The following is a 115,343-nucleotide window of genomic DNA, read 5'->3' on the forward strand; positions in this document are numbered from 1 at the left end:
AGAGAGGCAAGAAAGAGGAAAAAGGTCATTGAAAAAGGAATAGAGATGGGGAGAATAGAAAACCGGACGCTCCGGATGTAGAATAATTTGTCCAGACAAACCGCACAAAGGAGCGACCGGTTATGAATATTCTTGCATCAATTGAGCATTTTGTCCAGCTACGCTTTGGTGATTTCTTCTCTTCAATAGAGGCCTTCTATCTCAAGGATATACTGATTCTTATACAGGGAATACTGGAGCTTGGCCATCATTCGATCTCCTCAATAGCTAGAGACCCTTTGAACAAGGTGGCTCATACAACCCTTACCAGGTTTTTCAACGGTAATCCTAACTTCTGGAAGAACCTTGAGAAGCTGATCCAGAAGGTTATTCTCTCAACCTCTTCTGAGAAGATGATACTGGTTGTGGTTGATACTCAACTGGCCAGAAGGAGTAAGAAGATACCTTCCACCACTCCGACGTACGATCACAATCAGAAGCGGTATTGCCAGGTACAGGTTCTCCTTACCGTTGGTAGAGTCAGCGATGGTTTCTTTCCTCTGGAGATGATGTTCTCGAATTCGAATGGAGGTCCCACCAAGATTGAAAGACTTATAGATTGGCTGAAAGAGAACGAGATAAGGGATGCAGTACTTCTTGGAGACTCCTGGTACACCAACAGCCATGTGGTAGAGTCCTACTTCAAGACTGCTAAACAACACTTCTCGCTCGGTAAAGCCGCACTCTCAACTGAAGATGGCCACAAGCATTGGACTATCCTGGTTATTCTTGCCTATCTGATTTTCAATGACCTTCACCGATTTATTCTCGAGAAGACTAAGTCAGAAACAAAGAGGTACAAAGTGTTCGAAACAATCCAAAGAGCGATCTCCATGCTCAGGTCTTTACTCCTGGAACAGGTCAAAATCGACTTCCATCTCCTCGATTCCTGTTTCCGATCCTTTTCTCTTCTTCCTTTCTATTAACTGTTACATACACGCACTTCGTGAGTTCATAAGAGAAGATTTGTCCTATAAAGAGAGGACGGCTTCTTAATTATTGAAACCCGGGATCTTTTCTATTCCATTTTTAGCGATAATCAGCTCATAACACTCTTCCAAGGTCGGTTCTTCTCATTACTTTTAGAACTGTCCTGTCAACTCCCTCAGAAAGTTTGGCAACGCGAAGGCCGCGGTGTGAATTTCGCTGTTGTAGTATCTCAAAGGAGCATTGAAATCCAGGACTCTTTCTTCATCGAAGTCCTTGATTGGGTCGAAGGTTTTTGAACCGATTGTGTAGGTCCACATACCTGACGGGTAAGTGGTCATGAAACTCGTGTACATCCTGCATATGGGAAAAACCGAAGAGATCCTGTTGAAGGCTATGGCGACCCAACCCTTGTCGTAGAAGGGGTCCTCCGTTTCGGCGCAGAAGACACCATCCTTTCTCAGCGCGGCGTAGCAATTCACATAGAACTCTTTGGTAAAGAGATGTCCACCCTCACCGGCAGTGGGATCGGTCGAATCGACTACAATGACATCGAAGCGGTCTTTGAATTTTCTTACGTAATCCGCACCGTTTTCATTCACCAAGGTAGCTCTGGGGTTGTCAAGTTCGATCGACATTTCCTTCAAATATTTCCTTGAAGCCTCTATCACATAAGGGTCCACTTCACAAAGCACTGCTTCTTCAACGGAGTTATGCTTCAAGACTTCTCTCAAGCTTCCACCGTCTCCTCCACCTATTATCAAAACTCTTTTGGGATCGGGATGGGTGAATATAGGGACATGAACCAGCATCTCATGGTACATGAATTCGTCGGCTTCGGTGAACATGGTTATCCCATCTAGAACCAGGACCATCCCGAATTCGGGATGCTCGAAGATATCTATTCTTTGATAAGGGCTCTGATACGAGTAAACGAGTCGCTTCATTTTCATAAACAGACCGGCATTTCCACCGGTATAGTGTTCCATAAAGAGCATGTGGTTCAAGGTTCTCAGTTCACGGTCTTCCATATAATCTACACCTCCAGGTCGTATATGATAATTGTTCAATTCCTCTCCAAGGATATAATACATCCACGCGGGCAAAAACATCTAATGATATCAAACCCGAGCTTAGGCTTCACGCGAATGCGGAAAACACATAAAATCAGGACAGCAAAGTAGATTGTATCACTTTGCAGGAAGAATAGTCAAATTTTGGCTCAGATTTTCACGAAATTGCGGCCCTTCCGACTGTAGACAGGAAGCCTGGTTTTTCTCTCGATCAAAGGGTGGTAGAATTGTAGCAAACGATTCTCTCTGCAGGAGGATTCGGTTTATGTTCTTCGAAAAGGATACCTGTATCGATAAGCCCTTACGTCAGGAACCACGATCTAGACCAAAATGATAATTTTATTCCTCGAGGTATTCACTACTCTTGCTCTCTGGCAGTTGCAATATACAGTTTCGACAACAACGACTAAAAATAGCGTACTTGGGAGGTCGAGTATTTGAAGAGTAAAAGGTTCGATCTTTTTTTCATTCTCTTCTTGGCCGCAATGGTCTTCTTCGTTTACAGGCTTTACGGCTACCAGGTGAAGAATAATGAGAAGTACGTCCAGCAAGTCGAGAACATGAGCCTGAGATCCATTAAGACTTTGTCCACCCGCGGGAGCATACTGGACAGGTACTCCACACCGCTGGCCTGGGACGCACCGATTTATACCGTCAGGAAGAAGGTTGTATTCCTGGCCGACGATCTGAAGCGTACGGTTATCAATGGTTTTGAAGATAGAGACAGAGCCGAATCATTTATCAGGAGACTCGAGATGTATGGCAGCATCGAAACGGATCTCCCGGTCGTGCTAGCCGACCGTTTGAAAGAGTATCCCGAGCTCGAAGTGAGCGAAAGGATAATAAGGTATTACATCGAAAATCCCGGACTGGCACACGTGCTGGGTTACCTGCGAGGAGACGGTGAGGCGGTCATGGGTGTCGAGAAGCAGTACAACGATCTACTTACAGGAACTCCCGGAGAAAAAGTGATCAGGGTAGATAGCAGGGGAAACACCGTAGCGGTCGAGAGCGAGAGCTCTCCCCTTCCAGGAGATAACGTCATGCTGACGATAGACGCCCAACTGAGCATGTTCGCTTACGATAGATTGCTCGCCACAGGAAAGAACGGGGCGGCGGTAGTCATGAAGACCAACGGCGAGGTCCTGGCGTTGGTGTCGGTTCCCAGTTTCAACAATAATCTCTTCTCCAGAAGGATTTCGGATAGAGACTGGTTGAGAATGAATCTCGATCCCTCAACACCGCTGATAAACAGGGCGATCACCCCTTTCTCTCCCGGTTCTGTGATCAAGCCCTTTATAGCCATGGTAGCCCTGGCCGAAGGGTACGATCCCTCGATCGAAGTGATCTGCGGGGGTAGTTTCCAGTATAAGAATACCAGTGGCGAAGTTCAGGGAATTTATAGGGACTGGTTTCTCTACGGCCACGGTGTAACAGGACTGTCGAAAGCCATAACCGTCTCCTGCAACGTTTACTTCTACCAGCTTGGTCTCGAGCTCGAGATAGAGACTATGAACGTTTACGGCAAAAAATGGGGAATCTTCGAACCTACAGGTATAGATCTTCCGGGAGAGGGAACCGGGTTGCTCCCTTCTCCGGCCTGGAAAAAGGAAAAGACCGGTGAAGGATGGTTTCCCGGCGATACTATACTGACTTCTATCGGCCAGGGATATCTCAGTATCACTCCGCTCCAGCTGGCAAGGATGACGGCAGAGATAGCCATCAGAGGGGCCGAGGTTCTACCGTTCATCTGCCGGGAAAGATCGAGCGAGAGAGTTGTGATCGACCTGAATGAAGAGAGCTGGGATCTCATGATCAACGCGATGAAGGATGTTATAAGCAAAGGCGGAGCCGCCGCCGAAAGTGGAACGGCATACACCGCCTTCAGAAATTTCCAGTGGCCCGTGGCCGGCAAGACAGGAACGGCAGAACAGGGAGGTTCGTTGCCTACCCATTCCTGGTTCACAGGATTCACGCCCGTCGAAGATCCCGAGATAGTAGTTTCTGTCTTCGTTCAGGATGGCGGTTACGGTTCGGGACTGGCCTCCGAAGTATCGAGAGATATCATGGAGTTCTACTACGAAAACCGGAATCGATAGGTTACTCTCCTGCTGGAAACGGCATCTCCATCTCAGAACCTTTCTCGTATCCAATCCTTCTCTCGTCCAGCAAGCCTGTGACTCTGGACCAGTTTTCCTCAATAACTAAGAGGACCGCGGAAACATCACCGGCGTAATCTATGCTTACAGCCGTATAATCTTTTCCCTCGCTCAAAAGGCGGGTGAAATCATTCCAGCGGCTATAGTCGAGCCGGAGTTTCAGCTCGAAGCTCCGGCAATAATCGACTATGCCCGCCTTTTTAAGAGTTTCGAGAGCCGTGTTACCGTAAGCGTCTATTAAACCTCTCACTCCGAGTTTGATCCCACCAAAGTAACGTGTCACGACAACGGTCACATCGCTCAATCCGAGGTGATCGATAGCCCCCAGTATAGGCATACCGGCCGAACCGTGAGGCTCTCCGGCGTCTGAATAGTTGGCCACTTCCCTTCCGGTGGACGAGATTCTGTAAGCCCAGCAATTGTGACTGGCATCGGGAAAGATCGCCGAAATCTCTTTAATGAAAGACCGAGCGCTTTCCTCGTCTCTGACTCGGACGCAGTTACCTATGAATCTTGATCTCTTAACGTTGATCTCGAACGTCGCCCTCTCTCTCAACGATCTAATGCAACCCATTACTCTCCTCTCAAGAGCTTGTCTATGAACTCCATCGAAGGACCGAGGATGTATTTGCCGTCGATGAGCGTACCCTCGTAAACTTCGAGTCTTTTCATGAATTCATAGAAACTGGGGTCCTGATTATATGCTTCGGCGTATATGGCAAGAGCGGAGGCGTCTCCAGTGCCTATAATTATATCGGCCTCCTTCTGGGCTTCGGCAATGAGTATCTGTGCCTGCTTATCGGCCTCGGCCATCAACTTTCTGGCTTCTCTGTCGCCTTCGGCCCTTATGAGCGAGGCCTCCTGTATTCTCTCAGACTTCATACGGTTGAAAACGGCGTTCCTGTTCTCATCGGGTAGATCGGCCCTCTTCACCCTGACCGCGACGATCTCCAGACCGAAGTCGGCCATATCTCTGGCGGAAAGTCTGGTTATCTCATCTAGAACGTCCTTCCTCTGGCCCGAGATTATATCGTCGAAATCTAGTTTGCCAAAGGCGTTTCTCACGTTCGAATAGACGACGTCGTCTATTCTTGTTAAGGCTATCTGTTCCGACTTCATAGTCTCGATGAATTTCTGGGGATCAACTATCTTCCATAGCGCGTAGGTATCCATCAGGATAGTCTTCTTATCCCTGGAGTAGATCCTTTCGGCATCGACATCGTATATCTGAAGTCTTTTGTCGAACTTCCTGACCGTATCCACGAAGGGGGTCTTCAAGTACAACCCCGGTTCGGTAATAGAGTTACGGATCTCTCCGAACCTCAATACAACGGCTTGTTCGGTTTCGTCTATGGTGAAGAAGAAGCTTGGCAGCAAAACCAGGATGAGAATCGCAACGACCGCGATCGGTATAATCCACTTGTACTTCATCACTTACCACTCCCTTCCAGATCAAGGAGTTTCAAAATCCCGCTGTCATCAAGGACTATGTACTTATCGTTGCCTTTGAGTATCTTATTGAGTGTCTCCAAATACAATCTGGTCCGCGTCACTTCCGGCGCCTTCGAATACTCCTTCAATATCGCCAGGAACTTCTCGGCCTCGCCTTCGGCCTTGAGTATCCTCTCCTGAGCGTAACCTTCTGCTACCCTGGTGAGCTGGGCCGCTTCTCCCTCGGCCTTGGGGATGAGGTCGTTTCTGTATTTCTCGGCCTCATAGATCAACTTTTCTTTATCCTGTTTAGCGCTGTTGACATCGTCGAAGGCTGTTATAACCTGCTGTGGCGGTGCCACCTCCTGTAAAAAGACGTTCTTGACAGTAATACCGGTCTTCAGATTATCCAATTCTGCCTGGACTCTGGTGGCCGTTTTCAAGGATATCGCATCCCTTTCGGTTGTGAGTATGGCGTCGATTGTGTTGGCCGCAACTTCTTCCCTGAGTACGGATTCAGTCGTAAATTTTACTATATCGCTATCACTGACGATGTTGAAGGCGTATTTCTCAGGCTCACCTATGTAGTACTGTATCACCAGCTCCACCGAAACGATATTTCCGTCGCCCGTAAGCATAAGCGATTCGTTCGCTACAGACTGGTAAGTGCCCGTTCTGATTGTTCTGAAACCTATCTCTTGTTTTCGAAGGTTAGAGGTATCCACCACCACGGCGCTCTCTATCGGGTAAGGTAGATGATAACCCAATCCCGGCCCCACAGTACGCACATACTTGCCAAATCTCTTTATGAGTCCAACCTGATCGGGTCCCACCAGGAAGAAACCGCTCAGGAAGTAAATCGCAACCACTGCCAGTATTACCAGTAAACTTATCAATCCAGTCCAACGAAAATTCTTTCCTCTATTGGGTGTCATGGATCCGGAAAACCCGTTGTCCGGTTCTTCGATTCTTACATCGACCATTATTCAACCTCCCTCCATAATTCTATCTCGGTACTGAGAGTCACCCCGGTCGCTTCGAATACTGATTCTTTTAGCCTTTCAATCAGAAGCACGACATCGGTGTAACTCGCCTTTCCCCTGTTGACTATGAAGCCGGCGTGTTTGCTCGAAACTTGCGCATCGCCGACCGAAAGCGTTTTAAGGCCTAACTTCTCAATGGTAGAACCCACAAAGAAGTCCTGATAAGGTCTTACAAAGACGCTCCCGGCGCTCGGAAGATCCAGGGGCTGTTTTTCGAGACGTTTCCTCAACATCTCGCCCATCTTGCTCTCTATAGCTTCTCTTTTACCCTTCGCAAGAGAGAATTCAACGTTCATTATTTTATAGCCACGTTCTTTGAAGAGACTGTACCTGTATCCAAACTGGCATAAAGAACCCTCTATCGAATGTAAATCGTAGTTCTCATCTATGTACTCAACAGATTTCACCAGAGAGCCTATCTCGCCACCGAAGGCGCCTGCGTTCATATACACGGCACCTCCAACTGTACCGGGAAGACCGGTCAGAAATTCCATACCGGTAAGGCCTTCAGAAAGGCAAAGCCATATAAGGGTGTTGACAGGCACCCCAGCCTGGGCCGTAACGGATGTACCGTCGATCTTAACGGCGTTTAGGTGAGCGGTAGAAAGAACGATTCCCCCGTAATGCTCCGGGCAGACAACGTTTGAACCTCCTCCGATGAGCCTGTTAGGTATCTTCTCATTTTCCATCATTTTCAGTATCTTTACCATGGAATCGATCGAATAGGGACTCACGAAAAGCGGGACTCTTCCCCCTATCCTTATGGTGGTGTGCCAGCTCATAGGTTCTTCCAGTCTGATATCGGCACCTTGCATGTAAAGATCGCCGAAGTATCTTCTCAGATCTCTTTTTGCCATATATAAAGCCTTTCGATTATTTCCTTTCCGTTGTCGATTTCAAGCAGAATATCTTTCAATTTGGCATTTGAAGAGAGCAACATATGGAGACCTTCTAACACGAAGGCCCTGGTAGATTTGTCGAGCTTTGTATCGGAATACATACGGGCCAGAGTTTTCACTCCTTCCGGAGAAGCGGTCTGGCTGATGGCCATAATCAACTGATCTCTGGCGCTTTCATCGCCACCCTCCTGCAAAAGCAGTGAAAGGATGCCGGCCACCTTCGAACCTTCGCCCAATCGGGCGAGAGCCTCGTATATTACCGCCTGTGACCCCTCTTCATCGAAGTGTCTAAGTAGATCGTAAAGGTAAGGCACGGCCCTTTTGTCTCCCAATTCCCCCGCAAGATCGGCCAAATACAGCATGGAGATATCCTCGCCACCTTCTCTAAGTCTCTTCAACAATTCAGGAGAGGTTCTTTCACCCAGCTGGAGGAGTGCTTCAAAACAGATCTGTGCCGTTTCATCGTCTTCGCTCACCATGAGATCCATTAGAAGCGGCACGGCCTCTGCCCCCTTTTCCTCAACTATTCTATCTATAAGTTCTTGCCTTTCCACGCTTCACCTCTCAAGCCACTCATTTCGACGAGCTCTCTCTCTCTTTTCTCTCCGGAAAGCTCCTCTATTGTAGATATTGTATCAAGTTCAAATTGCTCTTTCCTTACAGCAAAGTGCCTTTCTGCTCTCGAAGCTATCTGGGGAAGATGTGTGATAACTATCGATTGCACCTTCGAAGAGATCTCCAGCAGCTTCTCGGCTACCACCTGACCCAGACGTTGTCCCACTCCGGAATCGACTTCGTCGAAGACGATGGTTCTTATTTCAAGCTGGTCTTTAAGTGTCGATTCGAGTGCCAACAGGCACCTGGAAAGCTCACCTCCGGAGGCTACGCTACCAATTTCCATGAACTCCATACCGGGGTTCGTCTTGACCATGATAGAGACCCTGGAGGTTCCATAGAATTTCGGTTCCTCCTCCTGGAACAGTCGAAACTCGAGTTCAGCGCCCTTCATTTTCAAGTCTTCAAGATGGATGCGTATGTCCCGGGCCATCTCGATTGCCCTTTTCTCCCTTACACCATCCAAAACCCTGCCGACTTCTCTCAGTTTCTGAAGATAAATCGATTCCTCTTTTCGTAATTTCTCTTCACGCTTTTGAAGCTCTTGAAGAGACTTTAGCTTGTTTTTGAACTCATCACAGCTTTGAAGAATATCGCTCACCGTCCGGCCGTATTTTCTTTTCAACCCCTGAATCAAGGAGATGCGCGCTTCAATAGCCCTGAATTCTTCCTCATCTATATCTAAACCGTTGCTTTCCTCACTAACGAGGTTGTATAGTCCTTCCAATTCCTCAAGCGCTAGTTGAATATGTGAAAGCCACCGGGAGTATCCGAAGCTCTCGACCTTCGTGATCAGAGATAGAATATCGTTTAATGAGTTGTAAACAGATTCGTCGCCATCCTTCAGACGATCCATGAGCTCCCGGAAGGTTTGCACCAGGAACTTCCCATTTTTATATTTCCTGTATCTCGTCTCGAGCAGACCGTCCTCGTCCGTCTTCAGTTCAGCCTGTTCTATCTCTTTTATTTCGAAAGTGAGGAAGTCCTTCTCTCTCTCGATCTGTGAAGGATCCACCACGAGCGAATCCAGCTCCCTCTTTATACTGGAATATTTTTCATAAAGCTCTCTGTACTCCTCCAGAGATCTCTCACCCTGGAGGGCGTGATCGAGTATCTGATAGTGTCTGTTAGAATCCAGCAGGGCTACACTGCTGTGCTGCGAATGGATCTCTATAAGGTCTTTGAAAAGCATCTGGATCATCTGCCTGGGCACCATTCTGCCGTTCAATCTGTATATAGTTCTCTGACCGGTGAAATTGACGCTCACCAACAGTTGATTGCCGTCTCCAATCTCTATTCCAAGCTCTCCGATCCTCTTTAGAATCGAGTCCTCCACGGAGAAATTGGCCTCTATGTTTCCAGACTCTTCACCGGACCAGGGCGGAGGGAAACCAATGGCAGTCCACAGCGCCTTCAGGAAGATGGTCTTCCCGGCACCGGATTCTCCAGTGATGGCATTCATTCCCCTAGAGAACTCGACATAGAACTCTCTGAAAGTGAAGAAATTCCTTCCCGCCAGCGAAAGTAACATCACATTCCCCCATTTTCGAAAATAGGCTAAACCACCCGACGGAGATCACTGATATTATACTATCCTGTGTGTCAAGAGGCGCAGGTCGTTTTATTGATCAGTCCACAAGAAGAATGAAGGAAGACTCCGGGTAAGACGACGAATGAGAACTGTAACTGTACCAATCGACATCATTTACAGCGGTTATTTTGTGCATTCCATAAATCCGAAACTAGTTGAGCCGATTCATGTTTCGGAACTGTCAGATCGATAAGAACCCAGAAATTTGAAGTAACTGCAACGGTTTCTGATTGATTCGATAGCCTCTTCTACTTTCCTTGCAGCAATAGTTCCTTCGAAGTCAACGAAGAAGAGATAGTGCCACATCTCCCTTTTGAAAGGCCTTGATTCTATCTTTGTAAGATTCAGATTGCGATTCGACAACTCTCCAAGAACCCTGAACAAGGCGCCTGGTAGATGTTCCGTAGTGAACATTATTGATGTTTTGCATCCCTCAGTGCATTTCACAGCTTCTCTTCCCATTAAGAAGAACCTCGTCGAATTGGTTTCCATGTCTTCGAAATTTCTACTCAAAATATCCAGCCCGTAGGTTTTCGCTGCAAGTTCACTTGCTATTGCTGCCGTGAATGGCACCTCCGAAGTTGCCAGATCTCTTGCTGCACCTGCCGTGTCATAGTATTCCTTCGGCTCAAATCCCTTTTCTTTTATATGTTCTGAACACTGTGCCAGAGCCTGATGATGAGAAATAACATATTTTATCTCCTCGATTGACCTCCCCTTTGGAGCCATGAGGAAGTGCTCAATTCGAAGAATGACTTCAGCCTGGACAAGGAGATCGCTCTCTATAAGGGCATCGTAAGCAGGAATTACTGTACCGGCCAGGGAGTTTTCCACCGGTAGAATAGCATAGTCTGCCTCTCCTTCATTCACAAAATCCAGCATCTCCTGGAACGATCTGCACGGTAGTGTAACAGGCGTTTCTCCTAAAAGCTTTCTTATGGCCTGCTCTGAATAAGCCCCATGTTCCCCCTGAAAGGCGACGATATTTCTCTCCAAAGGAATTTACCTCACTTTATTAGAGAATTGTTTGCTCAATTGCTCTCAATTTTACCAGCAAAAAAATCGAATTTTGAAACGAGAGGCCCAAAGAGATGTTACGAAGACCTTGTCTGTTAATATGCAGCTCGATTTTTCTCTTCATCTTTTTCCTGTTCATTTGGAGCAAGATTAAGTAGATAGGTGAGGATGGGGTTCTCTCCGCCGGAAAGCAATTGTTATCTTTTCTGCCTTGACAGTACGGTTGCCACTCCGTATAATCTTCACTGTGATGTTTATTCTGGAGGTAATGTTATTATGAAAAGGACATATCAGCCATCGAAGGTCAAGAGGAACAGGACTCATGGTTTTCTTGTGAGATCCCGTACGGTTGGCGGTAGAAAGGTTCTCGCCAGCAGAAGAAGAAAGGGAAGAAAGAGACTCGCTGTGTGAAATCAGAGGATCAGTCCCTGAAAAAAACAGAGATTATAAGAAGGAAGGCAGACTTTGACAGGGTTTTCAAAAAGGGAAAATCGATAGTTGACCCTTTTTTTGTTGCCTTATTTGTTCAGAACGGTCTGCCTTTTTCTCGTATCGGTGTATCGGTAAAGCGCAAGTTCGGCAGGGCGACTTTAAGAAACAGGCTCAGACGACTCGTTAAAGAGGTTTACCGGACGGGAAAAGAGGACTTTCCCAGAGGTTATGATATACTCTTCATTGCAAGAAAGGATTTATCAGACCTGTTTAGACAAAGAGAAGTTTCGTTTTTTGAGATTCAAAGGGTTTTGAAAAGAATCGCTGACAAAATTGGAGAAATGCCCGATGAAAAAGATTGTACTTTTCCTGATAGATTTCTACCGTAAAAAGATCTCTCCAAGGACCCGCCCCCGATGCAGGTTCTATCCCACGTGTTCTTCGTATACTTACGAGGCTGTCGAGAGATTCGGCGCTTTCAAGGGCCTGATTCTCGGCACATGGAGAATTATGCGTTGTAACCCCTTCAATCCCGGCGGGATCGATGAAGTTCCAGACCATTTTACATTAATTAGGAGGCACGAAAGATGAGAAAAACATTGACAATGTTTGTCCTACTTCTCTCAATTTTCACACTTTCGCTCATGGGCGCAGACCTGATTACTCAAGAGGGAACCAACACCCTAATCGTGTCTGGAAAGACGCTGAGAATAGTCATAGACATCGAAAAGGGGCTTCTCACGGGTGTAACCAGCTTCGCGGACAATAAAGGGGTCGAGTTCTACGCATACAATGAAAGCCTGGGAAAAGATGGCTTCAATATCTTCGATCAGCAGGGCAACGAACTTCTACCCCAGTCATTCTCGCGCACAACTGACGCAGAAGGCAACGTAATAGTGGATTTCTTCTACCAACAGGGTCGGAAAAGCTTCATCATACTCAACAGCCCGTATTACGATTTCAACGTCGTAGTAGATTTCAACCAAACCGTCGAGGTCGCTTTACCCTTCATATCTTACAATAACCAGACGCTAGGTCCCAATTCGAGTTACTATCTGACCTACGACAAATTCAGCGGTCAGAAGACTCTCTTCGCCATTGCCTCGCAACAGGGCTCTTTCAAATTCCAGCGATATGTCAGCGATGGAGGCAAAGGCGTTCTAGAGGTTTTCGCCGGTCCTATGAGGCTGATTCACGTCAAAGAGGCTCTCCCCGATTATTACGGTGCTCTCGTCAAAGACCTCGAAGGTTTTGGTGCAGTCAATTTCTTTTCCTGGATCTATCACGGTATAGTTTATTTTCTCTTCTGGCTTTACCAGTGGTCGGGTAACTTCGGATGGGCACTGATACTTTTCACGATAGCCACCAGGTTTATACTCTATCCGCTTTACCACATACAGACGAAGTCCATGCTGATGATGAGAATGCTTCAGCCGGAGATCGAGAAGATAAAAAATAGATACAAAGATCCCAGGAGACAACAGGAAGCCATGATGGCCCTCTACAAGGAAAAAGGTTACAATCCAGCTTCCGGTTGTTTCCCGATCTTAATTCAATTGCCGATTCTGATAATTCTATACAACGCGATACGCTATTTCAGCGAAGTTATGGCTTACACGCCAGGCTTCCTTATATGGAGCGATCTTTCCGTCGGTGATTTCATCCAGAACATCCCATTCATAATCATTACCATCGTGGTCGGCGTATTCAGTTCGCTCCTCACTGCACAGGATGCACGTTCGGCCAGATCGGGCGTGATTATGCAGCTCATCTTTCCGATCCTCTTCGCGACCTTTCCATCTGGTCTGCTTCTCTACTGGACTACCCAGAGTGTTCTTCAGCTTCTCATAAGCTGGGTGGTTTACAAGCGACATGGAATAAAGGGTCTCACGTTGAGGCAGATGCTGGGACTGCCTGAAAAACCGGCGAAATAGTATTCAGTTGCTCTCATGGAGGTGTTAATGTGAAATCGTACCAATTCAAGGCCGATTCTGTCGAGGAAGCGATCCAACTGGCCCGCAGGGAACTGGACGCTTACGAAGACGAACTGGATATAAAGATTATCGAAAAGGGTTCCAAGGGCTTTCTAGGAATCTTCGGCACGAAAGAATCGGTAATTGAAGTCTCTCTTCACGACAGTCATTCGGAAAGAAAACTGTACGAATATTTGAAGGGTATTTTAAGTAGCTTCGACGAAGAGGTACTATCGGAAGTCAAGCTGGTTGGAAGAACCTACAAAGTAAAAATAGAGGGCGAGAAGATCTCAAGGCTGATAGGCAAGCACGGGAAGACTGTGGCCGCCCTTCAGCATATTCTCAATATCTACGCCAACAGAATGGCGCAGATAAAGGTCAACGTCACCGTCGATGTGGGCGACTATCGCTATGAGAGAAAGAAACTAGTCGAAGAGATAGCCCACAGGACGGCCAAGTCGGCACTATCGAAGAAGGGCAAGATAGTCATGGAGCCCATGTTCTCTTTCGAGAGGAGACTGGTACACGAGGTTATATCTCAGTACCACGATTTGAAGAGTTATTCGGTCGGTTTTGAACCATACAGAAAAGTGGTTGTCGAGTACAGCGAACGAAAATATAAAGAAGATCGCAGAAAAAGCGACCCGATCAAAAGGAGGGGGTACGGAGATGCCGGACAACGTCCAAGTAGGCAGAGCGCATGAGGTAAAACCCCAGTTAATTGACAACGAAAAGGTCAGAAAAGTGCAGAAGAGGGTGCTCATAGGTAAGGCAAAAGGAGCGAAAAATTTCGTGATGAGGCTTTTCACTGTCGAAGAGGGGGGCTACAGTCCTCTCCACAGTCATCCCTGGGAACACGAGGTTTATATAGTGTCAGGCAATGCGACAGTTGTCACAAATAATGGTGAGCAACCGGCACAGGCGGGAAGCTATGTTTTCGTTCCCGCCAACGCGTTGCATCAATTCAAGAATACCGGAAAAGGTAACCTCGAGTTTATCTGTGTTATTCCAAATACGGCCGAAGAGGAATAGAATATTAATGCATAAGAAGTAATTTGAGACACAAGGAGGGACCAGCCATGCCGTTTTATATGTATGAATGCAAAGATTGTGGTAAGACAACGGAAGCCTTCCAGAAAATGTCAGATGAGCCGTTAAAGGTCTGTCCATCGTGCGGGGGACATCTAAAGAAATTGTTAAGCAATGTAGGAGTAGTCTTCAAGGGCGGTGGATATTATTCGACCGATTCCAAGAAAACTTCGAGTTTGAGCAGCACTTCAACGGTTCCTTCGAAAAAAGACTGATCAGAAGACATCTAGAGACAGATATGGAACAGCGTTTGTGGAGAGGGGAGAGTAAAGTCTCCTCTTCGCTTTTTCATAGGCCGCGACTGCTATCATCGCAGCGTTGTCCGTACACATGTCTATCGGGGGAAAGAAAACCCGTATTCCACGTTTAGAAGCCATTTCAATAGCTCTCTCTCTGAGCAGAAAATTGGCGGCCACGCCACCTGCAAAGGCGATTTTATCCACTGCCAGATTTTGTGCGGCGTCGAAGGTTTTTGTCACCAGCGAATCTACTATGGCCTCTTGTGCCGAAGCGGCCACATCTTCAACAGAAACTCCGGGATTCCTTTGGAGAAAGTAGAGAACGGACGTTTTCAGGCCGCTGAAGGAAAAATCGTAATTCCCCTTCTCTTGCAATGGACGGGGAAAACTATAAATGGGTGAGCCGCCTCTAGCGGCTTTCTCTATCTCGGGACCGCCAGGATATCCCAGGCCCAGCAGTCTGGAAATCTTGTCGAAAGCTTCCCCTGCGGCATCATCTCGCGTTTTTCCGACCATTTCAACTGTATTCCATTCCTCCATGAGCAGTATCTCAGTATGCCCTCCGGAAACCAAGAGCACTATGAAAGGCTGTCTTAGCTCGGGATACGAGATCAGGTTGGCGTAAACGTGGCCGTAAAGGTGGTTCACGCCTATGAATGGCCTGTTCAACGAAATTGCCAGCCCTTTGGCCACCGAAAGACCTATCAGTAGCGATCCGACGAGCCCCGGTCCCATCGTTGCGGCGAAGATGTCTATTTCTTCAAGTGTCAGGTCGGTCTCTTCCATGGCTTGGAGGACCAAGCGATCGACTATCTCCAGATGCTTTCTGGAAGCTATCTCCGGCACTACGCCACCGTACTTTTTGTGAATATCTATCTGCGAAGATACCAGCGAAGAAAGAACATGGCCATCTTCAACGATGGCCACGGCCGTTTCATCGCAGGAACTCTCTATGGCTAGGATTTTCATCAGGCCGATTCTCTCGAGATTATCTTTGGAGAGGCGTTATTGCTTATGACATCCTCGTTTATGACGACCTTTTCGACGTTGGTCATGGCGGGTATGTCGTACATGATGTCCAGCATCACCTGCTCGATTACACTCTTGAGGGCACGCGCCCCAGTTCCCCTTTTCATGGCTTTGGCGGCGATGGCCGTCATTGCTGCATCAGTGAATTCAAGTTCCACTCCGTCAAGTCCGAGAAGTTTCTGGTACTGTTTGAGTATGGCGTTTCGTGGTTCGCTCATGATCCTTTTCAAGTCTTCCGCGTTCAGGTCATTCAGAGTCGCCAGAACCGGGAAACGTCCCACGAACTCGGGAATGAGGCCGTACTGTATCAGATCGTCGGGAATGGCTTCCTGAAGTATCTGACCGAGTCTCAATTGGTTCTTGCTTTTCACCTCGGCGCCGAAGCCCATCGATGAATCGAGAACACGCTGCTTTATTATGCTGTCCAGACCGTCAAAGGCACCTCCCACAATGAACAGGATGTTGCTTGTATCAACTTTTATGAACTCCTGATAGGGATGTTTCCTTCCCCCCTGTGGCGGGACGTTGGCCACCGTGCCCTCGACTATCTTGAGCAAAGCCTGCTGAACGCCCTCGCCCGATACGTCTCTGGTTATCGATGGGTTGGGAGATTTCCTGGCGATCTTGTCTATTTCGTCTATGTATATTATTCCCAACTGGGCCTTTTCGACGTCGAAGTTTGAAGACTGGAGGAGTCTTAAAACTATGTTTTCAACATCCTCCCCCACATAACCTGCTTCGGTCAGCGGCGTGGCGTCGGCTATCGCGAAGGGAACATCGAGTATCCGGGCCAAGATGCGAGCAATCAACGTCTTTCCCGATCCGGTGGGCCCGACCATCATGATGTTAGATTTCTCTATCTCAACATCCTCGACATCGTTGAAGACTCTCTTGTAGTGGTTGTACACTGAAACGGAGATAATCTTCTTGGCTTTTTCCTGACCGATCACGTATTTGTCCAGTTCCATTTTGATATCGGCCGGAGTCGGCAGTTTTCTCCCCGGCCCTTTTTTGGCCTTTTGATCTTGCTGTATTATATCGTGGAATAGATCGACACACTCGTTACAGATATAACCTTCCGTTCCCGATATCAATTTTTTGACCTGCGAGGACGGTCTTCCACAAAATGAACAATGTCTTTCGAACGGCAACACTTTCCCTCCCAATATTTGCTGTTTTTATTATACACTGTAATAGAAATGCACGCATCAAGGAGGATATTTGTGAAAGCCTTGATCGTTGATGGTTATATAGATGAACCGGCCGCCTTTGGTGTGCCCCCGTACATTTCACCGAAAATAAGAGTAGTTGCCGGCGCCTTTTTTCTGAAAGGCGTAGATGTTGACTATCTCACAATAGACTCGGTGAGAGAGGGGGACCTATGGAGCAGGTGCCTCGACTACGATTATCTGGTCATTCACGGAGGCACAACCACACCGGGAAGGTATCTGGGAGGCACTCCGATTTCCAGCACGGAGGTCTCACGGCTTCTAAATCTTTGCGACGGACCGGTGAGAATAGTGGCCGGCCCCATAGTTTCGGCAGGATACACGCCCAGGGGCGGTACAACAGCTTTCAATCCTGATTTCAGTGAGGCCGAACACCTCTTGAAAGACGAGAGGGAACTGTTGAAAATACTGGATCTTCGCCTGGGGGGTGCGAGATACGATGTACTCAATCCTCTCTACTCCGCCGGTGCGGAAGTAATAAAACAACATCCCTCGTATCCCGACGTCATGGTGGAGTTCGATATCTCATCGGGCTGTGAAAGGATCGACGGCTTCTGCAGTTTTTGTACAGAATCGCTCCTATACGGTAACTTTCTCTGGCGCGATATGGAGGGTATAGAGGGAGAACTGAAAGCCCTGAAAGAAGTTGGCGTCAAGGCTTTGAGGTTCGGCCGGAGTGCCAACGTTACGGCCTACGGGTACGATCGGGTGCTTGACAGACTAGATCCCGGAGCTATAGAGAGGCTCTTTTCGACTACCAGAGATATACTCGATCCAGAAGTGCTCCACATAGACAACGGTAATCCGATTTTCATCACCCATCATGAAAGAGAGGCAAGAAAAGCTCTCGAAAGCATAGTCAGGTACAACACCTGCGGTGATACGATCTCCTTCGGCGTTGAAAGCTTCGATACAAGGGTACGGGAATTAAACAACCTCGGTGGCAGTGTGGAAGAGATTTACAGAGCCATAGAGCTGGTGAACGAAATAGGTGGCCAAAGGGTGGATGGAATCCCAAAGCTCCTGCCGGGCGTGAATTTGTTGTACGGACTTCCCGGGCACAGCAGCGCGAGTTACAAAATCGATTTCGAAGAGCTGGCGGCTATTCTGGACAGCGGTCTTGTGCTCAGAAGAATAAATATACGTCAAGTAATGATCTTTCCGGGAACACCACTATCGCGAATGGAAAAACCGAAGGTCGATCACAGATTGTACGAAAAACATAGACAAAAGATAAGGACCGAGATAGATTATCAGATGCTTAAGAAGGTCTTCCCGGTCGGTTCGATAATTAAAGGCGTGATCCCCGCTTTCAACGAAGGCCAGATCTTCTTCGGCAGACCGCTAGGCACTTATCCGATTCTAGTGGGATCGCCCGTCTCTTTTAAGGAAAAGACGGACATTGTCGTCATCGATCACGGGATGAGATCGATCACGGGTCTTCCGCTGGGAACAGATATCAACTCGCTGGGTGAGAGGGAGCTGAGATACATACCTGGCATCGGCAGAGATCGCGCCAGAACGATTGTTTTCAAGAGACCTTCGGGTACAGGGGAACTTGCGGAGATAGTCGGAAATGATACAATCAAGACGATGTCGAAACTCGGACTTAAACTGGGGGGTAAGGAAATTTGAAAGGTAAAGTGGTAATCATAACTACGGGCGGAACGATCGCCATGATCACCGACCCGGTTTCAGGCGCATCGATACCGGCGCAAGGGATCAACAAGCATGTGGCGAACATAAAAGGTCTTGACGAAATTGCCGATGTTGAACATATAGAGTTTTCAAACATCCCCAGCCCTTACATAAATCCCGATACTATGTGGAAGCTCTCGAGGCTAGTTTATAAAACCTTGAGCAGAGACGATGTAACGGGCGTCGTGATAACCCATGGAACAGACACTCTCGAGGAGACGGCGTACTTCCTGGATCTCACCGTAAACAGCGAAAAACCAGTCGTTTGCACCGCAGCGATGAGAAATATAGACGAGATGGGAACGGATGGTCCCAGAAACGTCCTGGCTTCGGTGAGGGTCGTTCTCAACTCCTTGGCTATAGGCATGGGAACTACCGTCTGTCTCAATGAAGAGATACACGCCGCGCGAGAAGTTACCAAGACCTATACCAGCAATGTGGCCACTTTCGATTCACCCGGACACGGACCGCTGGGGATAGTGGATGAGGACACGGTCATCTTTTTTAGGAAGCCTCTTCTGAGGGCAACTTTCAACGTTGAAAGGATTGAAAACAGAGTAGCTCTTGTCAAAACCTTCACCGGAGACGATGGCTCGATATTGAAGTCTCTGCCCGAACTGGGATATAAAGGGGTCGTCCTCGAAAGTTTTGGAAGGGGTAACGTGCCGGTTGAGGTCTATCACGTAGTAAAATATCTGATAGAGGAAAGGGGTATGCCGGTAATTATAACCTCGAGGTGTTTCAAAGGTCGTGTTCTAGGAGTTTACGGTTACATCGGTGGTGGAAAAAGCCTCGCCGATATCGGAGCTATATTCGCGCAGGAACTATCTTCCATGAAGGCCAGGATAAAACTCATGATCGTAATGGGAATTACGGACAACCGGGAAGAGATCGAGAGACTTTTCCGTCTTCCTTTGAAGGGGGTTTGATGTGTTTCGAAACATCGTAAAACAACCACGCTTCATCGCGGCCGTTTTCACTATGATATACCTGATAATCGGTCTTGTAGTCTTTTCTGTTTCACTCAGAACGGCCGTAATCGTCTTCTCGACTTTCACGGTGGTTCTCCTTCTCGAACCTTGGGCCAGACTTGCTCAGAAATACTTCAAAATAAAGCGGTCTCTCTCCCTCGGTTTTGGGCTGGTGATAATCTTCGTGGGGCTTATAACGCTTATCGTCTTTTTGACAACACCGCTGGCAAAGGAAGCGTCGAAGTTTTACAACATCGTCGTCGATTTCTTCCCTTCAGTTGAAGAGACCAAGATAACCTCCTTCGAGGTGAACACCAACATAGACAGGCTCCTTTCGGAAGAAAATTTCGTGAACGGTTTGACACAGGAAGAGAAGGGCTCTCTTGAGCTCCTTTCAAAGGATCTGAAGAGCTACTACGCCGAGATAATGAAGACGGTTCCCACGATGGAATCGTCCTTCGAGAAAGAGTTGAAAAGCATCGAAGAGGGGCTCAGAGAAAAGGGAAACTACATAGTGATCATGAGTAGTGACCAGACCAGAGAGGCTAGCTACGAAGAATTGAACGAGGTGACTTCTAGATATCTCTCCCCGTCGAATGCGGCAACGTTATCGGAGGAACTTCTGGCAAATGCTATGCAGGTTCAGTCACAGGAACTGTGGCGTGAAGTGGTAGCCTATTTCATGCCTAAGAACCTCGATCCGGTTAGACAGGCGGCCACGTATGAAAGTGTCAGAAACTTCCTGATTCAGGTACAGAACATCCTCAGAGAATTTCTACCAAGCCTTCTGGAGAAGGTTCCCAGTTTCATCACCAGTACTGGGTTGGTGATTTTCTTCACCATAGTGGGGGCTATCTATCTCAGTTACTACTTCCTCTCGATAAAGGAGATAGTACCCAAACTCTACCCGAAGAAAGTCAGGAAGATCGCGACCGAATTTCTCTCCGATACTTACAAGAACCTGGAAAGGTACGTTATATCCATAGTTCTGGTTGCGATCATAGTGGGCATCGTGGTGGGAATAGCAATCAAAGCGATGGGGCTGAAGTACAGCCTGTTGATGGGTCTGTGGGCCGCTTTTACCAATCTCATACCGATCGTGGGGGTACCACTGGAGTTCATACCGCTCTTACTGCTGGCGGTTTCAACACAGAACATTCTGCTGGTCATAATTCTATTAATTGTCCTTACGATAGTTCACGCGGCGGCTTTCATACTCTTCCTGGTATTCATGAAGGGCTACAATAGGATAAACCCGGTCATGATAATCCTGATGATAGTAGTGGCAGGACAGCTCTTCGGACTGTTCGGAGCTATAATCGCCGTCCCCTTCGCGATACTGATAAAAATGCTCTGGATACATTTCATATCGCCGCTGCTGGATGAAGACCAGCCAGTGGATGGTACCTCTTAGCATTTTGAACATGTAGAAAAAGTCGATATTGCTTATCCTATCGTTGATTAATACAACACCCTTTTTTCCGTGCAGATGTTGACGGCGGGAGTTTATATTATAGCCAGGTGATTTGGCATAACACCTTTATATATCTTAGATAAGCATTATCACAGAATCAGGCAGGCATCTCCGAAGGAGAAGAATCTGTAACGTTTTTCGATGGCTTCCCTGTAGGCCTCCATGATAAGCTCCCTTCCGGCGAAGGCCGACACGAGCATAAGGAGTGTCGATTTCGGTAGATGAAAGTTAGTTATGAGCGAGTCGATTACACCGAACCTGTAGGGAGGATAGATGAAGATGTCCGTCGAACCGCTGTCTTCCACCAGTTTTCCATATTTGGATACGACGCTTTCGAGCGTCCTGACAGTGGTCGTTCCTACGGCCACCACTTTACCGCTTCTTTCTTTGGTACGGTTCACGGCCTCGACGGTTTCGGAAGATATTGTGTAATACTCCTCGTGCATTTGGTGTTCTTCGATTCTTTCGCTCTTTACAGGTCTGAAAGTTCCAATTCCGACGTGTAGTGTTACGTACTCTATACCTACACCCTTCTCGCTTATACTGGCGAGCAGTTCGGGTGTAAAGTGTAGCCCGGCAGTCGGAGAGGCTATCGATCCCTCCCTCTTCGAGTAAACTGTCTGGTAAGACTCCGGATCCTCCGGATAGATGTGAATATAAGGAGGTATAGCCAGCCTACCAACGAGTTTTATCTCATCGTCTCTGGCACCTTTGAAATCCAACAGCCTGCTGGAATCGTCACAGTGCTCTATGACTTCGCAGTCCAGACTGCCAAAGATCAATCTGCTGCCCTTCTTCACTTTGTTTCCCGGCCTGACTATTGCCTTCCACAATCCCTGGTCGATCTTTTCAATGAGGAGGGCCTCGACGGAGGCTCCAGTATCCTTTCGGCCGATCAATCTTGCCGGAATAACCCTGCTGTCGTTCATCACGAGTGTATCACCGGGATTTAGATACTCTATGATCTCCCTGAACGACCTGTGATCGATCGATTCACGGGCTCTGTCGATTACCAGTAGCCTCGAGCTGTCGCGGGGTACCACGGGTTTTTGCGCTATCAGCTCTTCGGGTAGGTAGTAATCAAATTCCGAGGTTTTCATCTATCTCCTCCGGTCTGAGCAATATCAGATCTCCGACGCCGTGTTCCAAGTACCTGTCGTAGGTTATCACTACGGCGTCGTGCTGTCTTGCAAGACGTATGATCTTCTCATCGGCAGGCGAGTAAGTCTCCACCTGCGGCAGAGAAAGCCATCTTGCTAGCCGTTCTTGCTGGAAACCACCGATGGTGTAAGCGATATTTCTATCGAAGACTACGCGAAATGGAAAGAGTGCGACCCTCGACTTTGCCATATTTACGAAGAGGTCGTCCAACCTGGCTAGATCGGGAGTATCCTGCCTGGAATAGACTATGTTGCTCCCGTCTATCACTACCTCTCTGTGAGAGCGAGAGAAGAGAACCGACCAGACGTAAGGGTGAACGGACTTAAGCTCACTCGTCAGCCTCTTCAAGTTCTCCCTATCGAGAGACTGTACTTCTTCTCTCAGGATTCTTAATTCTTTGAGATTGGTGAAATCCGTCGTTTTTATCCGCGCGTTGATACCGAGATCTTCGACGGGTTCTTTCTTGAAGCATAGGGCCGATTCCAACATGATGTAATTAATCACGCCCATCTCCTGGAGTGAACCCGTCTCTTCGATCCATCTGGCGTAATCCTCAAGACTCTCCACCTCACCCTTTAATAGGCCGTTGACCGGCGGATTACTCCTCGGATCTAATATGAAAAGAAGATGTCCAACCGGTCGCACCGGTAGATTCACAAGTCCACTCACATACTCCACTCTTTCGAGCAGAGAACGGTCCCTCTCTCGCAGAATGTCTATGGCAAACTCCAGCTCTTCGAAAGAGAGCCCGGAAAGCTCAGGGATAATTCTCTTCAACTTTTCGAGAACAGATCGTTCAAGGGGATTCTTTTTGAGGAATTTTGCGAACCTCTCCAGGCTATCTTTCCGCTTTCCGTAGAAAGAGTAGAATCCTTCCGATGAGACATTATCTATTATTTTCGATCTTATCGCTGTATCCAAGCAAAAAACTCCTCTATTCAGAATATGGCCATCTTCAAGTCTTTGACACACTTTCCTCTCTATGATATAATGAGTTCTGTGCAAATTACAACTTAAAGAGGTGAAGCCCCGATGAAAAAAGGAATGCACCCGGAGATGAAGCTGATCTCAGTCAAATGTACTTGCGGTGCAGAACATAAGTTCTACTCCACTAAGGATAACATCAAGATCGACCTTTGCTCGAGTTGCCATCCCTTCTACCGCGGAGACGCATCTTCGATGATCATTGACACCGAGGGAAGGGTACAGAAGTTCAGAAACAAATACGGAGACAATTACTGAGAGCTGGCGCATGCGCCCTTCTCTAGTATAGAGTCAAATGGAGGTTAGTCATGTGAGCGTGAAAGTGGGTACCGTTGTTGAGGGAAGTGTGGCTTCTGTAAAGAAGTTCGGAGCTTATGTTACTCTGGAAGGCGGAGAAGAAGGATTTATTCACATTTCTAAAGTGGCGAGAGAGTACGTGAAGAACATTGAGGACTATCTCAAGGTTGGCCAGAAAGTCGAAGCGAAGGTTCTGGGGACGACGAAGGACGGGAAGTGGGAACTTTCGATCAAGGATCTGAAGAGCAAGGGATCAGACGAAGGACCTTCGAATCAAGACTTCGAGAAGAAACTGGCGAAATTCATGCGAGATAGCGGCGAGAAGATTTCCGCCTTTAAGAGAAGACTCGACAAGAAGAGAGGTATCCGTAAAAGACCTTAAGAGACTTTTATGAGATATGAGATAGAGGAAGGGAGCTGAGCTCCCTTCTTTCTATTGATAGAAGATCTTTAAGGCCATAATCGAGAGCCAGACGGAGAAAAAGCGGGTTCCAAGAGCAAGATCGCCGAAAATACCTTATAATTGGAATTAGAAGCTGTTATTTGGAGGTTGATCGTATGTACTTTCTCGAAAGAGTGATGGCCGTTCCCAGATTGCCTGAAAAACTGGCCAGACTTGAAGAGCTGGCCAGAAATCTCTGGTGGTCTTGGAATTACGATGCGCAGGAGATGTTCAAATATACGGATCCGGAGATGTGGTACCAGGAGAAACGGAGTCCAGTTCGTTTGCTCAGAAGGATAAAACAAGAGAGGCTGTACGAACTGGAAAATGATGTACAGTTTCTGGCCATGTACGAGAACACTCTCAAAAAATTCGACGAATACATGGGTAATAAAAACACCTGGTTGGAGAGAAACTATCCCGACCGTCGAGACAGGTGTATCGCCTATTTTTGCGCTGAGTACGGTTTTCACGAATCCTTCCCAATATATTCTGGTGGATTGGGGATACTGGCGGGAGATCACTTGAAGACGGCCAGCGACATGGGGCTCAACTTCGTCGCAGTTGGCCTTCTTTACAGGAACGGTTATTTCGAGCAGAGAATCGATGAATCCGGCTGGCAGCAGAACATATACAGTCGCTACGACTTCGAGGACTTCCCGGTAGTGCCGGCGTTGGACGAAAACGGTGACGAGGTTTATATAAATATCGATCTGCCCGGCAGGAAGTTGTGGGCCAAGATTTGGAGGGTGCAGGTCGGAAAGACCGCTCTCTTTCTACTGGATACGGATATCCCGCAGAACGAGGTGGAAGACAGGAAGATAACCTCTAACCTCTACGGCGGCGACAGAGAAATGCGGCTCAAACAGGAGATACTTCTGGGAATAGGCGGTGTAAGGGCTCTTAGAGTTATGGGTATCAATCCCGAGCTCTGGCACATGAACGAGGGCCACGCTGCCTTTCTCTCTCTGGAGAGGATCAGAGAATACGTTCAGGGGAAAGGGCTGGATTTCGCAACGGCAGCGACACTGGTGAAGTCTGGAAATGTTTTCACAACTCACACCCCCGTTCCCGCCGGTAACGACATCTTCGATCTGGAGATAATCGAGCGGTATTTCAGGGCTTTTTGGGAGAAGGTGAAGACAAGCCGGGAAGAGTTCATGGAGCTCGGACTGGAGAAGTTTCCTGGTGGCGGCCAGCACTACAGTATGACGGTTCTCGCACTAAAACTCTCTGCAGCCTCCAACGGCGTAAGCGAACTCCACGGGAAAGTTAGCCGGAATCTGTGGAATCATATCTATCCAGACCTACCGGCCGTAGAAGTTCCCATAACCCATGTAACCAATGGCGTGCATATATGGACCTGGTTGAACTCTTCGATGGTCAAGCTACTCGATCGTTATCTGCCGGGAGACTGGCACGAAAGGGTGGACGATCCGGAAGTCTGGGAAAGGGTGGATGATATACCGCCCGAGGAAATCTGGCAGCTTCACCTGGCCCTGAAATCCCGAACAAAGAGTTTTCTTCAAACAAGACTGAAGAGACAGCGTAGAAGGCTGGGAGAGACTATCGAAGATTTGATGGAAGTCGATGAGATACTCCCCGAGGACGTTCTCACTATCGGCTTCGCCAGGCGTTTCGCAACCTATAAGAGGGCAACCCTAATATTCAAGGACATCAATAGGCTGAAGTCTATTATCTCCAGCTCCGAGAGGCCTGTACAGTTCGTTTTTGCTGGCAAAGCACATCCGGCAGACGACCCTGGCAAGGAGCTAATAAGAAAGCTGTACGAGATCTCCAGGACTCCCGAATTCAAGAACAGAATCATCATCGTCGAGAACTACGATATGAACATTGCGCGCCACCTGGTAAGCGGGGTAGATATATGGCTTAACACACCCCGGAGACCCCACGAAGCCAGTGGAACGAGCGGAGAGAAGGCCGGCATGAACGGCGTCCTCAACTTCAGTGTAATGGACGGCTGGTGGGTAGAAGGTTATGATGGAAACAACGGTTGGGCTATCGGCGACAATAGGGATTACCAGGACAACGAGCTTCAAGACCGCATAGATTCAGTTTCTATATACAGTACGCTAGAGAAGGAGATCGTTCCGCTCTACTACTCGAGGGATGATAACGGAACGGCAGTGGAATGGGCCCAGAAGATGAAAGACTCGATAAAGGAGATTGGCAAGAGATTCAACACGCAGAGAATGCTGGCCGATTACGCAGAGAAGCTTTATTTCCCGGTGATCGATCTCTTCGACGAAGTTCAGAAGAACGACTTTAGACTCGCAAGGAACGTTTCTGGCTGGAAAGAGAAGTTCAGCGCTAGCTGGAACGCCATCAGGATAAAGCCGAACATACAGGTCGAATCCACGACCAGATCGATAAAGGTAGGACAGGAGATATCGCTCTCGGCCAACGTCTATCTCGGAACGATGGATCCTAACGAAGTTCTGGTCGAGATTTTCGTGGCGAGAATGGACGATAACGGCGAGATGATCAATTTCAAGCTTTATCCAATGAGTCTGATAAAGGAAGATGTACACGGTGAGTATATCTACGGTGGGAAGTTCACCATTCCGGAGGAGGGTAAGCTTGCCTACACGATCAGAGTCGTTCCCAACCCCGATCACCTTCCCGAAAGATACTTCATACCGCTCGCCAGGTGGATCTCATAAAAAACCCGCCTTCAAGGGCGGGTTTTTCAATTACCGGAGGAAAAGTCGCTGAGAGTTCTTTCGAAATCTCCCGGGGTTATCTCACCCCAGATTAGAGCTTTATACAAACCCGGAACGGCTTTTATAGCTTCCAGTTCCTCTTCCAGAAATACCCTTCTTCTGGGATCGTACAGTTCATCGATAATCAATTCTGTAGATTCAGGACCTGAGCTAATCATGCCGATGACAGCGTTGTAAACCTCTGTGATTTCGCCTTCCCTAAGACCTAGCTTCTGCAGCTGTTCGAAAATCTCGTGATTCTCGTTTCCTTCGGCGATCATCTTGAGAACCATATTTACGTAATCAGGGAATGTCATCGGTAATTCAGGCACCTCCTATCATGTCTCTGAAGCGCAGTGCATTGTGGACCGCTCTCCCCAGATGACAATTGTTGAAAAACACGAACACTTCCAGTCCATGCCCATGAAATTCTAGCACATCCAGGGCAAAACTTCTCAGGTCGTCCTCGGAATAGTTGTAGTTGTATCTTTCACTCCCCTCGCTTTCGAACCAGCCAGGATTCCTTCCGTGGAACCGAAAATATGCGACGTTCCTTCCCTGTCTTGGCAGATAAGGGAATAAGCCGGCTATAGATGGTTCATCAACCACCGCTGGGACGATGTCGATCTTCTCGAGGAGTTCGAAGCTCTCTTCCACGGCCCAGCTATCGTGTCTGAACTCAACTACGAGCCGATTTTCGCCTGCGTCAAAAACCTTCGATAATCTCTCCAGATAGGCTATGTTTTCTTCATTCCTCTTGAAAGACCAGGGGAATTGAAAGAGTATCGGTCCAAGCCTACCTTCCTCTCTCATTGGAGTGAGTACATCCAGAAAACCGACGGCTAGCTCCATTAGATCGGCCGAAGGCGCCTTCCAAAACTCGTGCGTGATCTTACCCGGTGCTTTGACCGAGAAGACCATCTCTCCGGCGATCTGTCGTAACATACCGGCTATGGTTTTGTAGGAGGGCATCCGGTAGTAAGTGAAATTCAGCTCGACGGCATTGAATTTCCACACATTGTGGTAATACCTCAGCATTTGCGACGGTACGAGTCCTTTTGGATAGGCTGTTCCTACCCAGTCTGGAAAAGAGTAACCGCTCGTACCGATGTGGATCACTAAAGCTCCTCTATTATGTAAACGGGATCGTTGTTGTTCAGTATTGCGGCGTTGGCCTCATCGACATCGACGTGGAACTCGAGGGCATACGTTGGGTGAACCCTTATTAAAACATCGTCGAAGATCGTTTTTCTGGTACCGTCACCCTTACAATAGACCATCACGATGTCTTTGTCCTTGACGCCGTACACAAGGGAATCCTCCGGAGTCATGTGAATATGCCTTTTGGCAAGCATCACCCCCGACTTCAACACGATCGTTCCCCTCGGTCCTACAACCGTCAGTCCAACCGTGTTCTCGTGGTCACCGGAATCTTTTATGGGGGGTTTTATACCGAGCATGAAGGCATCGGTTCTCGATACTTCGATCTGTGTAGCCTTCCTTGCCGGTCCCAGCACTCTGATTCCAGTCAATGAACCTTTTGGTCCTACTATTATGACTTTTTCATCGCATGCGAACTGCCCGGGTTGGCCCAGATCCTTGATTGGAGTCAACTGGTGGCCCTTTCCGAAGAGGAGCTCGATGTCCTCCGCGCTTAGGTGGATATGTCGATTTGAAACGCCAGCCTTTATTGCAGGCTCTTTTAATTTCACAAAAACACCTCCAGGATTCTTTCTATCTCTTGAATTTCGTTGGACCTACTAGGCCCTTTCTGACTGTTAATCTAACACTTTCCGGTAACGTTATAGATAAGCTCACGGGACCTTTTGCTATATTTATCCACCCCTGACCGTTCACGTGTAACTCCTGACCGGTTTTCAGGGAGTATTGCTCTCTCTTCCACACCAGCGCAGACTTCGCCAAACCGTTGAAGGGTGGCTTCAAGAAATTCCCGAACCACGAGTCCCACTGTGCATCGGCAATAGAGGAATTCGTCTCGTGGATCGATACGCTTTCAGGCATGAAGAGATGAAAGATACCAACCGGATCGCTGTTGTTGACCGCGTCTATCCTTACGAATCCTCCGGCGAAGACCGTCCGTTCGCTGTGAAACTGCACCGTGTAACGTTCAAGCTTCTTACGCGGTAGAAGAACGCTCTGATCGGAGACGCTCAAAAGATCGCTCACCCTGTCGCCCGTAAAAACGCCGGGAGTATCGTAGACGGTTATTCCAGCCCTCTCCAGGCGTTTCGGGGTGACTTCCAAGGTCGTTCCGGGAAAACGGCTTACCGTTATCTCGTTCGAGCGGGCGAGAGCGTTCAGCAACGAAGACTTGCCCACGTTGGTCACGCCGATGGCGGTGTAATTTTCCCCGCTCTCTTTCAAGTAAGTGAAGAGAGAATCGACACCGTATCCGTTCAGGGACGAGACGAGTTTTATCCTTCTTTCGGGCGCCTTCAACGTTTCAACGGCCCAAGCCTTTATCTCTTCGATCTTCACCTCGAGGGGAAGGAGATCAACTTTATTCAGTACGTAGTGTACTCTGTGACCGGTAAGAAGCGAGAGGATATCTCCGCGGAATGTCCCGTTGAAATCCGAAAGATCTATCACATACAGTATGTCTCCGGCCGTTTTCAAATACACCTTCAAATTCTCGAGCGAGTGAACGGGATTGTCCTGCGCATCGAGTCTTCCGTAATGCTTCATAGAGAAACAGCGTTTACAGAGTACCGGTCTGCCGTCACTCAACCTTTCGTTCAGAACCCTTTCGGATATGTAGCCCGGAACGGTTTCATCGACCGTCTGGAGTTCAACGCCGCAACCTTTGCACTTCATCTGTCCATAACCTCGACGTTCGGGTGTCTCTTCATTTTTTTGAGAAGCATCCTTTCCACTCTCCTAACCAGTCTGGTCCAGAAAAACTCTCTCTCGCTGAGAGGTTCGGTCTTTATGGTATAGGCTCCCAGTAGGTTGCCCATGATTATATCCGTGAACAGCTGGTCACCTACCACGATCGTCTGGTAGGGGGGAATCTCCAGATCCTTCAACACTTTCTTCGCCTTAAAAGTCAACGGTTTTCTGGCCCTGCTGAGAACCTTTATCGTCGCAAGCTCATCGTCTATCTTGCCAAGGCGGCCTTTCTTTCCGTTGGATACAAGCACGATATTCATACCCAGTCTCTCTATCCTGCTTAGCAGAAGCTTCTTTTCCCTTGAGACGGTACTGGCACCCCATTCTTCCAGAGTGTTGTCGAAGTCGAAGAGAATCAGCCTGTAACCCGATTCCTTCAGAGAATCGAAGTCTATGTCCATAACGTTATTGGCGAATCTGTGGGGCGTAGCCAGGCGGTTTATCCTGAAAATCCACCCTACAGTGAAAAAGAAAAGGAGGTACACACCAATGGAGATTCTTGCCATCACTCGTTTATACCACTTCTGGGAGATATCCACGATAGGTGATACCAATATCGAGTACATTCCCATACGGTTGCCGGCTATTATGTCAGTGAAGAAGAGATCTCCGATTATAACGGTTTTTTCCGGTTTAGATTTCATCTCGCTCAGAACCCTTCTCAGCTCTTTGGTACCAGGTTTTCTCATCGAATGGTAAACCTTGAGCTGATTGCCGAAGATCTCTTTGAGATTTCTGACCCTCGATTGCGGTCCGTTGGTCACCACTCCGACTTTCATGCCCGACTGTATCAGGCGGTCTATCACTTCCTTATTTCTCATATCGAAAGGCTCGCGCCAGACGGCGATGGTATTGTCGTAGTCGAAGAGAATGGTGTTGTATCCAAGTCGCTGGAGCCGGTTGTAGTCGATCTCCCTCACGTTCTCTGCCTTTTCTTTGGGAACGGCGTTATCAAGTATGTCCAGGATTCTCACGTATTTCCACCACTTCAAGATCGATTTTCTTCTTTATACTCTCCAGAAAATTCATTGCCTCCTCCAGCAGGTCGGCCGGAACGATTATCTTTAGAAAACCGTCGTCGGTCACGTGCCTTATGTTTAGGAGGTTGTCTTCCGCCTCGGCTATGTAGCAGAGGACGTGAATGTCCACCGGTCTTATCCTTACGAAGAGATCGTACTCCCTGGGTCCTTCGTTCATCTAAATAGCGTCAGGAGACACCGTGCTTCAGCCCGGTGAGGAATGACGCTTCCCTCCTTTCACATAATAGTGATGATGCTCTTTCTACAAGTTTTAGTTTACCTACACTGGCAGAACGACTGACGACTTCTCCGTCAAGAGTACGCAAATCAAAATATCCGGACGATCTGCGTCCAAACACAAAACATTCCCTATCAAGATATTCAACCTTATCGAACAATTGGTAACCGTGTATGTATCCAGGAGCCTTATTCTCTCTGCGGATACCTTTTTTTGGGTTTGTTTTGTGCAATTGCCTGTTTTGTTTGCGTACTTGTTTGAAGAAGTACCAACAATCACTTTCTTTTGTAGATGGGTTTCCTGAGATGCACCTGGCATCTATACGGTGCGACTTTTCGAGATTGTGTTTAATTCGAACATTCTTGGTTATATAGCCAAAAGTCAGAGACACATTTGAATACAGTTCTTTTAGTTTGTTGTAGAAAGCCCATCGCATTATGTTCATCGATGCTGCGTCCCTGAAGGAAGAGTTGCGCTTGACTTTAAGTTCGATCTCCCCTTTATGGTATTTCCTATGACAGGTTTCGCATAGAGTAATCAAATTATCCGGAGAGTTCCCGCCACTCTTTCTCGACTCGATGTGGTGTACATTTAGAACCGGATCTTTCGACTTACCATTACAGTGTTGACAGGTGTGTTTGTCCCTGAACAAAACATACTCCCTGACATTATAAAATCCGAGCTGTTCGCCTTGTTGGTAATCCTCGCCAAGAATGTCGGGGTTCTTTATTTTCTGTATATCGAATTGAGCCACTTCTACTATTACTTTTGTGATCGGCAGGATGTCGTGCACCATCTTAACCACTTTAATGTGAGTGTCAATCTTGTTCTGTACCGACGGTGCTACCCAACCTTCAGGCTTTTTTCTATTGAGAAAACGAGATTGCCTGTAACGAGTCTTTCTGTTTCTTCTAGACCTTCTAAGCATCCTTCTGGTAGATAACAGATCCACAATATCTGTTCTCAATTCGACTTCTGCTGAAAATACTTCCCTGTTCTCAGTTGTAGCCGATAGCCCTATTGTCTTACTTCCGGCATCTACACCGAGAATTACATCTTGTTTGTATCCAGAGGAACCGTACAACAACTGAATGGTGAATGGCGTTCTTTTAACCACTTTAGCCTTCTGCTCTTTCAATAGCTTCCTTGCTTTCTGTGGTTTACAGGGCATTAGCGGTTTCCCGTGCCTGTTAATAACGTAGACTAACATATAGTCTGCCTCCTTACGGAGTAATTCTCCCATCGCCAATGTTATCCGACAGTTTCTCGTTAGCAGCACTGTCCCTACCCATCAGAACTGTTTAACCACTAACCGCAGAGCGTAAGACTTGGGAACGCATCCTACGGTGCCTATACATTTGCCGGTAACGTAGTGCTCGAAACACTTAGAGTCAACAAGAGCTACTAGCTCACGGCTTTCGCCGGGGGTCGTTGACAGACTGAACACCTCTACTAGAGAAGTTCGGCAGCCAGACTGGCCAACTCGGACCTTTCGCCCCTTGTCAGAGTTATGTGCCCGGCGATGGGTTTGTCCACCATCCTCGAAGCCGCGTATGTCAAACCGTTGCTGAAAGCGTCGAGATAAGAGTTATCTATCTGGTAGGGATCTCCTATCAGGACGATTTTCGTGTTTTCCCCCACTCTAGTAATTATAGTCTTTATTTCGTGAGGCGAGAGGTTCTGCGCCTCATCGATTATGAAGTACTGGTTCGGTATAGAACGACCCCTTATGTAACTCAAGACCTCAACCTGGAGTTGTTCTCCCTTCTTCATGAAGGCTTCGAGATCCATGCGCCTGTTGCCGAAAAGGATATGCAGGTTGTCGATTATCGGTGTCATCCAAGGACTCATTTTCTCTTCCATTGATCCGGGAAGGTATCCTATATCCTGACCCATGGGGATTACCGGTCTGGCCACCAGTAGTCTCTCGTAACGTTTCTCATCGATAACCTTCCTGAGCCCGCAGGCCAGAGAAATCAGCGTTTTGCCTGTTCCGGCCATGCCGGGTATGAAAACAATTTTTATATCGTCGTCCAGAAGAAGCTCCATGGCCATCAACTGCTCGAGGTTTCTCGGCTTGATACCCCAGCTGGAGCTCTCCATATCCAGTCTCAAAGGCACCACGTTTTCCCTGTCGGGTGAGACTCTTCCTACGACACCATCTCCGAAATCTACGAATTCGTTGGCCTCCAGGCCTTCCTTGACCTCTCCGGCGGGGAGACCTTCCTCCAGGAGGAACCTTTCCATCAGTCCGGGATCTCGCACTGTCTCGACACCGGAAAGCCGGTCGTCTATCTCGACTCTGTCGTGAAGGTAATCTTCGGCTTTTAAGCCAAGTATGTCGGCCTTGACGCGCATGTTTATATCTTTGCTCACAAGTACGACTGAAAACTTCTCGCTGTCAACTAGCTCCATGGTGTAAAGCAAAATGGCGTTGTCTTTGTAGCCGTTCGACGCGAAGGGAGGCAATTTACTTTTGAACTCGTTGAAAACGACTATACGTATCATGCCGCCCGATTCCGTTTTTATCCCCTCCACGAGACTGCCCTTCTCTCTCAGCGAATCGAGATATCTGCTCACTTTCCTGGCATTCTGACCCACCGATCCAGCGTTCTTCTTCAATTTGTCGATCTCCTCGAGAACGGGGAAGGGAATGATGATATTGTTATCTTCGAAGTTCATGAAACAGTATGGATCATGAACCAGAACATTTGTATCTAAAACGAAGTCCTTGACCATATCAACCCCTCCACTTCTTCACAAACTTGCCCACTTCCGAAAGCCCTCCCAGGTATCTGGCAAGAGCCAAGAAGACTTTGGCGGTTACGCGGGCGTCGTCCATCGCCCTGTGAGTGGGAACGTCACGTATCCTCAATCTTCTGGCCAGTCCGTAGAGATTGAAAGGACCATCTTCGAAGGCCTCGTGGGCGAGTTCTATGGTGTCAATGTAATTGTTTGAAAGCGGCATTAGACCGGTTTCCTTAGATGCAATATCAAAAAAAGTCATATCGTTGACTATATTATGACCCACCAACACCGATGTTCCTATATAATCCTTGAACTTAGGAAAGACCTCGGCCATGGGGGGTTCTTCAGAGACGTCTTCGTTTCTCAAACCGTGGATACCCGTTATCTGGGCCGGTATAACCACGAGAGGGTTGACCAAGGCCTGAAAGGCCAGGTTATGCATTATCTTGCCACCATAAACAGGTATGGCCGCTATCTCGAGAATCCTATCGCCTTCTAGCGGTTTTGACCCGGTTGTCTCTGTATCAACAACCACGTAAAGCTTTTTCATAGGAAAACCTCCTGAAAAAATTTTACCATGAGAAAATATACATACCTTAAGTTCATTTTTCGAGTAGAATTGTTCGAGGTGATCTGTTTGAAAGAGCTACGTGTTCATGTCGTTCACAAACTTGGACTCTCCGAGGCCAGGAGAAGATTGGAAGAGAAAATGGGGGAACTCATGGAGCAGTACGAAGGCAAATTCACGCTAGAATCGACCTGGAAAGACAACACCCTCCTGTTCAAACTTGCCGCGATGGGGGTGAAAACAGAAGGAACTCTCGAGATAAAAGACACCACCGTTACGCTTTCGGGAACCGTTCCACTGGTGGCGATCGCCTTTAAAAAAAGGATCGAAGAGTCTATAAAGAGGGATCTGGAAGAGATACTGAGAGTATGAAATCCCGGAGTGGCGGTCTCATCGGAGGCATTCATGATTGATCTTCACAACCACAGCAATTTCTCCCCCGACAGTAATGCGACCCAGAACGAGATAGTCGAAAAAGCTATCGAAAAGAATCTACTGGTGATCGGTATATCCGACCACGACGATCTCGATACTTCCTTTCCCTACAGTTTCAGACTTAGAGACCCAGCCGGGTATCTGGAAAACCTCTCGCTTCTGAAAAGTAATTCTCCGATCAAGGTTTTGAGCGGACTGGAGGTCGGTATTGGTTCTTCCTACAACACTCCGCCCGACGGAGAGTTCGATTACTTCATCTACTCCGTTCATTCAATACCGGGAATCAATGACCTGGAGATCGACAACATCTGGACACTCTATCTCGAAGAGTCTCTGGAGGCTATAAAGGGGTTGACCGGACCGGGTTTCTTTGGACACATAGACTTTCTCCGCAGGTATATAAAAGGACACAGAGAGCTCGACAACCTTGCGCTCCTCGATGAGCTTTTGAGAAAACTCGCCAAGTCGGATATAGGGATCGAGATAAACACCTCTGGCTGGAGGGCGCCTTACAACGAACCCACTCCCCAGCCATGGATAATCGAGCGATACCTCCGGATGGGTGGAAGGTACATAACCATCGGTTCGGACTCGCACAGGGCGTGCGATGTTGGCAGCCACGTGGAAAAGGCGCTTTCACTGTTGCTAGATCTGGGGGTAAGGGAGATCTTCTACTGTGAAAAAGGCACGTACATGCCTCTAAAGATTTCGACCTAGCGCTTTCCGTGCCTTTTGAGAGGGAATTTTAAGAAACGTTTCAGATTCATCCCCTCGCCGAGTTTAAGCAGTCTGACTAGAGAGAAGTACACTATTACACCAACCAGTAAAGCCACGATCGTGGCCGCTGCGCCGATTCCAATAGTGAGTCTTATGGCAAGCATGATGGCAGTCATTATCAGGGACGCTAACATTATTTTGCCGATACTGATCAATGCTTTCCTTTCATAGCCAGCCCAGGCAAAAAGCGTCGCAGTCACTATAATCGTGCCGAGCATTCCTGCGATAGAGGTTGCCAGCGCAACGCCCACCGGACCCATCGTGAAGCCCAGAACGATATCCAGAACGACATTCACACCTACCATCAAAGCGGATATGATGGTGGGAGTTACAGGACTCTTCCTCGCGTAATAGGCCCTCGACAGCACGCCGTAAGCACCGTAGAAAGGCAGTCCAAGAGTATAGGCGTACAGTAGGCCCGAAGTGACCGCCGTATCCAGCGTGGTGAAAGAACCCCTCTCAAAAAGCAGTCTCACCAATCCCTCGCCGGCCACCAACAATCCGAGCGTTGAGGGCAGAAGCAGGAAGGCCAGAACGGTTATCGAACTCCACACGGCCTTACTGAACTCTTCTTTAGAATCCTTTCCCGTCAACCTTGAAAGCTGTGGAAGGGCTACCGTCGCAACTGCAATCGCGAATATGCCAAGAGGAAGCTGGTAAAGCCTCTGCGCGTAACCCAGACTGGAAACGGCGCCAGCACCGAGTTCTGTAGATACTCTAGTATCGACGAAAGAGTTAATCTCGTTGATGGCCGGAGATATCGAGGAGATGAGAAAGAGACTGAGAAAATCCCGCGCGTCCTGACTGTTGTAATGGGGGTTGAAACGAAAGCCGGAACGTCTTGCAGCGAGCATGACCACAAGAAGCTGGATCGCTCCGCCGGCGATAAAACCGATCGTGGGTCCAAGTATGGGTGGAGAGAACTTCTCGGAGAGGAGTATTCCTACGATCGTCGCCAGATTTATCAACATGGGCGAGGCGGCGGCAATGAAGAAGGCGTCGAGACTGTTCAATATGCCACAATAAACGGCCCACAGCGAGACCAGAGTTATGAAGGGAAAGGAGATTTTTATCAGTTGAGATGTCAACTCGATGGTATCGCCACTGAAACCGCCGGCGAATATGCCCGTCAACTCTCGCGAAAAAAATATGCCACCGGCGCTTATCGCACCGGACAGAAGTAAAACGAAAATCATCACAGCCGACGCGAACTCAAAAGCCTTTTCTCTCGAGCGATTGAGCCTGTCGTTGAAAATGGGAACAAAGGCCATAGTCATGGCTCCGTCGGCGAAGATCTTCCTCAGAAAGAAGGGCAACATCACGGCGACCAAATAAGCATCGTACTGCTGAGAAGTGCCGAAATAGCCTGCAAACATGGAGTCTCTCACAAGACCGGAGACTCTCGAAAGCAGTGTTGCTATGGCAAAGATAGCTGTATTTTTAACTGTGCTGGCCGTCATTTGATCCTCCAAAGAAGATTATAATACAGGCGGCCGATTTCGACTGAGAGATCCTTTGGATAGATACACCTGATGAGAATTATAAGGTTTCGCTTAGTGTTCTCGAGAAAAACTCTTGAATCCCTACTGTTTGGCTTTTTGCAGGGTGAACCCTTAAAGAATCACTCATGGATCTGTGCTATACTGTTCATGAAAGAGCCGGTCTCACCCTATAGCCGGCCAACAACGCCGGAAGGAGTGTAGCCGCATGGTCACTGGCGGCGTCCGAAGTCGATGAAAAAAGTTGCACTGATCTTTGGAACCAGACCGGAGGCAGTAAAGATGGCACCGGTCTATCTGGCTATGAAAAACTCAAAACTCGAACCAATAGTGATTGCGACGGCACAACATCGTCAGATGCTCGATCAGGTTCTCGGACTCTTCGGAATAAACCCCGACTTCGATCTTGACATAATGCAGGAACGTCAGTCGCTATCTGGATTGACTTCGAGGTTGATCCAGAAGCTCGACGAGATTTACGCGGCAAACTCCTTCGACGCCACCCTGGTTCAGGGTGACACGACGTCTACATTTACGGGTGCGCTCGTTTCCTTCTACCATAAGATTCCAGTGGGTCATGTCGAAGCCGGGCTCAGGACCGACAATATCTACAACCCATTCCCCGAGGAGGTCAACCGCAGATTGAACGGAGTTCTCTCGACCTATCACTATCCTCCAACCGAAAGCGCCAGGGGCAATCTGCTCCGTGAGGGTGTTCCCTCCGATAGGATGATAGTGACGGGGAACACGGTTATAGACGCATTGCTGTGGACTATCGAGAACAAAGCCGGAGCCACTTCCTCATTCAGGGAGAAGTTCGGCCTTGAAAGCGGCCAGTACATCCTTATGACTATGCATAGAAGGGAGAACTGGGGAGAGCCGATGAGAAACGTGATGCTGGCCGTGAGGGATATACTCGATTCCATGCCGGAGATGAAGCTGGTTTTCCCGGTTCACCTGAATCCGGTCGTGAGAGAGACTGTCTACCCTTTGCTAAAAGGACATAAAAGGGTAATCCTCACAGATCCACTCGATTACTTGCCTTTCGTCTCTCTAATGGAAAAGGCGGCCCTGATACTCACAGATTCCGGTGGTATACAGGAGGAGGCACCGGCGCTCGGAAAGCCCACACTGGTTCTAAGAGAAACCACGGAGAGACCCGAAGCCATAAAGGCCGGCACGGCCCTTCTAGTCGGTACCGACAGGAAGAGGGTCTTCCAGGAGACGATCAGGTTGCTGACCGACCGGTCGGCCTACGAGAGGATGGCGCTGGCAAGCAATCCCTTCGGCGACGGAAAGGCCTCCCTGAGGATTGCCGAGCATCTGGAGCTTGTGCTTGGCTGATCAGCGATCACTCTTTCTTCATCCGGATCTCCCAGAAGTATTCGTACAGGGGCTTCAGCGCCTTGAATTCGCTCTTGAGAAGGTTGGAAAATTCGCCAGAAAAGAGCAATTCGTCCATACCTCTCTCTACTGAGATATAGAAGTCTTTCATCTGGTACCAGACCAGCAGTTCACCGGGAACATTTTCCTTTTTTCTGGGTCTTTTATACTTCTCTCCCATAATCAAGAAATGGCCTTCACGTAGAATCGCCGTCTTTTCCATAAAGACTCTGGTATTCTCTTCCAGTTCAAAAATCAACTTTCTCATGGTCTCGCGCGACGGAAAATAAAAGCCCATTCCGTAACGGTAACTGTCGGGAAAGAGCTCGAAGAAAAAGCCTGGCGAGTCCTTCCAGTCGGGAGATGGCACTTTGAAGGTAAACCACATATTGGTTCTGTACGGAGCCTTCCCTCTGTTTCTCCTGGCGTCGCGACTTATCCGGCTTATGGTTTTTCCCACCTGCGGTCTCGTCTCCAGAAATGGATCAAGCTCCTCCATAAAGGGTCCAAGCTCGGTCACAAGAGCCTTGAAAGGGTCAAGAAGAACCTCCCTGTATCTCTCTCTGTTAGCCTCCATCCAGGCTCTGTTGTTGTTCTTCCCAAGATCTACGAGAAAATCGAGGGTTGCCCGGGTAAAACCGTTGAACTTATCCATCTCTTCCTCCTTATCTGATTACAACAGGCAATTCAGAAAAACTAGATGGGTATCGACATGTACCTGTCCTTAACAGCGTAGAAGATCTCACTTACCCCCAGTTTTCGCAAGAGATTCAACGCATCGCTGTTGTACTTTCCTACACTTATGGCCCTGTGAGAGTCCGAACCGATTGTTATCAGCCTTCCCCCAAGTTCGAGATACCTTTCGATAACCCACGGCTGGGGAGTAGGATCGCCCAGTCTGTACATCCAGCCCGACGTGTTGAACTCCAATCCCACGTTGCAGGCTATGATCTGTTTTAAAAGTATATCCATCAGCTCGCCCGGACTGGGGGGTTTCGAACCGGGGATGTGTCTTCTCAGAAAGTCAAGATGGCCCAGGAAACCCGGTTTATCTATAAGCTCCACAGCCATGGCCGCCTCTTCGAGGTATATGTCCCATGGATCTTCCATATCTCTCAGATCGGGAAAACCGGGAACTGTGTGGACCGAATAGATGTAATAATCGAAATCACCTACCGGCCACGAAATCCCAGTTGACTGCAATCCCAGTTCAAGACCGGAGAGAACGGTTATCGGATAGCTACCTTTGAGGCGTTCTATTTCTCTAAGATAGCTGTTCACCCCCTCTGGTTGAAGGCAGACATCCTGTCTCAACAGATAGGGATCGAAGTGATCGGAGATTCCTACGACCTTCAGCTCTCTCTCAACAGCCGCCTGTATAACGTCGGCCATGCTGTCTTTTCCATCGGAGAAAATTGTATGGTTATGTATATCTATCATATACTACTCCTACTGGTATTTAATCTGATAACAATTCAACTGCTTCTCTCTTTTCTTTGTCAGTAATATGCAAGTATATACTTGTTGTTGCTAGATTTACATGTCCAAGTAGTTCCTGAACTGTTTTTATACTTGCACCCTTTTGAAGAAGGTGAGTTGCAAAGCTGTGTCTGAATAAATGCGGATTTACTTTTCTTTCAGGGAAGACCCCTTTTACATGTGTATTCAACATTTTTGGGATCAATTTTCTGGATGTTGGCCCTCCCCTAGTTCCGATAAAGAGATGCTCCTCGTTTTCGCTGTTGGGAAATGTTGGCCTTATCTCGAGGTACTCGAGTATTATCGATTGCATCTGTTCGTTAACCGGTACTTCACGGTCCCTGTTTCCCTTACCGCTCTGAACACGTATCGCCGGGTTCTCTCCTAGTCGCAGGTCGCTCAGGGTGAGATGGCAGACTTCACTCACGCGCAAACCACAGAAATACATGCTGGCCACTATCGCCTTGTTCCTCCTTCCCAGATTGGTCGGTTTGAAAGAGGCCAGTATCTTCTGTACATCGTCGTAGCTGAGATAGTCCGGTATCCTTCGCCGAGATTTGGGGTTTTTGATCAGCTCGGTCGGGACTTTCGGAACCACTCCGCTTATGTAGAGAAAAGTATAGAAGGAACGTATGGTCGATAAGTTCCTTGAAACTGTCGAGGGCGAGGGCTTTCTGGTAGAGTATCTTCCTTGGGAGAGTTCCTTCACGAAGGCTTCGATCTGCCTGCGCTTCACCTGTGTGTAATCCAGGTCGTGGTCGAGAAGATACTTCTTGAAGTGTTGAAGGTCGGTGAGATAAGATTCTACGGTGTTTGAAGACATATTCCTTACGAACTCCATGTTGTCTTTGAACCTGTCTATGGCTTCATCGAAATCCACTTTCCTTACCCCCAAAATCGCCGATAATATGAGTCATAATCAACATTATGTATCATTTTATTTATTGTACCACATGAGGTTATTCCTGCAACCTTTCAAAAGTCTTTTCAGTAGCCATTTACAGTACCAGACCCTTTAAAATGCCCTATAACGAGTTTTTCAGTCTCTACATGCCTTTCTACCTGTTGACCGCGTCAAAAACACAATACGGAGCGTTTTATCGATTATCCTCCTGAAAGCGTCTCCAAAACTGCGTTTTGATTTCAGATATACTGTCTCTGTATTTTTCGGCGACTCTGTAATTCTTTCCCTCCCTCAAAACAAGCTCTTCCTTGATACCCGAGTAATGTTTCGACAGCGCACCCATTATCGCGCCGAGGGCCATGGGACTTTTCAGCCTTTCTTCACCAGTTTTTTCGAGAAAGAGGTTTATTCTCTCCACCAGCTCTTCTCCATTACAGGGTGACTCCGAAAGAGCGAAGAGCATTCCGATAGTTGGCAGTTTGAGACCTTTCATGAAATCGTTCAACTCGTCGCTCTCCCACTCTCTTTTGAGGCATGAAGGCTGTGCCTTTTTGGAGAGCTCCTTTCTAAATGCCAGGAAGATGAGTTCCATAAAGGAACTGATCCTCTTGTCGTAATCGTCGTCTGTCATGAGAATCGAGGCAACCGAACTGACCGGTAGATCTATCTGCGAGACCATTGTGAACAGCTCGCCCAGTCGTTTAACCGTAACGAAAGGTCTCCCCAGTTCCAGTTCCTGCGGAAGGATCAACAGCGCGTTTCTGGCTATTCCTTTAACCTCCTCGAAGCTCTTCCCGATTATGGCCGAGACCTTTATTTCGAAGCTTTCGTTGACCTTCCAAATGCCAGTTATCTTTTCCCTTCCGGAGTACTTGACATAATCCACAGAGAAACCTGTCACTTCGGCCAACCTGTTAAGGAGATCACCGTAAGCTCTATCCAGGCTCTCGACATCTCCCCCGAAACCGGAGATGTTGGCGAGAAGGTTATCTATGTCTGCAAGTATAGGCTCGGGCCGGTTGTACTTGGTCAGGTAACCACGAATGAACCTGTTCCTGCTCGAACGATCGCCGCCTTCGTCCGAAAGCGTTCCTAGAATCCTTATAACATCTACGGCTGTTATTTCTGTCGGCATATACATCACCCCTCAACTTATACTACCATGAATACATACAGTTCTGTAGGTGGACCTATAATCTATATATTCAAGAATAATGGCTAGTTTATTAGTATGTTCAGGTTTAATTTAAATATGAAATTGATTATCACAACTCTACTTTGTACAATTCAGATTTTTCTAGTATATACCCGTAATCAAATTCAGGTACGGCGCCGACTTGCATAGTGACAATCGCGCCAAGAAGATTTCCGACTTTCAGACATTCGTCACCTTGCTTTCCGGAGAGATATGCATGGAGAAAACCGGCGTTGAAGGCGTCTCCGGCGCCGGTGGTATCCACGGCTTCTACGGGGAAGGCCTTTACCGCGGGACCCTTCTCGATCCTCGAACCGGCCACGCCCATAGTCACCACAACCGTGTTCATTCTGTTCAGGAAAGGTGAAATAAAGGCCCACTCCGTTTCATTTAAGAAAAGAACTTCAGCACTTTCGGCGAGTTTTGAGACCTCGTGAGGTCTTTCGAAGGTCACAATGCCGCCGGGGTTGTAGGAAAACCTTTCTATGTTCAGAGAGTTCAGTATCATCGACAGCTGACCGGTGGAAATGCCTGCGAAATGGTAGAAATCGAATCCTCCGGCAACCGTTTCGTATTTCTCGTTCACGCCGCGATAAGTGTACAGATGTCGTTGCCCTTGCCCGCCGATAACTGCAAAGCAAAGGCCCGTTCCGCCAGTAAGCACTTTGACATACCCGGTCTCGACTCTCTCACGTGAACACCTTTCGATAAGGTACTCTCCGAAGAGATCATCTCCCACAGCCCCTTGCAGAAAGACTTTCCTTCCAAGGCGCGAGAGCATAATCGCCGTGTTAGCCGCGCTTCCTCCAGAAGAGAGGCCCAGCTTTTTTATTCTGTTTTCCTCACTGTTAACGCTGTCTCCTATTACTGCGTTCAAGTCTATGTTTATGTTTCCAACGACTGAAATTCTCAATTTTCTCTCCTTCTCCCGATTGGGTTTACGTTCTTTCTCTCTTTATAATTATAATTGGAAGTGATAGGAACAGCGTTTTCGAGGGAGGTATAAACTATGGTTGCGTTTCCTGAAGGATTTCTGTGGGGTGTTTCAACGGCAGGTCATCAGATAGAAGGCGGAAACAAGTACTCGGATTGGTACGAGTGGGAAAAGAAGGGAAAGGTTAAAGGTGGGGAGACTTCCGAGACAGCCTGTGGAAGCTGGGAGCGCTTTGAGAGAGATATCAAGGCTCTTGAGGAACTCGGGGTGAAGGCTTACCGTTACTCTATAGAATGGGCAAGAATCGAACCGGAAAGCGGCAAATTCGACGAAGACGCCCTTGAAAGGTACGCTGGCTTCACAAAAGAACTCGTAAGTAAGGGTATCCATCCAGTGGTGACACTGAACCACTTCGTTCTGCCGCTGTGGTTCGCCAGGATGGGCGGCTGGGAGAAGAGTGAAAACCTGGTCCATTTCGAGAAGTTCGTCAGAAAGGTTGTCCAATCTATAGGCCAATACGTTCATTACTGGGTGACCGTCAACGAGCCTAACGTTTATGCCTCTATGTCGTATCTGCTGGGAGAATGGCCACCGCAAAAAAAAGACATTGAGCTGACCCGTAAGGTTTTGACGAACCTTATTTATGCGCATACGATGGCTTACGACGCAATAAAGTCATCGGTTCCCACGGCCATGGTGAGCATCGCGCTAAACATGATGCCCTTCCTTCCCTTTAGGAACTGGCATCCAGCGGACCTTGTCGCCGCAAGACTTCTGGGAAAACTATACAATTACTCTTTCGTCGATTCTATAAAACTTGGCAGGTTGGCCAGGCCGCTGGGGAATGACGAAACCGCACCGGAGATAAATGGAAAGATCGACTTTCTCGGTATAAATTATTACAGCCGCACCTTCGTCAAGTATTTTAGACCCTTTCCACAATTGCTCAACGGTCAGGAATTCGAGAGGACGGATATGGGTTACGAATTCTTCCCGCAGGGTCTGGAAGGAGTGGTTTTCAAAGCTTACAAAAGATACCGCTTGCCAATAATGATAACGGAAAACGGGATAGCCGACTCCACCGATAAAAAGCGCTGGCCCTACATCGATGGTGCTCTCCAGGCACTCGCCAAATCGATGAAAAGAGGAGCGAAGGTCTTCGGTTATCTTTACTGGTCGTTGATGGATAATTTCGAATGGAAGGAAGGTTATTCGATGAAATTCGGTCTCTACGAAACCGTTCGCGACACAATGGAACTCAAGGCCAGACCGAGCGCCGAAAGTTTCAGACGTTTCATCTCCGAAAACCGATGATCAAAAGGTCGTGGAGGTGATTGAATAAACGAACGGCCCAGTATGCTTGCCCCGTACGGTGCTGATTTAGGCTAGTGTTCGATTTAACTCATGACTCCTTTTGAATATTCTCACCACCTTTCAGACATTCAGATTTAACCTGTCGATCGATACCGTTCTGCCGATATGTGGTGCTAGAATCATGTTGACTTCTCATCGTGTGGTTCATCCGTAAGGGGGCGTAAATGAATATGGAACTTATTTCTGCACTGATAGCCGTGGCGGTTTCCCTGTTTTCGGTAATTCTTGGTATCTATCTCTTTCGCTGGGTCGGCAGGTACCCAGTCGGTAGCGAGCGAATGCGGGAAATAGGCGAGGCGATCCGCGAGGGAGCTGATGCCTTTCTCAAGAAGGAATACGTGATACTAGCCTTCTTCTCGATCGCGATCTGCACCCTTCTAGCGATTTTTTTGAGTATCTCTTCCGCGATCGCCTTTTTGATCGGAGCTATCTCTTCTGGCGTTGCAGGCCTGCTCGGAATGAAAGTGGCACTCAAGGCCAATGTTCGTACAGCAACGGCGGCGGACCGCGAGGGCCTCGAAAAGGCTTTTCTGATAGCTTTTCGGGGTGGTTCAGTGATGGGTCTGCTTGTGGTGGGACTGGCACTTGCCGGTGTGAGTGTGATTTACGGTATAACTCTGAAGGCGGAAATACTTCTTAGCTTCAGCTTCGGGGCGAGTATTCTTTCGCTTTTTGCCAAGGCCGGTGGAGGTATCTACACAAAAACGGCCGATATAAGCGCCGATCTCGTAGGCAAGGTCGAAATAGGAATTCCCGAAGACGACCCTAGAAATCCTGCCGTCATCGCAGACAACGTCGGTGACAACGTGGGAGACGTGGCCGGTATGGGAGCCGATCTTTTCGATTCTTACGTGGCCAGCATCGTAGCCGCGATGGTCCTCGGAGAGACTCTGGGAGTGAAGATGGTAGTCCTGCCGCTTATTCTGGCATCGGTCGGGATCCTCTCCTCACTGGCCGGAGTCTTCAGCGTCCGTGTCAGAGGGGAGAAGAATCCAGGACGTGCTCTGGACCTTGGAACCTATATCACCTCGGCGATTTTCGCTCTGGCAACGCTTGTGATCTCGATGGTGCTTTCTTACGACCTGAAATTCTGGGGTGCCTCGATGGCCGGTCTAGTAGCCGGAACGGTGATAGGCTTCACCACAGATTACTTCACTTCCATCGACAGACACTTCGTGAAGAGAACGGCCAAAGCCTCGCAATCGGGGGCGGCTATCACTATTCTGACGGGTTACTCATACGGATTGATGAGTCTTCTTCCATCGTTGGTGGGAATCGGCGTAGCTTCCGGCATAGCCTTTGCCCTGTGCGGAGTTTACGGAATAGCCATAAGCGCTGTCTCCATGCTCGCAATTGTTGGGATGATAATCTCTAGCGACGCTTACGGTCCTATTGTGGACAACGCCAAAGGTATCTCCGAACAGTCCGGACTGAGCGAGAAAGTCATATCTCTGACCGATAAGCTCGATGCTGCCGGAAATACCTCGAAAGCCATTACTAAAGGCTTTGCGATAGGGGCGGCAGGACTCACAGTCATAGCGCTTCTGGCAACTTACCAGGAACGAGTGGCAGCCATCACCGGCCAGAGCATAACCTTCGATCTCATGAATCCGCTGGTGATGCTCGGCCTTCTGACAGGTCTTTGCGTTCCCGCACTCTTTTCAGCCATGATAATGCTGGGTGTCAGCAAAAACGCCTTCAGGATGATAGCCGAGATCAGGCGGCAGTTCAAAGAGATCAAGGGTCTCAGTGAAGGAACTACCAGACCAGATTATGCGCGGTGTGTAGAGATAGCCACGACCGGCGCCTTGAAGGAACTGATGCTTCCCAGTCTGATCTCGATCGGAATAACACTACTGATAGCCTTCATAGGCGGGATACACGCTCTGGGAGGCTTTTTGGGCGGAGCTATCCTCTCGGGACTGTTCAACGCATTGCTGATGGCCAACAGTGGAGGTATGTGGGACAACTCGAAGAAATACATAGAGGACGGCGCTTTCGGCGGAAAGGGATCCGACGCGCACAAGGCAGCCATAATCGGCGACACTGTGGGAGACCCCTTCAAAGACACCGCCGGCCCTTCCCCCCTGAACACACTCATTACGGTTCTATCTCTAGTAGCCTCTTTGATAAGCCCGTTGGTTATTCTCTACGCTGTTTTCAAGTGATTATCCACTGAAAAAGGCGGGGAAAATCCCCGCCTTTTTTATCACCACAGATCAGAGGAGCGTGTTCACCAATTCTTCGATTCCCTGTCTCTTTTCGGCCGAAACCATGAACACAGGGGGCAGAGCTCCACACTCCGATAGACCGTCTTTGACGGACTTGAGGGTTATGGATTGCTGGCTTCTCGAAAGCTTGTCGGCCTTCGTCAGAACGACCAGGTAAGGCAGGGAGTAGTATATAACCCATTCCAGCATCTGCCTGTCAACGGCCTGAAAGGGATGGCGGCTGTCCATGAGGACTGCCAGGAGCGATAGAGACTTTCTCGAATCGAAGTAATCGATTATGAGTCTCTCCCACTTCTCCTTCTCCTTTATGGAAGCCTTTGCATAACCATAACCGGGTAGGTCCACGAAATAGACCGACCCGTTGACGGTGTAGAAGTTTATCGAACGGGTCTTGCCCGGAGTCGAACTCGTGTGGGCCAGTTTTCTACCGAAAAGGGAGTTGAGAAGCGAAGACTTGCCGACGTTAGACCGGCCGGCAAAGGCTATCTCCCTTTCCAGCGGAGGCGGGTACTCTCCTGATTTGAAGACCGTTCTGCACAGCTCAACACTCTTTATCACTCAATCACCTTTGTCCAGCAGAGCGACTTGGAGGACTTCCAGGATATCCTCCACGAAAACGAACTCCAGCCGGGATTTTATCTCTTCGGGAACCTTTTCCAGATCCCGTTTGTTAGCCAGGGGTATGATCACCGTCTTCATTTGGGAACGGTAAGCGGCCATCAGCTTCTCTTTCAATCCGCCTATCGGCAGAACCTTTCCCCGAAGGGTTATCTCGCCAGTCATTGCGATATCGTTCCTGACCTTCCTGCCGGAAACAGCCGAAATGAAGGCTGTAGTAAGAGTTATACCGGCACTGGGCCCATCCTTGGGAACGGCTCCCTCCGGAACATGTATATGGAAGTCCCTCTTCTCGAAGATATCGGCATACTTTTCACCATCGCAGAGTTTTTTGGCGAGCGAGGTGGCGATCTGCGCCGATTCCTTCATAACATCGCCAAGCTGGCCGGTGATGATGAGCTTTCCCTTCCCCGGCACGGGGAGCACCTCAATGTACATGATCTCCCCTCCGACGGGAGTCCAAGCGAGTCCTGTTACCACGCCTACCTCGGGCTTCTTTCGGAAATCGCTGTCCTTGAAGAGCGGTATTCCCAGGAATTCGCCGAGATCGTTCACCCCTACGTTTATACTCCCCTCACCTTCGGCCATCTTCAGGATAGCCTTCCTGATTATCTTTCCCAGGTTACGATCGAGCTGCCTCACACCGGCCTCTCTGGTATAATCTCTTATCGTTCCCTTTATCGCCGATCCGGTGATTTTGAAGCTTCCATCCTTCATGTTGTATTCGTCGAGCAGCTTGGGCAGTATATGATCTTTGGCGATATGATACTTCTCCGACTCGGTATATCCGGGTATCTCGATGACCTCCATCCTGTCCCTGAGGGCATCGGGTATGGAGTATAGAACATTCGCCGTAGTTATGAACAACACCCTGGAGAGATCGAAGGATACCTCCAGGAAATGATCGGTGAAATTGCTGTTTTGCTCGGGATCGAGAACCTCCAATAATGCCGAAGCCGGGTCGCCCTGGAAGCTTATTCCCATTTTGTCGACTTCATCCAGCACAATCACTGGGTTCTTCGAACCGAGCTTTCGGATCATCTGCATTATCCTGCCAGGAAGGGCGCCGACGTAGGTCCTCCTGTGGCCACGTATTTCGGCCTCATCTCTCATGCCGCCCAGAGATATTCTTCCGAACTTTCTGCCCATTGCCTCGGCCACCGATCGCCCCAGAGAGGTCTTGCCAACGCCTGGAGGCCCTACCAGACAGAGTATGGGAGCCCTGAGTTTTTCCGAGTACTTTCTGGCAGCCAGGAACTCCAGTATCCTTTCCTTGACGTCCTGCAATCCGTAATGGTTGCTGTCCAACGTTCTGCGCACATCTTTTATCTTTATCTCATCCTCCGTCTCCAGAGACCAGGGAAGGTTAAGCAACCAATCCAGATACGTTCTCACCACCGTCGCCTCAGCCGAGTAGGGAGACATCTTCTCCAATCTGGATATTTCCTGTTCGGCCTTCTCGCGAACTTCGTCAGACAGGTCGGGGGAAGCAGCCCTTTCCTTCAATTCCTTTATCTCTTCATCTTCCTCGCCTTCGAGTTCCTCCTGAATCGCACGCATTTTTTCACGAAGATAGTACTCCTTCTGACCCTGTTCAATCTTCTCCTTCACACGCTTATCCAGCTCCTCTTCGAGCGAGAGGATCTCTATCTCACGACTCAGAAGTTCCATAAGTGTCTTCAGTCTCTCGACAGGTTCGACTTCTTCTAGCAACTTCTGCTTCTCCTCCAGAGCGAAGGGAACGATCGAAGAGACGAAATCGGCAAACTTGTCAGCGTTGGAAGTGTCTTCGAGAGCCATCAGGGCTTCTTCCGGGAACCTACGGCTCATCGAAACGTATTTCTGCGTCAGCTCCTTGACCTTGCGAACCAGTGCCTCCAGCATCTTGCTCTTTCTGGCTCTGGACTTAAGGCTCTCAAGCTTTACAATCAGAGCGTTCTCCTCTTCGACTACCCCCGAGATCTTAGCCCGGGCCAGTCCCTCGACCAGGATCTTGTAATTGCCATCGGGCATCTTCATCAACTGGACGATGCGGCCTATAGTACCGACTTCGAAGAGATCGCCCAGTTCCGGTTCCTCTTTGGTTATATCTCTCTGAGACACCAGGAAGACCAGCTGATCGTACTTGCCGATCGATTCTTCGAGCGCCGAAAGAGACTTCTCCCTCCCTACGTAGAGCGGCATCACTGAAGAGGGATATATCAACATATTGGTTCTCGTCGGAATCGCTGGCAATATATCGGGTATCTCTATCTTTCTCTCGCTTCTAATTGCTGCTTTCTCAAGTAATTCGAATTTTTGTGCCACCAGAACACCTTCCTTTCATTTGGTAAGATACCGTCTTTTCATTTCAAAAAAGAGAGCAATCCATCGGTTTTCTCATCGAGCGATGACAGGGACACGACTCTTTCATTTTCGCTCCAGTGCTTAAGTTTTACTATCAGACACGGCAATTCCACGAAGGGTCTGTACATTTCGGGCCACTCGATAGCCATAACCGTGTTATCGTCGCCGAGATCTTCGAGGTCGAGATCCAGCAATTCTCTTTGATTACCCAGTCTGTAGAGATCGGCGTGAACTAAAATCAACCTGCCGGGATATGTGTTGATAATGTTGAACGTCGGACTTCTAACCAGCCTCTCTTCGATTCTCAACCCTCTGGCCAGTCCCCTCACAAAAGTCGTCTTTCCAGTGCCCAGATCACCGTAAAGAAGTATCGTCTCTCCTCCGCAGAGTCTTTCGCCGATCTCACCGGCCAGTTTCAACAACTGGTCTATATTCATCTTTCCCAGTTCATAGATCTTCTCAGTGCTTCTTTCCACTTCGAAAACTCTTCCTCCATTCTGTTTCCGCTCGGTTCGAACTCCACCTCGCTGATACGCCTGTTTTTCAGCACTTCCATGTCCCATAAGCCTGTGCAAAGGCCTGAGAGCATCGCAGCACCCAGCGCCGTCGTTTCCTTTATCAGAGATCTATCCACGGGGATACCGAGCACGTTAGCTTGCATCTCCATCAGGAAGTTGTTTCTGGTGACTCCGCCATCCACCAGGAGCTTCTTCAGTTTTATCCCTGTCTCTTCTTCCATCAATTCCAGTATTTCGCGAGTCCTGAAGGTTATGTACTCGAGCACTGCTCTGACTATATGGCCCTTCTTTGTCCCTCTGGTCAATCCTATCAGCGTCCCCCTTGCCGAAGCGTCCCAATACGGGGCTCCCAGACCGGTAAGGGCTCCCGAGAAGTAAACTCCACCGTTGTCCTGAACCTCACGTGCAAGCGATTCGGTCTCCGAGGGACTGGCTATTATTTCCAGACCCTCTTTTAACCACGTTATAAGTGCTCCAGAGGCGAAGATAGACCCTTCTATGGCATATATAATGTCTTTCCCAAGCTTCCACCCAATCGTTGTCAGGAGGCCGTGTCTTGAGTATTTCGGCTCCGACCCGGTATTCATGAGTATGAAAGAGCCGGTTCCGTAGGTACACTTTGCATCTCCCCGCGAGAAGGCCGTCTGTCCGAAGAGTGAAGCCTGTTGGTCTCCGGCTATACCGGCTATCTCAGGACCGTATATCGAAGCTCCAAGAGCGTTACAGGAATCTACGACCTTCGGAAGGAACTCTTCATCTATTCCGAACATATCGAGAAGCTCTCTATCCCACTTCAATTCCTGTATGTTGAAGAGCATTGTTCTTGAAGCATTCGAGTAATCGCACACAAATCGCTTCTCTCTTGTAAGGTTCCAGACCAACCAGGAGTCGATCGTACCGAAACGCAAGGTACGCCTCTTTGCGGCCTCCTGGACCGCGGGAACGTTTTGCAGCATCCATTCCATTTTCGTGGCAGAGAAATACGGATCGGGCATCAATCCAGTCTTGAGGTGTATCTTTTCTCCGAACTTTTCCCGCAGCTCCTTGCATCTTTCGGTGGTTCTCCTATCCTGCCAGACGATAGCGTTGCACAAAGGCTGACCGGTTATGGCGTCCCACGCGACCACGGTTTCGCGCTGGTTGGTTATGCCTATGGCTTCGATCTCACGGTAAGAGACCCTGGCATCTGATACCACGTTTTCCACAGAGCTCATAGTACTGAGAATTATATCTCTAGGATCGTGTTCAACTCTGCCAGGATTGGGGTATATCTGCCTGAACTCCTCCTGTGAAACGGCCACCTGATAAAACTCCTCATCGAAGAGTACGGCCTTGCTGCTGCTGGTTCCCTGATCGATGGCCAGAATATAACTCATCCTACCGCCTCCTCCTTCATATATTAAAACGTCTCTTGAAAACGATCGCGTTCTCCGGACAGATCTCGTGGCAGACGTAGCAGGTTATGCACTTGCTATAATCTATCCTGAACCTGTTTATGTCTATCGCACCGACAGGGCAAGTCCTTTCGCAATTCCTGCACTCAATGCACTTCTTTTTATCTATCTTTGGAAACTTCGTTACGAAATGCCTCAAGAAACCTGCACCATAAACCGCGATGTAATTGGTTTCTGGTAATACCAGCCTCGACGGCACGGGTGCGTCGCCCACGATTTCGTACTCACCAACCAGATTCTCTTCTCTGGCCATTCTCAAAAGCGGCACTTTAGAGTGCTTCACCTGGAAGAGTTCGGCTATCGCGTCGTCCAGAGAAAAGACATTTCTCGAGAGTGCCACGATTCCGGGATAGATCTTCCTCCCATTCGACGGTCCGTTTCCATCCATTCCCTCGACCCCGTCAAGTATCGTCAACGAGGGCTTTAAATACCTCGCCAGATCCAGAAGCATTCTGGAAAAATCTATCATGTTTCTCGCCCTGAAATGCCAGCCCTGTTTTCTAGCACCGGGGATACAGCCAAAGAGATTCTTGACACCAAACGTGACGAGCGTGAGGGAATGAGTCTTGAGTTTGGCCAGATTGACTACAAGATCGGCCTCCAGGACCGGGCGGGCTATTTCGAAGTTCCGATACGTCCCCTCCTCCAAAACCACAGAAACGGGATCGTCAAAATCGACAAGGGGAATTTCCAGTTCCCTGCAGACGCTTTCTATTCCAGCGACTCTGGCTGCTGCAATTGTACTGACCCTCGCGGGAGAATCCCCCACACTGACCTTTGCCCCGCGCCGAAGAAAAATCTCCGCCACCGCTCGGACTATTTCGGGATGAGTCGTCACAGAGCTGTCTGGCGTTCTGGCCGAAAGAAGGTTCGGCTTCAGAAGTACCTTCTTTCCCCGAACGTCTTCGTTGAAATTAAGCAGATCGAGACCTTCAGCTATCTTCTCCCTGCACTTTGCGTATTCTGGGCTGCTTAGTATTGCCACTCTGTTCATTTGATTCTTTCTCTCCATAAAGAACCCTCTTCTTCTTTCTACGATCATCCACTATGCAGCGTACCTCTTCGGGAAGTTTAACTTCGCAAGAAGAGAGAATCTCTATTATTATCTCTTCCGGGATCGACGTAACGGCCCAGAGATCTGTGAGATATATCCTTTCGCCCGTTCTCACGGGCGCCTTTTGCAGGGATGATTCGATAGCTTTTCTGTATCTCTCTCTTATTTCCTCTTCTGTATGATTCACCTTATCATCCATGGAAAGTCACCTCAGTAGAATTATACTCTATACACATCACCCACAGTTGAATAAAGGCTTCCGTCATATTCTGAAACTTGTGTCCGTTCTTGTTGTAAAATTTTAGAAGAAAAGGGGGGAAACACTGGTTGGAGAAAACAGGGATGGATTTCGTGGTCCTCGACACCGAAACTACGGGCTTGGATGTCAACCGTGGTGCCAGGCTACTGGAGATAGCCGGTGTCAGGGTCCGCAACTGGCATATTGTGGAGGATGATGTCTTCGACAATCTCATCGATCCCGGTTGCATGGTTCCTTTAACGATAACCAGCCTGACCGGGATAAGCGACTTTACGGTGAAGGATATGCCTCCAGTGGAGAAGGTTCTTCGAGATTTCTTTCGCTTCGTCGAAGGTTCTATATTGGTAATTCACAATGCCCCCTTCGATCTGTCTTTTCTAAACCACTTTGGTGAGAGATGCGGTCTTGGAAGAATTCCCAACTCCTACATTGACACCATCGAAATGTCCCGAAGTCTCTTCAGACGCGACCGTAACAATCTGGATATTCTTCTTGCCAGGCTGGGAATAGTCGCGGACTCAAGGCACAGAGCACTTGGAGACGCTATGGCGACGGCCCGGGCTTTTCTGGCTATGAGTGAGAAGATGGGTAAAGAAAGTGTAACGAGATTCATAAGGAAGTAGGCTGGGGTCTGAAATGCCATGGCCGAATGATTTCTAGAGAGTCCATACGGAAAGAAACCACCCAGAAAAACTTAAAAAACCCAACATTTCGATCTGGTAGAATCTAAACGTTGCCAATCGTCTTTATCCGCCAAAATCGACCCCGCTTCGACTTCGAATTCTCTATATATTGTGGTAGAATGTTTATCGTCCACTAATTATTGAGCTTATTCATGGAGGTATGATGATGCTGAATGTCAGAAAAAGAAATGGATCAATCGTAGAATTCGACCTGGACAAAATAATAAACGCCATGAAGAAAGCCTTCGATGCTACCCTTACCCACTACAACGAAGACATTCTTGAGAGGGTTGCGCTACGTGTCGTAGCCGATTTTCAACCAAGGGTAAGCGACAACCTCGTAGATATAGAAGACATCCAGGATTCCGTCGAGAGGACGCTGGAGAATCTGGGCTTCACGGAAGTCGCCAAGGCTTACATTCTCTACAGAACTCACCGCGAAAAGCTAAGAGAACTCAAATCCTCGATGCTTGATTTCTCGGAAACCGTCAACAGTTACCTCAACATGCTGGACTGGCGTGTCAGAGAGAATTCAACCGTAACCTATTCCATAGGTGGCCTCATCTTGCACAACAGCGGAACGGTAACGGCCAACTACTGGCTGAGGGAGATGTACGATCCCCAAATAGGTAACGCCCACCGCGAGGGAGATATTCACATTCACGATCTTTCCATGCTATCGGGCTACTGTGCGGGTTGGAGTTTGAGACAGCTGATTGAAGAAGGGCTCGGAGGGGTAAGGGGGAAAGTATCCTCTTCACCGGCGAAACATCTTTCGACCCTCGTGAATCAGATGGTGAACTTCCTGGGTATCTTACAGAACGAATGGGCCGGTGCCCAGGCCTTTTCGTCTTTCGACACGTATCTGGCTCCCTTTGTGAAGATAGACAACCTCTCTCTGAAGGAAGTGAAGCAGAATATCCAGTCCTTCGTTTTCGGCGTCAACACGCCTTCCAGGTGGGGAACGCAGGCTCCTTTCACCAACATAACGCTCGACTGGGTGGTGCCGAAAAAGATGAGAGACGAGCCGGCCATAGTGGGAGGAAAGAGACTCGATTTTACCTACGGGGATTGTCAGGAAGAGATGGATATGATAAACCGGGCCTTCCTGGAGATACTCGACGAGGGCGACGCCAACGGACGGGGATTCCAATATCCGATCCCTACTTACAATATAACGAAAGACTTCAATTGGGAAAATGAAAATGCGAAGCTTCTCTTCGAAATAACGAGTAAATACGGAACGCCTTATTTCCAAAATTTCATAAACTCCGACCTGGATCCAGACGATGTTAGAAGCATGTGCTGCAGACTGCAACTGGATAAGCGTGAACTGAAGAGGAGAGGAGGGGGATTGTTCGGCTCGGACGAATTCACCGGCTCGATCGGAGTCGTAACTATAAACCTTCCGAGGATCGCGTATCTCAGCAAGAACGAAACGGAGTTTCTGGAAAGGCTGGCCAGGGTTATGGAGCTGGCCAGCAGGAGCCTGGAAGTCAAGCGGTCGGTGGTGGAAAAGTTGAACGGTGAAGGCCTCTATCCTTATACCCGCAGATATCTAAAAAATTTCGACAATCATTTCTCGACCATCGGGCTGGTTGGAATGAACGAGGCCTGTCTCAACGCACGCTGGATTGGAAAGAGTATAGCCGAAAACGAAGGGTACAACTTCTCTCTGAGAGTGCTAGACTTCATGAGAAATAAAATAATGACCTTCCAGGAGACTACCGGGCACCTGTACAACCTCGAGGCGACTCCGGCCGAATCAACCTCTTATCGCCTGGCCAAGATCGATAAAAAGAAGTTCCCCCAGATAATTACCGCCGGAAAGGATAGCCCATACTACACGAATTCCTCGCACCTCCCCGTGGATTTTACGAGCGATATCTTCTCGGCACTCGACCTTCAGGAGAATCTCCAGCAAAAATACACGGGCGGTACGGTCTTCCACGCTTTTCTGGGCGAGAAGATATCTGACTGGCAGACAACCAGGGAACTCGTGAGAAAAATAGCCGGCAATTACAGAATACCCTACTTCACACTGTCCCCCACCTATTCTGTTTGCCAGACCCACGGGTACCTGAGCGGCGAGCAATACGCTTGTCCAAAATGCGGTGCCGCGACGGAGGTCTATTCAAGAATTACCGGATATTACCGCCCCGTCCAGAACTGGAATATCGGCAAACAGGAGGAATTCAAAAGGAGAAAGGTTTATCAGATAAGGAGAGAAAGCATAGATGAACTTTGCAGGCTGGGAAAGAGTGAGCCTGGTAGATTATCCAGGGAAAGTAGCCCTGACGGTATTTACCTCAAGCTGTAACTTTAACTGCGCCTACTGCCAGAACAAAACGCTCAAGAGACAAGTAATCGAGGAGTTGAGTGAAGAGACTGTGATAGATTATCTCGATAGGCGCAGAGCTCTGATAGACGCCATCGTAATAACAGGAGGCGAGCCGACTTTGAGGGTCGGAGAGTTAATACCCTTCATAGGCCATCTCAGGGAGCGGATACCGGGCAAATTGGTTAAACTCGACACTAACGGCTGGAATCCGGCTCTTCTTGCCCGCCTTATGGAGTGTATAGACTTTGTGGCCATGGATCTGAAGTCGCTGGATTATTCGCTCTTCTCGGATGTATCAATTGAGACCATAAGGAAAAGTCTCGATCTGGTTAAGGCCTTCAGGGAGCACGAAATAAGGATCACGCTCTACCCTCCCTATATAAAACGTGAGGACTTCGGGGAGCTGGCCGAACTATGCAGAGGGGCCTCCAGAATCGCCGTCCAACAGTATCGAAGGATCGATGGAAACGATCAAGAACCATACAAGTCAGGAATTCTGGAAGAATTTTCCGGGGTTCTTTCAAGGATATCTGGAGCGCAGATAGTTTTGAGAGAATGAATCACAGTCATAAAGAAACCGGGGACTACTGTCCCCGGTTTTGTTCGATTCGGGCTAACGTAGCTCGAAGTAGAACTTGAAACCGTCACCTCCGAAGAATATCTGAGGCTCAAAAGCGATGCCCAGAGGTGTTCTCCATTCGAAGCCTATTCCGATCGACAACCCGAAAGTCTTATCTGACCCTACCACTCCCATAAGATATAGCTTGGGGATGTAGACACTCAGCTCGTCGGAGGGAGCTATCCCGAAATTCTCCGTTAAAGGGACTCCGGCTTCCACGGATTCAAAAACGAAGTGACCTGGATTGAACGAGTAAAGATTCCAGCCTTTGAGATCGGTGTTGCCGCCTATGTAGAACTGCTTCGTTACCGGGGCAGTCCCCAGGTAGGTGACACCCGCTCTGGTAGTGCTGAGGATGTATATTCTTCCAATTATTCTGTACCAGAAGTTTAGCACGGCAGTCTGCTGCAGGTAACTGTATCCCTTGCCGAAACCGTAGCTAAGGACCGTATTGCCGTACAGATTGGACCTCTCTTGTCGGAAATTCTCAGCATCGCCGAAGGCGAAGGCACCGTTGACGATCGAGACGGAGTAATCGTTCGTCACGGAAGCGTCGAAGGTGCCGCTCTCGAAAGTATAGGAAACTCCAGCCACGTAATCGCCGAAAGGATAACTCGCACCCAGCTTGAACCTGTTCAGGGTAAGTAGAAGATCGCTTTGCCAGGGAACCTCTTTGAAAAGTGTGAGTTCGGTTATAAAATCGATACCTGTTCCCAGCGCTTGCGGGTATCCAGCTCCCAGAGTGAACCCTCCCCAGAAAAATTGGGGTTGCGGAATAAAACCCAAGAATTTCTTATCGGTAAACCTGAGGAATCGAAGACCTCCGTAAATGTTCACTCCCGTTCCGAGCAGATTTCTCTCCCCAACGCCGATCGTCAGATATTGGCCGAAGTACGGATAAATCGTATTTGCCTCTTCGACCGTTATCACAAGCCTGTAATCACTGTCAACAGTCTTGATCTGCATATAGACGTCCGTAAAGAGACCGCTCTCCTGCAAGGCCCGTTTGGCCCTGTAAATCTTCTCTATGTCGAATTCGTCACCGATCTTAATGCCGGAAAGATTCCTCACGGTTGAGTCCAGCGTCTTCGCGTTGCCCTCTACCGCTATTTCCACTATTCTGTTCACTCCAAACAGCGAAATGGCAAACACGAAAAATACTGCGAGCACTATCGCTCTCTTCATAGTCCACCTCACTTCAAAAGGCCGTTGACTTTCTCAACGGCTTCGTTGAAAGCCTTTTCCGGCTCTGTAACTCCCTTTCTGACCTGTTCGATGGAATCATAGAGTATGTTCCTTATCTCTATTATGTTGGTATGAACGGGTCTAGGTCTGGCAAATTCTATAGACTCGATGGGAGCCTTCAATTGCGGGAAACGCTGCCAGATTAGCTGGATCTCTAGAGACTCCATCGCGGACTTTTTCACCGGCATATACCCAGTCCCCTCATACCAGAAGAGAGTGTTTTTTTCTGAAACCATCCATTTGAGGAAGGTCCAGGCCGCCTTAACCTTCTCCTCGGAAAGACCCGACATTATAGATAGCGAGGCTCCTCCTAGCGTTGTAGTCCTTTGCTTGTTCTGGGGAAGAGGTGCAACTCCGAGATCCCAGGGGATGTTTTCCAGGGCGTACCTGATCCCACCACTGGTCATCGGTCCCATCGAGATCTTGCCCATGGTGAAAGACTGGATCCCTTCGTCGATGGTAAGATCTATCGGTGAGAGCCCTTCCAGGAACCAACTCTGCCATCTTTCGAGCGCCTCGATTCCTTCGGCCGAATTGATCAAGCATTCGGTCATATCTTCGTTGAAAATCTCGCCACCGTTCTGCCAAACGAGAGGCTCGAACTGGTAAAACATGGCGTCAACTCCCCACAGGAGCCCATACTGGGACGGTCTGGAATCGGAAGCTTTCTTTATCGTGAGCTTTCTGGCGTACTCTTCCATCTCTTCCCATGTCCTGGGTGGTTTGTCGGGGTCGAGCCCTGCCGCCCTGAAATGATCCTTGTTGTAGAAGAGCATGAGCGCACTTATGTTGAAAGGCAAAGCGTAGGGCTTTCCATCTCTGATGATCGTCGTCCAGAAGTTGTCAACGAAATCCTCCGGGGATATGGCCGGATCGTTCGCCAGAAGCTCGGTAAGATCGAGAAGCGAACCGTCTTTGGTGAAAATCTGTAAATGCTCGATATTTATCATTGAGACATCTGGCCCCTTTCCCGTCAAAAGGGCGGCCTTCAACTTCGTGACCGTATCGTCGTACGAACCCTGAAAGATGGCCTTCACAGTGATTTCGTTCTGAGATCTGTTGAAATCGTTCACCAGCCTGTCTATTATCGGCTTCTGATAATCCGACATGGAATGCCAGAAGGTGAGAGTAACCTTGCCGATTCCGGTGAAAACGAGCAGCAAGAGAAAAACTGAAACGATATACCTTTTCATACCTGACCTCCTTTTCCCAATCAACCCTTAAGACCTGTTAACGTTATGCCTTTGACAAACTGCTTTTGAGCTATGAAGTAAGCTATCATTATTGGCAGAGTAGCCACTACCGTGGCGGCCATGAACTCGCCCCACTGAATGCCCCCCTCGGATTTGAACATGGCCAGTCCAAGCTGAACGGTACGCATCTCCGGTTCACTTATTACCAGAAGCGGCCAGAAGTAATTGTTCCAGGACCACATGAAAGAAAAGATTGCTATAGTTGCCATCGCCGGCCTTGTCAGTGGTAAAAAGACATTCATCAGTATCCTGAGAGCACCACATCCGTCTATCGTGGCGGCATCTTCAAGATCCTGAGGTATGGTGAGAAAGAATTGTCTGAGGAAGAATATGGAAATCGCCGTCGCTGCATGCGGTATTATAAGACCGGTATAGGAGTTTTCGAGGTTAAGGCTCATGACTACAAGGTACTGTGGAATCATCACCACCTGTTGAGGCACCATCATCGTAGCTAGAAAGGTATAGAATAGCAGGTCCCGGCCTTTGAACCTCATTCTGGCGAAGGCAAAGGCGGCCAGCGAGGCAGTCCCCAGCTGGAGAAGAGTAGTGACGCTGGCCACTACTGCGCTGTTTAGGAGATACCTGGCGAACGGTACTTTTCTGAAAACGCTCAGATAGTTCTTGATAGTGAACTGCCGTGGTATCAGCGAGAAAGGGTTCTGGAGTATCTCTCTCAGGTCTTTGAAGGAAGTCATTAAAGACCAGAAAAATGGGAAGATCATGACCAAAGCACCTGCGATAAGTATTACATACTTAATCGTCTTGAATCTCCTTCTATTCATAATGAACCCTTCTTTCGAGAGTTTTCACTTGGAAGGCCGTCATCGAGATCACGAAAATGAAGAGCACGAAGGCCATCGCGGCCGCGTAGCCGAAGCGGTAATAGGCGAAGGCCTCTCTATAAAGCCTGAAGACAACTACCGAAGTAGTATTAAGCGGACCGCCTTCGGGCGTCATCACCATCACCGGACCGAAGACCTGAAAGGAGTTTATGCTGAACATAATCAACAGAAAAAAGGTTGTGGGTGATAGGAGAGGTATGGTTATCTTTCTGAGGCACTGGAATCTCGTTGCCCCGCTCAGAGAGGCGGCCTCGTAATACGTTTCTGGAATTCCCTGCATACCTGCCAGATAAACCACCATGGCGTAACCGACGTTTTGCCAGATTCCCATGAGTATTATCACAAAAAGCGCCACGCTGGGGCCCTGGAGTATTTTCGGAAGCTGTATGCCTGTCCAGTTGAAGAGAATTTGCACAATTCCCTCGGGATTTGTCAACCAGTTCACGTACTCCCCTCCCATGGATCTGATCAGATGATTGACATAACCCAGCTCGGTACTGAAGAGAAAACTGAAACCCATTCCGGCGGCTATTGGTGAGGTGACTACCGGGAGAAAGTAAACAGTCCTGAAAAAACCTATCCCTTTCAAAGTCGCATCGTTGAGAAGTGAAGCGAAAAGAAAACCCAGAACGAGAGAAAAAGGCAGAACGCCTACAATGTAGTAAGCGGTGTACAACATTGAATCCCAGAATTCCGGAGAACTGAGTATCTTCGCATAGTTTCCCAGACCCACGAAAGTCATACCGGGCGAGAGGTCCCACTCGTGAAGACTTATAAAGAAAGAGTAAACGAGCGGGTAGAGAAGAAAGAAAAAGATAACCGCCCCCGCCGGTAAAATGAAGAGATACGGAGTTATCCTCCTTCTCATGGCTCATCGCTCAGATCATACCGGAATATATGAAACACCTGCCCTTTCATTTCTCTCGTACTAGATAAATACTAACATCTCGGCTCAGCAAATCAATCACCGATAACCGGATTCTAACGAATAAAGCGCCGAAAGTTTCTCTATTCGCAACGGCATATGTACCAGCCGCTAGTCGCGGAAAGTCTGACTCTATCTACAACCGGATAGAAGCTTTTAAGTTCTTCGTAAGCAGTAGATACGAAATTCCTGTAATCGCTCCTCTCGAGAAATTCGACGAACGAGACCAGGAGGTTTTTATTGGGGAAGAATTCGTGAAGTATCATCTCCTTCTTGCAGATTCTTTTCGTTTCTTCGTAGAACCTGACCCTTCCATCGATTTTGTGTCCGTGTAACACATAAGAGGCTACCAGGAGATCGAAACTGTTGTCTTCAAAAGGAAGATCCTCGAAAAAGTCTGCCCGCATCACTCTGACTCCTGTTCCGGCCAGATTTCTCCTGGCTATCCTCACCATGTTACTGGAAGCATCCACGGCAGTTACTTTTATACCCAGCTCGCTCAAGGCTCTGGCGAAGGCTCCGGTCCCGCAACCTATGTCGATCGCTCTTTCGATCTTGTCATCAAGTCTCCAGTAGTTCTCCTTCAGGAGCCTTCTGTAATTCTCCAGCTGCGATCTGAAAGCCATATTATAAAAAGGTGCGATAACTGAAAACAGTCTAATGTGGTTCTTTCTCTCGATCATTTTTCTCTCCTCAAAGAGATACTATCAGAAACACGCGATCGATTCAGGTTAAATTTGGAGATAAGAAAATAGGAGGTTGACACTCATATAAGTAATAGTGTATCATATATGTACTAAACATATAAGGAGGCGAATATAATGCCCTATGGCTTTGGTTACGGGAATCGTTTCAGAGATGGTTCATGCAGGTTCTTCGGTTATGTTCCCCGAGGTGGAGGAATAGGTGGAAGATGGCCCGGTTCTGCCAGAGGAATGGGATTCTACGGTAGAGGATTTTACTATGATTATCCAATCACTCCCGAAATGGAACGAGTCGATCTTCAGGAGTACAGAGATTATTTAAACAATGAGCTCGAGCTCATCAAATTGGAGATCCAGAAAATCGAAAAAAGACTGGAGGATCTGGAACCCCAATCCAAAGGAGAGTGAGAAACCATGCCATGGAGAGATGGAACCGGACCTTCAGGTCAAGGTCCGATGACAGGTCGGGGAATGGGGAACTGTGCACCAAAAGACTCCGTAAGCGGGCTGGACGTCACTCGGATTTACGGGGGGAGAATGTTTTTCGGCGGGGGCTTTTACCTTCGCGGATTTAGGCTTGGGTTAGGCTTGAGTACTGGTCACAGAAGAGGATTCAGGCTCGGGAGACGGGGGTAGGAGCCTTTGGTTGTTGCCGTCATAAGCGGCAAGGGGGGTACGGGAAAGACCACTCTAGCCACTAATTTTGCTAAAGTCCTCTCATCCACTCGTAAAGTTCAGCTGCTCGATGCCGATGCCGAAGAGCCAGACGTCCATCTCTTTTTCCAAGTCTCAAAGTATTACGAGGAAGAAGTCAGGCTCATGCTTCCGGTGATAGACAAAGAAAAATGCACCCTGTGTGGAGAGTGTGCAAGAAGATGCCAGTTCGGAGCCTTATCGGTTTTTAATACAGGAGTTATGGTATTCAACAACCTCTGTCACGGTTGCGGCCTGTGTTTCAACATTTGTCCCGAAAGAGCCATTGTTGAAATGCCGAAGACCATAGGGAGGGTCGAGCTGGGTAGAATAAGTGATAACCTTTACCACGGCATGGGTATTCTTGAAATCGGAGAACCATCCCCGGTGAGGATAATCAGAGCCCTGAAGAAGCACATCGACCCGGAGAAAGTTGTGATCCTCGATTCTCCGCCGGGAACGTCTTGCCCGGTAGTTGAAACGTTGAGAAAGGTCGATTACGCCCTGATGGTGACAGAGCCGACACCATTCGGACTGCACGATTTGAAGCTGGCGTTGCAGATAGTCAGGGAGATGAAAATTCCCTTCGGCGTAGTCATCAACAGAGATGGCGGAGCTTATTCGATGATCGACGAATTCGCCAGCGAAGAAAAGATAGAGATACTCGAGAAAATACCTTTCAAGCGTGAGATAGCGAAAGCATATTCCAACGGTGTACTTTTCACCGATGTGCTTCCAGAATGGAAGGAACGCTTCGAGAGGCTGTACGAAAAAATCTTAAAATCCTCGGAGGTGGTTCGGTGTTCCAGATAGCGATAGTGAGCGGAAAGGGAGGCACCGGAAAGACCACCCTGGCCGGCTCTCTATCTTTTCTCTTCGATAACCACGTGATGGCAGACTGCGACGTCGATGCCCCCAACCTTCATCTTTTGATGGAGACTGAAAAGATCTCCTCCTTCGAATACTACGGGGGTAAGAAAGCCGAGATTTCCAATGACTGTATCTCGTGCGGTGTTTGCGAAAAATACTGTCGATTCGATGCACTTATTCGCGGAGGACCTTACAAAGTCGATCCGTATGCCTGCGAGGGTTGTGGAGCCTGTCTAGTCGTCTGCCCGGCGAAGGCGATAACACTCAGAGAAAACAAATCCGGCGATTATTACCTTTCCAAGTTCAATGGTACTCCTCTCGTACATGCCCTCCTGTATCCCGGCGAGGAAACATCCGGAGGTCTGGTGGCAGAGGTTAGAAAGCTAGCTATCACCGTTTCCGAAGAAGAGAAGAGATATGTCGTCATCATAGACGGAGCACCGGGAATCGGCTGCCCGGCAACCTCTTCCATAACCGGGGTTTCATACGTGGTTGTGGTTTCCGAACCGACCGTATCGGGATTGCACGACTTAGAGAGAATAATCGAGACCGTCCACCATTTCCGGAGGGACTGCGGAATCGTTATAAACAAATGGGACATGAATTATGAGAAGACCTTACAGATCGAGAGCTGGTGCAGGGTAAACCGAATACCCGTGCTTGGAAAGATCCCTTATGACGAGAAAGTCGTCGAGGCCACAGAGATGGGCGTTCCGGTCGTATCACTCGATGGTTCCGGGGCGGCAGACGGTATAAGAGAGATAAAAAACAAACTGGAGAACATAATGATTTCTGGAGGTAAGAGATGAAGATCGCTATTCCAGTAAAGGAAAAATCGCTAGACAGCTTTCCCGACGATCGCTTCGCCCGTGGAAGGTATTTTTTGATATACGATCCCGATTCCGAAGAACAAGAATTTATCGATCTATCGATAGAGGCCGCACACGGCGCTGGACCAGTGGCCGTTAATTTTCTGGCAGGCAAAGGCGTGGATACTATAATCGCCTTCCATCTGGGTCAAAATGCCCTTCAGGCGATAGAGGTAGCCGGAATCGCCTTTTTTGAAGCCAGAGAGGAAACGGCGCGCGAAAATATCGCAAGGGTTCTGAGTCACAGAAGCAAAAGGTGAGATCAACGTCCGCTTTGCATGTTTGACCGCTTCCGGGATAAAATAGATCTCGGGGTGATGAGTTGAAAAGAGAACAACTCGCTGCGCAGTTCGATCTGCTATCGAGATTGCTCAAAATTTCCAGGGACAATCCTTTCAAAATCAGGAGCTATGAGTTTGCGGCAAGAACCGTACGGAACAGGCTCCCCGAAGGGGAGTTGACCGAACGTGAGATCCACGACCTTTCCCGGTTGAAAGGCATAGGTAAGGCCATAACCGAGAAATCGCTCGAGTTCCTGCGTGAGGGAAAGATTTCTAAGATCTCCGAGCTGGTCAAGGCGATGCCTCCGGCAATCTTGGAACTCGCTTTGGATGGTACCCTAGATCCTGAAACTATAGCCTTCATTTGGAAAGATGCCGGTCTCGACGAAAGCGAATCTATACTGGCTTTTCTGAAAAAGCAGAGAGAAGATCTTAAGTTGAGCCGGGAGGAGCTGGCCAGACTCGAAGAGAGATTGAAAAGAGGGCCCTGAGGCCCTCAGAGTGAGTATATGTGTGAATACTTGTCTTTGATGTACCTTATGAAATATTCGGGATCCAGTTCTTTTTCGGTAACGACTTTCAGCAGTTCTTCAGGGCTGTAACGTCTGCCCTGGCTGTGGATGTTCTCCCTGAGCCAGTGTAATAGGGGTTTCAAGTCGCCCTTTTCGATTTTTCCTTCAAGATCTTTTATGTCGCTTTTTGCTTTTGCGTAGAATTGTGCAGCGTAAAGATTCCCGAGCATATATGAGGGGAAGTACCCTATCATTCCAGAGGGCCAGTGGATATCCTGCAGCACACCATCGCTGAAGTTGGCCGGTTCAATTCCGAGATACTCTTTCATCTTTTCGTTCCACCTGGCCGGAAGTTCTTCCACCTGTATATCGCCTTTCATAAGACCTTCTTCAAGCTCGAATCTCAGCATTATGTGGAAGTTGTACGTTACTTCGTCGGCCTCGATCCTTATCAAGGAGGGTTTAACGCTGTTGACGCTTCTATAGAACTTCTTGAGGGGCACGTTTTTGAAATTCGACGGGTAGGCCTTCTGAATATGCGGATAGAAGAATTTCAAAAACTCTTTGCTGCGCCCCACAATGTTTTCCATCATTCTCGACTGAGACTCGTGAATACCCAGAGACGTCGCCTCGTACAGAGACGTACCCTTCAAATGGGCGGGCAATCCCTGCTCGTATATAGCGTGACCCCCTTCGTGAAACGAACCAAAAAGCGACGGAGTGAACTCGTCTGGCTGATACTTGGTGGTAACCCTGACATCGCCGACCCCTATTCCTATCGTGAAGGGATGAACCGTCTCGTCAAGCCGACCGGCTTCGAAATCGTAACCGATGAATTTGAGGGCTTTGTGGCTCAACTTCTCCTGGGCCTTTCTTGAAAATTTTCCCTTTAGCAACTCGGTTTCGGGAGCCTTTCCCTCCGTAATGAGCCTTTTCAAAAAAGGCACCAGTTCCTTCTTGAGAGGCTCTATTATTTCGCGCAACCGTTTCGCAGTCATACCCTCCTCATAACCTTCCAAAAGGGCATCGTAAGGGTTTTCCGCAAAGCCGTAAAGACTGGCCATCTCTCTGGAAAGACTCACGATTTCTTCGAGGTAAGGTGCGAACCCTTCGAAATCGTTTTCCACTCTGGCCTTTTCCCAGGCCTTCTCGCTCCTGACGGTCAGCACGGTGAATTTCTGATAAAGCGCCGGTGGAATTGCCCTGGCCCTTTTGAAGGCTTTGGCAGAGACTCTCACCATGGCCTTTTCATCATCGCCGAGAGAGTTGTATGTCTCCGGCTCGCTAAGCTTTTCCAGGATCGACCCCAGCTCGTCCGAGACTCTTTTTTTGAAGGCCAGTGTAGATATATAACCGAGGGCTTCTGCGCGCATTTCGTTGCCCTTGGATGGAAGATACGTACGCATATCCCAGGCCATGATGGCGGCCGCACTGTTAAGGAAGGAAAGTTCCGTGTATTGGGAATTCAGTTCTTCGATAAGACTCACTTTTGCACCTCCAATTTTCGCAATTATATCACGCTGTTCATTCGGTTTTTTTCCCTCCTACCATCGCCTTTCGATCCGGAAAGATCGCAACTATGAGAAAGGAAACGAAATAGGGTATAGTTAGCAGCAGTTTAGGGGAGATCTGTGTCGAAACCTGAAGGAAAATCGAAAGTTCTGTCACGAAACCCAGCATTAGAGCCGAGAAACCGATCAGAAAAGGCCTGTCTCTCCCCATTATTATCGCCACCAGAGCTATCCATCCTCTACCACCAGACATATTGGCCACGAAGAGTCCCAGCGGTAACGAAAGTGAAGCTCCGGCCAATCCGGAAAAAACACCTGCGATAATAAAGGATACAAGTCTCACTCTGTTTACATGTACACCCGAGTAGTAGGCACTCTCCTCATCCATACCACAGGCTCTCAACTTCAGTCCGAATGAGGTTCCCCTCAGAACGAACAACAAGAGCAAAGGCGAAGCGATCGCAAGATAATCGAAGAAGTTCAGGTTGTTGAGAAATCCGAGAAAATCGAGACTCGAAACGGCCGGGCGTGGTGCTCCAGGAAAAACCACGGTTCCTTTGCTCCTGAACCAGAGATCGGTGAGCATTACGGTAAAACCACTAGAGAGGAGGTTGGTGGCTATCCCGGCAATGTAAAGGTTCGCCCTCATGTACCTGACCATTACGAAAATCAGCAGAGAGACAGCCACCGATGTTGCGATCGCCATGATGGTGCCGGCTGTTACACTGGAAGTCGCGGATGATACGACCACCCCAGAGAAGGCCGAAAAAAGTATCATTCCTTCGAGACCGATGTTTAGCCAGCCCGAAAGCTTTGTCACAAGACCACCACAGGCGGCGAAAACAATCGGGGTCGCGTTTCTCAACGTATCGTTCACAAAGGCCTCAATCAACCTTCCCTCCCCCCTTCATAAAAGAGAGTACGGCTTCGGCAGTTACAAGATAGAACACCACTGCCTGAACGATCCTGGATATCTCGGGTGTAAGACCGGCTTCGAAAGAGGCTATTTGCGCACCGCTTTCGAGATATGCAAAGAAAAGGGCCGCCGGCACTACCCCCAGAGGATGGTTTCTGGCAATGAGGGCGACTGCAATTCCGTTCCAACCATAACCCCCGGAGAAGCCCCTAAGAACCCTCCCATGTACGCCAAGCACATCGACTATACCGCCAACGGCGGCCAGCCCTCCGCTGAGAAACATGGACCAGAAATAAACGGCTTTAACATTTATGCCACCGTAATAGGCGAATCTGGGACTCTTACCTGTAACGCGAAAATCGTATCCTGGTCTAGTCCTGAACATAAACGCCCAGAGCAGAACCGCCATGATCAGTGCCAGGAAGAGTCCCGAATGAAGACTCGAAGGTTCCAGGATTCTGGGTAACATGACTTCCTTTCCAAGACTCATAGAAGCCGCCAGACCCGAAGGTCCATCGTTGAAGGGACCTTCTATTATGTAATCGACTACCAGTACGATTCCGTTGCTCAGGAGGAGCGAAGAGATCAACTCGTTCACACCTCTGAAGCCCTTCAAGAGCCCGGAAATTCCTGCAATTAGGGCTCCGGAGAAAAAGCCAGAGAGTATAACCACCGGTAATATTAGAAGTGGAGAGGTTCCCCCCATACGGACACCTATATATGTTCCAACAAGTGCTCCAAGATATACCTGGCCCTCAAGGCCAAGGTTGAAACTCGAACTGGAGAAGGCAACGGCTGCCGCAAGTCCCGTAAAGATAAGAGGGACCGAGGCCGAGAGTAAGTTCCCGAAGTAGAAGGTGTTCGTAAAAACGGAAAGAAAGAAGGCGAAGATTGCCTCAAGCGGTTCCTCCACAGTCATGACGATCACTATAAATCCAACGGACAGGGCGATCACAAGAGTCGAGAGTGTCCTGGCAATCACAAATACCCTACTAACTCTCACTTATTTTTCACCTCCGCCGTTCCCTGGAGATAACGGTTCAACATCGATCTTCCGATTTCCCCCGTATTCGGTAGATCCACAACTATCTCACCGTCGTACATGATCAATATCCTGTCGGCAATTGAAATAGCCTCGTCCAGATCTCCCGTGAATAGAACTATGGAGAGATTCTGCTTGAGTGAGAGAAGCGTTCTGTGAACCATCTCGGCGTGCTTGACATCCAGACCTCTGGTAGGCTCGCTCAGGAGTATCAAATGGGGGTTGCCTGAGATTTCTCTGGCCAGTATCGTTTTCTGTAAGTTGCCACCCGAGAGCGTTCCTGCCAGGTCGTCTAGAGAGGAGTATTCGACACCGTAGCTCGAGAGAAGTTCACGGGTCCAGGTTCTCAACGGTCTTTCTTTCAGAAAAAACCTTTCCCTGACCCTGTTCAAAACAACGTTATCCATTATCGAAAGACCTGCACAACTCGCGATCGTATCCCTATCGCCTATCAAAGCCGCGACTCCGATCTTTCTGAGATCGGCTGGCGTCCAGCCGGTAATATCTGTATCGTAGAGATGTACACTCCCAGAAAGTACTCTTCTCATGCCAAATAAACTTTCGAGAAGCTCTTCCTGGCCGTTTCCAGAGATGCCGGTTATAACGAGTATTTCGCCCACTCTGGAAACAAAGGAGACGTTCTTCACCGCCATAAGCCCCCTGTACCGGCCTTCAACCTGAAGCGATTCAACCCGAAGAACCTCTCCGGTATCCGTTGACTTTCGATCTCTAAATCCTGCGATCGCCAAATCCTCTCCAGCCACGAGGGTTCTTAGCATCCCCTCCGTCACTTCTCCCTTGCGGAAAGTTCCGGTTATTCTCCCCTTTGCCATGATCGATATCCTGTCGGCAATTCTGTAGGCTTCTGGCAGTTTGTGTGTTATAAAAATCACGGTCTTTCCGCTTTCCTTGAGCCTGGCTATGATATCCATCAATTCTTTTCTGTCGCAATCGGGGAGAATGGCCGTCGGTTCGTCGAAAATGATCAATTCCGGAGACCTTATCAGCACACGAAGAATTTCGACCTTCTGCCTTTGAACTACCGACAGGTCTTCAACCCTGACGTGCGGTTCTATACCCATACCGAACTTTTGGATGGCCTCTTCGATACTCTTACGGCTTTGCTTACGCCCAAAGCCAGATATATCCATACCCAGAAGTAAATTCTCAGCAATCGTAAGTTGCGGTATTACTTTCAGCTTCTGTGATACCAGACCGATACCGGTCCGGATGGCTTCGGTGGGATTGGCTGGAGAGTAGTCCCTGCCATTTATAAACATCTTGCCGCCATCGGCTCTCTCGATCCCGGCAATTATCTTCATCAGTGTAGTCTTACCTGCAGCATTTTCACCAAGGAGTACGTTCATCTCTCCGGCGTATATATCAAGAGAAACACCGTCGAGAGCTCTGACTCCGTTGCTTTTGTAGGTCTTTTGAACATTGCGCATACTGAGGAGTATCTCTTCCAACAGGCTCACCATTTCCCGGCAGGATTTAATATACTCATTGATAATGTTACCATCAAAGAATAAAAAAACGGGAAGCTGTTTTTTCAGCTCCCCGCAGCAGGAATATTTTTCAGGCCAACTCTTCTTCTTCGAACTGTGCAGAGACGGCCGCTTCTTCGATCTGCAGATTCGCATACATGTCGAGACCGGTTCCGGCCGGTATCAACTGTCCCACTATCACGTTCTCTTTAAGACCGAGTAGATAGTCACATTTGCCGGCCACAGAGGCCTCTGTAAGAATCTGCGGTGTTTGCTGGAACGATGCAGCAGATAGCCAACCTTCACTTTCCAGAGAGGCTTTGGTTATTCGCAGGAGCTTCCTCTTGAACTTCATGAGATCTTTTGGCATTATCTGCACCCTTTTCTCGGGAATAACGGTGTCCGGATTCAGATCTTCGATCAACTTTTGGTATTGATCCTCTTCGACATCGTATATCGAGATCTGCTTGACACCGCTCTTGAGGATCTTGCCAAGAAGTTCTTCGGTTATCGGCTCACCTTCGGAAGCGATTTTCTGAATCTTCCCATCGGCATCTTCTCCCAGAACCCTTCTGGCAAGTCTCTTGTCCATAACATACTCTCTGTTTTCCTGAACCTTACTGTTGGCCTCTTCAATCGTCTTGTTTATCTTTCTAACCTCTACTATGTCCAGAAGATCGCCTGGCAGGAAATCGGTATCTCCGGGGTCTGTGAGCTCGACCTTCGAGAGCATCTGTCTTATTATCAGCTCGAAATGCTTGTCGTGTATTTCGACGCCCTGTTCTGCGTAGACCCTCTTGATCTCTGTTAGGAGATAGAGGGCCGTTTGAACCAGGCCGAGCTTCTCCATGAGTTTCCTTGGTCTGACGGTTCCGGTAGTTATCGCTTCTCCTTCGACGACTTTATCGCCTATCTCTATCTTCGGCTTGATGGCCGATGAGAGATCGTACTCGCTGATACGGCCATCTTTTGTCTCGACGTAAACCTTGCGTCTCCCCTTTTCGTCGGACACAAGATCTTTTACGAAGCCTCCGTCGTCCTTTTCTATGAAGAGGGCCTCGGGATCCTTAAGTTTCTTTCTGGCTTCGAAAAGCTCTTCGGCCCTTGGAAGACCTCTGGTTATATCCTGTCCTGTTGCGATACCTCCGGTGTGGAAGGTTCTCATAGTCAGCTGTGTACCGGGTTCGCCGATCGATTGAGCCGCAATGACTCCTACGGACTCACCGACATTCACGATCTCATGGTTGGAAAGGTCCATACCATAGCACATCGCACAGACGCCGTTGTCGGACTCACAGGTCAGAACCGATCTCACCTTGATTGACGGTCTCACGAGGACTTTAAAGGTTTCGTTTGCCTGAAGTTTCTTGGCGGTCAGTTCATCTATCTTTTCCTGGTATTTGATTATAGTTTCATTGTTGCTGTTCTTCACAGTAGTACCTACGAACACCTGTCCGACACACTGATAGGTCATCACTTTCACTTGTCCGAGATCGGAGTTCTTTAGCTGGTGAAGAAGATCGCTGCCGATGTGGGTACCGGATTTGTAAGACTTCTCTCCGAGCGTTATATCCTCATTGAGCTCTGTGTAGCTCGTCAATCTGGTCACCTTGGACAGGTTCAGAACGTCCTCGCGTGCCACATCGACCTCCGTGCTGAATTTCGAGAGGAAGGAGGCGTCCTCGTCTCTTATCATGGTATCTCGCGAATACTCCTTACCCGTTTTTGAGTTCTTCAGCACCTTGCCGGTTCTGGGGTCAATCACGTCGGTTGCTAGAACCCTTCCAAAGAGGAAGTCCTCCAGTTTCTCTATCGTGACACCGTCGGCCAAAAGTTCGATCGCTTCGATTCCTTCATGAGTGCCGCAGTTGGGCGTCGTAACGGTTATCGTCTGAGAGACATCGACCAGTCTCCTGGTCAGATAACCTGCGAATGAGGTTCTCAAGGCAGTGTCGGCAGAACCCTTTCTGGCACCGTGCGTCGAGGTGAAGAATTCGAGTTCAGTCAAACCGTTTCTGAAGTTCGACTTTATCGGAACTTCTATGGTCTTTCCTGAAGGATCTGCCATCAATCCTCTCATCCCGGCCAGTTGCTTTAGCTGGTCTATGTTTCCTCTTGCACCTGAATCGACCATCATAAATATCGGGTTGAAGGGGCACTTCTCGAATTCACCGTAGGTCTTGTCCATGATATCGCCCGTAGTATCCGACCAGATACGGATTATCTCTTGACTCCTGCCCTCTTCGGTCAAAAAGCCCGATCTGTAGAGACTCTCGACCTGGTTGACCCTCTTTTGGGCAGCGGCGATCACTTTGTCTTTTTCCGGATAGACGACTATGTCTTTTATCGAGATTGTCAGACCGGAGTAAGTGGCGTAGTGGAAACCCAGCGACATCATGTCGTCGAGAAGGTTGGCCGTTCTGTCTATCCCGTATTCGTGGAAACAGTCGTAGATGAGTTTCTTTATTGCCTTCTTGTTGAACTTCTTCGAATAGTCTCTCAACTTCTCTGGCACGATCGTGTTGAAGATTATTCTTCCGACCGTTGTGAGTGTGAGTTCACCGACCGTGGGATCGGGGTCCAGTTTGACCAATATAGGATCGTGCAGAGATATGAAACCTGTATCGTAGGCCATGAGAGCTTCGCCTGTCGAGGAAAACTTCCAATCCACCCACTCAAGCGCTTTTTCTCTGACCCTTCTCCTCGCCTCGACTCTGGTTACTTTCTCATCCTTCAACAGTTGAGCGTAGTAACCCATTATTTCTTTTTCCATCTTCTCGTACTGCTGATCGACGGTCGTGAGATAGTAAACCCCGACTATTATGTCCTTTCCCGGCATCGAGATCGGTTTGCCACTGGCCGGTGAAATGACGTTGTAGCGGCTGAGCATAAGGAACTTCGCTTCCGCCTGGGCAGCGGCAGAAAGTGGCACGTGTACGGCCATCTGGTCTCCGTCGAAATCGGCGTTGAACGGAGCGCAAACCAATGGGTGAAGCTGTATGGCGTTTCCTTCGACCAGTCTGGGTATGAAGGCCTGAATCGAGATCCTGTGGAGCGTGGGAGCTCTATTTAGAAGCACGGGATGTCCTTTTATTACGTCTTCGAGCACTTCCCAGGCCTCAGGCATTTCCTTCTCTATTATCGTTTTCTTGAGCTTTCTTGCGGTCTTACTCGACTCGCTACCATGAAGCAACTTGGAGAGAACGAAGGGTTTGAACAACTCCATCGCTACTCTCTTGGGGATTCCACATTCGTGAATCTTCAGATCCGGCCCTACAACGATAACGGCTCTACCGGAATAATCGACTCGCTTACCGAGGAGATTTCTCCTGAACCTTCCCTTCTTTCCTTTGACCAGATCTGTCAGAGATTTAAGGGGCCTTCCCGATTTGTCGGATACGGCCTTTCCAACCCTTCCGTTATATATGAGCGAATCGACGGCCTCCTGGAGCATCCTCTTCTCGTTTCTGATTATTATGTCAGGGGCTCCGATCTGCAAGAGTTTAGCAAGACGGTTGTTTCTGTTTATAACCCTTCGGTACAGATCGTTGAGATCGGTAGTGGCGAACCTTCCGCCTTCGATCTGAATCATGGGGCGCAGATCGGGCGGGATGACGGGTACAACGTCCATCACCATCCACTCAGGCCTGTTCTTGGAGGCTATGAAGTCTTTTACGTACTTCAGTCTTCTAAGAAGCTTGAGAGCTCTCGCGCTGCTCTTGGGTATGGACTTCAACTCGTGTTCGATCGCTACCTGCAACTCCTCGAGATCCATTCCCTGAAGCAGCTTTTTTATCGCAGCCGCACCGTAATCGCAGGTGATCTTTCCCGGATATAGCTCCCTGTAAGCCTCGTACTCGTTCTCGATGAGCACCTCGCCCACCGTTCTGCCGGTCTCTGCAGCGACGGATGGATCGATCTCGGTGATTATCACTATCGGCCTGTCGCTCTCTGTGTCCGTTTCCACCTCGAACTTCCCGGGATAGTATTCGTCGAAAACTCTATACTCTGTCGCAGAAAGGACCTCATCTTCGAAGAGAAAGCGATCGGCCAGAGTGTCTCCCTTGTGAACTTCATCCCCGTTCTGAACGTAAACCAGAGAACCCTCGAAGGTGGGATACTTCTTCTCGATACCGGTCTCATCCTTGATGATTATCCAGTTCATCTCTCTCTGCGTATTGCTATCGATTTTTTCGATCATTACCTTCCCATCTATATCTGTAGTAACGGGACCCTGAGGAGATTTGACCTTGTAACCCTGTTCCACTTCGAAATCCAGTTTCTTGGTGTATATCTCGTATTCGGTCTGATACATCGTCATGCCCGAGAAGAAATCGGTTTCTTTCGGGTTGGTAACGACATAAAGCCTTTCGATGACTCTTTTGGAGCCATAATAGATTATGTTTTCCAGATCTTTGGCCGGTATGTTCAGAAGAGAAGAGAGAACGCTCGGCGCGCTCTTCAGGTACCAGACGTGTGTAACTGGCGCAGCCAGTTCGATGTGACCCATTCTTCTTCTTCTGGCCTCTTTGGACTCGACCCTCACTCCACACCTTTCACAGATGGTGCCCTCGTACTTCTTGCCCTTGTACTTTCCGCAAGTACATTCGTAGTCTTTGGTCGGTCCGAAAATCTTCTCGCAGAAGAGTCCATCTCTTTCGGGCTTGAAAGTGCGGTAATTGATCGTCTCCGGTTTCTTTACCTCACCGCTCGACCAGCCTCTAATTCTCTCCGGCGAGGCGATGTTTATCTGGAGAGTGTTGACTTTTCTTTTATACGTGCTCACAGGCATCTGCTTCCCTCCTTGAGGGGTAGCTCCCTTCTATTTATCTTCATAATTTATCCACATCCAGTTCGACGCTGTTCTGGTCGAAGACCTTAACATCCAGAGAGAGACCCTGGAGTTCCTTTATCAACACTTTGAAGCTCTCGGGAATTCCCGGTTCCGGTATGTTAATACCCTTCAATATAGCCTTGTACACATCGTTTCTGCCTTTTATATCGTCGGACTTTATGGTCAGCATTTCGTTGAGTGTGTGGGCCGCTCCGTGGGCTTCCAGCGCCCATACTTCCATTTCTCCAAATCTCTGGCCACCGAAATGAGCCTTTCCTCCAAGCGGTTGCTGGTGAATCAGTGAGTAAGGGCCGGTGGAACGGGCGTGGATTTTGTCTTTGGCTATGTGCACTAGCTTGAGCATATACATGATTCCAACGACGACCGGGTAGTCGAACGGTTCGCCGGTTCTACCATCTCTCAGAGTCACTTTGCCAGACTTCTGTCCCTCACTGTCCCCTTCGTCTAAACCGAGCTCTCTTCTCACATGGTAAAGCTCCGTCATTATCTCTTCTTCGGTTGCACCGTCGAATATTGGAGTCGCGAAGTACCTGTTGGTAAGCTTTCCGAGCCAGCCCAGATGAGTCTCCAGAACCTGTCCCACGTTCATTCTAGAAGGAACGCCGAGCGGAGAAAGCACTAGCTGAATGGGTGTACCATCTGGAAGGAAGGGCATATCTTCCTTTGGAATAATGTTAGAAACGACGCCTTTATTTCCGTGGCGACCGGCCAGCTTGTCTCCGACATCAAGCGGCTTTCTGATGCCTACGAAGACTTTGACGAGTTTGTTGATACCCGAACCAAGTTCCGAGACTTCCTCCTTGTCAAAGACTTTAACATCGATTACCCTGCCTTCAACACCGTGCGGGAGTTTCAAAGAAGAGTCCTTGACATCCCTACCCCTGTCTCCAAAGACGGATCTGATTATCTTCTCTTCTGGTGTCGTTTCAGACTCTCCTTTGGGTGTTACCTTACCGACAAGGATATCCTGTGAAGTCACGTAAGCTCCTACCCTTACAATTCCGTTTTCGTCAAGGTTCTTGAGTGACTCCTTTGAAACGTTCGGGATATCGGCAGTGATCTCTTCGGGTCCCAATTGAGTGTCTCTTGCGATAGTTTCATACATCTCCACGTGTATCGTGGTGAAGGTATCCTCACCGAGGAGCTCCTGGTTCACAAGTATGGCGTCCTCGAAGTTGTAACCCTCCCAGGGCATGAAGGCCACGAGGACGTTCTTTCCAAGGGCCAGCTCGCCCATATCCGTCGAAGGGCCGTCGGCTATTGGATCTCCTTCTTTGACGATCTCTCCGACCGATACTATGGGTCTCTGATTAACGGCCGTGTCCTGGTTCGTTCTGACGAACTTTTGGAGAAGATATTCATCTTCCACCGGTTTTCCGTTGATATCCAGAACAGGTTCGCCTTTTTCATCCAGTCTATGAATCGATATCTTCCTTCCATCGACCTTGCTTACACGACCGCTGTGTTTGGCCAGAACCACGTAACCGGAATCTCTCGCGGCGACACCTTCGACACCTGTACCGACTATGGGAGCTTCGGATTTTACCACCGGAACGGCCTGTCTCTGCATGTTAGAACCCATGAGAGCTCTATTAGCATCATCGTGTTCGAGGAAAGGTATCAAAGAGGTCGAAATCGATACGATCTGTTTGGGAGAAACCGACATATAATCGACATCTTCCTTCTTGACGTATCTGACCTCACCGGCGTATCTTATTTCCACGCTGTCGTCGGCAATTTTGCCGTTGCTGTCCATCTTAACGGTCGAATGCGCAATGTTGTATCTTTCCTCTTCATCGGCCGCCAGATAAACTATGTCGTCGGTGACTTTTCCCTTTTCAACCTTCCTGTAAGGTGTGAGGAGAAATCCGTACTTGTCTATCGTCGCGTATGTGGCCATCGATGTCATGAGCCCAATGTTAGCACCTTCGGGAGTCTCTATCGGACACATCCTTCCATAATGAGAGTGGTGAACATCTCTGACTTCGAATCGGGCGTGTTCTCTCTTCAATCCCCCTGGACCGATTGCCGAAAGTCTTCTCTTGTTCGTCAGCTCAGCAAGAGGATTGACCTGATCCATGAATTGCGACAGCTGACTTGTGGCAAAGAACTGGTGTAGAGTAGTCATAAGGGTTCTCACGTTCACCAGACTCTGAACGGTTATCTTGTCGAAGGAAGTGTATATGGTCAACTTCTCTTCGAGGAGTTTGTGGATTTTTATGAATGCTTTTTCAAACTCCGTTTCCATAAGTTCTCCGACAGTTCTGACTCTCTTGTTTCCGAGATGGTCCTTGGTGTCAAGTAGTTCGGGCCGGCTCTCTATCTCGGTCAGATGTCGGGCTGCAAGAACTACGTCCAGGGGTGTCAGCATGCCCGATGTTTCCGCATAATCGGTGTCTTTGCTCACCTTTTTACCTTCCACTTCTCTAAGGTAATCCTGGTAAACTTTCTTCAGTCTGGCGTTTACCTTGTATCTGCCGACATCGGAAAAATCGAATCTGTCTGGACTGAAATAGAGGTTGTTTATGTAGCTCTTGGCAGCGTTTATTCTGGGTATCTCTCCAGGTCTGAGTTTTCTGAATAGCTCTATAAAGGCGTCGTCCTCGCTCATACCCTGCCCGTAGGTCTTTTGAAGCGCAAGATAAGTTTTCATAGCTATGGGCAGCGGAAGACTGACAGTCTTGACGTCGGATTCGATAATTTTTGCTATCATCTCTTCTGTCAGCGGTTTTCCCTTTTCAGCTATCACTTCTCCTCCGGGGGTTCTGATCTCTTTCAGAACTATGCTGCCAACGTTGGCCAGGAGTTCGTCCTCGTCGGTAGCATCTATTACGTTTTCGAAAAGCTTCAACAGCTCAACGTCATCTTCATAGCCCAGAGTTTTCAAGAAGACGAAGAAATTCAACTTTCTTCTTCGGTCTATTCTGGCCTGCATTATCTGCTTGTTTGGATTTAAAAGGATTTCGAACCAGGCACCCTTCACCGGAAGAAAGTGGGCAACGTATATGGGGAGGGAACCCGAGGCTGCTTTCGTTGGTTCATCGACGAAGTATACGCCGGGAGATCTTACCAGCTGATTGACGATGACTCTTTCTGCACCGTTGATTATGAAGGAGGCGTTATCGGTCATATAGGGAAGATACCCGAAGAAGGCTTCCTCTTCTTTGATCTCTCCGGTGTAAAGATCGGTGATTCTCACAGTTACGTACAGGGGTACCGAGTAAGTGAGACCCTTATCTTTGCACTCCTGTATGGAATGCTTCGCCTCACCTATACGGGTTGCAACGAAATCCAGCGAGAAGCCTTTTTCACCCTTCTTGAGATCGGATCTCTGGATCTGCGACTTGATGGGTGAATACTTCTTCAGAACACTCAAAAGCCCTTCATCGATGAACCTGTTGAAGGAACGAGTCTGGATCTCAATGAGATTCGGGATTTCAAGAGGTTCATAAACTCTTCCAAAGACCCACCGCTCTCTTTTGCCAAAATTGGCCTTTCTCATCAGATCACCTCTCGTACATTTAAGCACACCAAACCCACATCAGAGAAACTCTCTGATGTGGGTGTAGAAAATTATATCGAAACTATGTAACCAATCAATTGCCTAATTACTTCAGTTCGACTTCGGCGCCGGCTTCTTCAAGTTGCTTCTTGAGCTCTTCAGCCTCTGCCTTGGGCATATTCTCCTTGACCACACCCTCAGGCGTGCCTGCCTTCTCGACGAGATCCTTGGCTTCCTTGAGACCAAGCCCGGTGATGGCCCTTACAACCTTGATAACATCTATCTTCTTCGCACCGAAGGATTTCAGGACAACCTTGAATTCGGTCTGCTCTTCTTCCTCCTCAACGGCCGCTCCACCGGCTACAGGAGCTGCAGCTACCGCTACTGGTGCCGCAGCGCTGACACCAAACTCCTCTTCCAGGGCCTTTACAAGCTCCGCAAGCTCGGCTACCGTCATTGCTTTTATTGCACTAATGAGTTCTTGCTTATTCATCTTACCACACCTCCGCCTTTATTATTCTGCTTTTTTATCCTTAATTGCATTCAACGCGTACAGAAATTTCGTGAGTACACCATTCAAAGTGTAAACCAATCCGGTTATCGGAGCGGCAAAACCTCCGACTACCATGGCGATCAACTGGTTTCTCGATGGTAGCTTGGAAAGTTCGATAGCCTGGTCTCCCCTGAAGAAACCTCTCTCAAGGTACCCGCCTTTGATTATCGGGAGAATCTTGTTGCCTTTGTTGAAATCGATCATTATTCTCAAGGCCGAAACTGGATCTTCATCATCGATCGTGAGAACGGCCGTCGTACTCGAAACGGTCTCCACCCATTCCGATTCCTTATAGCCAGCGTTGTTTAGGGCGAGTCTTACTAGCGTGTTCTTGGTAACGCTGAACCTGGCCTTGTCGCCGTAATTCTCGTAAAGCTTGTCTCTGAACTGGGTTATCGCATCGACTTTCATTCCCTTGTATTCAGCAAAAAGTATAAGAGAGGCTCTCTTATAGCGGTCGGTCAGATCCTGAACGATCTCTTCTTTTCTGGCTCTGGTAAGCATTTATCGCACCTCCTTTCAAAAAAGCGGCCCCATGAATCGAGGCCGCAGAAGGTAATATGACTTCTACGTACCTCGGTAGGCGGCGATTGGCTCTTAAATACCTACTGTCTTCGGTACCGCAGGTTATCTTTCTTATGTTTCTTGCTATTTTCTACTTCTCTGTTTCCCTTGAGACCTCAACCTTTATACCGACTCCCATGGTTGTGGTAATGAAGGCTCTCTGCACGAAACGCCCCTTGGAACCGGAGGGTTTCATCCTGTTTATCTGGTTCAGAGCCGATACGAAGTTCTCAAGGAGCTTTTGGGGCTCAAAAGATTTCTTGCCTACGGGAAGATGAAGATTCCCGGTCTTGTCGTTCTTGACTTCGATTCTTCCAGCTTTGAATCCCTTCACCGCATCAACGACGTCGGTCGTAACCGTTCCAGCCTTGGGAGAGGGCATCAACCCTCTTGGGCCGAGTACCTTACCGAGCTTACCGATGTCCCTCATCATATCGGGTGTGGCGATCGCAACATCGAAGTCCGTCCAGCCACTCTGGATCTGCTGTACCAGTTCGTCGGAGCCTACAAAATCTGCGCCAGCCGATTTTGCTGCTTCGGCCTGTTCACCTCTAGCAAAGACCAGTACCCTGGTTTCCTTTCCGGTTCCATGGGGAAGTGAAACAGTTCCGCGAACCTGCTGATCGGACTTTGCAGGATCTATTCCCAGCTTGAGGTGCATCTCTACGGTTTCATTGAACTTGGCGGAAGGAAACTTCTTGAGAATATCTATACCCTCTTCCACCGAATAAGTCTTCATCCTATCCACAAGCTGTCTCGCCTGTGTGTATCTCTTCGATCTAACCGGCATTCAGATCCCCCCTCAACCTACTATTTCGATGCCCATGTTTCGCGCCGTTCCGGCGATTATCTTCGCTGCGGCATCTACTGTTCTGGCGTTGAGATCGGGAAACTTCACTTTCGCAATCTCCTCCAGCTGTGCTCTGGTGATCCTTCCGACCTTTGTCCTGTTGGGTATCCCGGAACCTTTCTGAATTCCGGCAGCCCTGAGAAGAAGGAAACTCGCGGGTGGAGTCTTCAGTTCAAACGTGAAGGATCTGTCGGCATAAACTGTGATGATTACAGGAAGTATCATACCGGCCCTGTCAGCGGTTTCTGCATTGAACTGCTTGCAAAAGCCCATAATATTCACACCGTGCTGACCCAGAGCTGGACCGACTGGTGGTGCTGGGGTAGCTTTACCGGCTTCAAGCTGTAGTTTAACCTGAGCCAAAATCTTCTTTGCCATTGGAAAAACCTCCCTGTGGTCTATCGGGCCTGAGCCCTCCCACTACTTCAGACTATCTTCTCGACTTCGGAAAGCCCCAGTATCACGGGGGTCTCTCTTCCGAAGATACTAACTACGACCTTTAACTCCTGCCTTTCGGGGTCAAGCTCGGTGATCTTGCCTACGAAGTCCTCGAAAGGACCGGAGTTTATCCTCACTATCTCGCCTATCTCAAATTCGACTTCTATCTTGATCGGTCCAACATGCTCTTCGTACTCTTCTATGCCAACCAGCCTGAGAAGAGCCTTCACTTCCTTGCCCTTAAGTTCAACAGGCTGACCTCCAACGGAGACGAAGTTGACGACGTTGGGCGTGTTTTTTACGAGGTTTTGTGTTTCTTCGTTCATTATCATTTCTATGAAAACATAGCCGGGATAAAGTCTCGTCCTGATTATTTTGAAGATCTTTATCTCTTTTCTTCCAGGAAGCTCCGACAGCTCGACTCTGCCCTCGGTCTTGGAGGTAACCTTTCTGGAATTGCCGAGCACATCACCCCTCTTTACAGTTGTACCACGTTTCACAAACCTCATATCGCAACTGTCGGGATGAATGAGATAAACATCTTCTTCGCCGTTCACACGTTCGATTACCACGCGTTTCATCTTCTGAGTGTAAACTATTTTACCGTCAAGCTCACAGAAGTACTCCCCACTCTTCGCAAGAGGCATACCCTGTCTGATCCTCGCGCCTGTCTTAACACCTGTCTCGATCTTGGCACTTTCGGGTATGTAGTAAGTTTTTGTGTAACGTCTGTCAACCGTTTCAATGAAGATGACTCTGTAATTTTTGACCTCGGTTATAGTTCCATCGTTCTTGACTTTTATCTCGAGTTCTTCCGCGACCGGTTCACCCTTGACAACATCCTGGTTCTCCTTCACGAGCAACCTGGCGTTGGCCGGAATTATATGTTTCTCCGCTGCTACGTTGGCTCTGTCGAGTTTAGTTTCTTCCGGAACCAGTATTTTACCGAAGAGGTGCGAAAAACCGAAAGACTCTATCTTAGTCTGAATAGCTTCTCTGATAGAGTTTTCCAGACCGGAATAAGTTTGAATTATGAACCACTTCTTGCGCACTACATATCACCAGCACATGGGCGTATCAAGCGCCACCGGTGAGAAAACTCAAAAGACTTCCTATAACGTTAGTGAAGAGCACATCGAGGAGTCCAAGGAATACTCCGCAGACGATTAGAATCACGATTACGGCACCAGTCGACGAGACCATCTGCTGCCTGTTAGGCCATGTAACCTTCTTCACTTCACTTTTCACTTCGGAAAGAAATTTCCAGAATCTTGCCTTGGCCATGGGATTCCTCCTATTTCAACAGATAGTCCCGAACCTACTTTGACTCTTTATGCTCAGTATGTTTTCTGCACTTCGGGCAGAATTTGTTCGAGTCAAGCTTGTACTTCTTCTGGCGATTTTTGAACCTGTAGTAATTTCTCGTTCCACAGACTGAACACTTCAAAGTCACCAGAACCTTGTTTCCCTTCGTCTTCTTTGCCATTGCATGCACCTCAACAGTAGCAAAATTAATGGTGGTAAGGGGTGGGTTTGAACCACCGAAGGCGTTCCGCCAGCGGATTTACAGTCCGCCCCCTTTGACCGCTCGGGCACCTTACCACCGATAGTTAACCTATGGAGCCAACGAAGGGACTTGAACCCCCAACCTGCTGATTACAAATCAGCCGCTCTTCCGATTGAGCTACGTTGGCCCGACGCACGATATTTATTATAACCAATGACTGGAGCCCTGTCAACAAGGAGGAGAAAAATAAGATGACTACCCTTGCTGAACGTAGATCTTCCGGGACTTTACTTGACTTTTGGAACGAGGATCATCAACATCTCCTCGTTCCTAATTCTTATATACCCCTCTTCCAGCTCCTTGAGTGCGACAGTAATTTTGTCCCCGGCCGCTCTTACAGTTGCCGAATCGAGTTTAGGTCTGCCGAAGTCTTCGAGGTCTTCAGCCCTTTTGGCCGCTGCAACTGGAATTGCATACTTGTGTCTTATTCTCTTCAGTAGAGAATCGTAGTTAATTATCATTCAACTGACTCCTCAAAAAGAAATTTCTCGCCTTTAGCCCTGATGATTCTATCAACCCGCAGCCTTTCAGCTGTTATTACCGCTTCAAATTGGCTTACCGACTGTTTTAAGTTATTGTTAATTACTATATATTCGAAGTGTTTGACCTGTTCCAGTTCCCATTTGGCATCTTCGAGACGAACTTTAAGAGATTCCGAATTCTCCGTCCCCCTTGAGGTGAGCCTTCTGACCAATTCTTTGTAAGAAGGAGGCGCGATGAAGATGTATATTGCGTCTTCCAGGCTCTTCATAATCGAAATGGCACCCTGTATATCTACATCCAGAAGAACATCACGACCACTATCTGTACAGCTGCCGACAAACTCTTTCGAAGTTCCGTAGTAGTTGCCATGGACTTTCGCCCACTCGAGCAGTTCTTTCCCCTCGATCAAAGATTTGAAGGTTTCTTCGGAGACGAAGAAATAATCCTTTCCATCTATCTCTCCGGGTCTTATCTTTCTGGTGGTGTAAGAGACCGAAAACACCAGATTGTCGTTTCTAGCTAGAATTTCCTTCAGTATGGTTGTCTTTCCGGCCCCAGATGGACCGCTCATAACGAAGACTAGTCCCTTCATTCCTCAAAACTCTGTCCCGATTCCCGGATATCTTCGAGAAGCTTCTCGATATCACTGAAGGTCTGCATGAATCTGGAAGCTATCGTCTCTGGTTGAATCGCCGATAGTATGATGTGATTGCTGTCCGTAATAACGATCGCCCTGGTTTTTCTGCCGTATGTTGCATCGATAAGTTTCCCCTCGTCCTTCGCGACTTCCTTCAATCTCTTCAGTGGAGCAGATTCAGGGTTGACTATCGCGATCACCCTGTCTCCAATAATGACATTTCCGAAACCCACGTTAATGAGTCCGTACAAGAAGAACACCTCCCACTACTCTATGTTCTGTACTTGCTCCCTCAGCTTGTTCACCAGAGTCCTGCCCTCAACAGATAGAGCAGATATTTCGAGCTTCTTCGATTTCGAAGCCACCGTCGATAACTCCCTATGCAACTCCTGACAAATAAAGTCCAGCTGCACGCCGCAGTCGTCGTCGTTGGAGAGAATTTCCCTGAAAGAAGCGATATGAGAATCCAGTCTCACCAACTCTTCTGATATATCGGCCTTTTCAGCCAGAAGAACCACTTCCTGCTCAAGCCTGTTCTCTTCGAGCTCTCCATCGAAAAGCTTTTCGACTCTCTTTTTAAGAAACTCTCTGTAGTAACCCACCATACCGTCCGACATCTCTTTCAACTGCGATGAGATTTGTTGTAACTTATCGAGATAATCTTCCAGGGCCTTCAAGAGGTTGAGTCCTTCCCGTTCGCGATCGCGATTGAGTGATTCCAGAGCTTTTTCCAGAACTGGAACCACTGCGTTCCACACTCTTCTCGCCAGTTCTTCCGAGGGCCTACTCCTGAGTATTTCCTTGAACCTCGTCATAGAATCTATCGAAACCTCTCCGTCGAGGCCAAGCCTTTCGGCTATCGCCTTCAGAGAGGTGTAGATCGATATTGCCGTGCCAAAATCCGGCTTCAAAAGACCGCTGTCTTCAATGAGCGAAATCTCCACTCTGGCTTTCACAGTACCCCTTTTGATTCGTTCCTTTATATACCTTGAAACATCGAGTTCCAGTTCGGCAAAGGTCTCCCCCGAGTTAACGTCGAGGTTCAGGTACTTCGAATTAACTGTCTTGAGTTCGACAAGAACGTTAATACCGTCAACCACACTCTCGGCTCTTGAATAACCGGTCATACTTCTGATCAAAAGAATCACCTCAAAGACAGTTATGTCTAACTACAGTCAATTATAACCGTTAAGAGCTAAAATTTCAAAAGAGAGACCGATTTCTTCAGCCTTTCTACTAAAATCTCAAGTTCTTCAACCGTTGTGAATTTCGACATACTTATTCTCAAAGAGCTGGAAGCTATCGCGGCCTCCAGTCCCATGTTATCCAGCACGTACTGACCGCTGTCGTTTCTGGAAGAGCAGGCCGAAGATATTCCCACATAGACGCCATCGGTTGATAGCGCGTTGGCAAGGACTTCGGATTTCACACCAGGAAAAGAGACATTCAAAGTGTTGGCGACCGACCTCTCTGCAGTGTTCACCACCCCGCCGATCCTTTCGACCTCCAGTTTCAACCTCTCCTTGAGTCCCTTGAGTTTCGCCGTTATAGCCTCCATCGAATCGACGGCCCTTTCCATTGCGATAGAAGAAACCACAATTCCCGGAACGTTTTGAGTGCCAGATCGTAAGGCCTTCTCCTGTCCACCTCCGGTTACAACCGCGCGTATGGGTGCGCCACGTTTTACATAGGTAATGCCTACTCCTTTCGGTCCATGGAACTTGTGGGCCGAAAAGGAGGCGAAGTCGCAGAAAGCTTCAGCCGGTGTGAAGGGACATTTCCCTATGGCCTGTACGGCATCGACGTGGTACAGGACACCTCTACTCCTCAATGCTTTTCCCACCTCTTCGAAAGGCTGGATAGAGCCTGTTACATTGTTCACCGCCATGAGGGAGACCAGAAATGTCTCTTCATCTACCATTTCGAGCATTTTTCCGCTATCGATTATCCCGTCACGACCCGGCTTAATCTCCACCACATCGATCTCGTGAGTGTTTTTCAGATCCTTCAGAGTATTCAAAACTGCCTTATGTTCTATCGCCGATGTGACCACCTTTTTCCTTTTACCCCTGAAGGAGATACACGAGCGTAACACCCAGTTGATTGACTCGGTCGCACTTGAGGTGAAAAAGATCTCTCTGGGATCGGCCATGAGAATTCGGGCTACTCTCAGACGCGCTTCTTCAAGCATCTTGTTCGCCTTTATCCCCATAGAGTGAATGGAGTTAGGATTTCCATATTCCTCGGTGCAGAGACTCAGCATTTGCTCGGCCAGATCTTTATCCATGGCTGTGGTTGCGTTATTGTCGAAATAGCAGATCAAAGATCGATCATCTCCTCGAACTCGCTCTCGGTAATCACCTTTATACCGAGCGATATGGCTTTTGCTTCTTTTGAGCCAGCCTTTTCTCCCGCTATAAGGTAATCGGTGTTCCTGGAAACCGAGGCTGCTACCTCTCCGCCAAGAGAAGTGATTAACTCGTGTATCTCGTTTCTAGAATAATTCTTGAGTGTTCCAGTTACGACAAATTTCAGCCCTTTAAGCGGCTTCCTGGCTCCAGACTCTTCCTCCAGTGTGTTCAACTGAGAGCGGAGAGCGTCGATCTCACGCTTCACGGCTTCTCTGGAGAAGAACTCCCTTATAGACTTCGCGAGCTCTTCTCCTATACCCGTAACGGATGTCAGTTCATCGATAGAAGCCGTCGCCAGAGCCTCAAGATTACCGAAGCGTTTTGCCAGATCCCTCGCCAGTTTCGTTCCGATCCCGGGAATGCCCAGGGCGGTGATTAGCCTGTGAAGAGGATTCTTTCTGCTCTTTTCGATCGACGATAGCAAGTTCTCGGCCATTTTGTCGCCCACACCTTCACCAAGTTTCAGTATATCTTTCTTCGTGAGTCTATACAGATCGGAAAAGTCACTCACAAGACCTGAATCAACCAATCTTTCCACGAGTCTCTCTCCCAGTCCCTCAATATCCATGGCGTCGCGAGAAGAGAAAAAGGTTATGCGTCTGATCAACTTCGCCGGACAGAGAGGGTTGAGACATTTCAACGCCACTTCGCCTTCCTTCTCCCGTCCAACATCGCCACCACATACCGGACAGTTCGAGGGCATCTCGATCTCGATTTCTTTACCATCTCTCTTTTCCTGTATACTTTTTACGATCTGCGGAATTATCTCACCGGCCTTCTCGACGATAACCGTATCGTTTATCCTTATGTCGCGATCCCTAATAAAATCGAAATTGTGCATGCTCGCTCTCTTGACAGTCGTTCCGGCCAGTTGAACCGGTACAAGCTCGGCGACCGGCGTTATATTTCCCAGCCTACCTACCTGAAAAGTTACTCCGGTGAGCACGGTGCTCACCTGTTCGGCCGGAAATTTAAAGGCCATCGACCATCTGGGAGCCTTCGCCGTGTATCCCAGCTCCTGCTGTTGTAGATAGTCATCGACTTTGACAACCACACCGTCGATCGCATAGTTGAGACCACCCTTTCGGGCGGTCCACTTCTCCCAGTAAGCAACTATCTCCTCTGTACAGCTGGCAATCTCATGGTTGGGCTCAACCCTGAATCCCAACTCACGCATGAATTCGTAGAGCTCTTCCTGACTCCTAACGCCGTAATTCATCGGTTCTACCACCTGGTAAAAAAAGGCGCTTAACCTACGTTTCAAGACCTGCCCCGGATCTAGCTGTCTCAAAGTGCCGGCAGCGGCGTTTCTGGGATTGGCAAAGACGGGAAGCCCTTCTGAAATTCTCTCCCTGTTGAGCTCGTCGAAAACATCCTTCGGGAGGTAAACTTCACCTCGCACTTCGATGTCCAGACTTTTTCTGAGTCTCAACGGTATAGATTTAATGGCCCTTATGTTCGTGGTTACGTCCTCACCGACAAAACCGTCTCCCCTGGTTGCTCCAAGTAAGAGAACACCCTTTTCGTACTTCAGTGAAATCGACAGCCCATCGATTTTCAGCTCGCAGGCATAACGAACCGATTCACTACCGAGAGCCTCTCTGACTCTCTCGTCGAACTTCGCCACTTCTTCTCTGGAATAGGTGTTGTCAAGTGAGTACAATCTGTGCGTATGTACAACCTGACGGAAGGATTCGACGGGCTTCAAACCGACCCTGGCGCTTGGAGAATCTGGGGTGGCCAATTCCGGATAGCGTTTTTCTATATCTATAAGTTCTCTCATTAGTTCGTCGTATTCGCCGTCGGATATGACGGGATCGTCCAGAACAAAGTATCTGTAGGAATGATAATTGATCTCTTCTCTCAGCTTTCTCAATCTTTCTATTGTTTTCTCGTCAGCTTGCAAGATCTTCCCTCCTAAAAAAGGATGACCACGGCGATCGCGTACTCTTTTTCGTGAGATATACTCACAGTTACGGCCGAACCAGCGATCTCAAGAAGGGTTACGGAAGGATCTGGAGAACCGTCTTCTTTTGAGAGGAATTCAATGGCAGAGAACGGTATATCCTGTCTGCCAGATGCTTTCACGAAGGCTTCCTTGGCCGCAAAACGCCCCGCCGCGAATTCCCGTTTCCTCGATGGATTGCCGAGGGAATCGTAGATCCTCTTCTCTTCTTCTCCAAGGATTCTCAGGGCTATCCTCTCCGTCATTCTGGATATTTTTATTATATCTATTCCCGCTTTCATAAGCCGTTCCCTCAGACCTCCACCACGGTGACGCCGCTTCCACCTTCGCTGGTTGTTCCAATTCTGAAGTTTTTCACACCTTTTGCCTTGCGCAGATAGTTCCACACACTCTCTGCCAGTTTTCCCGTTCCCTTTCCATGTATTATGTATCCCTGCTTCAAACCGTTTCTCCTAAGGGATTGAATGAAATCCGACACCAGGATCGGAACGTCTTCAGTGTAATTTCCGCGTATATCTATCTCCGAACTTGTTATGGGAGACTGAATTTCGAAGGAGACCTCATCGACTGCTCTATTCACTTTCCCGATAACCCTTATTTTGGAGACCGGCACTTTGATCGTTATCTTTCCTGAATCTACGATAACCCTGTCGCCGTCGATCGCCGAAACCTCTCCTTCTGTACCACCATCAAGAAGTCTGACTGTGTCCCCAACCTCTGGGATTTCTTCGTTCTTGTTGACGGCGAAGCTCCTGTTCTTTTCAATCTGGATTTTCAGATCTTGCAGTTTCTTGACCGCCGAAATTTTATCTCGCTCTCTTTCCGATCTGGAAAGGCTGATCGAGTTTTCTATCTCTTTGAGTATTCGACCCAGCTTTTCTTCCAGAGAAGCCATCTCTTCGCTGACTTCCCTGTATCTCTTCTCTTTGATAAGAGAAAGCTTCTCCTCGAACTCTCGGGTTCTGCTCTCCAGTTCTCTTTTTATGTTCTCCAGGGTTCTCCTCTCTTCCTCGAGAGTCGACCTCTCCTTGTGGAGTTTGCCTATCACGATTTCGAGGTCGCGTGCATCACTGTCCATGTATCTCTGTGCCTTGTCTATGATCTCCGATGGAAGACCGAGTCTTTTCGAGACTTCTATTGCGTTGGAGGAACCGGGAATTCCCATTAAAAGTCTGTAGGTAGGTCTGAGAGTGTTTACGTCGAACTCAACACTGGCGTTTTCCACATCTTCCCTTTCCATAGCGTACAACTTTATAGGGGTCAGGTGTGTCGTGAGTATTAACCGGCAGTCGGTCGATAGGAGTTTCTCTATAATCGCTATCGAAAGCGCCGCCCCTTCCACCGGATCGGTACCTGCTCCCAATTCGTCCAGCAGGACGAGGGAGTCGGCGTCCGTGCTTTTTATTATATCTATGATCCTTGAAATATGGGAAGAGAAGGTACTGAGGCTTTGTTCTATGGATTGCTCGTCTCCTATATCGGCGAATATGCTTTTGAAGTAGGGTATCGAGGAAGTTTGATCGGCCAGCACCGGCAACCCGCAAAGCATAAGCAATACGGAAAGTCCGATCGTCTTCATGGCAACCGTTTTTCCTCCGGTGTTCGGGCCGGTTATGAAGACACCGTTTATCCCATCTCTCATGTGAAAGGTTATGGGAACGACTTTATCGTCTTCTATGAGCGGATGACGTGCCTCTCTCAGCACGAAGTTCCTGTCGTTCGACGGTTCTATGAAGACACCCCTCCTCTTTCTGGCGTATCTGCATATTCCGTAGAGACTATCCAACACTCCCAGCGCTTCAAGAGAAGGTCCGAGCCTTTCAAAAGTACCCTGGAAAAGAAAAGTCAGCTCTCTGAGTATTTTTCTAATCTCCTCTTCTTCTCGCGATTGAAGAATCTTGAGGGTGTCGTTCAGCGAGATCAGCTCCTGCGGTTCGAAATAAACGGTCGCCCCACTGCTCGAAGAGCCATGTATTATACCCTGGTACTCGTTCTTTTTACCCGAGGAGAGGGGGAGCACATACCTTCCATCCCTGCTCAGGACGAGAGTGTCGGTCAGGCCGTCTTTGTAGCGTGACATGATAGAGTCCAACCTGTTCCTAAGGTTTCTGGTAAGCCCTCGAAGCTCGTTTCTTATCTCTCTAAGTACCGGGGAAGCCTGGTCCTTCACGAGTCCCTCTTCGGAAATTTTCTTTCTAACCTCTGCAATAAAACCTCTCTCGCACGATAACAGCGAAGCCACCGCCACCACGTTTGGGCTGGAATCGGCCAGGGGTTCGAAGAACTCCTTTAGTCTGCAGGTGTTTTCCATGGTAGTTGCGCATCTGTTCAATTCCTCGCCTATGAGCGTATAGCCAAGGTTGACTTTTTCGATGTAAACATAAAGATCGTGGAAAACCGAAAAGGGCGGTTCACCTTGAATTCTCATGATATTTTCGAACTCGCTGGAACGCTTGTAAAGAAGAAGGGGATCCTCAAAAAAAGGTTTGAGCGACATCACCCTTTCCCTGCCGTACCTGGAAACTGTTTTAGACGCGATCTCCGAAAGTACGGCTTCGAACTCCAGAAGGCGAAGAGCCACACTATTGCGTGATGAATCCATCTGGCAGGACCACCTTTCTGACTATTCGGGGCATCAATTTCTGGCGGTTGCGCCTGTCGTATATCGATATGATGCCGTAAACCACTGCGATGGAAGCGAAGGCCAGCCCGACGGCCAATCCCTCGGATTTCAGGAATGTGTTAACAACTATCAGGACGGCGAGAAAAACGATTAGAGGAATACCGTACACTATCATGGCCACCCTGGTGGCGGAGAGCTTTCCGGTTTCTATCTCAACTGTATCGCCCGGTTCGACTTCGATGTCGTTTCTCAATGCCTGAATAGTGACTATTTTATCGCCCTGCGAAACACTGCAGCTGTTTTTGGAGCCGCAGCTCGCGCAGGCTTGAGTGCGAGCCTTTTCGAGGAGCACGGTATCCCTTTTCAGCTCCTTGACAATTGCCAACTCTCTCATGCTTGATCCTCCGTTAGAACCGGTAAGTTATCTCTCCACCGGTTTGGAATACTGGAAGTGTCTTCTCCCCGAAGAATTGTTCGATCTCCAGTCCTACGCTTATACCGAACGACAGGAAACCGACACGCACATAAAAAACGGGAGATATGGAGTAGAATAAACCGAACTTGCCGAAGTTCAAGACCAGAAAACCGGCCCTTGACACGACTCTCAAACCGGCCGAAGATTCGCCGGTGAAATCATAGGCCTGACCAATAAAGATCTTCAGAACCGTATTGAAAAAATCGTTCTGGAAGTAATCCCTGGAAGAGACCGGTGAAACGAAAGAAACGCCCCCTCCGAGTTCCAGAGAATTCTTGCCACCGAAATCGAATAGGTAGGCCACACTTACACCATCGTACACGAACGATGGAGTTTCTTTGCCTACATTGGTGAAATGTCCGCCATCTATTATTATCGATGGAGCGCCCGTACAGAGAATCGATATCGTCAGAAGCACAGCCATCAGATACTTCTTTACCATCGATCACACCTCCAGCCCACAAAATTATAGCATGGTGGTTACTCAGTCGCGAGAAGAGGAATTATCTGAGGATACTCGCCAGATAACCGACCGTACGGTATCTATCGCCTATAATTTCGCCGCTGGAAGTGTTTTTGAGAACTTTCATTTCCGTGAACATACTTCTTACCGCAACCATTGGTCCCAATCCACAGGCACTTATACGTTCTTTTCCGGCCAGGCTGTACGCTTCTTCGTATTTCCCGTCTACCAGAAGCTGGACCAGTCTGGAATCCTTCTTCATCGTTGTTTCGTGAGGCTCGTAGTGGTTAAGGTCAGAGGAGGCTATTATCAACAAATCCTCTCTATCGCCTATAGAATTCTTTACTATATCGCCCAGAATCAGTGCTAGCTCAAGCCTCTGATCAGTCATCACGATCGGAACTATGCTTATTTGAGAATAGACGTACTGGAGGAAGGGAAGCTGCACTTCTATTGAATGCTCGTAGAGATGCGCCGACGTATCTGCCTGAATCAGGCCCTTAGAGTTGTCTATCAGCTTTCTGCAGAGATCTTCATCGATACCCACTTCTCCAAAAGGAGTCGACCAGGCCCCATCAGTCCAGATAGACAGTCTGGTACCTAGTCCAGTATGATTTGGACCCACTATCAAGACAACAGCCGGTTGAACCAACAGAGAGGCTTCGTAGTATCCCCAGGCCGCCACGGGGCCGCTGGCCATATAGCCGGCATGGGGTACTATGAGACCGGACAATCCTCTCTTCTGCCCTCCGCCGGTCGGCAACATCCCCGGACCGGCCGGGTGCAAAAAGCAATTTTTTATCTGAATCTTTAGATCCTCGCTGTCGCCGGCGTAAAACTTTCCGCTGACAACGGGTTTTCTCGTCAAGGCTGTACCACCTCCGCCGTGATGAAGATAACAAGCTCTCTCTTATCGGTGGTCTTGGTCTCGGTGGTGAAAAGCTTACCGATGAATGGCAGATCGCTCAAGAAAGGCATCTTGTTGACATTCACGGAGTCTTTGTTTGCTACCAGTCCACCGATTGTCAGTGTATTGCCATCACCAATCACAAGTTTGCTCTTGGCCTCTCTGGTCTTTTCACCGTAGAGCGTTCTGGTGCCATCGACATATTTCTCGGGTTCGCTGACCTTTATATAGAGGTCGAGAAGAATCTTCCCATCATCGTTGACCGTGGGAGTTATGCGTAACTCGACACCGGTGTTGAGATTCTCTATGGTCTCGATTTCCACCGGCCGACCATCGACGTACTCTATCTTTTTCACCAGATATGGTATGGTGTCTCCTATATGAATGGTCGCCTCTTCACCGCTCATCGAAACTATCGAGGGGCTGGATATAAGGTCGGAATCAGCGTCTCTATCCTTGAGATCGGCACTGATGTTGGCATTTGCAGTGTTCACTATGCTGTCCAGTATCTTCGAGATATCGAGGTTTTCGAAGATCTTGAAATTCAGATCGATAGAACCGTTCTGGATTATTACATCGGGATTCGTGATTTCCAAGGACGTGGTGAAATCTCTCTGCATCTCATCCACTAACGACTTATCCACTAGTTTGGTCTCTATTCTGACCTGCTTCTTCGGTTTGGCCAGAGAACTGGCGATTTCGTCGAATATGCTGTCCACTTTGGACTTTGCGAGCCCTCTAACTACTATGTAACCGTTGACCGGGTCGGAAAGAACCTCTCCGCCGTAGAATTCGATCAGTTTCGTCACTTCTTCGACGTTGTGGTAAACGCGATATACGAGCTCTATGTCCGTCGCTTCCTGACCGGACTTCTGTTCCTTCTTAGTTACGGCGTATATATTGTCTATCCTGCTTATGGAGACGGGTTTCGTAGCGTTGATAACCTTAACCAGACTTTCCCAATCGATCTCTTTGACGGACATGGTTATGTTTTCATCTATCACATCTATGAACAGCAAGGGAATATCGAGCTTTCCCGCTACGACTCTAAGCAACCTTTCGAGGTCCTGGTTAACCACATCTATGCCAATCTTTGACCCGCTGACTGTAACACCCTTCTCGACTGGATCCACGGCCTTCCTGGACTCTTGAACATTCTTTATCATCGCTTCGGCGTTGTCTAGAACCATTGAGCTCTTGGATTTAAGAAGTATCATCTGCAGGTTCTCGAAGGTCTGTACCGTCAGGCCATCTATAGCTTCTCTGAGCAGAGAGGCGAGCTCCTGAGGATCTACCGTTAGATCAGTAACGTATCTGGATATCTCTCTGTCGGCCGCTGCTTCTTCAATCGTTTTTGTTAATTTCATCAGGGAATCCGGATCTCCTATGAGCAGCCATTGTTTATCCAGTTCCACGAACTCCGCCTTCAGGTTCAGTTTGCTTATCATTTCCGAGAGTTGAATCTGCGTCACCAGACCTTTGTCGATCCTAACGGATTCTCTGGCCGCCTTGTTGGCAATGAACAGGAGCGCTTCCTCGGCCATAGCCAGGTCGTTCTGAGCACCTATTCCAACTATCCTGCCTGCATATTCGATCACCGAACCCAACTTTATACCGGCGGCTTCAAGGTAGTTCTGAATATCCACCACACTCCATCCACCAATCACCGGAAGCTCATAAAAAGTTTGTTTCCCGCTTCCATTCTCTTCCATGGAAGTGCGAAGTTTTTCTAGAAGGTTTGTGGAAGCTTCGATAGCGTTCGCCTTGCCTACAAATATCAATCTTCCGCTGAACTTTCCAATCGTTACCTTTATGCCTATCTCTTCGAGAATGTTCCGTAAAGCCTCCAGATCAAGCTCCTTTTCAAGTGTAGGACTAAGGGCAACAATACTATAATCCAGGAGCTTTTCGCCGGCACCGGCCGCCTGGAAAATCACGGTTATCAGATTCTGTACATCCTCGGCGGCACCAACCAGCATATAGCGAGATGGACTCACCTGAATTATAGAAACGTCCAGTAAGAGATCTTCGGCCATTCTCTGTAGAATTTCGGGATCCAGGTTCTCGGGAAGGTCTACGTACTCGAAGTGTACACGCTGGTTGTCGTCTATGTAATTAACAGCCGCCTGTGCCAGATCGATCGATTCTGTATCGCCTACCAAAAGATATCCACCGCTCACATCGTATATTCCTGCGAGTCCTATTCCCTTGGCGGTGAGATACATGTTTAGAGTAACTGAATCTATTCCAGTGATGGCTTTGATGAACCTGAACTGGTTTATCACACCAGTTTTCTCAACGACCAGTCCTTTAAGAATCTCCTCGAAACTCTTCAAGTCCTTTTCCGTTCCTATCATGAAGACTCTATCACCGACGATCTGGAACTTCAACTTCAATTCCATCAAGCCCGCGATCGTTTCGAGCTGGCCGATCTCAGTTCCGACCGGCATTGCGAAGGTTACATACGATATCGATCCATCGGTCGATGTACCGCTCGCGTCGATGCCGATGCGGAGTGAAGATATCAACTGCTGTCCCTTGCTAAGGGAGTCTTTTGTACCTACCATGATGGCGTAATCGCCGGCTTCTATCAATCGAATAGGTATCTGTATGGACTCGAAGGCCGTCTGGAGCTGCCCGATAGTTAAATTCTTGGGCAGTATCGTGATAGTATAGGATAGCGGCTCTTCGGTACCGCCAATGTCTTTGGACAGCGATTCGAAGACATCCAGCGCAGCTTTTACACCCCCTTCACTACCGGTGAAAACCATCCAGTCCTCGTTTTCCAGGATTTCAACAGATATCCCGATGAGCCTGAACAGCTGACCCAACAACTGCGTCGTTACTCCTTCCTTTATTTTCACGATTTCGTAGGTGTTTCTCTCACCGGTATCGCCGGTGGAAACCATTATCAATTTTTCAAGAAGCGACTCAGCTTCGTCCAGAGATTCGGTCTTTCCGGCGAGTAACAATACATTACCCACTTGCAAGAGTTCGAGTTCGATACCGGTCTTTCCCAGCGCCTTTTCCACATCGAATAACGTGAATCCCGACGGCAAAGAAAGTAGCCTGTATGCCTTCTCCACAGATTCGGCCGATTGTTCGGGTCTGAAGATCTCGACGAGTCTCCTGGTCTCTTCTATGTCCGCAATACTTCCCGTTACGAGGAGTTTATTGCCGTTCCTGATGATAGTGCTGGGGATCTTCAAGGAATTTATAGCTTCGTTCACAACGTCGATATTCATATCAGCCGGTACGTCGATGACCTCATAAGCGAGCTTCATCACCTCGGGCCTGCTACTGGTGCCATGTAAATCGCTTATTACACTTACGACCTTCGGCAGAGATTGTGGATCTCCCACCAGAATTAGCACATTACCGACCTGCGTGAGATCGGCCTCAAGGCCTATCTTTTCGAGAATGCCAGAGAGAGATGCAAGATCGAAGCCTGTCGGCATCGAAATCGTCGTATACTCTCTGGTAACATACTGCACCGGAACTTCCTCTGGTCTGAACTCTGAAAGCAATTTCTCGGCCAGAGCGTTCTCTTCACTAGTTCCTACGAAGACTATAGAATCGGAAACCTGGACGATCCTGGATGATATCTTGAGCGAATCCAGCAGCGATTCGAACTCGGTCAGTCCTACACCGGACGGAAGCGAGGATATCTTGTAGGAGACCGTCTCTTTGCTTCCGCCTTCCAGAGCGCCCGATATATTAGTCATAAGACTCTTGAAGGAATCCACACTGCCCGTAGTTCCTATAACTACAATATTCCCGGCAACCGGGATCATCTCCACGTTCAATCCGAGCCTCTCGGCCAGGAGACCGGCTTCTTCCATTGTCAAAGTCTCTGGAAGTGCAACGACGGAGTAGATCTTCTCAATGTCTTCTAGGGCTTCCTCCGGTCTCAAATACTCAACGATATCACCCGCTTTTCTGAGATCGCTGTCAGGACCAATCAACATCAAGCGACTATCGATCTGAACTGTGGATATGCTCAGGCCCATATCGGTCATTATCTTCTGGAACTTTTCGAGGGTTAATTCCGCGGGCAGATCGATAAGAGTGTAGGAAAGGGCCTTCCCAAGTCCGCTCCTGATAATTTCGTCGAGCATAGCAATGGCCATTTTCACGTCTTCTTCAGGCCCCGAGATAGACATGCTCTGTCCGAGTCTCGTGTAGGAGAGGTTGAATCCAGAAGACAAAAGTGTATCGCGCAACTCTTCAAATTCCATACCTGAAGGAATGGCGTAAAGCTCAGTTGCTTTCTTGATCTTTATATCCAGATCGTCAAGAAGAGCTTTCACCTTCTCAAGATCCTTTCGAACACCAATCAGAAGATAACCCCGACTACTCTCCTGGAAAACCAGAACATCCACATTCATGGCCTGCAGGAAATTGCCCAGGATTTCTCCAGTCCAACCTTCAAGCAAAGGATAGAAGGCAACAGTGGTCTCAGTTGCAGTAGAAGTGGAATCGATCTTTTTCAAGAGATTCTTGAGGGAGTTCAGTTCCGACGGTTTGCCGACGGCGACTATGCTATCTCCTTCACCGTAAACTTTGATGTTTATCCCCATACTCGCCAAGATTTCTCTCAAATAATCCAGGTCAACTCCAACGTTCGTGAGCGTCTCTATCTGTGGAGCTTCTTCTGCCGGCTGTTTGACAGCAACCTCGTTCAATATGCTCCTCAGATTCGATATATCCTGTTCCTTACCGTATACTACGAAACTGTTTCTCATTTCAAACACCGAAACATCGAGTTTCAGGGTCTCCTTGATACCGTTTAGCTCTTCGAGGGTGACCTCTCTGGGAACTATCGCGGTTATTCTGTGCTCATCGACGATATCGTTCCTGATAGTCAAGAATCTTTCCAGTTCACTCTGAGTGCCGATCATCACCAGCTTTCCAGCGACAGAAAGGGGATAAACGTTCAGGTTGAACGCTGAGATCACAGACTGAGCTGCTGCAAGATCGAACCCGTCTCTGATTTCTAGTGCGAGGTAGCTCTGCACCCCGGGAACTATTTGAGCCTCTCTTCTAGACAGAATAGAGGTTGCCGTTTCCCTGGCTCTATCTATCGCTCCTTGTACACCTACCACGATCGTACCCGTCGGGGTACCAAGGATGTCCACCGTAATGCCAAGTCTTTCGAAGATCGCTTTGAAATTCTCGATCTCCTCGGTTGGAATGTCTATGAACGTGAAGAGAATTTGATCCCCTGTCTGTGTGATCTCAACATCTTCTTTCAGTTCATCTAAGACCTTCAATGCCTGCAAAATGTCTCTCTCTGGACCTATAAGCATGGTCTTTCCATCTGTTATGACAACGGTGACCGAGAGTCCCATTCTTTCGAAGAGAAGTTCCAAATTTTGAACTGAGGGAAGTGAATCCACAATTCTGTAATGAGGTTTCTCCAGTCCGGTCAGTCTCGAAAGCTCTTTCTGTATCCTGTCCAGTACTCCCGATGGACCTACAATCAGATAGCCCGATTGGATGGAAGTTATACTTATCTTTGCCCAATCCTTTTCTCCGAGATAGCTTCTGAGATAAGTGGTCAGTTTTCCTTCTTCCCAGCCGACTAAATTGTTGAACAATCTCGATTCCGTCGTCTCGTCTATTTCCAATTTGGAAAGTATTGATTGCACTACTTCTAAAGCCTTGTCAGTCTCAAGCTCTTCACCAACAAGAATTACTCCCGAAGGCGAAGAAAGCAGTTTCACCGGGAGCTTCAGGTTATCGAGAATATTCGAGAATTCATCCATTTTGTCGATCGGTATTTCCGTAAAGACATACTTCAATTTTTCGTCGACGGCTATCACATCGGTTCGGTCGCTTATGGAACTTATTATATCTACGGCCGAATCGATTGCCTCTCTGTAACCCACAATAATCATGTTGTTTCCATAACCGATAACGGTGACGGCTATTTTCATCTCTTCGAGTACCTGCCTGACGATTTCCAGTACTTGAGAGCCGGCCTCCAGAATTGTGTACTCGTATTCACGCGAAGCGACAGGTGATTCAACATCTCTTCTTAGCATCTGGATCAGATCCACCGTTCTAGTAACGCTCTCCTTCTTCCCGACCACGAGGTATCTGTCCTCTATCGGGAGAATGGTGACTTTCAGGCCCAGTCTCTCCAGCAGTGTGCCAAGCTCTTCTATCGCAGGCAGCTTCTCTTCCACTATGTAGTACGGGTCTTCTATGCTCGTCAGTCTCGTCGCTTCCTTCTCCATCCTGTCGAGTACTTCCTGTGGTCCTATCACTATGTATCCGCCAGTGGACGGAGTTATGGATATCCTTCCGAAATCATCCTCCCCAAGGTAGTCCCTGAAGTAACCCGAATACTTGTCGTCGCTCCAGCCCGGAACCACTGACAGCACGGTCGAGACTCTGACACTCTCCCCAACCTTGCTCTCTATCTCTTCCTCCCTCGCCAGTATCGCGTTGATTATCTCCACCGCGCTCTTGACAGCCTTCTCCTCTCCTATTACCAGCACTCCTGAGGGTGAAGAGAGAAGATCCACTTCGTACCCCAGTCTCTCGAGTATCCCGCCGTAGCTTTCTATCTGCGAGCTCTCGACTCCCACGAAAGAGTAGGTCACTTTCTTCTCCACAGGTGTCTCTTTCAATCTCTCTGCTATCGGCGTAAGCAGTTCACGCCCCGCTTCCAGATCCTTGCTGGAGCCTATCATCACAACGTTGTTGCCTATCTGGATCAGCTGTACCTTCACCTTCAACTCTTCCAGTGTTCTCTCCAGTGAGTCTATGTACTGGGCTTCTATCTCCACGAATTCGAAGCCCTGCGGCTCTTCCACCGCAGGTTGCATCCCAGCCTTCAGCGTTGAGATGAATTGTGAGGCCTTCTCCACGCTCTCCTTCTTCCCGACCACGAGGTATCTGTCCTCTATCGGGAGAATGGTGACTTTCAGGCCCAGTCTCTCCAGCAGTGTGCCAAGCTCTTCTATCGCAGGCAGCTTCTCTTCCACTATGTAGTACGGGTCTTCTATGCTCGTCAGTCTCGTCGCTTCCTTCTCCATCCTGTCGAGTACTTCCTGTGGTCCTATCACTATGTATCCGCCAGTGGACGGAGTTATGGATATCCTTCCGAAATCATCCTCCCCAAGGTAGTCCCTGAAGTAACCCGAATACTTGTCGTCGCTCCAGCCCGGAACCACTGACAGCACGGTCGAGACTCTCCTTGGCTGTTCTCCGGCCGAACTCATCTCTACTTCTTTTGCAAGAACCGCATTCACAGTTTTCAGAGCCTTTTCGACCTTTTCTCCCGTCCCCACGATCAGGACGCCCGAAGGCGATTGCATCAGTTCAACACCGGCTCCAATTTTATTCAATATGGCCTGGTAGCTTTGAATATCGGCCAATGGAATTTCTGTAAATGTATAAACTGGCTCCTCAACCTGAGGGCTGATCCTCTTACTCATTATATCCGCGACTATACTGGAGGCCTTTTCTATTGTAGATCCAGTTCCTATGGCGACCACACCCGAAGGTGAAGATAGTAGTGATACATCTACTCCCAGTCTATCCAGTATCTCCTGGAGACTCGCAGTGTCTTCATCTGGAATATCTAGAATCCTGTACTCCAGAGGTTCTTCCTCCACTGTCTCTACAATTAACGATCCCAGAAGTCTATTCAATATCTCTCCGGCCCTCTGAACCGCATCTGATGAACCGATTATTATCGCCGAACTGCCCATCGGAACGAGATCTACTACTACACCTAGCCTGGCCAGTAATCCCGTTAGATCCTCAACGGGCGGTAGTTTCTCCTTCACAACGAACTCGGGATCTTCAAATTTTCTAATTCTTTCTAGTTCGCTCTCTATAGGTTCTTTGAGATCTAGAGGCGTGAGAACTACATATCCACCGACCGATTCGAGAATCGATATCCTGGCGAAGTCATCGGCACCCAGGAAGAAACGCGCGTACTGTCCGAAATCTTCTGTGGTCCATCCTGGAATGTTTTTTATCTCTATCGATACTCTACTTTCACGATCTATCTCCTGTGCCTGAAGGCTCTTGTAGAGAGACTTGAACTTCACGAGATCTTCTTCGCGCCCGATAGCTATGAGTTTGTCGGAGATGCCAAGCAATGAAATATCGTATTCAAATGTCTTCAGTAACGGCGTTAAAGCTTCTACACTGAGTCCCTGGGTCAGTGGTAGCAACAGGTAGCTCTCGTGTTTCTCTTTCTGTGGGATTTCGGGAACTTCTCTCGACATCAGCGAGTCGATTAGGCCGATGGCTCTCGAAAGCTCCTGTGGAGCCCCGATGGCGATGACGCCAGTTGGGGTTTCAAGAAACTCAACCTGTATTTCGAGTTTCTGCATGACCGGTAACAGTTGATCTATCAGAGGTGCTTCGATATCCACGAATCTGTAGTCAGGTTCGGGTTTTGAGTAGAGGCTCTCACGGTGTTTTAAAATTGATTCAATGACACCTGACGCCTCTTCCAGTCGATCGGCCTGACCTATAACTATCGCTCCCGAGGAAATTCCCACTATATCCACCGGAATGTCAAGTTTATTGATCACTGACGCGAGAACCGGTATATCTTCGGGTATTGTCTCGATCAGGGTGAAGCCAAGTTCTGCCGGAGGTTCTTCCTGGGTAGCACTGTCAGGATAGATAGTCTCGACTATCTGATGTAAAATATCAGAAGTGCTGATCACGTTTTCTTTTGTTCCAACGATCAAGTATCTGTCTTCCAGAACTATTATGTTGACTTTTATACCGAGCGTAGCTAATAACTGCTCGAACTTGTCAAGGGCGGGAATGCTCTTCTCTATGGTGAAGAAGGGGTGCTCTAGCTGGGCCAGTCTCGAAATCTCCGTTTCAAGTTTCTTCACTGTCTCCTCCGGACCGACTACGATGTAACCTCCAGCTGAAGGTGTGAGCGAGATCCTAGAGTACTCGTCTTCCCCGAGGAAGTCGCGGAAATAGTCGAAAGTCTTCTGTTGATCCCAGCCCGGAACCACCGACAGCACGGTCGAAACTCTGACACTCTCCCCAACCTTGCTCTCTATCTCTTCCTCCCTCGCCAGTATCGCGTTGATTATCTCCACCGCGCTCTTGACAGCCTTCTCCTCTCCTATTACCAGCACTCCTGAGGGTGAAGAGAGAAGATCCACTTCGTACCCCAGTCTCTCGAGTATCCCGCCGTAGCTTTCTATCTGCGAGCTCTCGACTCCCACGAAGGAATATCCGATTTTACCCTCCGCAGTATTGTCAACTATCTGTGCTGAAACATCGTCCAGGATCTCTTTTGCGGCATTTACTTCTTTCTCTAGACCGACGATCACCATGTTGTTTCCCGCTTCTATCAGTCCAACTTCGATCTTCAGACTGGAGAGGATACTTTCTACAACGCCCTTAAACTGAGGATTGACATCGGAAAATCTGTAAACGTACTTCACATCACCTGTATCCAGATCTGTCTTGAGTGTGTCGATCAGCTCTCCGGTTTTAATTACATCGCTCTCGGTGCCGACGATAAGATTTTTCTCTCCTACCGGTAGGATGTTTACGTTCAACCCAAGTCTTTCCAAGAGTCTGCCTAGCTGATCAACCGGTGGCAGAGCATCCTTTACCAGATAGAAGGGGTCCTCTATCTCCGACAATCTGACGACTTCGGTCTGTATCTTCGTCAGAGTTCTCTCCGCTCCTATGACTATAAAGCCGCTAAAGGAAGGGGTTATGGAGATTCCGGCAAATTCGCCCTCTCCAAGGAGGCTTCTGAAGTAATCTGTGAATTTGTCCTCCGTCCAGCCCGGTATATTTTTTACGATCATCGATACTCTTTGACGTTCATCACTCTGGACAATGGTTTTCGCTTCACGTTCCAGTATGGCCTCTATTATCGGTCTGGCTTTATCTATATCTTCTTCGGTTCCTATAAGAAGGACACCAGCTGGAGAGGAAAAGAGTTCGACATTCAAACCAAGTCGCTTCAGAATCTCGCCGTAAATGGCAACGCCATCTGAAGGTATATCGACAAACTCGTACACTATCGAAACTTCTTGCGAGGGTTTCCTTTCCAGAATATTGTTGGCTATTTCGAGCGCCTTGTTCACCTGGTCTTCCTTGCCTACGATCAATATTCCTGCAGGAGATTCAAGGAGCGCAACCTCTATATCTATACTATCGAAAATAGGCACGAAGTACTCCATATCTCCGGAAGTTATGGCGGATAATTTGAAAATCTGTGGTTTTGTCTGCTCTGGAACTCCCAGAGTGTCAACCAATTTAGTTATCAGCTCGCGCGCTTTGGCAACGTTCTCCGAAGAACCGACCACGACACTGTAGTCTTCTACCTTAAGTATATCGACGATGATTCCCAGTCTCGCGAGGAGGTTGTCTATTTCCGTTATGTTTGGCATTCTCGTTTCTATGGAATAAGAGGGATTCTCGATCCTTGAAAGCCTTTCGAACTCTTCGCTAATTGCACCTGTCATCGATCCGGGAGCGTTCAATATATATCCTTTGGAAGTCTGGATCAGAGAGATCTCTTCTACCTTTTCGCCAAATACAACTCTTAGGTAAGCAGCGAGCCTGGTAGGATCCCAGCCGGGTATACCGGGTAGCTCTACGCTCACTCTGGCATCTTCAACACTTTCACTGGAGAGAATCTCTCCGTAAAGCGCGTTGAAGCTGTTTAAGTCGTATCTGTCTCCGACCGCAACGATCTTGTCGTACACTGGAGTGAAGGTAAGATCGTATCCGAAGACCTGCACAACTGATTTGAGCGAATCAATGCTGATGTCGCTTCTACCACGGAATATCATATACCCCGTTTCTTTATCGCCCTGAGTAGGGGTAACCGACTCTTTTTTAAGAAGATCCTCTACCAGTTTTTTGACGATTCCCAGATGGACGTCGCTTCCAATACCAACGATTCCGGAAGGGGTATCAACGAAATCCACTTCGATCTTCAGTTTCTCGACAATCGTTTTGAGGCTTTCGAGAGAGCCGGGGTCCACATCCACGAGGCTGTAGCCAATAGGACCGGTTTCAAGAGGTTCAAGCCTTGAAAGTATTGATTCCACCACTTCCATGGCCTTCTTCAACCTTTCTTCAGGGGCGACTGCGGCAACTCCGGTTGGTGTATTCACGAACTCAACGGGTAAGTTCAATTTCTCGAGAAGCTCTGATAGACCAGCTACTTCTCCATAAGGGATGTTTACGAAAGCGTAGTTGTAAACGGTACCGGGAACTGTCACTTCTCCTCCGACCGGCAGGCCGCTGCCAAGCTGACTTATAAGTCGGGAGACCTCTTCCACGTTTTCCTGAGATCCGACAACCATGAACTGATTATCTACGGGAATTATTGACACAGCGATGCCCAGTCTCTCGAGAAGCGACTCGAATTGACTCAAGGACGGTATCGACGACTCAAGTCTATAAAAAGGATTCTCAAGCATTCTGAGCTTTTCGGCCTCACCATCCACCGTGTTCAAAAGACTTTCCGGTCCTACTACTATAAATCCGTTTCCAGACCTTGTAACTGTGATAGTTGCAAATTCATCCGGTCCGAGAAAGTCTCTTAGATATGTCTGGAATTTATCGAGGTCCCAGCCTGGTATCGAACCTATCTGAAGAGAAATTCTGGCTTCCTGTTCCGAAAGATTTTTCTCGATCATTTCGACTATCCTGGGGACTCTTGTCTCTATGATTTTCGCCAATTCCGAAAGTCTTTCCGGATAACCCCTCAGAACTATCAATCCTGCGGATCTGATGAATACCTTCGATTCCTCGGGATTCAAGAGTGTATCTATCAGCTCTCCCAAGCCCGAGTCATAGATCTCCGGAGCCACTTCGAGTATAAGATCTTCGGTTTTTCTGAATATCTGTTTCTCTCTGTTCTCCAGTTCCACCAGGGCTTCATCGAGTATATCCGAGGGAGCATAGATGTAAATGAGTTTTTCGGATATCTGCTCCAGAGAATACTCGTCAACAACCAGACCTCTTGAAGCGAAATAGGAGTCGAAAAAGCTCTTGACCTCGTTGAAAGTGTTTTCTGCTTTGAGCTCTATATAAGTGTTCCTGTAATCTTCAAATGTGATTCCTGTGAAAAGGCTCAAAACGTACTGAGCCGTTTCTATGGAAGCTTTCGAACCTTTGATTATGTACCCTTTCTTCTCGCCTATGGTCTCGATTACGGCACCTGTGATTTTTTCGACTTGCGATATCGTTTCTTCAACAACGGGCATATGGTACTTTATCACCGAGTAAGTAACCCCTTCGGATATCTTGCTAAACGATTCCATAGTCTTTTCGACGAACTCGACCAGGTATTTCGGCAGATCGAAGGTCACTTTTCCAACCGGTTCGAACGTCCTGTCAACGGTTACACTATCTTTGGAATAGCTCTGGAGAAGGTTCAAAATCGTTCCAACTATCGTACCGTCGCCTGGTAAGCCTGAACCGGAACTACTGCCAAGTCTCAGAACGTCTTCCACTAGAAAGAAGTTTTCCGGCAGAGTGTAGGTTATCCTGATCCTGCTCGAATCGAGTTTCTCGGACGTGAGATTCTTCCTGTAGAGCTCCAGGTATTCGAGAAGCTCATCGACGTATTTACTGTTGCCAGAAAGTATTATCCTGTTGAACTGCGGTATAGTACTTATGGTGACGGAATCGGAGAAGAGAATGGAGTTTAGCTCTCTTGCAAGCGTTTCGTAAGCCGTCAGTGGCTCAACTCCGGTTGATGTTGCCTCAGAAGGCGCAGTAAACTCTTTCGTGACAATGTTGGTGGTAAGTAAAGATGAAAGCATGAAATGTGTCTGGAGATCTCCAAATACCATCAGCGAGGCTTCGTTTGGTAGATATTCTATGAAACTGTTTACGGGAAGCGTCTTTCTAAGTCTTTCCACCTGCTCCGAGACCGTTTCTCCATCGACATTGAACTCCACACCGATATAAGTTCTCCAGAAAGTGTTGACCAGTTCTCTCACTTCATCGGGAGTACCCAGATAAAAAGTACCGTCGCTCAAATATGCATATGCCACCTTGTCACCGAGCGAGGTTAGGATGTTTCGAAGTATCTCTTCTGGTAGAGCCAGGTTGAAGCCTACAAGTATCTTCTCGTCTCTCACGCTTGGTGAGAGTATGTAAGAAAGGTTCAATATCTCCTCTGAAAAGAGATAGGTCATCGCGCTGGCGATGGTCATTCCGTAAGTTGTGAATTTATCTATATCCACCTCGGCACTCGACCGGAAAAACCTTATGATCACAACGTTTTCCCTTACGATGATTTCCGGTTCGACTCTAGCGGGTGTGAGCAATGCGGTATTAACTGAGAGTCGTGACGGTTCCTGCCTGATCCACAAACCTTCAACCGGTCCCATCCGAAGAGGAAGATTCATATCCTTCCCATTCACACCGTTCAGAGAAAGCGAGTATATCGTCTTCGACGGGTTTGACTGGATGTTGTACGATTCGACGAACGGTTCGTTGAAGACCAGAGTAAGGGTAACGGATTCAACATCCATCGAAGGAATAACCGAACCCAGTTGATTCGAAAATGCTAAAGCGATGGCGCTCAGAACCACGAAGAGAACCGCGACTTTTCTCACAGAAATCACCCCATATTTACCCCTAGAGTCAGAGGAGTTCAAGACCTGAAATATTTCACAACCACAAAGCTGTTCGTGCTGGTATCGTTAAGCAAAACGGCAAATTCCGTTATTCCGTACACAATATACGAGGGATCTACGCGTTCGCCGACCCTTACCGTGACCTGCGTTCCGGCCGTATCGAGAACGGCATAATCCACCCTGTTCAATCTGAAATACGCTACATAAGCTATGTTTTCCGCTTCCTGTCCTACTTCGAGCATAGAGCTTATAACCTCGGACGGGCTGGCAAAAAGCGGTGTAAAGTGATCTTGCATCCTGACTGGTTCGGATAAGCTTGAAGTGTTGATCGGCTCAACCCTTATTCTATTGGCCGTGACTTCGGTTATTTCCACAGGTTGAAGAAGGAAAGCGAGCAGAACGCCACCCATTACTAAGGCGCAAATCAAAACGACGATTATTACAACCAATTTCTCCATACCATCAATCCTATCCTAAAAACTTCCGGTGATAGAGACATCTGCTCTCAATTCTATCATAATGTTAGATGGCAGAGTTGACTCCGGTAGTATAGGGAAACCCAGATTTGATCTTAACTCCAGCTTATTTATTGTTATCCTGGGTTCATTCACTAGCATCTCCACAAGATCGAGAATATCCCTCGACCTGCCAGATATGGAAATTCCCTTGTAATCACCCGGTTTGTTAGAAATACCCAGAATTTTCTGGAGATCGCCGAGATAACTCCTCGTACTCATTGAACCTATTGTTTCATTTCTAACCCTTGTGAGAAGCTGAAACTCGAGAAAAGCATTCTCGAGCTCGTTCACCTCCATCAGAAGAGTCGTCGTGTTTTTAAAGGCGTTGTACGAATAGACAACAACCAGAACGGAGAAACCAATCACAGCAATTAGTACCAGAGCTCCAAACAAGAGCTTTGCGTTGATACCTTTTCTGTCGAGAAAGGTCAGTTTCCTTTTAAGGTGTTTCTTGAAGTCCTTATGAATATAAAATTCACTGGACTCCAGGGTTCCGGTTTCGGATTGATCGGAAAATTCTATCACTTTGAAATCAAGATCGTCGTTCTCCTTTTTCATTGTTTATCACCCACTTCAAGGTCAATAATCTGAAGGGTGTAAAGGTCCGCGAATTCTAGGTTACCTCGCACATTGGGAGTTGACAGCAAAACCGGAGTGCTCGATGGGGTAGGGAAGGAGACTTTGTTTCCATCGTATATCAGATAATAGAAGGCGTTACCTTTACCATTTTCGAAATTCACCCTGGTGAGAATGGTCTTGACTGCATTTTCATCATTCAGAAAGGTGTTTAAAGTTCTGAAGACATTCATTTCAAGAGATTTTCTCTGAACATGTGTTCTAAGATCCCTTACCTGCATTGAAAGTCTGTTTTTTGAGTTTATGTATTCCTGCTTTTTATCTCTTATCGTTTGAATATCCTGCCTGAGATTACCCGTTAGGTATGTTCCGGTGTTATCGAAGAGAAAGCCTTTCAATCTCGAAATCTGCCTCAGTCTGAATTCGAAAGCCTGTGAGGCCAAAAAGCGCGCTCCTACGACCAGAACTACAATGAGCAATAGTATGATCAAAGCATTTCTAAGCCTGCAAACTCGTTTCTTCTTTGAATACAAGTTTACGTCTACCAAGCTGCTCACCACCCCTCATGAGAAGTCCGGCCGTTGTGTAAGTAATTCCTATCGTTTCTTTTATCTTCAAAGGTAGGACAAGAACACCGGTATCCCCCCCGAGCATTCTCTGGAAAGCCCTGCCGTATACGGCAGTAGAAAGGCTTGATTGACCGACCACGAAAAACTTGCTGAAAGATGCCTCATCGGCAGCCGAAGTGTTTGGAGAACTCGATAGGGTATTGGTCAAATACATCCTCAACTGGTAAGATATCATACTCTCGAGCTGTTCCGACGCTTCCTCTATGAGTGAATCGTAATAAGCTTTTGATCCTGTGAGAAACTCCCTTTGAATATCCGTGTTCGGAGAGAGCGAATCATCTTCCCTGAATTTACCTGCCACATCAGAAAAACCGCCGTTTATGTAGTTCAGCCCCACTATTTCATCACCCTTGAGCATCACCAGAAGAGAGTAATCGCTGTCAACCATAAAGAGAACGTAATTGCCCTCTAGCGCGTCCATTTGAGCAATTTTGAAGATCTGAAAAGGCTTCACATCAACAACGTTGGGCTCTGGGAAGCCACTTTGTCTGAGATTGCTTATGAACTCATCTAGTACCTTCCTGCGGGTAATGACAAAAGCCGGCACGATTCCGCTTTTAAGAGCGGTCAAGGAATTTAGGCATGCCACACTGACTTCGTCTGGCGGCAGAGAGAACTGGGAGGCCGCTTTGTAGCTGGCAACATTGAGAAGGTTCTTCATGGATTTGACCCTTGGAACTTCGAGATGCTGGAAAACGACGTTCTTTGGATGAAAGCTCGTTACAAAAATCTCGTCGGAGGGAAGAGAATTGTACTGCATGAAGATCCTGACAGCTTCATCCAAACTCTTTGGACCTGTTTTTAAAACCGAAAAGACAGGCTTCAAGTAACGGCCTTCGACTACAGCCCTGGCTATTTCGGTATAACCGTCATCGATGTTCAGTGCCGTTATCATGGTCTGGAACATTCGCTTCACTCCCCGAATCGTTGCTCAGTATGTCACCTTACCCGTTACGGGTTGTATCGTAAGAACAGTATCATTCTCAAAGTATAGCGTTGTCGAACCACTGAGTATCGCTATCGAACCTTCGCCATTGAAGATTATCCTGAAGTCCTCCAGATTTTTCCACAGACAGTTCTCTAGCAAATCCCCGGTGTTCGAGTAAAGCTTTCGCTGCCTGTAATTATATATTAACTCAACGGTCTTAGATCTTCTGACAGCCTTCAGTCTCTGGTTTTCGAGAAAGCAATCGAGTTCCACCTTACTCAACTCTATCGACAAATTGGAGATCGCTTCTCCCGAAAAAGCCATTATACAACCCATACATATGCCGACTATGGCCAGACAACATACAAGTTCCACTACACTCATCCAATACTCTGCTCCATCGCGAATATCGTGTTGTACATGGTGTAAGCCAGAAACCCTATAAATCCTCCTATGAATATGATCATAATAGGCTCTACAAGGGAAACAAGTTTCTTAAGTGAGCTCTGAACCTGCGTGTGATAGAAGTCGGCCACCTTAAACATGACCTCGTCGAGCTTTCCTGTTTCCTCGCCCGTCGCGACCATACTAACCACAATCGCCGGAAAGACTTTCTGCTGGCCCAGAGCAACGTGGATGCTTTCACCGGCCTTGATCTGGGAAATCGAAATCTGTATGGCGTGCTCCAGAGAAGGACTCTGAGAGACCTGACCGGCAAGTTCTAGTACCGTCGGTAAATCGACACCACTGGCAACCAGAACCGCGGTCGTTCTGGTGAACCTTTCCATGGCCGTCATGTTTCTCAACTTTCTTATAGGAGGTATGATTTTTCCAAAGATTTCTTTGACATAGTTGCCGTATTTACTTTTAAAGAAAAGCCATCCACCGACTAAAATACCGACCAGTCCAAGCAGAATGAAAAGCCAGTGAGATTTAAGAATACCATTTATGCCCAGAAGAATCCCCATCACTCCCGTTGGCTTGAAATTACCTCCGAAAGCGCTGATCAGGTTGGGCAATATGAAAAAAGAAATTATTCCCACGATACCGACCGCGAAAACCATCATGAACAGTGGATAGGCCATTGCAGATTTTACTTCGTTCTGCAATTCGACCATGCCTTCGTAGAACTCTGAGACTCTCTGGAGCGATTCGTCCAGTACACCTCCGGTCTCCCCCGCTTTAACCAGGTTGGTGAAAAGAGGCTCGAAGACTCCAGATTTTTCCAGCGATTCGTTGAAACTCATACCGCTCTCTATATCCAGAATAACTCTGTTTATAATTTTCCTGAACCTTCGGCTGAAGAGCACTTGAGTTGAAAGAACCTGAAGCGCATCCCTTATTCTGACCCCTGAAGAAACCATTGTCGATAGCTGCCTCGCGAATAGACTAACCTCTTTAGGAGAAAGAGGAAAGATCGAAGTACGCACATTGTTCTGAGATGCGATCGGCCTTATTGCGCTCACCGTGTAACCTCTGCCCGAAAGGATTTGAAGGGCATCGAGTTTGGAGTTGGCGGTCAGCTTTCCTTTTTCGGGTTTACCCTTACTGTTTATGACTTCGTATCTAAAGTCAGGCATTGATATCTCCCACCCTTCTCAGAAGACAAATCGCCTGCGACTGTACGAATCCGGCACCGCTTCCATTTCCGGACTTAGGCTTTACGCTCATGATTTCACTTGAAACCTTCAGCGCCTGCGCGATGCTCTCTTCGATTTCCCCGACAAGTTCGGACAATCTCACCTCTTCTATAACCACTACCGAATCGATGTTTACTATCTCCCATGAATCCATCAATCCAGTTCGAACTTCGGCCAGAAATTCTATACTTCTCCTACCCTTGTTCCTTTCGTTTTCTGGAAACCAGAGTCCTATATTACCGGCTTTGACCGCCCCGAGAATCGCATCGACAATCGCATGAGATAAAACATCACCATCTGAATGACCGTGAAGGTAAAATTCGTCGGATACCATCACACCACCAAGAAAAAGCCCCTTGTTACCCCTCGCTATTGGATGAACGTCGTAGCCTATTCCAATCCGGTACATTATATTAACCTAATAGGCATTATAATATAAGTATAACCCTGAACATCTATGGGGTTGATCTGCAGCGGACTGTTGGAATCGACAAAATTCAACTCCACCTCTTCTGTATCGATTTTTCTCAAAGACTCCGAAAGAAACCTCGGATTGAATGCTATGACGAGGTTATCGCCTTCTTTCTTTCCTTCTATCTCCTCGATCGCTTCACCGTGGTCGGGGCTGCGCGCAATTATTCTTAGAAGCTCGTCCTTTATGTCGAGCTTGATGGAATCAGAACCCAGCCTGGCGGCGATCGAGGCTCTTCGAACGGCGTCGGAGAGATTTGAAGTGTACAACCGGACTCTCGACTTGAAGGATTTTGGGAGAACTCTCTTGTAGTCGGGGAACTCGGCATCGACTACTTTGGAAACCATCTCCGTTCCATCGAAGTAAAACCCCACCCTGCTGCCATCGTAAACAATCTTCATTTCATCAGACATTGCGCTTTTCATACTATTCTGAAGGTCTCTCATGCTCTTGAGTGTCAGAAGGAAGTGATCGTCAACGCTAACATCTATTCTCTCTTCTGCAAGCGCCATTCTGAAGCCATCGGCCGCCACGAGGCGTAGAAAACCTCCCTCGAATTCCCAGTAAACACCGTTGAGGTTTCTCATAAACTCATCTCTTGCGGCGCAGAATATTACACGATCGATCATCAGTTCTATTGCGGAAACGGATACTACGAACTCGACACCACCTGTAGTTGTTTCCACATCGGGAAACTCTTCGGGATCCATAGTGGGTAGCGTGAATCTGCTCTTACCGGCTCTTATGATTAGATTCGTCTCTTCAATCTCGAATATTATCTCTCCCTCGGGTAGGTTTCTGACTATCTCGAGAGCCACCTTCGCATCGACCACAAAACCATCCTGCCCATCGATATGTTTGGCCTTCACTTCCGTCTTAATTGCCGTCTCGAGATCGGTGGCCGTAAGCTGAACGATGGACTCGCCTTTCACGGAGAAATTTATCCCCGAAAGTATTGGCTTGACCGTCTTTGAAGCGGCGGCACCTGAAACAGCTTCAAGTCGCGTGAGTATCTCGTTGCGTTCAACCACAAAGTTCATCGGTACACCTCCACTTAATGGGCTTTTGATAAATTATAACATCTGTATGGCACAATAATTATCGATAATCCGCTCATCAGTGGTAGATGGCGGTTATAAGGAGGGATTAATGAAAATAAAAGATCTTCACTCCTGGAACGTGGGTAGAAGTGAAGCCATTGAAATACAGAGACTTCTGAGAGAGAACATCTTAATAAAGGAAAACCCTATCAGACCTTCTCTGGTTGCCGGGGTAGATCTTTCCTTCCCGGACAAAAATATAGGTCTGGCAGTTGTCACAGTCTTGAACTTCCCGGAACTTGAATTGATGCAATACTCGTACCATGTTGGAATTATCGAAAGACCTTATATCCCCGGTCTCTTGTCTTTCAGGGAAGGACCGGTGATAATAGAGGCCCTAAAAAACACCCCGGAAGTCGATCTCGTTTTTTTTGACGGCCACGGAACGGCTCACCCCAGAGGACTAGGTATCGCTTCTCATATAGGACTTTTTCTGGAAGTCCCCACGATAGGAGTGGCAAAAAAACTCCTATACGGGAAGTGCGACCTCCCTGGGAACTCCCGGGGCGACATTTCACCCATACTCTCGCCGGCCGGTGAGTTGATAGGCTATTCTTTGAGAACGAAACCAAAAGTAAAACCGGTGTATGTCTCTCCCGGAAATGGACTTTCTATGAAGCAGGCACTTGAATTTTCTTTAAAAGCCACCGGTATCTACAGATTGCCAGAACCGACCAGACAGGCCCACATACTTAGTCAGAAGCTCAAAGGTCAACTCAATCTGTAGAAGACTATCGAAGCTGCACCGGTTATACCGGCGTTTTCAACCAGCTCGCTGAGGTTGACCTGGAATGTATCGCTGAAAGACGGCATTACGAATCGCGGTAGTTTTTTTCTGATTCCATCAATTAGGATACTTCCGGCTCTGCTCATACCCCCACCGATTACGATATGTTCGGGATTGAAAATGTGTACGAAATTACCGATCGCGGCGGCCAGCGCATCCGTAACTCTTTCAACTATCATAGAGGCTGCGAGGTCTCCCGCCTTGGCACAATCGAACACAACTCTGGCCGTAAGCTGTGGAGCCTGGTAGATGAGCGATTTCGAAAACCTCTTCGAATACTCTCGCGCCATATTTACAACCGCTGTTGCCGACGCTAGAGCTTCCAGACACCCATGCGAACCACAGCCACACAATGGACCTCCTATCTGGACTATGGTGTGGCCAAGTTCACCGCCGTAGCCATTCTTGCCGGTCATGAGAGTCCCGTGGGTTATCACCCCACCGCCCACACCCGTTCCCAGCGTCAAACCGATCATGTGTTTGCAACCTTTGAAGGCACCGAAGGCCCACTCCCCGAGAACAAAAGCGTTGGCGTCGTTCTCTACGAAAGTTCTTATACCGGTCAGCTTTTCAAGAATGACGGTCAATTCGAAGCCAGACCAGTCGGGAAGGTTTGGGGAGAAAAGCACGGTACCGGTTTCGTGATCGATTGAACCTGGCGAACCAACGCCAATGCCGATAATCTCACCAACAGAGCTCCCAGTCTCCATTATTAACTGCTTGATAGCTTCCGCAATACGTGTCACTACCGCTATTCTTCCTTCGAAAACCTTGGTGGGTATTATACTCTTGGAAAGTATCCTTCCGTTCTCTTCCACAATGCCTATTTTGGTCTCGGTTCCACCAAGATCGACTCCGATTACCAGATTCGACATTCAAATCAACCTCGTTCAGTATTGTTTTTTCTCCATTTCGATAAGATCCAGGAACTCTTCGTTGCTGGCAGTCCCTCTCAATTTGTCCATGATCAATCTCAGCCCTTCTTCTTCAGACATGGCCGACAACATACGCCTCAACACCCACACTTTTCTCAGAATATCCTGCGGAAGAAGCAGTTCCTCTTTTCTAGTACCGGAGAGAGTCAGATTGATCGCGGGGAACATTCTCTTGTTGGCCAGTTGCCTGGAGAGAACGAGTTCCATGTTTCCGGTGCCTTTGAACTCCTCGAAAATCACTTCGTCCATCTTGCTTCCTGTTTCTACCAAGGCCGTTGCGATTATAGTGAGGCTTCCGCCCTCTTCTATGTTCCGGGCGGCACCGAAGAAATGCTTGGGCTTGTACAACGCCGATGGATCCACTCCGCCCGAGAGAAGCTTTCCACTGGGGGGGACGTAAAGGTTGTAAGCCCTGGCGAGTCTGGTGATACTGTCCAGAAGGATCACCACGTCGTAGTTGAACTCAACCAGCCTCTTCGCCATTTCCAGAGTCATTTCCGCAACTTTTATCTGTTTTTCGGGATGCATATCGAACGGAGCGGCAAGAACGTGCGCGCTGGTAGTTCTCTTGAGGTCCGTCACTTCCTCGGGTCTTTCATCGATCAGAAGTATTATTCTGATTGTGTCGGGATGGTTTTCGGCGATTCCATTTGCCAGTTCTTTCAGAAGCACCGTCTTTCCGGCTTTGGGAGGAGAAACTATGAGACCTCTCTGACCCTTCCCGATTGGAGAAAAGAGATCGAGCATTCTTGTGCTTAGAACGTGCGAATCCGATTCCGATATTAACTGTTCTTCCGGAAATATGGGGGTCAGGTTCTGGAAAGTGATCCTTTCGGCAGCGAAGTTGATGGCCTTATGGTTGATCGCTTCGATTCGGAGAAGGGCAAAGTACTTTTCCCCTTCTTTCGGTGGTCTCACCTGACCGGCAACGGTGTCTCCACTGGTAAGGTTGAATCGTCTGATCTGCGATTGACTGACGTAGATATCGTTCGAACTCGGCAACAGATTGTTCTCAAGAGTTCTCAGAAAGCCGTAACCACCATCGGTGATTTCCAGGACTCCCTGATCGAAGAAGTATCCATAGGATTCTGTCTGAGCCTTGAGAACGGCGAAGATGAGATCCTTCTTGGCCATTTGCGTGTAATTGGCGACGTCGTATTTTCTGGCCAGTTTGTAGATCTCTCTTATTGGCATGTTCTGAAGCTGGGAGATATCGATTTCGACCTCCCTGATATTGTCTTTGTCTTTCTTTAACTCTTTCAGCTCTTCAGGGGCTTCTTGCCTGGGGCTCTCGCTGACCTTTTCAGGTTCTTCGGCCGTTTCTAGCGTCTCCTCTTCGGTTGCCTTTACGACTTCGAGCGGTTCCACTACGGGTTCAGCCTTCGAGACTTCGGAAAGAATCTCTTCTTTGGCTTCTACTTTTTCCTTTTCTTTGGATTTTGAAGTTGTTCTTCTTCTGGTTGGTTTCTTTTCTTCCTTTTCAATTTCTTCGATCGGGTTTTCTTCACTCTTCTTTTTTCTTGGACTCAAATCAAACGGTACACTCGATCTACCATTCAGTAAGAATGTACCTACCCTCCTTCCGTGTAGTAGGGATTCAGTATCAGTTGGAGCTATTGAACAAAAGAAAGCAAAGGAGACCTACCTCCGGTAAATCACTCGCGACCGCGATACCGGTTTTGCCCGACATGTTTCGATCTGCTAAATAAAAAATCTTGTTCCATGATACCGCAGAGATCGCCACAGCGCCGTGTCAACGGTTTTCACAAATCAAATCAAATACTCTGAAGGTAGAGGATCGGCAATTCCTCCCTTGGATCTGTCCAGGGCCTTCCTTGCCGAAATTATCGCGAGAAACATCAGTATCCGTCAGCAATAATATACCATTTAAGAAGCGGAAAACAAAGCTTACGAGCGTTGCTTTCTTTCGTATTCCTGCCAGTCGTTCTGGAATCTCCTCAACCCGTTGTCAGTCAACGGATGGTTGAAAAGTCTCAACAATACTTCATAAGGGATGGTTGCGATGTCCGCGCCGATCATAGCCGCTTGAAGAACATGTCTTGGATGTCTCACACTTGCAACTATTATCTCCGTCGCGAAACCGTAGTTACCGAAGATTTCATTCAGCTCGGCAACCAGTTGCATTCCGTCGTTTCCCACGTCGTCCAGCCTTCCAACGAAGGGGCTGACATAGGTTGCGCCGGCTTTGGCCGCCAGAAGTCCCTGTAACGAACTGAAAATAAGAGTGACGTTCGTCTTTATTCCTTCTTCGCTGAGAGCTTTCACGGCCCTTATCCCGTCGGGCGTCATCGGAATTTTTACTACGACATGTTCGTTGAGAGAGGCCAGCTCTCTTGCCTGAGATAGCATATTGTCGAAATCGGTCGCTATAACTTCGGCAGAAACGGGACCCTTTACGGCTTCACATATCTCCACGATGCGCTCTTCGAACTTCGCATTTTCTTTCGAAATCAGCGTTGGATTGGTAGTAACACCGTCCACAAGTCCTAATTTCATTCCATTTCTTATCTGTTCGATGTTCGCAGTATCGAGAAATATCTTCATGTACCACCT

The 115,343-nt window shown here is 48.2% G+C and carries 104 protein-coding genes, 2 tRNA genes and 1 other annotated feature; of the genes, 30 read left to right on the forward strand and 76 right to left on the reverse strand.

The features are described from left to right. Positions 1 to 122: 122 nt before the first annotated feature. Positions 123 to 965, forward strand: coding sequence for a transposase (locus tag MESINF_RS01045; protein WP_169698116.1), 843 nt, complete (start codon positions 123 to 125; stop codon positions 963 to 965). Between the two features lie 156 nt (positions 966 to 1,121). On the opposite strand, the gene speE is transcribed toward MESINF_RS01045, so the two are convergent. After that, the gene (gene speE, locus MESINF_RS01050) at positions 1,122 to 1,997 is read right to left on the reverse strand and encodes a polyamine aminopropyltransferase (RefSeq protein WP_169698117.1); all 876 of its coding nucleotides are present in this window, start codon (positions 1,995 to 1,997) and stop codon (positions 1,122 to 1,124) included. 479 nt (positions 1,998 to 2,476) lie between these two features. Between speE and MESINF_RS01055 the strand changes: the two genes are divergently transcribed. Next, positions 2,477 to 4,138: a penicillin-binding transpeptidase domain-containing protein gene (locus MESINF_RS01055; RefSeq protein WP_169698118.1), complete on the forward strand. Its 1,662-nt coding sequence runs from the start codon at positions 2,477 to 2,479 to the stop codon at positions 4,136 to 4,138. A 1-nt stretch (position 4,139) separates the two neighbouring features. Here MESINF_RS01055 and MESINF_RS01060 read toward each other — a convergent pair whose 3' ends face one another. The 7 genes from MESINF_RS01060 to pheA form a co-directional block, all read right to left on the reverse strand. Continuing rightward, positions 4,140 to 4,772, reverse strand: a complete 633-nt coding sequence (locus MESINF_RS01060) for an IMPACT family protein (RefSeq protein ID WP_169698119.1) — start codon at positions 4,770 to 4,772, stop codon at positions 4,140 to 4,142. Beyond that, a complete protein-coding gene (gene hflC / locus MESINF_RS01065; protein ID WP_169698120.1) occupies positions 4,772 to 5,629 on the reverse strand; it encodes a protease modulator HflC in 858 nt (285 codons plus the stop codon). Before hflC ends, MESINF_RS01060 begins: the two co-directional genes overlap by 1 nt. Beyond that, positions 5,629 to 6,612 carry an FtsH protease activity modulator HflK gene (hflK, locus tag MESINF_RS01070; RefSeq protein ID WP_169698121.1) on the reverse strand — a complete coding sequence of 328 codons (984 nt, stop codon included), beginning with the start codon at positions 6,610 to 6,612 and terminating at the stop codon, positions 5,629 to 5,631. The genes hflC and hflK overlap by 1 nt, the downstream gene beginning before the upstream one ends. Next, positions 6,612 to 7,529 carry a UDP-N-acetylmuramate dehydrogenase gene (murB, locus tag MESINF_RS01075; RefSeq protein WP_169698122.1) on the reverse strand — a complete coding sequence of 306 codons (918 nt, stop codon included), beginning with the start codon at positions 7,527 to 7,529 and terminating at the stop codon, positions 6,612 to 6,614. The genes hflK and murB overlap by 1 nt, the downstream gene beginning before the upstream one ends. Next, positions 7,511 to 8,125: a HEAT repeat domain-containing protein gene (locus tag MESINF_RS01080; protein WP_169698123.1), complete on the reverse strand. Its 615-nt coding sequence runs from the start codon at positions 8,123 to 8,125 to the stop codon at positions 7,511 to 7,513. The genes murB and MESINF_RS01080 overlap by 19 nt, the downstream gene beginning before the upstream one ends. After that, positions 8,104 to 9,717: a DNA repair protein RecN gene (locus MESINF_RS01085; RefSeq protein WP_169698124.1), complete on the reverse strand. Its 1,614-nt coding sequence runs from the start codon at positions 9,715 to 9,717 to the stop codon at positions 8,104 to 8,106. The genes MESINF_RS01080 and MESINF_RS01085 overlap by 22 nt, the downstream gene beginning before the upstream one ends. A gap of 225 nt (positions 9,718 to 9,942) precedes the next feature. Continuing rightward, a complete protein-coding gene (gene pheA, locus MESINF_RS01090) occupies positions 9,943 to 10,773 on the reverse strand; it encodes a prephenate dehydratase (protein WP_169698125.1) in 831 nt (276 codons plus the stop codon). A gap of 297 nt (positions 10,774 to 11,070) precedes the next feature. Here pheA and rpmH point away from each other — a divergent pair, with 297 nt between their 5' ends. From rpmH to MESINF_RS01125, 7 genes are read left to right on the forward strand one after another with little or no spacing between them, the layout of a single operon-like run. Beyond that, positions 11,071 to 11,205: a 50S ribosomal protein L34 gene (gene rpmH / locus MESINF_RS01095; protein WP_169698126.1), complete on the forward strand. Its 135-nt coding sequence runs from the start codon at positions 11,071 to 11,073 to the stop codon at positions 11,203 to 11,205. Beyond that, complete coding sequence (gene rnpA, locus MESINF_RS01100; protein ID WP_169698127.1) at positions 11,202 to 11,615, forward strand: ribonuclease P protein component; 414 nt, start codon at positions 11,202 to 11,204, stop codon at positions 11,613 to 11,615. The genes rpmH and rnpA overlap by 4 nt, the downstream gene beginning before the upstream one ends. Continuing rightward, the gene (gene yidD / locus MESINF_RS01105) at positions 11,575 to 11,817 is read left to right on the forward strand and encodes a membrane protein insertion efficiency factor YidD (protein ID WP_169698128.1); all 243 of its coding nucleotides are present in this window, start codon (positions 11,575 to 11,577) and stop codon (positions 11,815 to 11,817) included. The genes rnpA and yidD overlap by 41 nt, the downstream gene beginning before the upstream one ends. Then, complete coding sequence (yidC, locus tag MESINF_RS01110; protein ID WP_169698129.1) at positions 11,814 to 13,160, forward strand: YidC/Oxa1 family membrane protein insertase; 1,347 nt, start codon at positions 11,814 to 11,816, stop codon at positions 13,158 to 13,160. The genes yidD and yidC overlap by 4 nt, the downstream gene beginning before the upstream one ends. 29 nt (positions 13,161 to 13,189) lie before the next feature. After that, on the forward strand, positions 13,190 to 13,903 hold the full coding sequence (gene jag / locus MESINF_RS01115) for an RNA-binding cell elongation regulator Jag/EloR (RefSeq protein ID WP_169698130.1): 714 nt from the start codon (positions 13,190 to 13,192) through the stop codon (positions 13,901 to 13,903). Beyond that, positions 13,869 to 14,231 (forward strand): cupin domain-containing protein, encoded by a 363-nt coding sequence (locus MESINF_RS01120; protein WP_169698131.1) that lies wholly within the window; start codon positions 13,869 to 13,871, stop codon positions 14,229 to 14,231. Before jag ends, MESINF_RS01120 begins: the two co-directional genes overlap by 35 nt. Positions 14,232 to 14,278: 47 nt before the next feature. After that, on the forward strand, positions 14,279 to 14,503 hold the full coding sequence (locus MESINF_RS01125; protein ID WP_169698132.1) for an FmdB family zinc ribbon protein: 225 nt from the start codon (positions 14,279 to 14,281) through the stop codon (positions 14,501 to 14,503). Here the strand turns inward: MESINF_RS01125 and tsaD are convergent, their stop codons facing one another. Both tsaD and clpX read right to left on the reverse strand, forming a co-directional pair. Then, the gene (gene tsaD, locus MESINF_RS01130; protein WP_169698133.1) at positions 14,504 to 15,496 is read right to left on the reverse strand and encodes a tRNA (adenosine(37)-N6)-threonylcarbamoyltransferase complex transferase subunit TsaD; all 993 of its coding nucleotides are present in this window, start codon (positions 15,494 to 15,496) and stop codon (positions 14,504 to 14,506) included. It lies immediately after the preceding gene. Beyond that, positions 15,496 to 16,707: an ATP-dependent Clp protease ATP-binding subunit ClpX gene (gene clpX, locus MESINF_RS01135; protein ID WP_169698134.1), complete on the reverse strand. Its 1,212-nt coding sequence runs from the start codon at positions 16,705 to 16,707 to the stop codon at positions 15,496 to 15,498. The genes tsaD and clpX overlap by 1 nt, the downstream gene beginning before the upstream one ends. A gap of 72 nt (positions 16,708 to 16,779) precedes the next feature. Between clpX and MESINF_RS01140 the strand changes: the two genes are divergently transcribed. From MESINF_RS01140 to MESINF_RS01150, 3 genes are read left to right on the forward strand one after another with little or no spacing between them, the layout of a single operon-like run. Beyond that, positions 16,780 to 18,420 (forward strand): radical SAM protein, encoded by a 1,641-nt coding sequence (locus MESINF_RS01140; RefSeq protein ID WP_169698135.1) that lies wholly within the window; start codon positions 16,780 to 16,782, stop codon positions 18,418 to 18,420. Next, positions 18,417 to 19,412: an asparaginase gene (locus MESINF_RS01145; protein WP_169698136.1), complete on the forward strand. Its 996-nt coding sequence runs from the start codon at positions 18,417 to 18,419 to the stop codon at positions 19,410 to 19,412. The genes MESINF_RS01140 and MESINF_RS01145 overlap by 4 nt, the downstream gene beginning before the upstream one ends. A gap of 1 nt (position 19,413) precedes the next feature. Continuing rightward, complete coding sequence (locus MESINF_RS01150; protein ID WP_169698137.1) at positions 19,414 to 20,868, forward strand: AI-2E family transporter; 1,455 nt, start codon at positions 19,414 to 19,416, stop codon at positions 20,866 to 20,868. A 149-nt stretch (positions 20,869 to 21,017) separates the two neighbouring features. Here the strand turns inward: MESINF_RS01150 and queA are convergent, their stop codons facing one another. Together queA and MESINF_RS01160 are read right to left on the reverse strand one after the other, a co-directional pair. Next, positions 21,018 to 22,028: a tRNA preQ1(34) S-adenosylmethionine ribosyltransferase-isomerase QueA gene (gene queA / locus MESINF_RS01155; protein ID WP_169698138.1), complete on the reverse strand. Its 1,011-nt coding sequence runs from the start codon at positions 22,026 to 22,028 to the stop codon at positions 21,018 to 21,020. After that, positions 22,009 to 23,010 carry a ribonuclease gene (locus tag MESINF_RS01160; RefSeq protein ID WP_169698139.1) on the reverse strand — a complete coding sequence of 334 codons (1,002 nt, stop codon included), beginning with the start codon at positions 23,008 to 23,010 and terminating at the stop codon, positions 22,009 to 22,011. Before MESINF_RS01160 ends, queA begins: the two co-directional genes overlap by 20 nt. A gap of 111 nt (positions 23,011 to 23,121) precedes the next feature. Here MESINF_RS01160 and rpmE point away from each other — a divergent pair, with 111 nt between their 5' ends. From rpmE to glgP, 3 genes are all read left to right on the forward strand, one after another. Then, positions 23,122 to 23,331 carry a 50S ribosomal protein L31 gene (rpmE, locus tag MESINF_RS01165; RefSeq protein ID WP_169698140.1) on the forward strand — a complete coding sequence of 70 codons (210 nt, stop codon included), beginning with the start codon at positions 23,122 to 23,124 and terminating at the stop codon, positions 23,329 to 23,331. A gap of 52 nt (positions 23,332 to 23,383) precedes the next feature. Next, positions 23,384 to 23,752 (forward strand): S1 RNA-binding domain-containing protein, encoded by a 369-nt coding sequence (locus MESINF_RS01170; protein ID WP_169698141.1) that lies wholly within the window; start codon positions 23,384 to 23,386, stop codon positions 23,750 to 23,752. A 176-nt stretch (positions 23,753 to 23,928) separates the two neighbouring features. Beyond that, the gene (glgP, locus tag MESINF_RS01175; protein WP_169698142.1) at positions 23,929 to 26,496 is read left to right on the forward strand and encodes an alpha-glucan family phosphorylase; all 2,568 of its coding nucleotides are present in this window, start codon (positions 23,929 to 23,931) and stop codon (positions 26,494 to 26,496) included. Between the two features lie 26 nt (positions 26,497 to 26,522). Here glgP and MESINF_RS01180 read toward each other — a convergent pair whose 3' ends face one another. The 9 genes from MESINF_RS01180 to MESINF_RS01220 all read right to left on the reverse strand — a co-directional run bounded on the left by MESINF_RS01180 (position 26,523) and on the right by MESINF_RS01220 (position 34,000). Further along, a complete protein-coding gene (locus MESINF_RS01180) occupies positions 26,523 to 26,852 on the reverse strand; it encodes a hypothetical protein (protein WP_169698143.1) in 330 nt (109 codons plus the stop codon). A 7-nt stretch (positions 26,853 to 26,859) separates the two neighbouring features. Beyond that, positions 26,860 to 27,654: a DUF72 domain-containing protein gene (locus MESINF_RS01185; RefSeq protein WP_169698144.1), complete on the reverse strand. Its 795-nt coding sequence runs from the start codon at positions 27,652 to 27,654 to the stop codon at positions 26,860 to 26,862. Then, a complete protein-coding gene (gene pduL / locus MESINF_RS01190) occupies positions 27,654 to 28,247 on the reverse strand; it encodes a phosphate propanoyltransferase (protein WP_169698145.1) in 594 nt (197 codons plus the stop codon). Before pduL ends, MESINF_RS01185 begins: the two co-directional genes overlap by 1 nt. A gap of 22 nt (positions 28,248 to 28,269) precedes the next feature. Continuing rightward, complete coding sequence (locus tag MESINF_RS01195) at positions 28,270 to 29,370, reverse strand: GTPase (protein ID WP_169698146.1); 1,101 nt, start codon at positions 29,368 to 29,370, stop codon at positions 28,270 to 28,272. Beyond that, positions 29,367 to 30,437 carry a YqeG family HAD IIIA-type phosphatase gene (locus MESINF_RS01200; protein ID WP_231936797.1) on the reverse strand — a complete coding sequence of 357 codons (1,071 nt, stop codon included), beginning with the start codon at positions 30,435 to 30,437 and terminating at the stop codon, positions 29,367 to 29,369. Before MESINF_RS01200 ends, MESINF_RS01195 begins: the two co-directional genes overlap by 4 nt. Further along, positions 30,397 to 30,642, reverse strand: coding sequence for a DUF4911 domain-containing protein (locus MESINF_RS01205; RefSeq protein ID WP_169698147.1), 246 nt, complete (start codon positions 30,640 to 30,642; stop codon positions 30,397 to 30,399). Before MESINF_RS01205 ends, MESINF_RS01200 begins: the two co-directional genes overlap by 41 nt. Before the next feature lie 10 nt (positions 30,643 to 30,652). After that, entirely contained in the window at positions 30,653 to 31,912 is a 1,260-nt protein-coding gene (iscB, locus tag MESINF_RS01210; RefSeq protein WP_169698148.1) for an RNA-guided endonuclease IscB, read from the reverse strand. 242 nt (positions 31,913 to 32,154) lie between these two features. Beyond that, entirely contained in the window at positions 32,155 to 33,441 is a 1,287-nt protein-coding gene (locus MESINF_RS01215; RefSeq protein ID WP_169698149.1) for a PhoH family protein, read from the reverse strand. Between the two features lies 1 nt (position 33,442). Further along, entirely contained in the window at positions 33,443 to 34,000 is a 558-nt protein-coding gene (locus MESINF_RS01220; RefSeq protein WP_169698150.1) for a 3'-5' exonuclease, read from the reverse strand. Between the two features lie 87 nt (positions 34,001 to 34,087). On the opposite strand from MESINF_RS01220, the gene MESINF_RS01225 reads away from it, so the two are divergent. Beyond that, positions 34,088 to 34,390, forward strand: a complete 303-nt coding sequence (locus MESINF_RS01225; protein ID WP_169698151.1) for a polyhydroxyalkanoic acid system family protein — start codon at positions 34,088 to 34,090, stop codon at positions 34,388 to 34,390. Positions 34,391 to 34,423: 33 nt separating this feature from the next. Further along, positions 34,424 to 35,170 carry a histidinol-phosphatase HisJ family protein gene (locus tag MESINF_RS01230; RefSeq protein WP_169698152.1) on the forward strand — a complete coding sequence of 249 codons (747 nt, stop codon included), beginning with the start codon at positions 34,424 to 34,426 and terminating at the stop codon, positions 35,168 to 35,170. Here the strand turns inward: MESINF_RS01230 and murJ are convergent. Continuing rightward, positions 35,167 to 36,690: a murein biosynthesis integral membrane protein MurJ gene (gene murJ / locus MESINF_RS01235; RefSeq protein ID WP_169698153.1), complete on the reverse strand. Its 1,524-nt coding sequence runs from the start codon at positions 36,688 to 36,690 to the stop codon at positions 35,167 to 35,169. The two genes, MESINF_RS01230 and murJ, sit on opposite strands and share 4 nt — an antisense overlap. A 273-nt stretch (positions 36,691 to 36,963) precedes the next feature. On the opposite strand from murJ, the gene wecB reads away from it, so the two are divergent. Further along, complete coding sequence (wecB, locus tag MESINF_RS01240) at positions 36,964 to 38,073, forward strand: non-hydrolyzing UDP-N-acetylglucosamine 2-epimerase (protein ID WP_169698154.1); 1,110 nt, start codon at positions 36,964 to 36,966, stop codon at positions 38,071 to 38,073. A gap of 7 nt (positions 38,074 to 38,080) precedes the next feature. On the opposite strand, the gene MESINF_RS01245 is transcribed toward wecB, so the two are convergent. The 5 genes from MESINF_RS01245 to MESINF_RS01265 form a co-directional block, all read right to left on the reverse strand. After that, positions 38,081 to 38,767 (reverse strand): DUF2461 domain-containing protein, encoded by a 687-nt coding sequence (locus tag MESINF_RS01245; protein WP_169698155.1) that lies wholly within the window; start codon positions 38,765 to 38,767, stop codon positions 38,081 to 38,083. Between the two features lie 41 nt (positions 38,768 to 38,808). Beyond that, a complete protein-coding gene (locus MESINF_RS01250) occupies positions 38,809 to 39,552 on the reverse strand; it encodes a PHP domain-containing protein (protein WP_169698156.1) in 744 nt (247 codons plus the stop codon). A 19-nt stretch (positions 39,553 to 39,571) separates the two neighbouring features. Next, on the reverse strand, positions 39,572 to 40,471 hold the full coding sequence (locus MESINF_RS01255) for a tyrosine-type recombinase/integrase (RefSeq protein WP_169698157.1): 900 nt from the start codon (positions 40,469 to 40,471) through the stop codon (positions 39,572 to 39,574). 217 nt (positions 40,472 to 40,688) lie between these two features. Continuing rightward, positions 40,689 to 41,630, reverse strand: a complete 942-nt coding sequence (locus tag MESINF_RS01260) for a hypothetical protein (protein ID WP_169698158.1) — start codon at positions 41,628 to 41,630, stop codon at positions 40,689 to 40,691. Positions 41,631 to 41,760: 130 nt separating this feature from the next. Further along, positions 41,761 to 42,603, reverse strand: a complete 843-nt coding sequence (locus MESINF_RS01265) for a carbohydrate kinase family protein (RefSeq protein WP_169698159.1) — start codon at positions 42,601 to 42,603, stop codon at positions 41,761 to 41,763. Positions 42,604 to 42,699: 96 nt separating this feature from the next. Between MESINF_RS01265 and MESINF_RS01270 the strand changes: the two genes are divergently transcribed. Together MESINF_RS01270 and MESINF_RS01275 are read left to right on the forward strand one after the other, a co-directional pair. Then, positions 42,700 to 43,938, forward strand: coding sequence for a glycoside hydrolase family 1 protein (locus MESINF_RS01270; protein ID WP_169698160.1), 1,239 nt, complete (start codon positions 42,700 to 42,702; stop codon positions 43,936 to 43,938). Between the two features lie 230 nt (positions 43,939 to 44,168). Further along, complete coding sequence (locus MESINF_RS01275) at positions 44,169 to 46,166, forward strand: sodium-translocating pyrophosphatase (protein ID WP_169700740.1); 1,998 nt, start codon at positions 44,169 to 44,171, stop codon at positions 46,164 to 46,166. 51 nt (positions 46,167 to 46,217) lie between these two features. On the opposite strand, the gene yihA is transcribed toward MESINF_RS01275, so the two are convergent. Genes yihA through MESINF_RS01305 form a run of 6 tightly spaced genes read right to left on the reverse strand, consistent with a single transcriptional unit; the run spans position 46,218 to position 52,418 of the window. Then, positions 46,218 to 46,787, reverse strand: a complete 570-nt coding sequence (gene yihA / locus MESINF_RS01280; RefSeq protein ID WP_169698161.1) for a ribosome biogenesis GTP-binding protein YihA/YsxC — start codon at positions 46,785 to 46,787, stop codon at positions 46,218 to 46,220. After that, complete coding sequence (lon, locus tag MESINF_RS01285; protein ID WP_169698162.1) at positions 46,788 to 49,154, reverse strand: endopeptidase La; 2,367 nt, start codon at positions 49,152 to 49,154, stop codon at positions 46,788 to 46,790. Between the two features lie 38 nt (positions 49,155 to 49,192). Next, positions 49,193 to 49,669: a tRNA (adenosine(37)-N6)-threonylcarbamoyltransferase complex ATPase subunit type 1 TsaE gene (gene tsaE, locus MESINF_RS01290; protein ID WP_169698163.1), complete on the reverse strand. Its 477-nt coding sequence runs from the start codon at positions 49,667 to 49,669 to the stop codon at positions 49,193 to 49,195. After that, positions 49,627 to 51,087: a glycerol kinase GlpK gene (gene glpK / locus MESINF_RS01295; RefSeq protein ID WP_169698164.1), complete on the reverse strand. Its 1,461-nt coding sequence runs from the start codon at positions 51,085 to 51,087 to the stop codon at positions 49,627 to 49,629. Before glpK ends, tsaE begins: the two co-directional genes overlap by 43 nt. Positions 51,088 to 51,103: 16 nt before the next feature. Then, positions 51,104 to 52,177, reverse strand: coding sequence for a DUF362 domain-containing protein (locus MESINF_RS01300; protein WP_169698165.1), 1,074 nt, complete (start codon positions 52,175 to 52,177; stop codon positions 51,104 to 51,106). Then, positions 52,098 to 52,418 carry a hypothetical protein gene (locus tag MESINF_RS01305; protein ID WP_169698166.1) on the reverse strand — a complete coding sequence of 107 codons (321 nt, stop codon included), beginning with the start codon at positions 52,416 to 52,418 and terminating at the stop codon, positions 52,098 to 52,100. Before MESINF_RS01305 ends, MESINF_RS01300 begins: the two co-directional genes overlap by 80 nt. A gap of 128 nt (positions 52,419 to 52,546) precedes the next feature. On the opposite strand from MESINF_RS01305, the gene MESINF_RS01310 reads away from it, so the two are divergent. From MESINF_RS01310 to MESINF_RS01320, 3 genes are all read left to right on the forward strand, one after another. Continuing rightward, positions 52,547 to 53,101, forward strand: coding sequence for a 3'-5' exonuclease (locus tag MESINF_RS01310; RefSeq protein WP_231936799.1), 555 nt, complete (start codon positions 52,547 to 52,549; stop codon positions 53,099 to 53,101). Between the two features lie 226 nt (positions 53,102 to 53,327). Next, positions 53,328 to 55,481 (forward strand): ribonucleoside triphosphate reductase, encoded by a 2,154-nt coding sequence (locus MESINF_RS01315; RefSeq protein WP_169698167.1) that lies wholly within the window; start codon positions 53,328 to 53,330, stop codon positions 55,479 to 55,481. Next, positions 55,399 to 56,061, forward strand: a complete 663-nt coding sequence (locus MESINF_RS01320) for an anaerobic ribonucleoside-triphosphate reductase activating protein (protein ID WP_169698168.1) — start codon at positions 55,399 to 55,401, stop codon at positions 56,059 to 56,061. The genes MESINF_RS01315 and MESINF_RS01320 overlap by 83 nt, the downstream gene beginning before the upstream one ends. A gap of 54 nt (positions 56,062 to 56,115) precedes the next feature. Here MESINF_RS01320 and MESINF_RS01325 read toward each other — a convergent pair whose 3' ends face one another. From MESINF_RS01325 to MESINF_RS01345, 5 genes are all read right to left on the reverse strand, one after another. After that, positions 56,116 to 57,306: a POTRA domain-containing protein gene (locus MESINF_RS01325; RefSeq protein WP_169698169.1), complete on the reverse strand. Its 1,191-nt coding sequence runs from the start codon at positions 57,304 to 57,306 to the stop codon at positions 56,116 to 56,118. Between the two features lie 8 nt (positions 57,307 to 57,314). Continuing rightward, entirely contained in the window at positions 57,315 to 58,559 is a 1,245-nt protein-coding gene (locus MESINF_RS01330) for an ABC transporter substrate-binding protein (protein ID WP_169698170.1), read from the reverse strand. 20 nt (positions 58,560 to 58,579) lie between these two features. Beyond that, positions 58,580 to 59,401 (reverse strand): carbohydrate ABC transporter permease, encoded by an 822-nt coding sequence (locus tag MESINF_RS01335; RefSeq protein ID WP_169698171.1) that lies wholly within the window; start codon positions 59,399 to 59,401, stop codon positions 58,580 to 58,582. After that, positions 59,394 to 60,329 carry a carbohydrate ABC transporter permease gene (locus tag MESINF_RS01340; protein ID WP_169698172.1) on the reverse strand — a complete coding sequence of 312 codons (936 nt, stop codon included), beginning with the start codon at positions 60,327 to 60,329 and terminating at the stop codon, positions 59,394 to 59,396. Before MESINF_RS01340 ends, MESINF_RS01335 begins: the two co-directional genes overlap by 8 nt. Before the next feature lie 140 nt (positions 60,330 to 60,469). After that, positions 60,470 to 61,069 carry a class I SAM-dependent methyltransferase gene (locus MESINF_RS01345; protein WP_231936800.1) on the reverse strand — a complete coding sequence of 200 codons (600 nt, stop codon included), beginning with the start codon at positions 61,067 to 61,069 and terminating at the stop codon, positions 60,470 to 60,472. Positions 61,070 to 61,207: 138 nt separating this feature from the next. Here MESINF_RS01345 and MESINF_RS01350 point away from each other — a divergent pair, with 138 nt between their 5' ends. The 6 genes from MESINF_RS01350 to MESINF_RS01375 all read left to right on the forward strand — a co-directional run bounded on the left by MESINF_RS01350 (position 61,208) and on the right by MESINF_RS01375 (position 64,294). Beyond that, on the forward strand, positions 61,208 to 61,498 hold the full coding sequence (locus MESINF_RS01350; RefSeq protein ID WP_169698173.1) for a DUF5320 domain-containing protein: 291 nt from the start codon (positions 61,208 to 61,210) through the stop codon (positions 61,496 to 61,498). A 63-nt stretch (positions 61,499 to 61,561) separates the two neighbouring features. Then, the gene (locus tag MESINF_RS01355; RefSeq protein ID WP_231936930.1) at positions 61,562 to 61,726 is read left to right on the forward strand and encodes a hypothetical protein; all 165 of its coding nucleotides are present in this window, start codon (positions 61,562 to 61,564) and stop codon (positions 61,724 to 61,726) included. A gap of 6 nt (positions 61,727 to 61,732) precedes the next feature. Continuing rightward, positions 61,733 to 62,596 (forward strand): ATP-binding protein, encoded by an 864-nt coding sequence (locus MESINF_RS01360; protein ID WP_169698175.1) that lies wholly within the window; start codon positions 61,733 to 61,735, stop codon positions 62,594 to 62,596. After that, on the forward strand, positions 62,584 to 63,462 hold the full coding sequence (locus tag MESINF_RS01365; protein ID WP_169698176.1) for a nucleotide-binding protein: 879 nt from the start codon (positions 62,584 to 62,586) through the stop codon (positions 63,460 to 63,462). Before MESINF_RS01360 ends, MESINF_RS01365 begins: the two co-directional genes overlap by 13 nt. Beyond that, positions 63,459 to 63,782, forward strand: coding sequence for a NifB/NifX family molybdenum-iron cluster-binding protein (locus MESINF_RS01370; RefSeq protein ID WP_169698177.1), 324 nt, complete (start codon positions 63,459 to 63,461; stop codon positions 63,780 to 63,782). Before MESINF_RS01365 ends, MESINF_RS01370 begins: the two co-directional genes overlap by 4 nt. Before the next feature lie 62 nt (positions 63,783 to 63,844). Next, on the forward strand, positions 63,845 to 64,294 hold the full coding sequence (locus tag MESINF_RS01375) for a DNA polymerase IV (family X)-like protein (protein ID WP_169698178.1): 450 nt from the start codon (positions 63,845 to 63,847) through the stop codon (positions 64,292 to 64,294). Between the two features lie 5 nt (positions 64,295 to 64,299). On the opposite strand, the gene MESINF_RS01380 is transcribed toward MESINF_RS01375, so the two are convergent. The 35 genes from MESINF_RS01380 to dnaN form a co-directional block, all read right to left on the reverse strand. After that, positions 64,300 to 65,802, reverse strand: coding sequence for a carboxypeptidase M32 (locus tag MESINF_RS01380; RefSeq protein ID WP_169698179.1), 1,503 nt, complete (start codon positions 65,800 to 65,802; stop codon positions 64,300 to 64,302). Positions 65,803 to 65,839: 37 nt separating this feature from the next. Then, positions 65,840 to 66,718: an ABC transporter permease gene (locus tag MESINF_RS01385; RefSeq protein WP_169698180.1), complete on the reverse strand. Its 879-nt coding sequence runs from the start codon at positions 66,716 to 66,718 to the stop codon at positions 65,840 to 65,842. Next, a complete protein-coding gene (locus MESINF_RS01390; RefSeq protein WP_231936801.1) occupies positions 66,711 to 67,745 on the reverse strand; it encodes an ABC transporter permease in 1,035 nt (344 codons plus the stop codon). Before MESINF_RS01390 ends, MESINF_RS01385 begins: the two co-directional genes overlap by 8 nt. Next, positions 67,742 to 69,253, reverse strand: coding sequence for an ABC transporter ATP-binding protein (locus tag MESINF_RS01395; protein ID WP_169698181.1), 1,512 nt, complete (start codon positions 69,251 to 69,253; stop codon positions 67,742 to 67,744). Before MESINF_RS01395 ends, MESINF_RS01390 begins: the two co-directional genes overlap by 4 nt. A 109-nt stretch (positions 69,254 to 69,362) precedes the next feature. After that, complete coding sequence (locus MESINF_RS01400; protein ID WP_169698182.1) at positions 69,363 to 74,063, reverse strand: DNA-directed RNA polymerase subunit beta'; 4,701 nt, start codon at positions 74,061 to 74,063, stop codon at positions 69,363 to 69,365. Between the two features lie 40 nt (positions 74,064 to 74,103). Further along, positions 74,104 to 77,628, reverse strand: coding sequence for a DNA-directed RNA polymerase subunit beta (gene rpoB, locus MESINF_RS01405; RefSeq protein ID WP_169698183.1), 3,525 nt, complete (start codon positions 77,626 to 77,628; stop codon positions 74,104 to 74,106). A 106-nt stretch (positions 77,629 to 77,734) separates the two neighbouring features. Beyond that, the gene (gene rplL / locus MESINF_RS01410) at positions 77,735 to 78,121 is read right to left on the reverse strand and encodes a 50S ribosomal protein L7/L12 (RefSeq protein WP_169698184.1); all 387 of its coding nucleotides are present in this window, start codon (positions 78,119 to 78,121) and stop codon (positions 77,735 to 77,737) included. Between the two features lie 21 nt (positions 78,122 to 78,142). Continuing rightward, on the reverse strand, positions 78,143 to 78,685 hold the full coding sequence (gene rplJ / locus MESINF_RS01415; RefSeq protein ID WP_169698185.1) for a 50S ribosomal protein L10: 543 nt from the start codon (positions 78,683 to 78,685) through the stop codon (positions 78,143 to 78,145). An 8-nt stretch (positions 78,686 to 78,693) separates the two neighbouring features. Further along, positions 78,694 to 78,817, reverse strand: a sequence feature (ribosomal protein L10 leader region). 19 nt (positions 78,818 to 78,836) lie between these two features. Next, positions 78,837 to 79,535 (reverse strand): 50S ribosomal protein L1, encoded by a 699-nt coding sequence (rplA, locus tag MESINF_RS01420; protein WP_169698186.1) that lies wholly within the window; start codon positions 79,533 to 79,535, stop codon positions 78,837 to 78,839. A gap of 12 nt (positions 79,536 to 79,547) precedes the next feature. Further along, entirely contained in the window at positions 79,548 to 79,973 is a 426-nt protein-coding gene (gene rplK / locus MESINF_RS01425; RefSeq protein WP_169698187.1) for a 50S ribosomal protein L11, read from the reverse strand. Between the two features lie 47 nt (positions 79,974 to 80,020). Then, positions 80,021 to 81,085 (reverse strand): transcription termination/antitermination protein NusG, encoded by a 1,065-nt coding sequence (nusG, locus tag MESINF_RS01430; protein ID WP_169698188.1) that lies wholly within the window; start codon positions 81,083 to 81,085, stop codon positions 80,021 to 80,023. Between the two features lie 25 nt (positions 81,086 to 81,110). Then, positions 81,111 to 81,317, reverse strand: coding sequence for a preprotein translocase subunit SecE (gene secE / locus MESINF_RS01435; RefSeq protein ID WP_169698189.1), 207 nt, complete (start codon positions 81,315 to 81,317; stop codon positions 81,111 to 81,113). Positions 81,318 to 81,351: 34 nt separating this feature from the next. Next, a complete protein-coding gene (rpmG, locus tag MESINF_RS01440) occupies positions 81,352 to 81,519 on the reverse strand; it encodes a 50S ribosomal protein L33 (protein ID WP_169698190.1) in 168 nt (55 codons plus the stop codon). Between the two features lie 29 nt (positions 81,520 to 81,548). Then, positions 81,549 to 81,635: transfer RNA gene (locus MESINF_RS01445), tRNA-Tyr, on the reverse strand. 16 nt (positions 81,636 to 81,651) lie between these two features. Next, positions 81,652 to 81,727 (reverse strand) — tRNA-Thr (locus MESINF_RS01450). 100 nt (positions 81,728 to 81,827) lie between these two features. After that, positions 81,828 to 82,061 (reverse strand): DNA-directed RNA polymerase subunit omega, encoded by a 234-nt coding sequence (locus tag MESINF_RS01455; protein ID WP_169698191.1) that lies wholly within the window; start codon positions 82,059 to 82,061, stop codon positions 81,828 to 81,830. Further along, positions 82,058 to 82,675, reverse strand: coding sequence for a guanylate kinase (gene gmk, locus MESINF_RS01460; RefSeq protein ID WP_169698192.1), 618 nt, complete (start codon positions 82,673 to 82,675; stop codon positions 82,058 to 82,060). The genes MESINF_RS01455 and gmk overlap by 4 nt, the downstream gene beginning before the upstream one ends. Beyond that, positions 82,672 to 82,971 (reverse strand): DUF370 domain-containing protein, encoded by a 300-nt coding sequence (locus MESINF_RS01465; RefSeq protein ID WP_169698193.1) that lies wholly within the window; start codon positions 82,969 to 82,971, stop codon positions 82,672 to 82,674. The genes gmk and MESINF_RS01465 overlap by 4 nt, the downstream gene beginning before the upstream one ends. Before the next feature lie 15 nt (positions 82,972 to 82,986). Then, on the reverse strand, positions 82,987 to 83,859 hold the full coding sequence (locus MESINF_RS01470) for a YicC/YloC family endoribonuclease (RefSeq protein ID WP_169698194.1): 873 nt from the start codon (positions 83,857 to 83,859) through the stop codon (positions 82,987 to 82,989). A 56-nt stretch (positions 83,860 to 83,915) separates the two neighbouring features. Then, the gene (locus tag MESINF_RS01475) at positions 83,916 to 85,043 is read right to left on the reverse strand and encodes a cysteine desulfurase family protein (RefSeq protein ID WP_231936802.1); all 1,128 of its coding nucleotides are present in this window, start codon (positions 85,041 to 85,043) and stop codon (positions 83,916 to 83,918) included. Continuing rightward, positions 85,040 to 87,037, reverse strand: coding sequence for an NAD-dependent DNA ligase LigA (ligA, locus tag MESINF_RS01480; RefSeq protein WP_169698195.1), 1,998 nt, complete (start codon positions 87,035 to 87,037; stop codon positions 85,040 to 85,042). The genes MESINF_RS01475 and ligA overlap by 4 nt, the downstream gene beginning before the upstream one ends. An 11-nt stretch (positions 87,038 to 87,048) precedes the next feature. After that, positions 87,049 to 87,378 (reverse strand): holo-ACP synthase, encoded by a 330-nt coding sequence (gene acpS, locus MESINF_RS01485; RefSeq protein WP_169698196.1) that lies wholly within the window; start codon positions 87,376 to 87,378, stop codon positions 87,049 to 87,051. An 11-nt stretch (positions 87,379 to 87,389) separates the two neighbouring features. Beyond that, complete coding sequence (locus MESINF_RS01490; RefSeq protein WP_169698197.1) at positions 87,390 to 89,699, reverse strand: endonuclease MutS2; 2,310 nt, start codon at positions 89,697 to 89,699, stop codon at positions 87,390 to 87,392. After that, entirely contained in the window at positions 89,680 to 90,114 is a 435-nt protein-coding gene (locus MESINF_RS01495) for a SoxR reducing system RseC family protein (RefSeq protein WP_169698198.1), read from the reverse strand. Before MESINF_RS01495 ends, MESINF_RS01490 begins: the two co-directional genes overlap by 20 nt. A gap of 13 nt (positions 90,115 to 90,127) precedes the next feature. Further along, a complete protein-coding gene (locus MESINF_RS01500; RefSeq protein ID WP_169698199.1) occupies positions 90,128 to 90,637 on the reverse strand; it encodes a hypothetical protein in 510 nt (169 codons plus the stop codon). A 61-nt stretch (positions 90,638 to 90,698) separates the two neighbouring features. Further along, the gene (gene amrB, locus MESINF_RS01505; protein ID WP_169698200.1) at positions 90,699 to 91,526 is read right to left on the reverse strand and encodes an AmmeMemoRadiSam system protein B; all 828 of its coding nucleotides are present in this window, start codon (positions 91,524 to 91,526) and stop codon (positions 90,699 to 90,701) included. Then, on the reverse strand, positions 91,523 to 105,163 hold the full coding sequence (locus MESINF_RS01510; protein WP_169698201.1) for a type II secretion system protein GspD: 13,641 nt from the start codon (positions 105,161 to 105,163) through the stop codon (positions 91,523 to 91,525). Before MESINF_RS01510 ends, amrB begins: the two co-directional genes overlap by 4 nt. Positions 105,164 to 105,201: 38 nt before the next feature. Next, positions 105,202 to 105,642 carry an alpha/beta hydrolase gene (locus MESINF_RS01515; RefSeq protein WP_169698202.1) on the reverse strand — a complete coding sequence of 147 codons (441 nt, stop codon included), beginning with the start codon at positions 105,640 to 105,642 and terminating at the stop codon, positions 105,202 to 105,204. Between the two features lie 15 nt (positions 105,643 to 105,657). Next, on the reverse strand, positions 105,658 to 106,260 hold the full coding sequence (locus tag MESINF_RS01520) for a hypothetical protein (protein ID WP_169698203.1): 603 nt from the start codon (positions 106,258 to 106,260) through the stop codon (positions 105,658 to 105,660). Continuing rightward, positions 106,257 to 106,835: a hypothetical protein gene (locus MESINF_RS01525; RefSeq protein WP_231936803.1), complete on the reverse strand. Its 579-nt coding sequence runs from the start codon at positions 106,833 to 106,835 to the stop codon at positions 106,257 to 106,259. The genes MESINF_RS01520 and MESINF_RS01525 overlap by 4 nt, the downstream gene beginning before the upstream one ends. Continuing rightward, complete coding sequence (locus tag MESINF_RS01530; RefSeq protein WP_169698205.1) at positions 106,777 to 107,814, reverse strand: hypothetical protein; 1,038 nt, start codon at positions 107,812 to 107,814, stop codon at positions 106,777 to 106,779. Before MESINF_RS01530 ends, MESINF_RS01525 begins: the two co-directional genes overlap by 59 nt. A 24-nt stretch (positions 107,815 to 107,838) precedes the next feature. After that, positions 107,839 to 108,219: a hypothetical protein gene (locus MESINF_RS01535; RefSeq protein WP_169698206.1), complete on the reverse strand. Its 381-nt coding sequence runs from the start codon at positions 108,217 to 108,219 to the stop codon at positions 107,839 to 107,841. After that, a complete protein-coding gene (locus tag MESINF_RS01540; RefSeq protein WP_169698207.1) occupies positions 108,216 to 109,415 on the reverse strand; it encodes a type II secretion system F family protein in 1,200 nt (399 codons plus the stop codon). Before MESINF_RS01540 ends, MESINF_RS01535 begins: the two co-directional genes overlap by 4 nt. Further along, on the reverse strand, positions 109,408 to 109,884 hold the full coding sequence (locus MESINF_RS01545; RefSeq protein ID WP_231936804.1) for a 2-C-methyl-D-erythritol 2,4-cyclodiphosphate synthase: 477 nt from the start codon (positions 109,882 to 109,884) through the stop codon (positions 109,408 to 109,410). Before MESINF_RS01545 ends, MESINF_RS01540 begins: the two co-directional genes overlap by 8 nt. Then, positions 109,884 to 110,987, reverse strand: coding sequence for a DNA polymerase III subunit beta (gene dnaN / locus MESINF_RS01550; RefSeq protein ID WP_169698208.1), 1,104 nt, complete (start codon positions 110,985 to 110,987; stop codon positions 109,884 to 109,886). The genes MESINF_RS01545 and dnaN overlap by 1 nt, the downstream gene beginning before the upstream one ends. Positions 110,988 to 111,096: 109 nt before the next feature. Between dnaN and MESINF_RS01555 the strand changes: the two genes are divergently transcribed. Continuing rightward, positions 111,097 to 111,774, forward strand: coding sequence for an endonuclease V (locus tag MESINF_RS01555; RefSeq protein WP_169698209.1), 678 nt, complete (start codon positions 111,097 to 111,099; stop codon positions 111,772 to 111,774). Here the strand turns inward: MESINF_RS01555 and MESINF_RS01560 are convergent. From MESINF_RS01560 to fsa, 3 genes are all read right to left on the reverse strand, one after another. Beyond that, positions 111,759 to 112,709, reverse strand: a complete 951-nt coding sequence (locus MESINF_RS01560) for an ROK family glucokinase (protein ID WP_169698210.1) — start codon at positions 112,707 to 112,709, stop codon at positions 111,759 to 111,761. The two genes, MESINF_RS01555 and MESINF_RS01560, sit on opposite strands and share 16 nt — an antisense overlap. Positions 112,710 to 112,724: 15 nt before the next feature. After that, positions 112,725 to 113,963, reverse strand: coding sequence for a transcription termination factor Rho (gene rho / locus MESINF_RS01565; RefSeq protein ID WP_408631266.1), 1,239 nt, complete (start codon positions 113,961 to 113,963; stop codon positions 112,725 to 112,727). Positions 113,964 to 114,677: 714 nt separating this feature from the next. Then, positions 114,678 to 115,334, reverse strand: a complete 657-nt coding sequence (fsa, locus tag MESINF_RS01570) for a fructose-6-phosphate aldolase (protein WP_169698212.1) — start codon at positions 115,332 to 115,334, stop codon at positions 114,678 to 114,680. Positions 115,335 to 115,343: the final 9 nt, after the last annotated feature.

Origin of the sequence: Mesotoga infera (assembly GCF_900157305.1) — a bacterium.
In the GTDB taxonomy this organism is placed as follows: domain Bacteria; phylum Thermotogota; class Thermotogae; order Petrotogales; family Kosmotogaceae; genus Mesotoga; species Mesotoga infera.

Excerpts from the sequence above, each read along its gene's own strand:
- MESINF_RS01045 (WP_169698116.1), top strand. The coding sequence starts at position 123 with ATGAATATTCTTGCATCAATTGAGCATTTTGTCCAGCTACGCTTTGGT.
- speE (WP_169698117.1), bottom strand. The coding sequence starts at position 1,997 with ATGGAAGACCGTGAACTGAGAACCTTGAACCACATGCTCTTTATGGAA.
- MESINF_RS01060 (WP_169698119.1), bottom strand. The coding sequence starts at position 4,772 with ATGGGTTGCATTAGATCGTTGAGAGAGAGGGCGACGTTCGAGATCAAC.
- hflC (WP_169698120.1), bottom strand. The coding sequence starts at position 5,629 with ATGAAGTACAAGTGGATTATACCGATCGCGGTCGTTGCGATTCTCATC.
- hflK (WP_169698121.1), bottom strand. The coding sequence starts at position 6,612 with ATGGTCGATGTAAGAATCGAAGAACCGGACAACGGGTTTTCCGGATCC.
- murB (WP_169698122.1), bottom strand. The coding sequence starts at position 7,529 with ATGGCAAAAAGAGATCTGAGAAGATACTTCGGCGATCTTTACATGCAA.
- MESINF_RS01085 (WP_169698124.1), bottom strand. The coding sequence starts at position 9,717 with ATGTTACTTTCGCTGGCGGGAAGGAATTTCTTCACTTTCAGAGAGTTC.
- rpmH (WP_169698126.1), top strand. The coding sequence starts at position 11,071 with ATGAAAAGGACATATCAGCCATCGAAGGTCAAGAGGAACAGGACTCAT.
- yidD (WP_169698128.1), top strand. The coding sequence starts at position 11,575 with ATGAAAAAGATTGTACTTTTCCTGATAGATTTCTACCGTAAAAAGATC.
- yidC (WP_169698129.1), top strand. The coding sequence starts at position 11,814 with ATGAGAAAAACATTGACAATGTTTGTCCTACTTCTCTCAATTTTCACA.
- MESINF_RS01120 (WP_169698131.1), top strand. The coding sequence starts at position 13,869 with ATGCCGGACAACGTCCAAGTAGGCAGAGCGCATGAGGTAAAACCCCAG.
- MESINF_RS01125 (WP_169698132.1), top strand. The coding sequence starts at position 14,279 with ATGCCGTTTTATATGTATGAATGCAAAGATTGTGGTAAGACAACGGAA.
- tsaD (WP_169698133.1), bottom strand. The coding sequence starts at position 15,496 with ATGAAAATCCTAGCCATAGAGAGTTCCTGCGATGAAACGGCCGTGGCC.
- queA (WP_169698138.1), bottom strand. The coding sequence starts at position 22,028 with ATGAAAACCTCGGAATTTGATTACTACCTACCCGAAGAGCTGATAGCG.
- rpmE (WP_169698140.1), top strand. The coding sequence starts at position 23,122 with ATGAAAAAAGGAATGCACCCGGAGATGAAGCTGATCTCAGTCAAATGT.
- glgP (WP_169698142.1), top strand. The coding sequence starts at position 23,929 with ATGTACTTTCTCGAAAGAGTGATGGCCGTTCCCAGATTGCCTGAAAAA.
- MESINF_RS01180 (WP_169698143.1), bottom strand. The coding sequence starts at position 26,852 with ATGACATTCCCTGATTACGTAAATATGGTTCTCAAGATGATCGCCGAA.
- MESINF_RS01195 (WP_169698146.1), bottom strand. The coding sequence starts at position 29,370 with ATGAAGTGCAAAGGTTGCGGCGTTGAACTCCAGACGGTCGATGAAACC.
- MESINF_RS01205 (WP_169698147.1), bottom strand. The coding sequence starts at position 30,642 with ATGAACGAAGGACCCAGGGAGTACGATCTCTTCGTAAGGATAAGACCG.
- iscB (WP_169698148.1), bottom strand. The coding sequence starts at position 31,912 with ATGTTAGTCTACGTTATTAACAGGCACGGGAAACCGCTAATGCCCTGT.
- MESINF_RS01215 (WP_169698149.1), bottom strand. The coding sequence starts at position 33,441 with ATGGTCAAGGACTTCGTTTTAGATACAAATGTTCTGGTTCATGATCCA.
- MESINF_RS01220 (WP_169698150.1), bottom strand. The coding sequence starts at position 34,000 with ATGAAAAAGCTTTACGTGGTTGTTGATACAGAGACAACCGGGTCAAAA.
- MESINF_RS01230 (WP_169698152.1), top strand. The coding sequence starts at position 34,424 with ATGATTGATCTTCACAACCACAGCAATTTCTCCCCCGACAGTAATGCG.
- murJ (WP_169698153.1), bottom strand. The coding sequence starts at position 36,690 with ATGACGGCCAGCACAGTTAAAAATACAGCTATCTTTGCCATAGCAACA.
- wecB (WP_169698154.1), top strand. The coding sequence starts at position 36,964 with ATGAAAAAAGTTGCACTGATCTTTGGAACCAGACCGGAGGCAGTAAAG.
- MESINF_RS01245 (WP_169698155.1), bottom strand. The coding sequence starts at position 38,767 with ATGGATAAGTTCAACGGTTTTACCCGGGCAACCCTCGATTTTCTCGTA.
- MESINF_RS01250 (WP_169698156.1), bottom strand. The coding sequence starts at position 39,552 with ATGATAGATATACATAACCATACAATTTTCTCCGATGGAAAAGACAGC.
- MESINF_RS01260 (WP_169698158.1), bottom strand. The coding sequence starts at position 41,630 with ATGCCGACAGAAATAACAGCCGTAGATGTTATAAGGATTCTAGGAACG.
- MESINF_RS01270 (WP_169698160.1), top strand. The coding sequence starts at position 42,700 with ATGGTTGCGTTTCCTGAAGGATTTCTGTGGGGTGTTTCAACGGCAGGT.
- MESINF_RS01275 (WP_169700740.1), top strand. The coding sequence starts at position 44,169 with ATGGAACTTATTTCTGCACTGATAGCCGTGGCGGTTTCCCTGTTTTCG.
- glpK (WP_169698164.1), bottom strand. The coding sequence starts at position 51,087 with ATGAGTTATATTCTGGCCATCGATCAGGGAACCAGCAGCAGCAAGGCC.
- MESINF_RS01300 (WP_169698165.1), bottom strand. The coding sequence starts at position 52,177 with ATGGAGAGAAAGAATCAAATGAACAGAGTGGCAATACTAAGCAGCCCA.
- MESINF_RS01305 (WP_169698166.1), bottom strand. The coding sequence starts at position 52,418 with ATGGATGATAAGGTGAATCATACAGAAGAGGAAATAAGAGAGAGATAC.
- MESINF_RS01315 (WP_169698167.1), top strand. The coding sequence starts at position 53,328 with ATGCTGAATGTCAGAAAAAGAAATGGATCAATCGTAGAATTCGACCTG.
- MESINF_RS01320 (WP_169698168.1), top strand. The coding sequence starts at position 55,399 with ATGAACTTTGCAGGCTGGGAAAGAGTGAGCCTGGTAGATTATCCAGGG.
- MESINF_RS01325 (WP_169698169.1), bottom strand. The coding sequence starts at position 57,306 with ATGAAGAGAGCGATAGTGCTCGCAGTATTTTTCGTGTTTGCCATTTCG.
- MESINF_RS01330 (WP_169698170.1), bottom strand. The coding sequence starts at position 58,559 with ATGAAAAGGTATATCGTTTCAGTTTTTCTCTTGCTGCTCGTTTTCACC.
- MESINF_RS01335 (WP_169698171.1), bottom strand. The coding sequence starts at position 59,401 with ATGAATAGAAGGAGATTCAAGACGATTAAGTATGTAATACTTATCGCA.
- MESINF_RS01340 (WP_169698172.1), bottom strand. The coding sequence starts at position 60,329 with ATGAGAAGGAGGATAACTCCGTATCTCTTCATTTTACCGGCGGGGGCG.
- MESINF_RS01345 (WP_231936800.1), bottom strand. The coding sequence starts at position 61,069 with ATGATCGAGAGAAAGAACCACATTAGACTGTTTTCAGTTATCGCACCT.
- MESINF_RS01350 (WP_169698173.1), top strand. The coding sequence starts at position 61,208 with ATGCCCTATGGCTTTGGTTACGGGAATCGTTTCAGAGATGGTTCATGC.
- MESINF_RS01355 (WP_231936930.1), top strand. The coding sequence starts at position 61,562 with ATGGGGAACTGTGCACCAAAAGACTCCGTAAGCGGGCTGGACGTCACT.
- MESINF_RS01370 (WP_169698177.1), top strand. The coding sequence starts at position 63,459 with ATGAAGATCGCTATTCCAGTAAAGGAAAAATCGCTAGACAGCTTTCCC.
- MESINF_RS01400 (WP_169698182.1), bottom strand. The coding sequence starts at position 74,063 with ATGCCTGTGAGCACGTATAAAAGAAAAGTCAACACTCTCCAGATAAAC.
- rpoB (WP_169698183.1), bottom strand. The coding sequence starts at position 77,628 with ATGAGAAAGGCCAATTTTGGCAAAAGAGAGCGGTGGGTCTTTGGAAGA.
- rplL (WP_169698184.1), bottom strand. The coding sequence starts at position 78,121 with ATGAATAAGCAAGAACTCATTAGTGCAATAAAAGCAATGACGGTAGCC.
- rplJ (WP_169698185.1), bottom strand. The coding sequence starts at position 78,685 with ATGCTTACCAGAGCCAGAAAAGAAGAGATCGTTCAGGATCTGACCGAC.
- rplA (WP_169698186.1), bottom strand. The coding sequence starts at position 79,535 with ATGCCGGTTAGATCGAAGAGATACACACAGGCGAGACAGCTTGTGGAT.
- rplK (WP_169698187.1), bottom strand. The coding sequence starts at position 79,973 with ATGGCAAAGAAGATTTTGGCTCAGGTTAAACTACAGCTTGAAGCCGGT.
- secE (WP_169698189.1), bottom strand. The coding sequence starts at position 81,317 with ATGGCCAAGGCAAGATTCTGGAAATTTCTTTCCGAAGTGAAAAGTGAA.
- rpmG (WP_169698190.1), bottom strand. The coding sequence starts at position 81,519 with ATGGCAAAGAAGACGAAGGGAAACAAGGTTCTGGTGACTTTGAAGTGT.
- MESINF_RS01455 (WP_169698191.1), bottom strand. The coding sequence starts at position 82,061 with ATGATAATTAACTACGATTCTCTACTGAAGAGAATAAGACACAAGTAT.
- gmk (WP_169698192.1), bottom strand. The coding sequence starts at position 82,675 with ATGAAGGGACTAGTCTTCGTTATGAGCGGTCCATCTGGGGCCGGAAAG.
- acpS (WP_169698196.1), bottom strand. The coding sequence starts at position 87,378 with ATGAAAGCGGGAATAGATATAATAAAAATATCCAGAATGACGGAGAGG.
- MESINF_RS01490 (WP_169698197.1), bottom strand. The coding sequence starts at position 89,699 with ATGGATTCATCACGCAATAGTGTGGCTCTTCGCCTTCTGGAGTTCGAA.
- MESINF_RS01495 (WP_169698198.1), bottom strand. The coding sequence starts at position 90,114 with ATGAGAGAGTTGGCAATTGTCAAGGAGCTGAAAAGGGATACCGTGCTC.
- MESINF_RS01500 (WP_169698199.1), bottom strand. The coding sequence starts at position 90,637 with ATGGTAAAGAAGTATCTGATGGCTGTGCTTCTGACGATATCGATTCTC.
- MESINF_RS01515 (WP_169698202.1), bottom strand. The coding sequence starts at position 105,642 with ATGGAGAAATTGGTTGTAATAATCGTCGTTTTGATTTGCGCCTTAGTA.
- MESINF_RS01520 (WP_169698203.1), bottom strand. The coding sequence starts at position 106,260 with ATGAAAAAGGAGAACGACGATCTTGATTTCAAAGTGATAGAATTTTCC.
- MESINF_RS01530 (WP_169698205.1), bottom strand. The coding sequence starts at position 107,814 with ATGTTCCAGACCATGATAACGGCACTGAACATCGATGACGGTTATACC.
- MESINF_RS01535 (WP_169698206.1), bottom strand. The coding sequence starts at position 108,219 with ATGAGTGTAGTGGAACTTGTATGTTGTCTGGCCATAGTCGGCATATGT.
- MESINF_RS01540 (WP_169698207.1), bottom strand. The coding sequence starts at position 109,415 with ATGCCTGACTTTAGATACGAAGTCATAAACAGTAAGGGTAAACCCGAA.
- MESINF_RS01545 (WP_231936804.1), bottom strand. The coding sequence starts at position 109,884 with ATGTACCGGATTGGAATAGGCTACGACGTTCATCCAATAGCGAGGGGT.
- dnaN (WP_169698208.1), bottom strand. The coding sequence starts at position 110,987 with ATGAACTTTGTGGTTGAACGCAACGAGATACTCACGCGACTTGAAGCT.
- MESINF_RS01555 (WP_169698209.1), top strand. The coding sequence starts at position 111,097 with ATGAAAATAAAAGATCTTCACTCCTGGAACGTGGGTAGAAGTGAAGCC.
- MESINF_RS01560 (WP_169698210.1), bottom strand. The coding sequence starts at position 112,709 with ATGTCGAATCTGGTAATCGGAGTCGATCTTGGTGGAACCGAGACCAAA.
- rho (WP_408631266.1), bottom strand. The coding sequence starts at position 113,963 with ATGCCAATAAGAGAGATCTACAAACTGGCCAGAAAATACGACGTCGCC.
- fsa (WP_169698212.1), bottom strand. The coding sequence starts at position 115,334 with ATGAAGATATTTCTCGATACTGCGAACATCGAACAGATAAGAAATGGA.